Origin of the sequence: Polyangium spumosum (genome assembly GCF_009649845.1) — a bacterium.
GTDB lineage: Bacteria > Myxococcota_A > Polyangia > Polyangiales > Polyangiaceae > Polyangium > Polyangium spumosum.
The window spans coordinates 1-115343 of the sequence record NZ_WJIE01000014.1; the positions used below are offsets into that span (position 1 = coordinate 1).

Below are 115343 nucleotides of genomic sequence, written 5' to 3' on the forward strand. Positions count from 1 at the left end.
GGCGCGGGCGCGGCAGCCGGCGCGGGCGCGGCAGCCGCCGCTGGCGCCGACGGGGCCGCCGCGGGCACGGGCGGGACGATGGGCCCGGAGAAGACCTCCGTCGCCTGATCGTCGATCGGCGCCTGCTGCGCCGCGGCCATGTGCCTGTGCAGGATCGGCGAACCGTGGTTCACCGAGCCCGGGTGCACGCCGGTCTCGGCGTCCTCGTCGGCGGGCAGGTGCGCGAACTCGGCGGGAACGGCGCCTGCGGCCATGGCTGCGCCGTGGCCCCCGGGCGGCGGCGTCGGGGCGGGCAACCACCCCGGCGCGCTCGGCGGCGGCGCGGGCGGCGGCACCGAGCCGGTCGTCTTCCGCTCGCGCGCGGCCTGCGCGATCTGCCCGATACGATCCACGAGCAACCGGCCCTCGTGCGGCGCGAACGGCAAGAGCGCGTGGGCGAACGCGTGCACGCTCCGGAAGCGCGCCTCGACGTCCTTCGCGAGCGCCCAGCCGATCACCGTGTCGAGCTCCTTCGTCACGTCGCCGCGGAGCTGCGAGACCGGCATCGGATCGTCGCGCGTGATCTGCAACATCAGGTGCGCGGCTTCGCCCTGGAACGGCGGGCGACCCGCGAGCATCTCGTAGAGGATCGTCCCGAGCGACCAGACGTCCGTGCGCGCGTCGACATCCTTCGCCTTGCGCACGAGCTCCGGCGACGCGTACGGCGTCAGGCCGAACATCGCCGTGCCCGTGATCTCGCCCATCGCGTCCTGCGCGCCGCCGAGCAGCTTCGCCGTGCCGAAGTCGGTGATCTTGAGCATCGGCGCGCCGCCCGTCCGTTGCGTGACGAAGAGGTGCGACGGCTCGAGGTCGCGCACGACGATGCTGTTCGCGTGCGCCTCGGCGACGGCCTCGCAGGCTTGCAGCACGAAGAGGATCGCGTCGTGCAGCGGCAGCGGCCCGGTCTTGCGCACGTGGCGCTCGAGGTCGGTGCCCTCGAGGTACTGCCGGACGAGGTAAAACGTCCCGTCCGCCTCGTTGCCGACGTCGATGATGCGGGCGACGTGCTCGGAGGCGATCTTCGACAGGGCGCGCGCCTCGCGGCGGAAGCGCTCGATCTCGCGCTGATCGGCCTGGTGGGGCAGGAGCAGCTTGATGATGGCCCGCTGGTCGAACGACGTGTGGAACGCGTCGACCGTGAGCCCGTGTTTACGCCCGAGGATGGCGCGAACGCGGTACTTACCGCCGATCAGGGCGCCGGGGTGGATGTCGTTGGCGGAGCGCATGAATCGTCGTTGTCGGCGAACCGGATCGCGCGGACATTCTTGCATGCCCGCGGCGGGAGGACTAGCAACGTGGTGTCCCGTCCGGGCCGAGAGAGCCCCACGCGCCGCACCATGAAGCGCTACCAACCTGGCCCCTACGACAACCTCCCCGACGTACGGGACGGCCTGACCCGCAAGGAGCGCATCGTCCTCTGGGTCCTGCACCAGACGCAGGAGGAGCTCCGGGGCCGCAACGTGCCCACGGCGATGCTCTACGGCCGCGTGGTCGAGCACATCGACATGAGCGTCGAGGAGCTGCAGAGGATCCTCGGCCGCCTGGCCGCTCCGCAAGAAGAGCTCCGCGGCAAACGCTGACGGCCGGCCGCGCTCAGCCGGCCTTCGGCAAGCTGATCTTCGGCTCCTTCGGGTGACGCCGGTAGAGCAGGATCGTCCGCCCGAGCATCTGGACGAGCTCGGCGCGCACGGCCGGCGGGATCTTCTCGGCGAGATCGCCGCGCTCGTCCGGGCACTCCGTCCCCACGCGCACCTTGACCAGCTCGTGTTGCTCGAGCGCTTGGTCCACGGCGGAGACGATGCCCTCGGTCAGCCCGTGTTTCCCGAGCTGGACCACGGGATCCAGGTGATGGCCGAGCGCGCGCAGGTGGCGGCGCTGCTTTCCGGTCAGGCTCATGCGGTTCTCTTTTTTGGTCGGCACGTTCGGTAAGGAGCGGCCGGCCTAGCCCCCCGGCACCTCCACGTCAAGCGCGCCCGCGCTCCATTGCCGGACGCACCCGACCCCTCCATGTTCCCTGCGTAGCGCCGGGGAGGCGCGAGAGGGAGGAGGGACGCGTGCAAGAGGAACGCGTGCAGGAGACGGAACGGACCACGTTCGTGCTCATCGCCGATGCCAGCCGAGCTCGCCTGTTCCGGCGGGGCTCCGAGGAGACCGCCGCGCTCGAGCTCATCGAGGAGTTCGAGCACCCCGAGAGCCGCGCCATGGCCCGCGATCTCATGGCGGACAAACCCGGCCGCGCCTTCACCGGCGGCGGCCAGGTCGCCGGCCGCAGCGCCAAGGAGTACACCACCGACCCGAAGGAGGTCGAAGCCCAGAAATTCGCGCGTAGCCTCGCCGATCGGCTCGCCTCGCTCTACGACGCGCACGCCTTCCGCGAGCTCGTCCTCGCCGCGCCGCCGAAGTTCCTCGGCCTCCTGCGCGCCACGCTCGCGGCCCACACGAACCACGTCGCGGACACCGTCGTCGCCTCGCACGAGAAGGACTACACCCAGCTCGACGTGCGCACGCTCGCCGAACGTATCGCCGCCTGATCCTCGGGCACGGAATCGTCGGAGCGCGCCTGCCGGCGTGAGGTATACCGGGGCCCTTCCATGAGCGACGTGGCCCCGATCTCCAGCACTTCGCGCATCGAGGACGAGCCGACCGGAGGCACGCGGACCGTACGCGCCGAGCTGCGCGAGCTCGCCGTCCTCGGCGGCCCCATCACCCTGAGCTTCGTCGCCAACCAGATGCTCGGGTTCGTCGACGTCGCCATGGTCGGCCGCCTCGGCGCGACCTCGCTCGCCGCCACGGGCATCGGCAACGGCATCTTCTTCACCATCAGCATCGTCGGCATGGGCGTCGTCCTCGGCATGGATCCGCTCGTCTCGCAGGCCGCGGGCGCGAACGATCACGCCCGCGCGCGCGCCGTCCTCTGGCAGGCCGTGCGCATCGCCGTCCTCGCCGGCGTCCCGAGCATGCTCCTCATCGTGCTCGCTGGCCTCCTCATCGGCCACGCCGGCATCGACGCCGAGACCTCGCGCCTCGTCCTGCGTTACCTCCTCGGCCGCCTCCCGGGCCTCATCCCCTTCCTCGTGGCCACGGCCGGCCGCACCTACCTCCAGGCGCGCGGCTTCCCGCGCGCGCTCGTCTCGGCGGCGATCGCGGCGAACATCACGAACTTCCTCGGCAACTGGCTCTTCATTTACGGCGACGACGGCCTCGCGCAGGTCGGCTTGCCTCGTATCGGTTTGCCGGCGCTCGACGTCCTCGGCGCGGGCATCGCCTCCAGCATCGCCACGCTCGCCACCATCACCGTCGTGTTCCGCGAGGTCTCCCGCCGCGACGGCGCCTTGCGCGCGGCCGAGCTCCGCCCCGACCCCGAGACGACGCGGGCCATCGTGCGGGTCGGCTGGCCGATCGGCATGCACCTGCTCGCGGAGGTCGGCGCCTTCTCCCTCGCGGGCATCTTCGCCGGGTGGATCGGCCCCGAGGCGGCCGCGGGCCATCAGGTCGCGCTCACCCTCGCGAGCCTCTCGTTCACCGTGGCGCTCGGCATGTCGAACGCGACCAGCGTCCTCGTCGGCCGCGCCGTCGGCCGCGGCGACCCTGCGGGCGCGCGCCGTGTCGGCCTCGTCGGCGTCGTCGCGACGAGCGCCGTGATGGGCCTCTGGGCGATCGTCTTCGCCGCGGCCCCGACGCTCTGCGCGCGTATCCTCTCGGACAAACCCGACGTCCTCGAGGCGGCTGTACCGCTCATCCGCATCGCGGCGATCTTCCAGCTCGCGGACGGCGCGCAGGCGGTCGCGGCGGGGGCGCTCCGCGGCGCCGGGGACACCCGGTCGGCGCGGAACGCGAACATGGTGGGGTATTACGTCTTCGGCCTCCCGCTCGCCCTCCTGCTGGGGTTTGGCGTGGGGATGGGCGCGATCGGGATCTGGTGGGGGCTCACGGCGGCGCTGTTCCTCGTCGCCGCGGCGCTCGTCGTGCGGTTCTCGCGGATGTCATCGACGCAGATGCAGCGGATCTGATCCGGCCGCTCGCGCCTCAAGTCACCGCGTACTGCAGCAAGAGCACGCCATTGCGGTAGACCTTCGTCGACAGGAGCGTGAGGTTCACGGGCGCGGGGAGGCGCGAGGCGAGGGGGATCCCCGCGCCGAGCAGGAGCGGGTTCAGCTTGATCAGCACCTCGTCGACGAGCTTCTCGGCGAGGAGCATCCCCGCGAAATCGCCGCCTCCGCACAGGTAGATGGGCTTTCCCTCCTTCGCCTTGAGGCCGCGGACGAAGCCGACCGCGTCCTCCGCGACGACCTTCACCCGTGGATTCGGGCTCTCCTTCAAGGTCCGGGAGAAGACGTACGTCTCGAGCATCGGATAAGGATCGGTGACCCCGACCTTGAGCCCGAGGTCGTACGTGCGCCGGCCCATCACGACCGCGCTGTATCCCGACAGCGACGCGAGGTAATCGGTGACGTGGTCCCCTTCCATGGGGAAACAATCAAACGAGTGGTCTTCCCGCGCGATGAAACCATCCACCGTGCTGGCGACGTGATACACGAGTTTTCGCATACGATCTCCAGATACACGCCGGCCGAACCGCCGACGTGGCGAGCAAGCAGCAACCAGGATTCTCAATCCGACCTGAACAGACGCATTTTACGCTCGACTCGATACCCAGTCCGTCGCGGACGGATGAGGAGACACAGCGTGCGTCTGCAATGGCGGGGGCTCGTGCTCAGCGAGGAGAGATCATAGGACGACGCTTCTTCAGCGCCGCGGCCACCCTACCGAGCGCCCCCGGATCACGCAAGAAAATTCGCATTCTCCGCACAAACGTTCGTCGGGGCCCGAGATCGTTTGTGCTCAAAATATTGTGGACATTCCATTCCATGGATGCCACGCTCGGCCACCTTGTCACGCATCCTCCTCGTCTCGAACCGCCTGCCTGTCACCGTGAAGGTCGAACACGGTGAGGTCCTCGTCACCCGCAGCCCCGGAGGGCTCGCGACCGGCATGAAAGGGCCCCACGAGCGCTCGGGGGGCCTCTGGCTCGGCTACCCCGGCGACATCGCCCGCCTCGCGCCCGATCAGCGCACGGCCCTCGAAGCGCGCCTGGAAGAGCTCCGTTATGTACCGCTGCACCTCTCCTCGGGCGAGGTCTCCAGGTACTACGAGGGCTTCTCCAATGGCGTCCTCTGGCCCCTCTTCCATTATTTGCTCGACCGCATCCCCCTCGGCGACCGCGACTGGGAGAGCTACCGCCGCGTGAACGAGCGATTCGCGGAGCTCGTCGCCGCCCACTACCGCGAGGGCGACGTCGTCTGGGTCCACGACTATCAGCTCATGCTCGTCCCCGGAATGCTGCGGAAGAAAATACCGAACGCCAGGATCGGTTTTTTTCTGCACATCCCATTCCCCTCCGCGGAGGTCTTTCGTATCCTGCCCTGGCGCGCCCAGATCCTCGAGGGCCTGCTCGGCGCCGACCTCGTCGGGTTCCACACGCTCTCGTACATGCGCCATTTCGCGTCGGCGCTGCTCCTCGTGCTCGGCTTCGAGGCCGACGTCGACCGCATCTACACCGAAGGGCGCGAGGTCCGGCTCGGCGCCTTCCCCATGGGCATCGACGCCGCCGCGCTCTCCACCCTCGCCGGCTCCGCCGAGGTCGAGGCGGAGGCGCAGGCCATTCGCCAGCCGGGGCAGCACATCCTGCTCGGCATCGACCGCCTCGATTACACGAAGGGCATCCCGCGCCGCCTCCTCGCCATCGAGCGCCTCCTCGAACGCGAGCCCTCGCTCCGCGGCAAGCTCCGCCTCGTCCAGGTCACCGTCCCCTCGCGCACCAACGTCGAGGCCTACCAGGGCTTCCGCAGCCAGGTCGACGAGCTCGTGGGCCGCATCAATGGCGCCTACGCCACGGTCCACTCCGTGCCCATTCATTCGATGTACCGCTCCTTCAACGAGCGGCAGCTCGCCTCGCTCTACCGCGCCGCCGACGTCATGATCGTCACGCCCTTGCGCGACGGGATGAACCTCGTCGCCAAGGAGTTCGTCGCGTCCCGCACCGACGAGGACGGCGTGCTCGTCCTCAGCGAGCTCGCGGGCGCCGCCTCCGAGCTCGGCGACGCCCTGGTCGTCAATCCCTACGATATCGGCGAGGTCGCGGCCGCCATCAAGCGGGCCCTCGTCATGCCCGAGGCCGAGCGCCGCACGCGCATGCAGAACCTGAGGCGACGCGTCCTCCAGAACGACGTCCACGGCTGGGCCCGGAGCTTCCTCGAGACGCTCGAGGAGCAAAACGAATCCATGAGCGCGGGCGGCCTCGCCGCGACCAAGCCCGCCGCCCTCGAGACGCTCACCGCCGAGCTCCGCGCCGCCCCGAGCCTCACGGTGCTGCTCGATTACGACGGCACCCTCGTCCAGTTCGCCCGCTCCCCCGAGGACGCCGCGCCCGACCGGGAGCTCCGCAACCTGCTCACGGCCCTCGCCCGCCGCCGCGACACCCAGGTGTTCGTCGTGAGCGGCCGGACGCGCGACGTCCTCGAGCGCTGGTTCGGCGACCTGCCCATCGGCCTCGCCGCCGAGCATGGCTTCTGGACGCGCGACGTCCCGGGCCAGGAATGGCGCGCCCGCAAGGACATCCCGTCCGATTGGAGCGCGAAATTCCTGCCCTTGCTCCGCCAGCTCGTCGCGCGCACGCCGGGCGCGATCCTCGAAGAGAAGAGCGCCTCGCTCACCTTCCACTACCGCATGGCCGACCCTGCGTTCGGCGCGCTCCGGGCCAAGGAGCTCCGGCTCCACTTCGGTTCCCTGCTCAAGAACGCGCCCGTCGAGATCCTCCCCGGCGACAAGATCGTCGAGATTCGTGCCATGGGCGCGGGCCCCGGCGCGCTCGTCTCCTCCCTGCTCGAAGCCGCTCCGGAGACCCGCCTCGTCGCGCTCGGCGACGACCTCGTCGACGAAGAAATGTTCGCCGCGCTTCCGCCCCCGCACATCGCCGTGCACGTCGGCCCGAGGCCGAGCCGCGCCCCCTACCGTTTGTCCGAGCCCACGGCCGCGCGCGCGTTCCTCAAGGCCCTCGCCGACGGCTGATCGCCCTCAAAGGCATTGCCGCTTGTATTTCTTTCGACCGGCCGCGTCGATGAAGAACGGCGGATCACAGCCGTCGATCCGCGCGGCGGGTTTCGCCCGCGGAGCCTGCGGGCGCGGCGGCGCCGCCCGGCTCGGCGCGGCGCTCGGCAGCGGCGCGAGGCTCGGCGCGGGAGGCGGCGGCGCAGGCGCGGAGGGGAGCGATTGCGGTGAAGAAACCAGCTCCGGCGCGGCGAGGCGCGCGGGAATCGAGGACGCGGCCGGCGGAGAGGCCGCGCTCTCCGGCCCTCCCCGCAAGAGAATGACGACCAGCAAAACCACGAGGATCCCGACGAGCCCGACGAGCGCGAGCACCACGGGCGACGCGCGTCGATCCGGCGCGCTCGTCGGCGCGGCATTCTCCACCGAGACCACGATCGGCGCCGTCGGCGCGGCCTCCTGGGCCGGAGCGCCCGCTGGCGAGGGCGTCATGTCGAGCAACGTCGGCTCGTCCGAGCTCGAAGCGACCTTCTCCGGCGCGGCGCTCCTCGGGGCGCGGCGCTCCTCGCCCTCGATCGCTTGCATCAGCCGCGCCCGCTCGGCGAGCGTGTCCCCCGAGAGCTCCTCGACCCACGCGGCGATCTCCGACGGCGTCGCGAGTGGCCCGCACGCCTCGAGGGCGACGGCCATTTCGAGCGCCGTCGCGAAACGCGCGTCCGCGTCGCGACGGAGCGCCCGGAGCGTGACCTCATCGAAGCTCGGCGGCAGATCGGCCACGCGTTTGCTCGGCGCCTCGACCTCGGCCTCGAGCAGCCGCACGAGCGCGAGGTCCTCCGACGCCCCCGCATAAAGGCGCCGGCACGTGAGCGCCTCCCATAACACCACGCCCGCGGCATACACGTCCGCCCGCCGATCGAGCACCTCGCCGCGGAGCTGCTCGGGCGACATGTACGCGAGTTTGCCCTTGATCGTATGGTCGCTCGTCACGTGCGCCCGGCCGGCCGCGCGCGCGATCCCGAAATCGAGCACACGCGAGACGCCGTCCGCGCCGACGAGCACGTTCTGCGGCGACACGTCGCGGTGCACCACGCCGAGCGGCTCGCCTCGCGTGTCCTTGGCCTCGTGCGCCGCGTGCAGGCCCCGGAGCGCGCTCGCGAGCACCGCGGCCACGATCCTCGGCGGGATCTTCTGCTTTCGCTTGCTCGCCGCGCTGATGAGCCGCGACAGCGGCTCGCCGTGCACGTACTCCATGACCAGGAAGACCTCGCCCTCCTGCGACACCACGTCGAGCGTGCCCACCACGTTCGGGTGCCGGATCCGCGCCGCGATCCGCGCCTCGTCCGTGAACATCGTGACGACCTCGGGCACGCGCGCGTGCCAGGGGTGCAGGCGCTTGATCGCCACCGTCCGCGAGAACCCCTCGTCCCCGACGAGCCTCCCGAGGTGAACCGTGGCCATGCCGCCCGCCGCGATCTCGTCGTACACGCGGTACCGGCCCACAACCCGGACCCGGGGCGCGCCCCGTTCGGCTTCCATGGAGCCTCGAGGTTAACCCTTGTGGCGCGCCTTGATGAGCTGAAAGTACCGCCGCGCGATCCCCGACGCCGCCGCCGCCGCGCCCACGTTCCCGCCGTGCGCCGCGAGCACGCGCTCCACGTACCTCCGCTCGAACACCTCGACCACGCGCTCTCGCGCGCGGGGGAGCGGCAACTCGAGCGCGAGGATCTCCTCGATCCAGTCGGCCGCGGACGCGGCCTTCGCGCTTGGCCTCGGCACGCCCGCGGGTTTTGGCGCGCCCGGCCGCGCCGTCGCGATGGGCGCGAGTTCGCCGAGGGCGACGCGACGCGCGACCGCGTTGTAGAGCTCGCGCACGTTGCCCGGCCAGGCGTAGTCCGTGATACGCGCGGCGAACTCCGGCGGGAACGGCGTGTCCTTGCTCGCGAGCTTCCGCCAGAAGTGCTGCGCGAGCACGAGCACGTCGCCCGATCGACGCCGCAGCGGCGGCAGCTCGATCCGCGCCACCGCGAGCCGATAGAACAGATCGTCGCGGAACCTGCCCTCCTGGATCTCGTGATCGAGGTCGCGCCGCGTCGCCGCCAGGATCCGCGCGTCGACGCGGATCCACCGGTTCGAGCCCACGCGCTGCACCTCCGAGCGCTCGAGCGCGCGCAGCAACTTCGCCTGCAGCGGCAGCTCCAGATCCCCGATCTCGTCGAGCAGGAGCGTGCCGCCGTGCGCCTCCTCGAACACGCCCTTGCGTGACTCGGTCGCGCCCGTGAACGCCCCGCGCTCGTGCCCGAAGAGCGCGGACTCGACCAGGTTCGGCGGGACGGCCGTGCAATCGAAGACCACGAACGGCCCGTGCTTGCGTGGCCCCATCTCGTGCAGCGACTCGGCCAGGACCTCCTTGCCCGTGCCCGTCTCGCCCTCGATGAGCACGGGCACGAGCGCGCCCGAGAGCCGCTCGCAGAGCGGATACAGCGCGCGCATCTCCGGGCTCGCGCCGACCATCGAGCCGAACCGCACGGCCGAAGGGATCGCCGCGGGCGCCTGATCGGCGAGCCTGTCCACGCGGATCTGCGTCTCGCCCATCGTGACGACCTCGCCGCCCACGAGCAGCGCGTCGAGCACGGCCACGCCTTGCACCGACGTGCCGTTCGTCGAGTCGAGGTCGGTCACGCGCAGCTTGCCTCGGCGGATCTCGAAGGCCGCGTGCCTGCGCGAGACCAGCCGATCGTCGATCCGGAGGTCACAGCTCGGGCTCTGCCCGACGAGCACGCGCGACGGGTGCCCCGGGGCGACGGCGAACGTCTGCCCGCGGCTCGGGCCGGCGACGACCACGAGCGAGAACCCGGGTGAAGCCGCGCGCTCGGGCCTCTGCGCGAGCTCCGTCTCCACCTTGTCGTCGAACACGTCGTCGTCTTCGAACCCGCTCATGCGCCGCCATCTCAGCACGCACGCCCGCTCTCGTCACGAGCAGGCGCGCGCCTCGTTTTTTGCTGGCGCGCCGCGGCTACGTCCCGCTCCCCGCCGCCTTCGCCTTCGCCGGCGCAGCCTTCCCGAACGTGTACGTCGCCCCGAGGCCGAGGATCGTCGCGCTCGCCGAATACCTCCCGCCGTTGATGATGTTCGGCTGCGGGGGCGGGTTCGCCACGAGCGGGCTCACCTGCTCGATCTTCGCCTCCCGCGGGTCGACGTCCTGCGAGAACAGGATCACGTGCGCCGCCACGACGTCGAGCCGGACCGGCCCCACGTGGAGCCCCGCGCCGATCGAGGGCGTCAGCTTGTTCGAATCGATCGTCAACACCGAGACGTACTCCCTCGGCACCGCGCTCGTCTCGAACCGCAAGCCCGCCCGCACGTCGAGCCGCACCTTGCCGAGCGGGATCGTGTATTCGCCGCCGACCTGGGTCGAGAACGCGCCCTGGAAATTGCGCTGCAGGTTCACGGGCGGCAGGTAATACGTATCGGGAAAACCCACCACGTTCTTCAGCGCGACGCCGTCCGGATCCACGCGGATGCTGTCGTGCACGCCCCAATCTTCATAAGCGAACGCGAGCTCCGCGCGTAGTTTGTCCGTCGGCCGCGCCTCGATCCCGAGCCGCACGTTCCACGGCAGCTCGAAGGCCACGTCCGCGTCCTCCCCCTCCTGCCGCGCCGTCGCGAACGGCGCCGCCGACGGCAGCCGCGTCCGGATCGTCCCGCTCGAGCGCACCCAGAACGGCAGATGCCCCGACAAACCCACCCTCACCTTGGGGTGCGGGATGTAGATCACCCCCACGTTCCCCGACGGCGCCACGATCGGCCCTACCGCGAGCTCCGCGAGCACGTCCCACGACGGCTGCTCCGGCGCGCAGAAGAATCGATCCGGCACGCAACCCGAGAAGACCACCGTGCTCCGGAACGTCCCCGCGAGCACCTCGATCCCCGCGCCGATCCGCAGGTTCGGCGTCGGCGCGTAGGCCGCGTAAACGCCGCCCACCGCGAGGACCGAGCCTTCGAGCGAGAGCAGCGAATACCGCTGCGGCGCGGGGCCCCCGTTCACCGTCTCCGGATACGTCGCGATCCCCGCATAAGGCGCCCACAGCCCGACGCCCACCACCCATTGGTCGTGCGGGACGAACGAGAACCCGAGCGTGGGGATCGGCAAAAACGGCGCGCTCCCTCGCACCGGATCGAACGTCTGCTCGCCCTCGCTCACGGTCGCGCCCGTGTTCGGATCCGTCTGCCGGACGATCGTGCTTCGCGTGTATTCGCTCGAAAAATGAACGTAACTCGCGTCGAAGAGCACGCTCATCCCGGCGTCGAAGAGGCCCGCCGGGTTGTACACGACGGCGCCGAGGTCGTCGGCGCCCGCGACGAACGCGCCTCCTCGACCGAGCGGACGCACGCCGCGCTCCGAGAGGTAGAGCCCCGCCGCGGAGGCGGGTCCGGCGAAGAGCCCGAACGAAATGGCGGCCAGCGCGCCGATCGCGGCGGCGCGCCTCCGCGGGGAATTCGTCCGTTTCATTCGCGGGGCCGCTTCTGGACGATGGTGTAGATCTGCTCGAGGCCTCGCGTCGGGCTCGTCAGGAAATCACGCGTCGAGCCGAAGATCGTCTCGTAATCGGTGGGCGCGAGCGGCCCCGGGTTCGCGGCCGCGTCGATGCGGCTCACCTCGGCCACCGTGTCCATGATGATCTCGAGCGGCGAGAGCCTCGCCACGCCATTCACCGGCGCCATCGGCGTCACGAGGTTCGGCAGGATGTGATCCATCACGTGGTACCTGTCGTACTCGTCCGCGTTGAGCGCCTTCAAGAGCTGCAACGCCGCCGGCAATGCGCCCTTGTCCCCGTCCTCGTCCTCGGGCCGCGCGCCCGGGGCCGCCGCGTTGAGGAGCGGCGCGAGCTCGGCATCCGCGAGCAGCACCTGCAAGGCGTCCGCGAGCGACGACAGCGTCGCCTCGAGGGCCTGCCCGTCGCTCGCGGCCGAGAGCAGATGATCGAGCAGCCTCTCGAGCTCGCGCCGCGCCGTCTCGTCCTGCCGGATCTTCTCCAGAAGATCGATGAGCGCGGCCGTCATCGGGCTCTCGAGCCCGTCGGCGAGTGATTTCCCGAGCCCCTCCTTCGCCCACGTGCACGGCGTCCCATTCTCGCGATCGGGGCAATGCGCGTTCACCTGCTCGCGGAAGACGCGCAGCGTCGTCGAGAGCGCCCGCGGAATCGCCGGGTTCGCGAACTTCGCCGCATCGCCTTCGCCCTCCACGGCGAGGAACTGATCCACGAGCTGCGACCGCGCCCGCTTCCATTGCCCCTTGCGCCGATCCGCGTCCGCCTTGCACGTCTCGTACGCCGCCTGGCAATCGGCGAGCTCCTGCCCGGTTTTTCCGGAGCAACCACACGCATTGTCGAAGCGCAGATCCATCGCGTGCAGCCCGTCGGCGAACAAGGTGAACACCGTGGCTTGCGCCTGCGGCGTCCCGTCGGTCCACGTCGTGCCCTTGTTCCCCTTCCGATCCCGGATCCCCGCGTTCTCTGCGTACGTCGGATCGAACAGGATCTTCGCGGTCTTCTCGAGCACGTCGGCGCCCGTGAGCACCTGCCCCGCGCTCGGCCCGCGCGCGACCGTGATCTTCGAGACGTCCCGCATCGCCTTCGAGAACTCGTGCAGCGCGGGCACGACGTCGGTCAAAAATGCGTCGGCCAGGATCGGCTCGTACGTGTTCACGCCGGCGCCCGAGCAATACAGCGGGTTCGTCTGGGCGTCCCCGCTCGAATCACACTCCGGCCCGTGATCCGGCCCCGGCCAGTGCCGCTTCAGGATCTCGATCAGGTCGAGCAACATGAGCTCGCCGTCGGCGTTGGACGAGGCGTCGGCGAACGCGGTCACGACGGGCGACAGGTACTCGTAAAAGCCGAACCGCTCGAGCAAAAAGAGCGTGTTTTTCCCGCGGATCCGGAGGATGTTCGCCGACGTGTCGCACTTGCGCGTGCCCTCCTGCGTCTGCGGACAAACCACGGTGGGGACGGGCTCGATCAGGCTCGAAATGAAGTCGTTCGTCTTCTTGTTCTTGGCGTTGCCGCCGAGGATGTAGAGGTCGAGGTCCGGCAGGATGCTGAACTGCTCCGACGTCGCGCCGAAGAAGACCAGCCGGTTCAGCGCCTTCGGCTCCGGCTTCAGCGTGAGCCCCTCGATCCCCGACGACTCCTCGAAAAGCGCGTCCTTGCTCGTGAAGACGCCGAGGAAGTTCAGGATCCCGTCGAGCACGCCCGATTTGATCTTGAACTCGGCGCGCTTCGGGTGGCCGGGCGGCAGCACCGAGTCGAGGTAAAACACCGCGAGGTTGGGGAACTCGAGCAGCTCGCATTCGTCGTACGCGGGCACGGGCCAGATCGGCCACGACACGGAGAGCCCGCCGACCGAAGCCTGCACCTTCGCGCCCTGCTTGTTGCACGCCTTCACGTTGTTCGCGTGATGGATGATGTCGAGCGTCCGCTCCCAGCAAGAGCGGTTCTCCCCCGCGAGGGGCTTCTTCCGATCGACGGGCGTCGACGGAGGCAACGTGTTGTTCTGCGTGACGTTCCACGCCAAACCATTGAGGTCGTCGTCGTGATACGTCATCTCGTCGCGGTTCGTCATGAACCGCGCGAGCGACTCGCCCATGTGCGCGACGCCGTCCTTCGGCTCGACGAACGCCGGATCCGCGAACGACCCGATGAGCTCGCCCGTGAGCCCCGGCCGCTGCGTGATCCGCCCCATCACGCCCGCGATCTCGTCCCAGATCGGCGACTCGTACGGCACCTTCGCGAGCTTCTCCAGCCCCTGCGCCGCGAGCGCGTCGTGATCGAGCGCGATCTTGCGGATCCGGAGCGCCGCCCCGAGCAGCCGCGCGAGCTCTTGCTCGTGGTTCTCCACGAGATCGATGAGCCCGAGCACGAGCGCGTCCGACTCCGGATCCGCGAGGATCTGCCCGAGCGCATGCGCGAGATCCGGCAGCGGCGACGTGTCCGCCTTGAAGCGCCGGTACGGCACGCAGCTCTCGCACGTGGTCCCCGCGGGCTTCACCTCCTCGGTCTCGAGATCGTAGACCGCGTCCTCGCGATCCCCGAGCAGCATCGTCGCCCCCGCGACCGCGTACATGAGCGTCTCGCGCTCGCTCTGCCACGCGTCCTCGCCCGCGCCGGGCGCGTACTGCGTCGCGTCCACGAGCGGCGCGAGGTCCTGCGCGATCGCGCCGATCAGCGTGCGCGACGTGTCGATGTACTCGTACACGGCAGGTTCGGGGCGCCCGTACACGTCCGTGCCCGGCGTCCCCGCGGGGCTGAAGGGCGCGAGCGCCGGTACCGGCACGTGGATCGTCGTGACGAACTGGCCGAACTCGTCGGTGTCCGCGAAGCCGTCGCCGTTCGTGTCCGCGAACGGCGCGGGCACCGTGCCCGCCTGCCCCGGCACGTTGCCGGAGGGCACGACGAACCCGCGCCGATCCCGCCGCGCGATCCACGTCGATTGCGCGGCAGAATCCTTCGCGTACCGATCGTGCTGATCGAGCATCACGCGCGAGAGGATCTCGAGCGTCTCCATCGGCCGGTTCGGCTGCGCCTTCGCCGCGTCCACGACGAGCGGCGAGAGCGGCGCGAGCTCGGGCTTCGAGCTCGCGAGATCCCGCTCCACGACCCTGAGGATCTGCGCGAGCTCGGGCGCCATCACGCCGTCCGGCGCGAGCACGTCGAGCGCGCTCCCGAGCAGCGGACGCAGGCGCGGGTACGAGAGCAAGGGCCGCACCGCGCCGAGCCCCACGCCCGCCGGCCTGTAGCCTTGCCGGCCCCATATCTTCGAGAACGCCTGCCGCGCGGGCTCGCTCTGCATGAACGAGGCGAAGACCTCGCCGAGCGCGCGCGTCGAGGCGGGCACCGTGGGCGTCCCTCCGGGCTCGAACGGGTTCGACTCGTAGAGCCGCGAGAGGTCCTGGCTGAACGCGAGCAACGCGTCGTGCAGCCGCACCTTGTCGCCCTCGGCCTCGGTGCTGACGTCGTCGATCTCGACGTCGGGGAAGATCGCGTTGAACGCCTGCACGAGGTCGCTGCGACGCAGCGCCATGGCCTCGACCTTGGCGATCCCGAGCGCGCGCGCCGCCTCCTGCTCGGGCCCGGTCACGGCCGGCAGGAAGCTCGTATCGACCGTGTCCGCGTAGATGCCCTGGTTCGAGTAGTGGCAGACCGCGTGATACGAGCCGCCCGTGAGATCGTCCGAGAGCGAGCTCGCGCCGACACGATCACAAAGCACGCCGTAAAGATCGTCGCCGAGCGTGGCCTTGGGCGGCGCGATCCTCGTGGTATCGATGCCCTCGTGGCACGACGCGGCCGCGACGACGGTGGCCGCGAGGCCGAGCGGACGAAGAACACGGCGCAAGACAACCGAGCGAGTCAGACGAGCGCGCATGACGACCCTCCCACGACCGTGGATTGTACCTGACCTCGGTCTTTTACGGAACGCCGTCGTTCGACGATTGTCACGGGCGGCGCGGCCAAAGGTTGCTACATCTCGCCGCGCATGACGTTCATCCCCGAGGAACCCGAGGTCCCGGAGGCGCAACGCGCATCGGGGCCGCTGGTCATACGATACGAGGACATTGGCCAGAACGGAAAACTCCTGCTCGACGCGATGCCCGTGGTGCTCGGGCCTTCGGTGTGGCGAGCGGTGTGGCAACAAGGCGCGACGGTGGCGCTCGCGGCGGAGGGGATCATCCCGATCCTGAGCCGCTTCGTGCTGGAGGGCGGCGCGGGTCCGCTGTCGGTGTGGTCGCCGGTCGAGGGGGAGGGCCGGTTCCAGATCGCGCATACCGTGGGCGCGGACGGCGCCGTCGAGCGGCTGATGCTCAACATGTGGTGCAACGTGTACGGCGAGGCGGGCCGCACGCACGGGCCCGCGCCGGCGAACGCGGGCGAGCGATTGCTCGCGGGTCGCGTCTACGCCGAGCACGTGATCACGCGCCCGTTCGGGCCGCCGGAGGCGCGCAAGATCACGCGGCTCTCGGTGCCGGGTCTGCCCGAGGTGCCGCCCGATCGCGCGACGTGGCGGCCGCCGGAGGCCTCGATCGAGCTGCCCCCCGGGGCGCGCTGGGTCGACGACGTCTTCGCGCTCGACCCTGTGCCGGTGGTCTTCGGGCTCGACCATACCGACTCGAACCAGCACGTCAATTCGCTGGTCTACCCACGCCTCTTCGTGGAATCCGCGCTGCGACGATTGTGGGACCACGGGAGAAAGACGCCGCTGCTCGCGCGAACCGCGGAGATCGCCTACCGAAAGCCGAGCTTCGCCGGCGAGCGGGTGCGGGTCGCGTCACGCGTGTTCGTGAAGGGCGACGCGATGGGCGTGGCCGCGATGCTGGTGTCGGACGAGGAGGCCGCGGGGCCGCTCGAGAAGGCGCGGCCGCGGGTGTTCGCGCGGATGTGGTTCAACGAGGGCTGAACCGTTCCCTGACGGATCTATCCCCTCGACGCTCCCGACAGAGGTGCATCTGCACCCGTGAGCAGGAACTCCAGGCGATCCGCCTCTCGCGCGAGCACGAGCAGATAAAATCGGAGCTCCGCCGGCGAGACCGTGCTCGCGCGACAAACCACCGTGGCTTCGACCCTCCCCCACCGCGCCACGCGCCGGAACGAAACGACCCGCGTGGCGCGGTTCTGCTGAAGGAGGATCCTCGCGAGATCGGCGTCACGGAGGCTCAGGATCTGCCCGGCGCGCGCGACGATCGCGCGAAGAACGAGCGAGTCCCTGCTCGCATCGTGCTCCCAGCGTACCTCGTGCCCGCGCCCCGATTTTGGCCATACGATGGTGACGACGCTCCCCTCCAGGGAGAACCTCGCCTTCTCGTCCGAGTGGGCACAGGCAGCTTTCAGACACCTATCCATCATGCGCCGTGGCCCGCTCCTTCTTTAGATCCTCTTTGAACGTCTCGTACTCGCGATCTTCATCCGACAGGAGCACGTGCTCCACGTCGTCCGCGCAAAGCGCGACCGCGGCGAAGAGATCACAGAGTTCTTCCACGTCGGTCGTCTCCGGATCGAGCAGGACATCCCCCTCCACGGTCACTGTATAGCTCCGCAACCCCTCCCCCTCCGAGACGAGACAGATGCGCGCGCCCAGGAATGTTTCCTGATATTCCAGCAGCTTCGCCAGGGCGGGCTCGTCCTCGCGAATGCATCCAACCGGACTCGTTAAATGCACGAGTGCCCGCCCCTCGATCGGCGCGCCTTCGACGTATAGCAAAAATGGTTGTTGCCGCACACCATTCTCGCCCCAAGGGTCTTTTTCCTGCGGGCGGAGGAGCCGTGGCCCCCGCCTATAGGTCGTCCCCACACCCGCTTCACGCTTCTCGTCGTGCCAATCGATCCGGATCCGTTTCCCGAGGGATTTCACGAGCTCCGAGAAGTGTGCGACACACGCCTCGGCCCGCTCCTCCTTCTCCGCTGGATTGATCTTTTGTGTCCCGCGCAGGAGCTTCGGATCAATCTCGAACTTCGTCTCGAGCCGCCCCTCGATCGGGGCCGTGTCGCGTTCGTCCCTGGCGAAGGCCTGGTCCACGTGAACTGACGACTCGCGGCTCCTGGTCCCGAGATCCTCGCCGCCGAACGACTGGTGCATCGCTCGAACGAAGCGATTCATCTTGCGGAAGAGCCGCGCCATCTGGAGTCGCTCTACGGTCTCTCCGAGGTACGGGTATTGTGCCTCGAGCTTCTCGTCCACCCGCACCGGCCGATCGAGCGCGCCGAGTCGCCGGTGCGTCGCAGAACCAATCCGATCGATTCGACCCGTTCGCTGCTCCATCTCTGAAGGATTCCAGGCGATGCCGTAATGGATGACCTTCGAGCAGAACGTGTGGAGATCTTCACCCTCCTTCACGACGTCCGTGGAGACCAGGACGAGTGGATACCCCGGCATCCGAAACTGCTTCACGATCCGAGGCGTGACACCACCGAACATCCCGGCGACCGGTCGCTGTGCGGAGAGCTCCTTGCGCAACTCCTTGCGTATCGAATCCGTATACTTGGCTCGCTTCGCCTCCGGGAAGTTCAGGCGGACGATCTCGTCGAAGTTCTGCGAGACGCTCGACAGCTCATACATCGCCGTGAGCCCACCACGACAGATCTCGGATTCGAGGCGATCACAGTATTTATTCAACAACTTCGATACGACGTCATGGCTGCGCTCGGCTCGCCTCGCCTCGAGCGAGCCGAATAAATCGGCTGCGAGCGCCCATAACGTGATGAAGGCGTGCCCAAGCCGCGCGGTACATGAAAGCAATTCCCGGCGCAGCTCCCGATCGAGCGCAAACTGTGCGGGCCGCTCGAATCTGGTCGGAAAGAACACCCGCGCGAGCGCTGGACGCTCCTGCACTCCCGAGAAAAATGTCCGGATCTTGAGATACTCGTCCGGCCCCGGAAAGGAGCTCCGCTCCGTCCGCTCCGGCTCCCGCTTCGTGCCGGGAAAGCGCAAGTCGAGGAGCGCCTCGGCCTCCGCCCACCTCTTGAACGAGAGCCGCGCCCCCGCGAGCACGACGAGCGCGGCGGCTTGATATGCCTCGAAAATGGCACGCCGTGGAACCTCACCTCGCCTCCCCCGGACCCTCGACGTCGCGATGCGCCGGAGCCGCTCACCGAGCGCTGCCCGGTTCTGCTCCACGGCCCGGGAGAGCGCGCCCAGCGGATCCTCGCTCGCCGCAGCGCCAAGCAAGAGGAGGACATAGTTTTCGTCGAAGAACGTGCCGAAGGGTGACGTGTCACCCTGAAGCTGGTTGTTTCGGAAAGACGCCCCCGAGAAGCATTTCTCCGGCCCCGTGCCTCGGAAGAACCACGAAAAGAACGTAACGTCGTCGTTCGGATCGTCGACCTCTCCCGACTCCTCGTCCGTGGCGCTGCGTGGCGCCCCTCCCTCCTCCCCCTCAACGCGAGGCGCCTCCTCTTCGATGTGCGAAGCGAGCATTCGACTCTGGCGCCACGCTCGATACCTCTCGAATACTTTCCCGAGCTCGTACCCCATGTTCGGCAACTCGCGGCGGAGGTTCTGCTCGATCCACGCGTCGTAATGGTCGCGGAGCTTCTCACCGATCTCCTGGACGCTCCGGATGCGCCGGACGAAGACGAGCGCCTTCTGACCATCGCCGAACGTCGTGCGAAGGCTGTCGACGACGCAATCCATCTTGGGGTGCGGCATCGGGCGCTGGGCCACGTGCTTGTAGTAGGACGTCCGGAGCCCCTTGATGACGCCGACGTCGGCCCCTTCCTTCTCGGCATCGGTCTCCGCCTGCTCCGAGCCGTCGAAATTCGCGTCTTCCCCGGAGGATCCGCGCCGCTTCTTGCGCGCCGTTTCTCCGAAGCTCTCGAACGAGGCGAGCATTCCCATTTGAAACGTCTTGTCGAATTTCGGGTGCCGAATGACCTCCGCGACCTTCCGCTGGACGAGCGCCACGACCAGCCGACTCTGAGCGTCCGGGACCTCGAGCGCCTCGTCGTGCGTCCGCACGCCTCCGCCCCGCCACTCGCGGCGGTACATGTTCTTCGTGTACGTATCACCCGCTACATCGAGGCGCGTGAGCCGACGGATCATGAACTCCTTCGCCCGCTTTTCGGCGTCCTCGCCGAGAAGGGCGCTCCCCGACGTCTCGAACCCGAACAACGCGAGCTGATGGTGAAGTTCTTCGTAATGGCTCTCAAGGGGCGTCGCCGAGAGGAACAGTACCCGATCGAAGCGCTTCCCCCAGAGCGGAAACGCCTCGTGCGCACCGTCCGGCGCCGAACCTAGCGTCATCGCGAGCAGACGATTGCGCGCCGACACGCGGCCGGAGTCGCCATACCCATGCTTCAGGTTGTGCGCCTCGTCTATGATGACGAGATCGTAATGCGGCAGCAGCGCGTTGATGCTCCGCGCGTACGCGTCTTTGAATGCGTTGTTGTCCTGGAGCGAACGCAGGTCGAGGCCCGCGCGTTCGAGCATCGGCCCCAGCCGGACGAGTTCGTCCCTCATCCGCTTCTTGCTCTCCCGCGCCGCGCTCTCCTCCTGCGCCATGCCGAAGCTGAAGCTCGGGAGCCGCAAGAACACGTCCCGGTCCGGGTTCTTCACGACCTCCTCCGCCCATCCTGGCAGGCTGTGGCAGGCAACCGCAGGCCGCGCAGGCGTGTTGCCGAAGGACTTCACGACGAGGTCCGTGGCAAGGTAGTTCGTGGCGACGAGGTTCCTCCACTCCTTGAGCCACTTTTCTTGGATGTTCTTCTTGGGCGCGATCACCAGCACGCGCAGATCCGGATGCGCGAATCGGAGCAGGCAAAGGACGCCGAGCGCCACGTACGTTTTGCCCATCCCTACCTCGTCGGCGAGATAGGCGAAGTCTTGCGTCGCGAGTATGTTGTGGAGCGCCACGGCGCCGCGGAGCTGCTCGGCGGCCAGGTGCTCACCGATGGGGCCATTCGCGTGAAAATCTAGGAGCTTTTTGGCTTCGGAAAAGCCGATGCGCGTGATGGGCTTGCTCATCCCCGGTCCTCCTCGTGCTCCCCGCGCTCGACGTTTCTACGGAACCAGCGATCAAACCACGCGAAGAACCGCCGGCGATGCTCGGCATCTTCGAAGGTGAACGTCGCTCGGATGGTGTCGACGTTCTCCCCGAGCTTCTTCTCCAGCTCTCGACGCCGCTTCGCGTGTTCCTCGAGGAAACGCGCGACGAGCACATCCCCCAGCCGATCGAAGCGGTCGAAGAGGACTTGGACCGACAGGAGCGTGACGTATCGATGCACGCGATCTCCCGCGTCGTCCTTGATCACGCGATCCAGGAGGGCTGGCAGCGTATCGAACCCCTTTCCGAACAACAAAAACTCGGCCTCGCGGGGCCGTTTGTCCTGGATGGCCTGGACCACCCGATCCTCAAGACGGAAGAAGCCATGATAGATGCCCGCGACGCCATCGAACAAACTCTTCTCCGCGTCCTTCGAAGTCGCATCCACGCGTCCGACGGTGCTGCCGAGCGTGGTGGCCTCTAGCGAGCGCTCCAGCGCGATCTGCCGCTGATCTTCGCTGAGCGACGACCAGGCCCGCAGGATGTCCTCCGCCGTCCACTGCACCCCCTCTGCATAGGACGGTTTTTCGATGATGCCGATCTCTTGCACGAGCACGATCGCCTCGCCACGCTCGCCCGCCTGGGCGGTAAGATACGACGTGCCGCGGAGCTTCTCGGCGATGACGCGGGATACGTCGTCCCGGAATGGCACCCAAGCGTTCGATTGGACGGGCGCGATCACCGTGATCGGCACGCCCCCGGAGGTGACCGAGATTCGCCTGGGAACAGCATCCACCTGCTCGTCCCAGTAATAGGACGCCATCCCATTCCCCCAGTCGTAGCGGAGGTACAGCGGAAGGACGATGACGTCATCGATGTCTTCTTCGTCGTCGACCTCCTCCGGATCCGCGAAGATCTTGGGCCGTCCCGACCGTCCGAGAGGCGTGAGCAAGGGACGCGGGCCCTCGGCATATTTGTCGAGGACCAGGAAGGCCGCCTCCAGGTTCCCCTGGCGGCAGCTCTCGTGTGCTGCGCCGGTTAGGTTCACGGAGCCGACGAGTGAATACTCCCTGCCATCCTGCAAGAGGAGCCTGTAGAGCTTCGCGTGCACCCGGCGCAGCTTCGCCTTGCTGTCCTTCTCGGACGACCTTCGATGCTGGGCAGGTAGATCGGACCAGGTGGCGAGGTCCTCGACAGCTTCGAAGTACGCCTCGGAGCAAGCCGCCTTGCCATTCTCGTCTGTCGGCAGATAGACACGAATTTCGGTCGGAGACAGGGCTTCCGCGAGCGCGCGGAGAGGGGCCGCGTCGGATTCATCGAAATAGGGCGACACAATCTCCAGCTCGCATCGGTTGCGTACGCCGCGGACCAGCGTCTCCGCGAAAAACTCCGTGAGCGTGCTCTGCCCGACGAAAATCCGCGTCTTCTTCCGCTCGTCTGGCTGGAGCCCACGAGCGAATTTGTCGATCTCGTCCAATGCCGGGTGCTCGTCGTCCGGTGGCGCGTCGCTCCGGATGTTCCTTAGCAGGTGGCGCAGATCGTCCCGAAACGAGCATTTCGTCCCCTCCGCGACCTCTTCGATGTGAAAGCACTCCAGGCTGGTGAAGTACCCGGGCTCCGTGAGGTTCGCCGACGAGATGCAAATCACGAGGCGCCGAGACCGCTTCGCTCCATCCCCGTCGGTGACGAGGGCGAGGACGACCTTCGGGTGAAACCTCGTCTTGTTCCGGCGCACGATGGCGCGGTACGTGACGGCAAGGCGCGGCGACGTGACTTGCTGGAGCCCTGCCCGATCGTAATAGACGGCGACCTCCGCGATTCCCTCTCGTAGTGCCCTGTCGGTCTCGCACATTCGCGCGCGGGTGTGGTGCGAGAACGTCTTGTCCCAGAGAACTGGGAGCACGTTCTCCTCGAAGAACGCGGGCTCGAATGTGTAGGTGGTGAAGACCGCGGCCTCGACGCGACCCTTGCCGATGGCATCGCGTAATGCATCGCAGAGCGAGTTCTCGGGAATGGGGCTTTGCATCAAGCGCGCCCCACGACGGTGCGACCTATCGCCTTCAAGCTGTTCATGAAATACGAGTTGGTCCAGAGGTGCGGCAACTCTTTTCGCGACGGGAGCGGAGGCCCATCGTCCCCACGAAACCGTACATCGAGCTTGCCGCGGTCGATCTTCACCCACGGCGCCGCGCCGCCACGCGCCCTCATGACGGCCTCGTTCTGCTCGAGCACGAGGCGGATCGCGTCGCCGTACTTCCCACGCTGCATCGCGAGGCCCGCATCGAGGATACGCTTGCGGGTGTTGTCCGAAGCCGCGTGATCGAAGAGCACGATCGCTCCTCGCGGCAATGCATCCGGCTCGAGATGAACGAGCCCCTTGCCCCACGTCTCCTCCACGTCCCGAGCGACGTCCTTCACCGAGCGGCTCCCGCAACGCATCAGGTAACCGAAGAGCCGCGCCACCGCGCCGAGGAGCGGCTCGACGTGGCGGATGTACGAGAGGCGCTCGGCCAAGGCGCCGCGACCCTCTTTCTCCGCGCGTAACAGAAGCTCGTCCAGGTCTTTCATAACAAACCAGGTTTCCCACGGTACCCGCTTGGAATCGTAGACCTCGACCATGGTCTCCCATAGCTCCCGTTGCCGAGCGCGGACCGATGGCGCCATTCCCTCCCCGCCGCGGACCAGCGTATTCAGATAATAGTCGAGCTCTTCGCCTTCGACCCTCGGCACGAGCTGCCTGGCGAGCGCGGCTGCGCACGCCTTGTGCTTGTTGTAGGGGTCGAAAATTGCGGCCTCCTTCTTCCCAATAAGGTCATCTATCGCCCTCTCGAAGCCGCGGAGCCTGCTCGCATGGAAGCTCTCGACGAACTGATAGGCAGAGGGCGTCAGCCTCTGCACGTGCGCGTCGAAGATCCCGCTCTTGCGCGCGGCCTGGCTGTACAAGCCCCACAATCCATAGGTCCGCTGATCACTCAAGATCTGATGCGCCGGGTCCGCGGAAATCTTCACGCTCCCCCCGCTCGCGAGGCGTCCTTTCACCCGCTCGATACCGCGCAGCTCTCCCCGGAGCCCTTCTTGCCCCGCCGCGTGACGGCTATACGCGGCGAGCTGCTCGGCCCGCAGGAACAACGCGAGCCGTGCTCCTTCGCTGACCTTCCCGCGCTCGACGAGGCGATCCACGAAATACATGCCCAAGATGAGTGTCGTAAACCCACGCAAGGAGGTCGTGACCGTCGTCAGGTTGCCAACGACCTCCCGCCCAAACGCGCTCCAGATGGGCTCGAAGCCCAGTGGATCCCGAGACCCCTTCACCTTGGCTCGATCGTCAATCTTCGTAAAAAAGACCATGCCCGTCCTCACCGCTTCTTGAACAGCAGCGAAAGCCCGAACAGCGCCCCCAGCGTCAGGATGATCGTCGCGCCGCTCGCCACGTTCGCGTGGTACGAAAGAATCAATCCAATCGACGATCCGATCGTCCCGATCGCAATCGCGAGCAGCGCCACCCGCCCGATGCTCCGGCCCACCATCTTGGCCGTCGCCGCCGGGATCACCACGAACGAGCTCACGAGCGCGATCCCCACCGTCTTCACCGCCACCACGATCACGACCGCCGTCAGCGCCAGCAGCATGTAATCGAGCGCGGCCACCTTCACGCCCGAGAGCGCGGCGAGCTCCGGGTCGAACGTCGCATACGCGAGCTTCGTCCAGGTGAACGCCAGGAGAAGCGCCGTCACCACGCCCACCACGCCCACCGTGAGCAGGTCCTCCGGCGATATCGCGAGGATGCTCCCGAAGAGCACCGTCTCCACGTTCACCTGCGGCCCGTCCGTCGATCGGAGCCCCAGAAGCAGCACGCCGAGCGCGAACGACACGGCCGAAAACACGCCCGTCGCCACGTCCCCGCGCAGGCTCCCGCGCCGGAGGACGTACCCGATCCCGAGCGCGATCAGCACCGTGAACGGCAGCGCCACCCAGGTCATCCGCTCCAGCGACACGCCGAGCAGGAGCCCGAGGGCGATGCCCCCGAACGCCGCGTGCGCGAGGCCGTCGCCGATGAACGACAGGCCACGCTGCACCACGAACACGCCGATCATCGCGCACAGACCCCCCACCACCGCGCCGGCGATCATCGCCCGCTGCATGAAGGGGACCAGCAAGGGCTCGAGCAACGCGTCCACGAAGGTTCACTCCTCGTCGGGCAAATGATGATGGTGTGAATGCGCCGCGTGGTCGCCGCCGGCCACGGCCGATATCGCCGAGAGAGACGCCTGGCCGAGGAGCTCGCTCGGCAAACCCCAGGCCGAGACCCTGCCCGCGTCGAGGTACACCACCCGCTCGGCGCAACGCGCCACCGCCGCCAGGTTGTGCGTCACCAGGATCGCCGCGAGCTCGTCGCTCGCCGAGATCTCCGCCAGCAAATCGAGGAACTCCGCCCGCCCCTTCACGTCGACGCCCGCCGTCGGCTCGTCCAGGATGACGAGCGAGGGCTCGTTCACGAGCGCCCGCGCCAGGAAGACCCGCTGCGTCTCGCCGCCCGAGAGCCGCGCGATCTCCTTCTCGAGCAGCCTCTCTCCGCCCACGTGTCGCAGGATCTCGATCGCCCGCGCCCGCTCCTCCTCGCGGATCCGCAGCGGCCAGCTCCCGCGCATGGCCGCGACGATGAGGTCGATCGAGCGCGCCGGGAACGTCATGTCGCTCGTCTTGCGTTGCGGCACGTACCCCACGTCGCGCAGCGCCTTTTGCGCGCTTTTGCCCATGATGCGGATCGAGCCGCTCGTCGGCGTCATGAGCCCGAGCACCGCCTTCAGGAACGTGCTCTTGCCCGCGCCGTTTGGCCCGCAGAGGCACACGAACTCGCCCTTCGGCACCCAGAACGAGACCTCGTCGAGCAGCCTCCGCCCGGGCACGTCGACGACGAGGTCCTCCACCTCCAGCACGCGCGGGAGCGACGCATCGGGCAGCGTGAAATGCCCCTGCGGCATCCCATCCATTTCGGCCTGCGCGGCGGTCATTGCAGGGCCTTGTCGAGGACGGCGGCGTTCTTCTGCAGGAGCTCCTCGTACGTCTCGGCGCCCGCGCTGCCGCCGATCGGGTCGAGCTCGAAGAGCGGCAATTTCGCCTGGTCGGCGATCACCTGCGCGGGCCTTCGATCGAGCTGCGGCTCGGAGAACAGCGCCGCGGCCTTGCTCTTCTCCATCGCGGAGAGCACGTCCTTCACGTAACGCGCCGTGGGCTCCTTGCCGGGGAACGGCTCGATCACGGCCGCGATCTGGAGCCCGTAACGCTCGGCGAAATACCCCATCGAGCCGTGGAACGTGACGATCGTCTTCTTCGTCCAGCCCTTCGCGCGCGCCTCGAGGCCCGCGTGCAGCTTGTCGAGCTCGGCCTCCACGGCCTTGCCGCGCGCCGTGTAGCCCTCGGCGCCCTTCGGATCGAGCTTCACGAAGGCCTCGACGAGCATCGGCACGACCGCCTTCATGCGCACCGGATCGAGCCAGAAATGCGGGTCTTCCGCGCCGTGGGCGTGGTGATGACCGTGGTGGTCGTGCTCGCCCTTCGCCGCGCCCTTGGGCTCGGGCTTCGGCGTGTGGTCGCCGTCGTCGTGCTCGCGGCCGTCGTCGTGCTTCGCGTGCTCGTCGTGGTCCTCGCCCTCCTCGGCGGCCTCGGCGCCGACCTCCTCGGCCGTCATGCGGCGCGGGTTCGCCTTCGGGCCGAGCTGCACGATCGGCACGTCCGTGCCCGCCGCGCCGCGCACGATCTTCTCCAGCCATCCATCCATGCCGAGGCCAACCGAGACGCCGAGCTTGCTCTTCGCGACCTGCGCCATCTCCTTCGGCGTCGGGTCGTAGCTGTGCTCGCTCCTCCCCGGCGGCAGCACGAGCACGACGTCGAGCCCGTCGCCCGCCACGCGCCGCGCGATGTCCCAGAGCGGGAAGATCGAGACCGCGACGCGCGGTTTGTCCGAGGCGGCAGCGGGCCCGCCCTTGCTGCGGTTGCAGGCCGCGGCGACGAGCACGACGAGCACGAGGACGATGGAGCGCAGGACCGTGGCGAGTTTCGGCGTCATGAACGAGCTTCCCCCCGGACGAGGGCCGGGGCGGCAGGATCGCAGGCGAGGGGGGATGCGTGTCAAGCCAGCTCGGATGCTCGTCGGGTGATGCCTCGACGACGCCCCGTAGTACGATGCGGCCGATGGCTTCCTCCTCCCTCACGCCCGCAGCGCAGGCGCGAGAAACGACGCCGATCGCCGCGCGCGCCTGGTTCCCTCGCGTCCGCGTGTGCATCGACTGCCGCACCTTGCTCGGGCCGAAGGAGACGTGTGATGGGGGGCGCAAGCATCGCGTGGCCTCGCTCGAGACCCGCGCGGGGCGCGACGCGCTGCGCACCGAGGTGTGGGGCCCGCCCTCCGTGCGCAGGCGCGCCAAACAGCTCGCCAAGGCCGGCGGCACCTCGCTCGGCGCGGGCTCGATCTTCGAGGGTTGCACCGGCTGCGGCGATTGCGGCAGCGTCGCGTTGGATGCCGAGTTCCTCCCCGTCGTCGCCGTCGTCGCGCTCATCGCGGCCGCAGGCGTCCTCCTTTACTGGATCATCGCCAAGATCTACGAGGCCATCCGCGCCTACCAGAACCGGCCTCGCCCGAACGGCGGGATCACGAAGCCCCCGTCGCTCGGGCGCAGGCCCGGGCCGCGCGGTACCGTGCTCGGACAAACCGGGATGCTCGCCCCCGCGACGGGCAAGCCGTGCGTCGCCTGGGCCCTCGATCTGCGCAACAAGCGCTTCCTCGGGACCGACCTCATGCTCCACGACGCCGAGACCTCGGGCTTCTCGGTGAAGCTCGACGACGGCACCATCCTGCGGGTCCCCGGAGGCCGCGTCCGCCTCGAGGGCCCGAAGGAGCGGCTCGATCGCGCGGACGCGCCGCCCGTCGACGGGTTTGTCCAGACCATCAACCAAAACGACGACCCCGAGGACGAAGGGCTCGAGCCGTTCCCCTACGACACCGTCGACGAGATCGTGGTTCGTCCGGGCGATCGGGTGCGCGTGTTCGGCGAGCTCGAGCGCGACGTGGATCCGGCGGCGCCCGGCGGATATCGCGCGGCGAACGTGATCCTCGTACCGAAGGGCGTGCCCGCGCTCCGCGTCGAGCAGCAACAGTGAAAGGGAAAAGATGACGCAAAAGGTCGAGCTCGCCGCCTGCCAGGTCCACGTCACGCCCGAGGATTACGCCTCCGCCGAGGCCTTCGAGGCCATGCTCTCCCGCGTCGGCGACAAACTCGAGAAGGCACGCGCGCGGGCTCCGAGCGGGGCGTACGAGCACCCTTGCCTCGCCGTCTTCCCCGAGATGATCGGCGGGTTCTTGCCGCTCGCCGGCCGCCTCGACCTCGTCCGCGGCGCCCGCACCGTCGACGAGGCCCTCACCAAGGTCGCCCTCCGCTCGCCCTTCCGCATGGCCTCCGCGATGCTCCGCGGCAAGACGGCCCGCGCGAGCGTCGGCTTTCTCCTCGCGGTCGCCCCCGAGGTCCGGCGTATCTATCGCGAGGCCTTCTCCCGGTTCGCGCAGCGTTACCAGGCCTGGACCGTGGCCGGCAGCGCGCTCTTGCCTCGCAATGCGCACGGCAACCTCGCGGCGTCTTACGCGCCGGCCGAGGGCCGCGTCTACAACACCTCGTACACCTTCAATCCCGCGGGCCGCCACGTCAATGTCACGCGCAAGGTGAACCTCGTCCCCACGGTCGAGGACACGCTCGGCCTCTCGCCGGGCCGGCGCGGCGAGCTCATGCCCTTCTCCACGCCCTTCGGCCAGGTCGGGACGCTCATCTGTTACGACGGCTTCGCCGTCCCGCACACCCCCCGCGAGCCCGAATTCGTCCCCCTGATCCCCCATTACGACCACCTCGAATGCAGCGTGATCGCCCACCCCGCCGCGAATTTCTGGCCCTGGGAGACGCCGTGGACCTTCGGCGGCTCCGACGGGCGCAGGCTCCGCGAGCAACAATGGCTCGACGAGGGGCTCTTCGCGCAGATGGACACCACGCCGCTCCGCGCCATCCGCTACGGCGTGACCGCGCAGCTCCTCGGCCGGGTCTTCGACGCCCACTTCGACGGCCGCTCGCAGCTCCTCACGCGGGACGAGGGCTCCACGCGGATCCTCGCGGAGGCCACGCGCGGCGACGCGTCCCCGGAGGCCGAGGAGGTGCTCCTCCGCGTGGTCGAGGTATAGACAGCCCGTTCCGGCGGCCTTACCCTCGGGCGCCGGCTCGTTTCCCGAGGACCGACCGCGATCATGAATCAACCGAATCCGTGGATCCTGCTCATGGGAGGCTTCTCCCTCTTCAACGTCGCCGGCATGGTCTACGGGATCAAGGCGCCCGAGTGGGCGAAGATCGCCGCGTCGCTCGCCTGCGGCCTGCTCGGCGTCGTCTGCGTCGTGCTCGCCTTCAAGCGGCAGTTCCGCAAGAAGCCCGTCCCGCCGCCGAAGGTCGAGAGACGCGCGCCGCGATCGAAGCCCGCGCCCGCGCGCCCCGCGCAGGCGAGCGACGCGGGTGACGCCTCGTAAAAGGGACGAGCCGGGTGAAGACGCGCCCGCCTGGCCCGACCGGCCGCGAAGCCGCGCGAAGGGCCCTCCTCGCGGACGTCGCCGCCGGCCGCGTCGTCTCCGACCTCGCCTTCGATCGGCTCTACCCCGAGCGAATCCGCAAGCTCTCCCATCGTTACTGGACCCCGGTCCACGTGGCCCGCCGCGCCGCGGAGCTCTTCGCCGCGCACGGCGCCCGCCGCGTGCTCGACATCGGCGCGGGCATGGGGAAATTCTGCGTCATCGCCGCGCTCACCACGGAGCTCGAGCTCACCGGCGTCGAGCATCGCGAGGGCCTCGTCGCCGCCGGCCGCGAGATCCTCGCGACCTACGGCATTCCGCGCGTCACCTTGATCCACGGCACGCTCGACGACGTCGATTTCGGCGCGTACGACGGGTTTTACCTGTTCAACCCCTTCGAGGAGGGCACCTTCGAGCCCTCACAATGGGTCGATCGGACGGTCCCGCTCTCCGAGGAGCGCGCCTCCGCCGACGTCGCCCAAGTCGAAGAGGCGCTCGCGCGGGCCCGGCGCGGCACGTGTGTCGTGACCTTCCACGGGTTCGGCGGCGCGATCCCCCCGGGGTTCGTCCACCTGCCCGAGGAGACATGCGGGACGGCGTTCCTGCGGCTCTGGATCAAGGCCTAACGAAACCCATCCTTCGCCGCCCGCACCTTCCCGAGCGTCTCCGCGCCGCTCGTCCCGCCAAACTTCGCGCGCACGTCCTGCGCCTCGACGCGCAAAAATGGATTGATCCGGTGCTCCTCGGCCATCGTCCCGGGCACCGTGGGCTCGCCGCGGCTGCGTTTGTCCTGCGCCATCAACAACGCGCGCTTCACGGCCTCGTTCTCGGGCTCCGCGAACGCGGCGAACCGCAGGTTGCTCACGGTGTACTCGTGCCCGCAATAAACCCGCGTCTCGCCGGGCAGGCGCCCGAGCTTCTGGCACAAAGAGGCATACATCATCTCGGGTGTGCCCTCGAAGAGCCGACCGCAGCCGGCCACGAACATCGTATCGCCCGTAAAAACCGCGTCGTTCACGACGTACGCGACCGCGCCCAGCGTGTGCCCGGGCACGTGCAGCGCCCGGAACGTCATCCCCGCGACCTCGAACGACCCGCCGTCCTCCACCCCGACCGTCTGCGCGGGGATCCGCCCCTGTGCCAGGTCGCTCGTGTGTCCGTACACGGGCAGGCCTCCGAAGCGGCTCTGCAGCGCCTCGTTGCCGCCCACGTGGTCGTAGTGGTGGTGCGTGTTCAGGATGGCCACGAGCTCGAGCCCCTCGCGCGCGAGCGCCACGAGCACAGGCTCCGCCTCGGAGGGATCCACCACGACCGCCTCGCGCCGCCCTTCCTCGGCCACGAGATACGCATAGTTGTCGCTCAAACAAGGAACGGGGACGACACGCATGCGGCACACCTTACTGCGCCTGCCGTCACGCCTCAACCACCGCCGTCTGTGCCACTCGTTCGGGTCTCCATCCTGGCGTCGGCGCCTCGATGGCACACTTCGGCACGCGGCCACATCCCCATTTCGTGTGTGAATTCGCGAGGTGGGGCCCGAGCGCTTGATGGCCCGCCCCTTGCTCATGGGGTGGGCATGATGAAGAACGCTCGCTCTGCCTTCTGGATCTTCGCTTCGATTCTCCCCCTCACGGCCGCCGGTTATGGCTGCAGCGGCTCGACGGACGTGCGTACGCCGACGACCGCCGAGGCGCGCGGCACGCTGACGCAGGCCCAGAGCTGCGCCGACCTCGAGGAGATGCTCAAGGCGGACGCCGTCGCGAAGATGAACGCGCAGATCGACGCCATCATCGCCGACATCGAGGAGAACGGCGAGTACTGGGGCTCCCCTGATTACGGCTGGGAGGACAGCCCCGGCGGCGTGGTGGGCTCCACGGGCAGCGGCGTCCCGAGTGATCCCGGCGGCGCGGGCGGGTCGGGCGGCGGCTCGAGCGGCTCGGGCGGCTCGAGCGGCGGCGGCGACGGAAACGGCGCGCCCCCCGACCACTCCGAGACGAACACGCAGGTCGCGGGCGTCGACGAGGCCGACATCCTCAAGACGGACGGCAACTACATCTACCTCCTGCACGGGCAGAACCTCGAAATCCTGAAGTCGTGGCCCGTCTCCGATCTCGCGATCGACACGACCACGTCGATCGAGGGCAGCCCGATCGAGATGTTCGTGACCGACGACCAGCTCGTCATTTATTCGCAGGTCGACGGCACCTCGCTCTACCAGCAGGCCGGCGTGGAGCCGCGCTCTCCCTACTACGACTACTACGGCGGCGGCGCCATGTACGACGGGTATTACAACCCGTATTACGCGCCGCTCACGAAGATCACGGTCCTCGGCCTCGACGGCGGGCAGACCACGGGCGTCCAGAAGGAGGTCTATTTCGAGGGCAACTACGCCTCCTCGCGCCGCGTCGGCAAGCACGTGCGCACGGTGCTCTCCGGCGGCCACCACGGCCCCAGCGTGAGTTATTACCCCGAGTTCCCCGAGGGCGATTACCCGGAGTCGGCCAGCGAGTGGATCGACGCCTTCGAGGACCTGCGCTTCAAGAACGCGCTCGCGATTTACGGCTCGACCATCAACGACTGGTTGCCCTACCGCTTCGAGAAGAGCGGCGGCAACGTCTCGGCCCTCCCGCCGAGCTGCAGCTCGTATTACGTGCCCACCGCGGGCTCCACGGCGTACGGCCTCACGCAGGTGCAATCGTTCGCGCTCGACAACCTCGGCGCGCCCCTCGTCGAGACGAGCATCGTCGGCGGCGCGGACACCGTGTATTCGAGCGAGGACGGGCTCTACCTCGCGGCGCGGGGCTGGAACGACTCGATGTGGTGGGGCGGCCAGGACATGCCGCTCGTGGCGACCGACACCACCGAGACGTTCGTGCACAAGTTCGATCTCGCGACGAACCCGGCGCAGCCGGCCTACGTCGCGACGGGCTCGGTGCCCGGGCACGTGAAGAACCAGTTCTCGCTCGACGAGAAGGACGGCCTGCTCCGCATCGCCACGACGCGCAACCTCGCCTCGCAGACGGACTGGACGAGCTCGAGCAGCGTCTACGTCCTGCAGCAAAACGAGGCCCAGCTCGTGCAGCTCGGCGCCGTCACGGACCTCGCTCCGGGCGAGCAGATCTATTCGACGCGCTTCATCGGCAACCGCGGCTACGTCGTGACGTTCCGCCAGGTCGACCCGCTCTTCGTGATCGATCTCGCGAACCCCGCGGCCCCGAAGGTCCTCGCCGAGCTCAAGATCCCGGGCTTCAGCGAATACATGCACCCGATCGACGACAACCACCTGCTCACGATCGGCCAGGACGCGACGAACGACGGCCAGGTGACGGGCCTCGCGCTGCAGGTCTTCGACGTGACGAACCCGACGGCGCCGGCGCTGATGCACAAGTACACGTTCTCGGGCGCGGAGTCGGGCTACTCCGAGGCGCAGTACAACCACAAGGCGTTCAACTGGTACGGCCCGAAGAACCTGCTCGCGTTCCCCTTCAGCGGCTGGAACCCGAACACGGGTGAAATGAAGAGCTCGCTCGAGCTCTTCGACGTGACGCTCGACAATGGCATCGTGAAGCGCGGCTCGGTCGACCACTCGCAGTTCTTCTCGGCCGATCCGTACGGCTACTGCGGCGGTTACTTCGGCGTCGGCGTCCGCCGCGGCGTGTTCATCGACGATTACGTCTACGCGATCTCGTACGGCGGCGTCACCGCGAGCGACGTGAACACCCCCGCCACGCCGGTCGCCTCCGTCGCCCTGCCCCAGCCGAACCAGCCCTACGGCTACTGCGGCGGGTTCTGAAAAGCAAACGCCGCGCCCCGAGGCTCCCCTCTCCCGGCCTCGGGGCGCGGCGGTCCGTCAGGACGACCTATCCGTCGATCACCATCTCCGCGATCCGCTTGCGATGGTGCGCCGCGTCCCCGAACGCCGCGCGGCTCCACTGGGCGCGCTTGAACCAGAGCTGCACGTCGCACTCCCAGGTAAAACCAATCCCGCCGTGGAGCTGCACGGCCTTCGCCGCCGCGAAAGCGTACGTGTCCGACGCGTGCGCCTTCGCCATCCGCGCGAGCCTCTCGGCCTGCGCGGGCGCGTGATCGATCGCCGCCGCCGCGCGATACACGAGCGAACGCGAGAGCTCGATCTTCGCGAGCAGATCCACGAGCGGGAACTTCACGCCCTGGAATGCGCCGATCGGCCGGCCGAACTGCTGGCGGAGCTTCGCGTATTCCGTGGTCATGCCGAGCAGCCGGTCCGCGCCCCCCACCATCTCCGCTGCGAGCGCCGTCCAGATCCGCGGCATCACCCGGCCGAGGATCGTGATCGCCTCCCCCTTCGCGCCCACCCGATCCGCGTCGGTCACGGCCACGTCCTCCAGCCGCACGTGCCCGCTCCGCCGCGTCGCATCAACGAGTTTGTCCGGCGACACCATGATCCCCGCCGACGCGGCCGGCAGGGCGAACAGGCTCGGCCCCTCGGCCTCGTTCGCCGTCACGACGAGCAGGCGCGCGCTCGGCGCGTCCACGACGAGCTCCTTCTCGCCCGAGATCACGATCCGCTCGCCCTCGCGGCGCGCCGTCGCCTCGACGTGCCCGTAATCCCATCCCCCGCGACGCTCCTCCGAGCCCACGGCCGCGCGGACCTTGCCCTCCGCGATCGCAGGGAGCCACCGCGCCTTCTCCTCCTCGCTCCCCGCCTCCCGGAGGACGAGCGTCGCGAAGAGCGTCCCGAAAAACGGTAATGGCGAGAGCGCGCGGCCCATCTCTTCCATGAGCACGGCGAGGCTCGTCATCGACATCTCGCTCCCGCCCTGCGCCGCGGGCACGGCGAGCCCGAGCCATCCCGCCTCCGCCGCCCGCGTCCACAGCCCCTCGTCGAAGCCCGCGGGCGTCTCCATGGAGCGCCGCACGTCCTCCGTATTGCAAGAGCTCTCGAGGAGCTTCCGCGCCTCGCGCCGGAGCAACACTTGCTCCTCGCCATAACCGAAATCGTCGGGGATCCGGGCGCTCTTTTGCATGGTCGTCCTCCTCAGGTGCTCTTCGGCAGGCCCAGGATCTTCTCGCCGATGAGGTTTCGCTGGATCTCGCTCGTCCCGCCGCCGATGGTGAACCCGAAGCTGTTCATGTAGGCCCGCTGGAAATGGCCCCCGTCCGCCGCGCGCTCGGCGCCGAACGCATGTTGCGCGAGCGGCCCCTCGACCTCCTGCCCGAGCGCCGCGAGCCGCTGCCCGAACTCGGTCGCCACGAGTTTGCCCAGGAACGGGAGCGCGAGCGGGCGCTCCTCCACGAGCCCGGGGACACGCGCCCGCAGCGCCGACGCGAGCAGCGCCTCCTCCTCGATCGCGAGCTCCGCGATACGATCCCGCATCACCGGATCCTCGCTCGCGGGCCGTCCGTCACGACAGACCCCCTTCGCCAGGGCGACGAGCCGCGCGACCTCGCCGCCCGCCGCGAGCGCCCCGCCCGTCGCGCTGCCCTCGGACGCCCCGCGCTCGAACGCGAGCGTCATGACCGCGAGCCGCCAGCCGTCCCCCTCCGAGGCGAGCAAACACGAGGCCGGGATCTCGACGTCCTCGAAGATCACCTGATTGAACCCGCCCTCGCCCGTCATCTTCACGAGCGGCCGCACGAACACGCCCCTCGATTGCATGGGGAAGAGGAAATAGCTGATCCCCGCGTGCTTCGGCGCCGCCGGGTCCGTGCGCGCGAGCAAGATCATGTAATCGGCCCAGAACGCCTGCGTCGTCCAGACCTTGTGACCATGGACGATATAGTGGTCGCCGCTCCGCACGGCGCTCGTGCGCAGGCTGGCGAGGTCGCTGCCGGCGCCGGGCTCGCTGAAGCCCTGGCACCACACCTCGTCGCAGGAGAGGATGTTCCGCAAATACCTCTGCTTCTGCTCCTCCGTGCCCACCGCGAGGATCGTCGGGCCCGCCCAGTCGAGGCCGATCCGGTTCACGAGGAACGGCACGCCGGCGCGCCCCATCTCCTCGGCCACGACCCGCTGCGACCCGGGCGGCATTCCTTGCCCGCCGTATTGCTTCGGCCACTCCACGCCGATCAGCCCCGCGGCGTGGACCTGCTTTTGCCAGGCCTTGAGCCAGAGGAATTGCTCCTCCGACTCGACCTCCAGGAACGTCTGCGGGAGCTTGAAGCCCGGATCGGCCGGGCGGTTGTCATGAAAAAAGGCTCGCGCCCGCTCGCGCAGGTCGCGCTTCTCGTTCTCGTGCTCGTGCTCGTGCTCGTGGGTGTCGTGGGACGGGGCCATGCGAGGCGCACGGTACCACGAGGTTTTACCGATGCGAAGGGGACACGCGGGCCCCGGGCGCGCGCACGCCCGCCCCGCGCAAGGCCGTCTTCAGGCCCTCCTCGAGGTCGGCGACCGTGGTCAGGCCCGAGAGGTCGACGCCGAGCTCCACGATGGTCTGCGCGACCCTGGGGCGGATACCCGTGACGATCGCGCGCGCCCCGAGCAGCTCCGCGGCGCGCACGATCCGCAGGAGGTGATCGGCGGTCTCGGCGTCGAGCGTATCGACGCCCGTCACGTCGAGGATGGCGTGGTGCGCGCCGCGATCGACGATCTCCTTGAGCAGCGCCTGCATGATCGTCGCCGCGCGCGCCCCGCTCACCTGCCCGACGATGGGCAAGGTCAGGATGCCCTCCCATACCTGGATGATCGGGGTCGAGAGCGCCGCGATCGTCTTTTGCTGCTGCGCGATGAGGAAGGCATTCTCTTTTTCGGTGCGGCGCAGCGCCTCCTCGGTCACCCGGCGCTCCTCGACCTCCTGCCGGAGCCGCTCGAGCGCGACCGCGAGGTCGGCGCGGGTCGCCGCGTCCGCCGCGAGCAAGAGCTCGAGATCCCCCTCGATCGTGCGGTCCGAGGGGCGCACGATGAACTCGTCGGCCTCGTCGCCCCGGGCCTGGAACGAGACCTGCTGCGCCCAGCAATTCTTGCCGAAGAGGCGCGTGCACAGGCCGGCGAACTTCCCGCCCATCATCCCCGAGCCCCAGCAGACCGAGAGCGCGCGCTGGTACACCGACTCCCAGCCATTCTTGCAGCGGAACCGGCCCACCTCCGCCTCGCGGTCGAGCGAGACGACCTCCCAGATCCCCCAGCCTGCCGCCGCCGCGATGACCGCGAGGGAGGCGAGCCCCTCCTCGAAGCTCGGAAACGTGGAGATGTGCGCCCAATCTCCGTCGACGCTGTCGCGCCCGCCGCTCTGCAGCGCCAGGTTGAATCGCTCGACGCCCACCATCCGCGAGAGGCCCAGCATGAGGCCGGCCATACTCGACTCCGTCCACATGGTGATCGTCGGCAGCCCCATGTAGAACTGCATGCCGCTCGGCAAATCGAACCGCACGTCGACGCCGCCCACGTCGATCTTCAGCGGAAAGCCCCCTGGCGATTGCGGTGCCTCGTCCTTCAAAAAAGCTACGTCCGTCATGATCACCCCCCGGTGAATACATCACGATACGCGTCCGGAACACGCGCGCACCTCGGGGCTTTCCTGAATTCGACGCCCGAAATGTGCTCAGCCGTGAAGGGGGGCGATTCGATCAGAAGGAGGGCTGCGCGGCGAATCGCGCGAGGTGATGCTCTTCGTCACCGAACAGGGCGTTCAGGACGTGCATACGCTTGAAGTACAGACCGATATCGTGCTCGTCCGTGATGCCGATCCCGCCGTGGAGCTGGATGGATTGCTGCGTGACGTAACGCCCGCACAGGGCGAGCTCGACCTTCGCCGCGCTGACGGCGGAGCGACGCTCGGCCGGGTCCGGGTCCGCGACCTTGATGCTCGCGAGGATCGAGGTGCTCTTCGCGAGCTCGGCGCGGACGAACATGTCGACGGCGCGGTGCTGCAATGCCTGGAACGTGCCGATCTTCAAGCCGAACTGCTCGCGCGTCTTCAGGTAATCCACGGTCATGCCGAGGGCCGCGCGCATGACGCCGAGCCCCTCCGCGCACGCCGCCGCGGCGCCGAGGTCCATGATCTCGTCGAGCACCGGCGCCGCCGCGCCCTCGGCCCCGAGCCGCATCGACGCCGGGGCGACCACGCCGTCGAGCGAGACCATCGCGGCCTTGTGTCCGTCCATGGTCCGTATCGTCTTGATCCGGAGGCCCGCCGTATCCCGCGGGAGCACGAAGAGCGAGATACCGTCGCTATCGCCCGGGTTGCCCGCGGTGCGGGCCGAGACGACGATCGTATCCGCCGCGTGACCATTCAGGACGAAGACCTTCTCGCCGCGCAGCACGTATTCGTCGCCGTTTCTGATTGCCGTCGTCTCGACCCAGGTCGGGTCGTACCGGCCGCCGCGCTCGGCCCAGGCGAGGGCGAGGCTCGTGTCGCCGGCGATGAGCGGCGCGAGGTGGGCCTCGTGCTCTTCGGGGCCGCCGAGGCGCAGAAGGGCCGTGCCCGCACAGAGCACGGACGCGACGAAGGGCTCGGGGACGAGGCCCGCGCCGAGCTGTTCGAGGACAATGGCGACGTCGACGAAGGAGCCCCCGAGGCCACCCGCGGACTCGGGGAACACGAGGCCGATCCATCCGAGCTCGGCCATGGTCTTCCAGAGCGATTTGCTCCAGCCGACGGGGTCGTCTCGCAGGGCGCGGAAACGGCTGACCGTCGCCTCCTTCTTCACGAAGGAGGCGACGGTGCTTTCGAGGAGCTTCTGGTCCGGCGTGAGGTCGAAATTCATGGCGAGTCCCCGTCAGCTCGGCAGGCCGAGGATGAGCTTGGCGATGACGTTTTTCTGGATCTCGTTGCTGCCGCCATAGATGCTGGCCGCGCGCGCATACTGGAACTGCGGGGGGACCGAGGCCTCGTGTTCGGGGATCGTGCCCGGCTCGTTGTGCCAGGAGAGCGCGTCGTGCCCCATCAGGTCCATCGCGAGCTCGTAACATTGCTGGTTGATCTCGCTGCCGCGGATCTTCAGGATGCTCGACTCCGGCCCCGGCGCGTGCCCGAGCTCGGCCGAGGCGAGCGCCCGATAGTTCGTCATCTTGAGCGCGAGAAGCTCGATCTCGAGCCTCGCGATCCGCGAGCGCCACGCCGGGACCTCGAGCAGCGGCACGCCCCGCTCCGTCGTCGCCGCCGCGATCCGCTTCACGCGCCTGAGGACACGCGTGGACATGCCCACGGCCGCGATGTACGTGCGCTCGTGGCCGAGCAGCGCCTTGGCCAGGGTCCAGCCGCCGTGCAGCGGGCCGACGAGGTTCTCCCCGGGGACGACGACGTTCTCGAAGAACGTATCACAAAACGCGGGCGTCCCTGCGGTCGTGAGCGTCGGCCGCGCCGTGACGCCGGGCGTCTTCATGTCGACGAGGAAGAAGCTGATCCCCGACTGCTTCTTCGCGGTCTTGTCGGTCCGCGCGAGCACGAAGATCCAGTCGGCGTATTGCGCGTACGTCGTCCACGTCTTCTGCCCATTGAGCACATAATTGCCCTTTCCGTCGGGGTCGGCGGAGAGCTTGAGCGAGGCGAGGTCGCTTCCGGCGTTCGGCTCCGAATACCCCTGGCACCAGACCTCCTCGCCCGCGACGATCTTCGGCAAGAAGCGCCTCCGCTGGGCGTCGGTGCCGAACTGCAGGATGAGGGGGCCGACCATCATGAGGCCAAAAGGCGAGAGCGACGGGGCGCCGGCGAGCTCGAGCTCCTCGGTGAGGATGAAGCGGCGCGTGACGTCGAGCCCGGCGCCGCCCCATTCCGCGGGCCAATGGGGAGCGACCCAGCCCTTCGCGTGGAGGATCCGGTGCCACGCCATGATCTCGTCGTGCTCGAAATGCCCGTCGACGGCCGCTTTCTCGCGGATGCGCGGAGGCATGGCCTCCCGGATCCACGCGCGGACCTCGTCGCGGAAGGCGATCTGCTCAGGGGTGAAGGACAGGTCCATCAGGCTCTCCAGCGTCCGGTTCTAGTGCGAACGGAGGCCGGAGGGAAGTTGAAAAGGCGCGGGCTCACCCCGCGCCGAGCCGCCGGAGGTGCGGTCGCCCTCCGGGTTCCTCGACGACGACCCAGGGGGGCGCGGCGGTGGGGTTCACACGGTGATACCGAAGGACATCAGGACGGCTTCCGCTGTCGATTGGAGCTCATCGGGCGCCTTCCCTGTCGCCACCCAGTCCGAGACCAGCGCTCGCAGCCTCCGGACGCGGTCCCGGTCTTCCTCGCGGACGACCATGTCGGTTGAAACCTCTTTCCCGACGATACCGTCGAGGGCGCGCTCCATCTCGTGTACGATCGTCACCCAATCGGGATCCGGGGTCGTGGCAGGATCGTCCCGCAGCGCCTTCACGAAGGCGGCGATGCAATTGATGCCTTCGGCGAGCGCGTTCGCCATGTCTCGATCACGTGTCATGGCTTCGTACCCTCATTTCTTTTCGAAATCGTAGCGGCAAAGCCATTTGCCGATCGGGTAGATGAGGGTGCAATTGTCACCGTTCGAGTACTGGTACGAACAGGTATAGGAGGGCCATCCGCCCTTGCACCAGTACAGGTCCCCGATCCCGCTCGAAGGGCTGTAGGGATGCGCGGCTCGATGGACGCAGTACGCCTTGATCGCGTGGCACTGCTCGACGCACGCGTCGCTTGCGGGCACCAAGCACCGAGCCTCCACCATCGCGTTACATTCGCCCTCGCCCAGAGGCGGCTCCGGCGGCTCATTTTGTGGTTCGAACGGCACCTGCCCATACCCACCCACGCCCACCCCCGTCGGCACGATCGGCCCGCCGCCCACTCCCGCCGTCTCGTACAGCTCCTCCCTCGGAAAACACTCCCCGTCCGTGTAATTGCACGCCATGAAGCACGAGCCCAGGACGGCCGCGATCGCCAGATATCCTTTCGTCCTGTTCACTTCGACCTCCATCGAAACACGGGACCCGCCACGAGCATGGCCGCCCATCCCCCGGGCAGGACGGCGCTCCGTCCACCCACCCAATCCACGTTCGCGCTCAGCGATACCCCGATGGCCCCGCCGAAATACACGTTCACCAGCGCGTGCCCACCCGGCGCAAGACCCGCGACGCGCCCGCACAACGTCTCACCACACGCGGGCATCGAGTAGAGCGAAATCGAAGGCCCCATCCGGGCGTCGCCGTCCTTCCACGTATACCCGAAGGCGGCCGACGTCTGGTTGTACACCCCCACCCCGAGCCTACCCGTCCCGGGCAACACGCTGCACAGGTCGTCCACGCCAAACGAGAAGCCGCTCTCCCCGCGCCACGACATCGCCACATGAGGGCTCACCCCGAAGCGCGGCAGGGTCCCGACGAGGAGCCCGCCCAGGCCCACGCCGCCGCTGAGCTCGTACGCCTCGGCTGGCGTCGCCGCTGTGAGCAGACCTGCGGACACGAGCAAAACCCCCGAACGCATGCGGACATCGACCCCAAGCAGGGACTGAAGCGCAGCCACGAAAGCGAGTCAACAAGTCCCTCCCACGCGCCCGGAAGTCGCCCTCACGAGACCCGAAGACCCCCGCGCTCGACCCGAAGACGCCCTCACGAGACCCGAAGGTCTCGCGCGCTCGACCCGCAGACGCCCTCACGAGACCCCAAGGTCTCGCGCGCTCGACCCGAAGACGCCCTCACGAGACCCGAAGGTCTCGCGCGCTCGACCTGGAGACCCGCGCGCTCGACCCGAAGACGCCCTCACGAGACCCGAAGGTCTCGCGCGCTCGACCCGAAGACGCCCGCACGACACCCCAAGGTCTCGTGAGCTAGCCCCGAAGACGCCCGCACGAGACCCCAAGGTCTCGTGAGCTAGCCCCGAAGACGCCCCGGGGAGCCCTCGCGAATCGCGCGCCTCCCGCCTCCCGTCGACTGCGTAGGGCTTGACGCGTACGCTCAGGCACAGTACGGGCGCCCCGACCCTGGAGAACCACGCCCATGAATCGATGGATGTTACTCGTCGCGCTCGCGTGCGCGGCGTCGGGTTGCCTCGTGCGCAAGGATACGCTCGCGGACAAGGCGCACTACAGCGGTCATGCCCCCGGAAAGGCGCCGACGAACGCCGACGCTATCGAGGTGCTCGAGAGCTTGCCGGAGGGCATCGCGTACCGCGATAGGAACGTCAAGGTCGAGCCTGATTTCCCCACGCCGGAGGATCCACACGTCGTGCTGGGTGTATTCAGCGTGACACGACATCCCGACGACCCGAAGACGTACACGGAGAGCGAATTGCTCACGCTCGCCAAACGAACCGCCGCCGAGCAAGGGGGCAACGCCCTCTATCGCCACCCTCGCTTGGACGGATACTACGTGCTCCATGTCTCGAGCGCCGCGCCCCGCTACGCCGCGCCCGCGGACCTCTGGAAGGAGCTGGAGGGGGGCTACATCGGCAGCGCCTTCCACAAGGTCGCCGAGGCCGAGCGGAAGCTCGAGGCGTTCGAGCCGCTACCGATCTCGACCCAGGGCATGCGCTGCTACAAGGTCGCGTTCGTCCTCGCCGAGGACGCGACGTTCGAGCCGGAGGTGAAATGGGGGATCGTGATCGACGTGCAGCGCGGCAAGGACAAGCGCTCGTACACGGAGAATCCGCCCAGGGGCAGGCAGAATCTGGTGCGCAACCGTGTCTTCCCCGTCGCGTGCGTCAAGGCGGGCGGCTCGATCTCGATCAGCTTGAGGCCGCAGAAGGCCGGGCCCTTCGGGCAGGGCAAGATGCAGATCCGCGTCTACGAAATGAGCCTCGGCCAGGCGGAGCGAAAGCACAAATGCGCGGCCTTGAACGGCGGCGAGCGTTCGCTCGCGCAATCCGAGGACCTATGCCTCTGATCCGAGGGCGGGCGCGCTGCCTGGCCCAAGGACACGTCTCGTTGGCGACGTCCCCGCGCGTGTGCCGTCACTTCTCGTCGGTCACCGCCCCCACCACCCCATCGAAGAACTCCGCGCAGCTCGTCTCGTCGAGCAGCCGATTCCACCCGCGCTCGTCGAAGGGCACGGGCAATCCGTGGTTCGTCAGCAGCACGCCGATGAGCTCTCGCGCCGGGTCGATCCACATGAACGTCCCCGCGCCGCCCGCCTTGCCGTACGAGCCCGGCGAGAGGCGCGTCCCGCCGTTCGAGAATCGTGGCGTGAAGAGCTCCCAGCCGTATCCCTTCGGCGTCGAGAGCAGGTTCAAAAGCGGCGACGTGTCCGCCTTCGCCGCGTCGACGAACGGCGTCTGATTCGCCACCATCGCCGAGGCGAGCTCCGCGCCGATGATACGCTTGCCGTCGTACGTGCCGCCGCCGAGCACCATCTGGCAAAAGACGGCCACGTCCTTCGCCGTGGAGAACACGCCGTCGCAGCCGCACACGCCGCCGAGCACGAAATCCTGGTCGTCCTGCACCGCCCCCCGCACGACCGTCGCCCGCCGCGTCGTCGCGCCCGTCGCCGCGATCCGCGAATGGAGCTCCGGCGGAGGATTGTACGTCGTGTCCACCATTCCGAGCGGCTTCCACACCGCGTCACGCGCGAACACGTCGAGCGTCGCGCCCGCCGCCGCCTCCACCACCTTGCCGAGCAGGCGATACGTCAGATCACTGTATTCGACCTTCGACCCCGGAGGATACTCGAGCGGCGTCGCGCTCATCTTCCGCCATATCTCCTCCGGCTTGTCGTCGTAGAAATGGTTGTCGAGCGGAAGCCCGGACGAATACCGGAGCATGTCCCGCACCGTCACCTTGTCCTTGCCCTCCCCCTGGAACGTCGTCAGGTATTTGACGGCCGGGTCGTCGAGGCGGAGCTTGCCCCGGTCGACGAGGACGAGCGCCGAAATGGCCGTTGACAACACCTTCGTCAACGATTCGAGGTCGAAGAGGGTGTCGAGCGTCACGGGCTCGTCGCCCCCGCGCACCTTCTTGCCGTACGCGTGCTGTCCGACGATCTTGCCGTGACGCGCCACGAGCGCCGTGAACCCCGGGAACGCGCCGTCGTTCACGCGGCGCTCGAGCCGCGCGAAGACGTCCTCGATCCGCGCGGCGGACATGCCGACGCTCTCGGCCGAAGCCGGCGCGAGAGGCCCCGTCGACGGCGGCGGCGGCGGCTTCGGCGGCGGCGGCGCGGCCTTCGTCTCCGGGCACTGGGACGCGGGCGCCGGGTCGCAAGCCGAGCCGAGGAGCAAAGCGCCTACGCCTTGAAGGAGCCGGCGCCGAACGATGGGTGACGTGGACTGGCCCATAAGAAGGGAGATTCTTCGGTCAGCGAGGGATGGAAGCCTCTCGCGGGCACACGCGGACGTGGGCGCGCAAGAGCAACATTTTGCCGACCTTCACGGGCGCAGCAAGTTCCTCGTCGAGGGCGTGCGCCTTTTCCGAGGGGATGCCGGCTCACCGGGCGTCGGAGGAATTCATGGGGATCCAGCCGGGCGGGTCACTCGCCGGGAAGGACTCCTCGGATGCCTGGTCGACGAGCTCGTCGGCCTCGGTTTTGGGTTCGAGCACCCGGTTCTCTCCCTCCCAGCCGACCGGAGGCCTGCCGTGCTCGGGCTCGTCGGCCGGCGTGCCTCCGCTCGGCCTCTCGTTTTGCGCTCCGGGGTTCCGCATCTCAGCCATGGCTTCCCTCCTATAGGTCTCATGCTTACCGCGAGCCAAAGCGCAAGAGGGCGGCGACGGAAGGGGCCGCTCGACGCGTTATGACTCGCTCGGCCAAACCCTCGACACGGGCCTCACCGCGCCCAACACCCCGGGAGGCAGGAGGAGGACGCACCATGGCCGAGAAAAACAAGGACGAGAGCAAGGGCACGATGACCGTGAAGGAGGCAGGACACCTCGGCGGCAAGGAGGTCCAGCACCAGCGTGATCTCCGCGATCGCAAGGAGGTCCGCGGGCAGGCGTACGACAAGCCCGGGCCGCCCGAGGGCACGGCCTTCGGCATCGGCGCGGTCACGCAGGCGCTCTCCGGCATGGAGTTCCCCGTGACGAAGCAAGACCTGCTGGAGCGCGCAGGCGACCAGGAGATCGAGTATCGCAAGGGACAACCCGTCTCGCTGCGCCAGATCATCGAGGGCCTCGAGGACGAGGAGTTCGCCTCGATGGCAAACGTCGTTCAAGCAGTGAGCGGCGCCCTCAAGGAAGAGGGGCTCAGCGGCGAGAAGGAGGAGAAGGCGGCCTGAGGCATTCTCTCCGTCACCCCTCTCCACTTTCGTGGAGAGGGGCCGGGGGTGAGGCTCACTCGACCGTGACCGTCTTCGCCAGGTTGCGCGGCTGATCGACGTCGTTGCCCTTCAAGTTCGCCACGAAATAGGCGATGAGCTGCAGCGGCAGCACCGTGAGGAGCGGCAGCACCTCGTCCGGCGCCTTCGGGATCCACACGATGTGCTGCGCGAGCTCCAGCATCGCCTCGTCGCCTTTCGTGGCAATGGCGATGACCTGGCCCTCGCGGGCCCGGACCTCCTGCACGTTCGAGAGCATCTTCTCGTATTGCGCGTCGCGCGGGCAGACGGCCACCACCGGGAGCTGCTCGTCGATCAGCGCGATCGGGCCGTGCTTCATCTCGCCGGCCGCGTACCCCTCGGCGTGCGCGTAGGAGATCTCTTTCAGCTTGAGCGCCCCCTCGAGCGCGATCGGGAAGCCGAGCCCGCGGCCCAAAAAGAGCACGTCCTTCGCGTGCACGAGCTTCTTGGCGATGGCGTGCACGTAATCGGCGTCGCCCAGGATCTCTCGCTGGTGGCTCGGGATCTCCCAGAGCGCCTGCAGCACCTTCTGCGCGCGCTCCTGCGGCAGCGTATTGCGCCGCCGGCCCACGTACACCGCGAGGAGCAGGAGCGCCGTGAGCTGCGTCGTGAAGCATTTCGTCGAGGCCACGCCGATCTCGGGGCCCGCGTGCGTGTAGAGCGCCCCGTCGGCCGCCCGCGGGATCGCGCTGTCGAGCACGTTCGCCACCGAGAGGACCCGCGCCCCGCCCGCCTTCGCCGCCTTCACGGCCGCCAGCGTATCGGCCGTCTCGCCCGATTGGCTCACCGCGATCACCAGGTCGTCCGGATAAAAGAGCGGCTCGCGATACCGCACCTCGCTCGCGAGCTCCACGACCGAGGGCACCTTCGCGAGCTGCTCCATCCAGTATCGACCGGCGATCGCCGCGTGGTGGCTCGTCCCGCAGGCCACGAAATACACACGCCGGATCGATCGCGCGACCTCCGGCGGCACGCCCATCTCGGCCGCGTACACGTCGCCCTCGGCGAGGTCGATCCGGCCCCGCAACGTCGCCTCCACGACCTCCGGCTGCTCGTGGATCTCCTTGCGCATGAAATGCTTGTAGCCGCCCCGCTCGGCCTGCACCGGGCTCCAGTCGATGTGCTTCGCCTTGCGCGTCACCACCTCGCCGGAGACCGTCTCGGTGCGCACGCCCGAGGCGCGGAGCTCCGCCACGTCCCCGTCCTCGAGGAAGATCATCTGGCGCGTGTGCGAGAGCAGCGCCGGGATGTCGCTGCCGCAGAGCATCTCACCCTCGCCGAGGCCCACGACGAGCGGCGAGCCGTGCCTCGCCACGACCACCACGTCCGGCTCGTCCCGCGACACGACGGCGATCGCATAGGCGCCGACCACGTGCCGGAGGGCCGCTTGCACGGCGGCGAAGAGCGACGTCGACGCGCCGCTTCCCTTCTTCCCCCGCGTGAGCTCGCGGTGGATCAGGTGCGCGACGATCTCCGTGTCCGTGTCCGAGAGGAACTTCACGCCCTCGGCTTCGAGCTCCTGCCGCACGGCCACGTGGTTCTCGATGATGCCGTTGTGCACGACGGCGACGGGCCCGGCCGAGTGCGGGTGCGCGTTCGCCTCGCTCGGGCGGCCGTGTGTCGCCCAGCGCGTGTGCCCGATGCCCGTCGAGCCCGCGAGGGGGCGCTTCTCCAGCGCCTCGGACAACCGCGCGAGCTTGCCGAGCGTCCGGACAATCTCGATGGAACGACCATCATGGATGGCGACGCCGGCCGAGTCGTACCCCCGGTACTCGAGCTTCCGGAGCCCGTCGACGATGATGGGGGCCGCGTGCCGCGTCCCGACGTATCCTACGATCCCGCACATCGATGCCTCGCTTCGTGGGAGCGGACGCGCGCGCGCCGCCGCTGCCGAGGTGTAACCCGAGCGAGGGCTCCGAGCGAAAAAACTTCGATGTTGGGTGCCCTTACGCGCCTTCTTCGAGGTCCAGGTTCCGCCCCGCACGCGCAGCACACAGCCGATCTGCGCTGGCCGTGGGCGGGGCTACCAACCTCGACACGTCGGCGCCAAGCAATGTGGAGGAGGACATCGATGCACGACCACCCGACCCACGGCAGCCACGACCACGCGCACGGCGAGGGCTGCGGGCACACGGCGATCCGGCACGAGGGGCACACCGATTACCTGCACGACGGGCACCTGCACCACGCGCACGGCGACCACACGGACGAGCACGTGATTCCGGTGGACGAGGCGAACCGCGCCGAATGCACGCCCTCGCACGCCTGCAGCGGGCACCAGCGAGGCCACGTGCACGGGCCTTCGTGCGGCCATGAGGGCGTCCCGCACGGGGATCACGTCGATTACCTGGTCGGGGGGCACCTGCATCACCCGCACGGCGGGCATTGCGACGACCACGGCGCGCTCGAGCTCGCCTGATTTCGTGGGCGCGAGCGGCGCGCCTTGCGGCCCGACCTGGCCGGCTGGTAGCCTCCTCCGGTCTGGAGGGCTTTTCATGAAATCGAAGGACGATCGGAAATCGATCGAGCGCGCGCGGGCGGGGCTCGGGCGCCTGGTTCTCGTCTGCGTCGGCGTCGCGCTCGGCTCGCTCGTGATGGCGTGCGCCGGGGGGAACGAAACCCCCCCGGGCGGCGAGGGCGGCGCGGGTGGAGACGGCGGCGCGGGCGCGTCGGGCGGGTCCGGCGGCGCGGGCGGCGCGGGTGGAGACGGCGGCGCGGGCGGCGCGGTCGTCTACCCGGTGGCGCCCGAAGGCGTCGCGGAGTTCAGCCCGCTCGGCCAGTTGCCGGAGGGAATCGTGATCGACGGGACCACCGCGTACGTGAGTTTTTCGGTGGACCCGAAGGTCGTGAAGGTCGACCTCGAGACGGGCGCCGTCAGCGATTGGGGCCCGATTCCGGCCCCGATCGGCATCGGGTTCCCGCAGGGCCTCGGACTCGACGCGCAGAAGAACGTGTACGTCGTGGTGAAGAGCGAGGATCCGGCGAAGTTCAAGCCCGGCGTGTACAGGTTCCCGCCGGGCGGCGGGGAGCCCACGTGGGTCTCGGGGACCGACATCGTCGGTTATCCGCGCACGATCGGGTTCACGACGTTCGGCTCGTCGTTCTTCACCTCGCCGGTCACCGGCCACCTCGGCGAGATCATCACGAATGGCACGCTGCAAATGTACGGCCCCGCCGACGAGCTCACGGGGGACGAGATGTCGGCCTGCGCGTTCGGCGAGCTGACGCCGATGGGCATCACGAGCGTGCTCGTCTCCGGGAACAGCACGATCGAATCCACGTTTTACTGGACGAACGCCGATCGCGCGGCGATCTACAAGGGCGCGTTCGTCCCGGCCGGGGGCGGCATGGTCGAGCTGAAGGCCGACCCGAACCCCGTCGCCGGCCCGGATTGCGCGCTGCTCGGCGGCGCCGAGGGCTTGATCGAGGATCCGGCCGACGGGAGCATGCTCGTCGCCGCGCGCCGGGCGAACAAGATCGTCCGCGTGAAATCCACCGGCGAGACCCAGGTCCTCTCCGAGGGCGCGGGTTATTACGAGCCCTCCGCCCTCGCGATTGGCGAGACCAGCAAGGGCCGGCACCTCTACATCACGAACTCGGCCCACACGACCTACAACAAGGGCGGCGTCCCCGGCCTCGTGCGTATCCCGCTGCCGAGCGCCCCGTGAAGGCGCGCGGGGCAGCTTTGCTGCATCGCAGCAATTTTGCTCTCCCTTCCGCGTCGTGACCTTCGTCTCGTGTCCTCTGCGACGTGTTGCACCGCCGCAGAGGACGCTTGCGTTTCCGAAAACGGGCGCCTACCCTCGATCCGATTGCGTGGAGGTTGGCGATGGCATTACGTGCATTTTCCGTGGGCGTGCTCTGTTTGCTCGTGGCGGCCGCCTGCGGCCCGACCCCGGATCCCGAGGCGGCGGGCGGGAGCGGAGGCCAGGGCGCCTCGGGCGGGGGCGGGCCGGGCGGCGGCGGCGCGGGCGGGAATGGCGGGGACGCGCCGTATCCGCCGGCGGACGCGTTCGACCCAGCGTACGACGCTTATTTCGATCCCCCCGCGGCCGGCGAATACAAGGATGATTACCGCGTCGTCGGCGAGATCACCCCGCCGGCCTGGTCGTGGGGCAAGATCGAGCTCGTCGAGGGCCTGCAGCGTTACCGCACCGAGGGCTACAACGTCCGCACGCAGAAGCTGCGCTGGGAGGACACGTTCGAGGACGACACGTACAAGCTGAAGACGTATTTCGGCGCGCTGAACCAGGAGCTCGTCGACGGCTTCAACATCCATTACAAGGACACGTGCGCCGGCGCGGTGGGGCAAAACGGGGCCCCCGCCTGCGGCCAGAAGGGCCCGATGCGCCCCGAGGCGCGGTTCGTCCTTTTGCACCACGGGCCGAAGACGGCGTCGCTCTCCTGCGACAAGAGCAAGCCCCCCGTCCTCCTGGTGCACGGCGCCATGCAAAACGGCAACGTGTGGCTCCTGCCCGGCGGCGACGACGGCGCGGGCAACGCCTACCCGGGCACGACGCAGAAGACGGGAATGGTGCAATGGCTGGAGGAGCGCGGTTTTTGCACGTACGCGCTCACCTTCGGCACGTTCCACGGCGACAACTTCAACCAGGCGACGAACCTCGCCAACGTGATCCGGCGCGTCTCCGCGCTCGTCGGTCAACCCAAGGTCGACGTCGTGGCCTGGAGCAAGGGCGTGCTCGCGGCCGACCTCTACCTCTCGAACGTCGCGAGCTGGAAGGACTGGGGCCCGAAACATTTCGAGCGCGTCGCGGCGGACACGGCCAAGAACGTGCCGGCCTTCCGCAAGGACGTGCGCACCTACGTGGCGCTCTCGGGGCCGCACCTCGGCATCGACCTGAACTTCCGCCATCCCTTCAACAACCTCATCATCTACAGCACGCCCGACGCCGCGCCGATCGGCCAGGGCCCGGTGACCTGGGGGTGGATGAGCGCGGTGCAATGCGTGACGTTCGGCTACGCCTCCGGGCCGAACTCGATCTTCCCGAACCCCTACGCCTACTCGGCCTGCGAGAACCGCGGCGCGATGTGGCCCGATTACTGGACCCGCATCTACACCTCGAACATCACGGGCCTCGACGCCGCGGGCAAGCCCGTCTCCGAGAAGAGCCTCGAGGCGCTGAACGTCGCGGAGGGCGTGGACGGGGCGAAGTTCGATTTCGATCAGTACAACCACGCGATGTGGGGCTCGATCGACGAGTCGGGCGCGCACGTCTCGGCGTACCTCGGGCAGCTCCAGACGGCCTACGACCTGCGCACGTTCTACCCCTTGCCGAACCGGCAGGACGATCCGGTCTCCTACGACTGGTCCGAGCTCGACACCGACGAGTCGAAATGGCGCGCCTGGGTGAACACCTACAAGCTCGCCTACAACCCGGCCGGCGTCCCCGCCGGGTGGATCGAGGACGACGACGCGCACATCACCTGCCGCGCCACCGCCTACGAGCCGCAAACCTCGCCCTGCAAGGCGAAACACGGCTATTACGACGCGACGCACGCCGAGGCGTACGAATTCGGGTACGCGACGTACACGCTCATGGATGGCATCGGCATCGAGGCCGTGATGGAGATGGGCGGCAACTTCATCGAGCGATTGAAGGGCCACGGCCTGAGCCCCGACCTCGATTCTCTCTACGTGGTGCACGGCACGCAGCCCGGCGCGCCCGGCACCATCTTCGAGATCGACGGCATGGAGTGCCCGACCTGCGATCCGAAGGGCGACGGCGTGCTCTTCGACGTGAGCATCGCCGCCCGCGATCAGCTCACGCAGGGCTGGCCCGCGGACGCGAAGGAGAGCCGCTCGAAGCAGGAGGGCGTCGCGTTCGGCCACCTCGAGGTCGGCGTCGCGCCGGCCGTCTGGGAGAAGATCGGGGCCGCCTTCGACAAATGATCACGCGCGCCGCGGCGCGGGCCGCGCGGGACTTTCCCCCGAGGCCCGCGCCGCGGTAGAACGCGCACCATGCCCACCAAAGACCTCGCCTTGCCCGCATTGACGACGATCGTCGCCCTCATCACGTATTTCGTCCTCACCCTGAACGTCGGCCGCGCCCGCGGGAAATTCAACGTTCCGGCGCCGCAGACCTCCGGCAACCCCGATTTCGAGCGCGTGCTGCGGGTGCAGCAGAACACCGTCGAGCAGATCATCCTGTTCCTCCCGAGCCTGTGGCTCTGCGCTCTGTTCACGAGCCCGAAGCTCGCCGCAGGGCTCGGCGGCGTGTGGATCCTCGGCCGGATCCTCTACGCGTGGGGCTACTACAAGGCCGCGGAGAAGCGCGGGCCGGGCTTCGGGATCGCGCTGCTCAGCACCCTGTCGCTCCTCATCGGTTCGATCTACGGCGTGATCACCACCCTCCTGTGATAGGCTCCGGGGCCACCGCGTCGAGGAGGGCCGGAGAGTTCGATGTTGCTTGCGCCGGGGACCGTGATCGCGGGTCGATACCGCCTCGAGCGGCCTCTCGCGTCCGGAGGCATGGGCTCGGTGTGGGTGGGCCAGCACGTCACGCTCCAGACCGAGGTCGCGATCAAGTTCATCTCGACGGAGTCGGCCGCCTCGCCGGCGGCGCGCGCGCGCTTCGAACGTGAAGCGCGCTCGGCGGCGCACCTGCGCCACGCGAACATCGTCGCGGTCCAGGACTACGGCATCGAGGACGAGACGCCGTACCTCGTGATGGAGCTCCTGCGCGGCGAGAGCCTGGAGGAGCGCATCCACGCGCGGGGCCGGCTCTCGCTCGAGGCGCTCGCGCCGATCGTGCAGCAGATGAGCCGCGGCCTGCGCAAGGCGCACGAGGCCGGCATCATCCACCGCGACCTCAAGCCCGGCAACGTCTTCCTCGCCCGCGACGACGACGAGGACGTCGAGGTCGTCAAGATCCTCGACTTCGGCATCGCCAAGGAGACGGACACGTCCCTCAGCGAGAACACGAAGACCAGCGAGCTCATGGGCTCGCCGCATTACATGAGCCCCGAGCAGCTCCGGAGCTCGAAGAAGACCGACGTGCGCAGCGACCTCTGGTCGGTGGGCGTCGTGCTCTACCGCGCGCTGACGGGCAGGATCCCCTTCCCCGGCGACACGCTCGCCGAGGTGATGGTGCAGGTCTTCTCCGCGCGCCTGCCGCCGCCGACGTCCCTCGCGCCGGAGCTGCCGCCCGCGATCGACGCGTTCTTCCAGAAGGCCCTGGCGCGTAGCCCCGACGATCGGTTCCAGACGATGCGCGAGCTCGCGGAGGCGTTCCAGTCGGTCACGAGCGGCAAGGGCATGCCGGCAGCAGCGCCGAGCTCGCCGGAGGCGCGGGCCTCGCTGCCGAGCGTGAACGCGACCGCGACGCCGCTGCCGGTCGCGCCGCCCTTGCAACCTCCCGCGGCGGTCGTGCCACCCGCCCCGGTCTCCTCGCCGGGCCTGTCTTCCCTCGGTGGGGGGTTCGCGCAGCCTGCGGCTGCACTGCACCCCCCACACCCCCCAGCGGTGCCCGCGGAAACGACGTCCTCGCCGGGCCTGCCTGCGCCCGGTTTGTCCGCGCAGGTTGGTCCGGACGCACCTCCGCCGCTCGCGCCGGGCGGGCCCACCGCGCCGCCCGTCGCGATGCCGACGTTCCCGCCGACGACGGCGCCGCAGCCGCTCGCGGACGCCTCGTCCTTCCCGCAACCGCCCGCCTCGTCCGCGCCCCTGCCCGCGCCGCCGGAGCAGACGAGCCATGCGCCGCAGCTCGCGCCCCCGCTCGACCCGAGTGCGTCCCGACCAACCCGGCAGGTGCAAGCCGCGGTGATCGGCGTGCTCGTCGTGGGGCTCCTGCTCGCCATCGTGCTCATCGCCACGCGCCCCTCGACCGAGCCCGAGGGCGTCGCCGCCGCGCCGCCCGGGACGACGTCACCGAATTTCAGCGGCGTGGCCACGGCAGCGGGGACGGCGCTCACGCCCGACGAGATGGCCGCCGCAGTCCCGGACGAAACGCCGATCGAGATCCTCGAGGAAGACCTCCCGCCCGCGCCGAGCGCCACGCAGACCGCGCGCCCGACGGGCTGGGCCTGGAAGCCGATCCCGAAGGGCCACGGGCGCCTCCTGATCCGAGCCAAGGGAGGTACCTGCAAGGTCACCGTCAATGGCGTGTACTACGGTGTGACGCCGGTCGACGTGGTGGTCGAGTCCGGAAAGCAACGCGTCTTCTGCCGCATGCCTACCGGCTCCACGCGATCCAAGGAGCTACGCGCGCCCGAGTTCAAGGTGACCAAGGTCGAGTTCGAAGTGAAGCAATGACGGCGGCCTCGGCCGAGCCCGAAGCGCCTCGCCATTTGGCGGGCGACGCGGCGCTCGGCTTTCGCTATAGGTAGTATTGGCCAACGTGACGGACGACGCAGATACGAAACACGTGCTGGTCGAGGAGCCCGAGGAGATCGAGGCCGAGCTCGACGAGGACGAAGAGGAGCGCCGAGACACGCGCGAGTGGAAGACCCGCTCGTGGCTGCCAAAGGCGCCGCTCTTCGGGCTCGACGCGAGTTTGTCCGAGCTCGGCGTGGCGATCCTGGAGGCTGACGCCGAGGGCCGCCTCGTCCGCATGAACGCGACCGCGGAGCGGCTGACGGGCGAGAGCTTCGAGGAGAGGCGCGGCGCGCCGCTCGACGAGGTCTTCCGCGTGCGGCCCGTCTCGCCGCCGACGCCGTTCCCCTCCGAGGGCCCGACGAGCGGCCAGCTCCCCGCGGGGCTGCTCGGACACACGGCGCTGCTCGAGCGGAAAGACGGGCAAATCGTGGCGATCCGCCACGCCACGGGCATCGCCGGAGGCAACGAGGGCGCGCCGGAGCGCGCGGGCAAACTCGTGGTCTTCCGCGACGCGAACGTCGAGCAGCTCCTCTCGCTGCAGATCGCGCGGCAAGCGCGGTACGACGCGCTGACGGGCCTGCTCAACCGGCACGCCTTCGCCGAGCGCATCGAGCAGGCGCTCGGGTCGAGCCGCGAGCGCGGCGTCCGGCATGCGCTGGTCTACTTCGACCTCGACCGGTTCCGGCTCGTGAACACGACGTGTGGCCACGACGCGGGCGACGATCTCCTCCAGTGGGTGGCGACGCGCCTGCACGAGATCATGGGGCCGCAGGACGCGGCGGGCCGGATCGGCGGCGACGAGTTCGTGATCCTGCTCCACGGCCGCGACACGCTCGACGCCGAGCAGATCGTGCGGAAGCTGCAGCGGACGCTGCACGAGTTCCGGTTCGGCTGGCAGAAGAAGACGTTCCCGGTCGAGGCGAGCATGGGCCTCGTGCCGTTCGGCGGCGAGTTCCACCGCGCGGCCGAGGTGCTGGCGGCGGCGGATCAGGCCTGCCGGCTGGCGAAGGACAGCGGCCGCGGGCGCTTGCAGATCTACATGAACGACGACCAGGACATGGCGCGGAGCCGGCGCGCCATGCAGTGGGTCGCGAGCATCCAGCGCCACCTCGCGGACGGCCGGCTGCGGCTCTTCGCGCAGGAGATCAATGCCTTGCCGCCGACGAAGCGGCGGGGCCTGCATTTCGAGGTCCTCGTGCGCGTCGTGGGCGACGAGGGCCAGCTCGAGTCGCCGGTGGGGATCATCCAGGCGGCCGAGGACAGCCGGATGATGGACGAGATCGACCGGTACGTGGTGCAGAGGACGCTGGCGACGCTCGGCGCGCTGCCGAAGGAGCACCTGAAGCACCTGCACACGTGCGCGATCAACCTCTCGGCGCTCTCGCTCCTGCGCGAGGGGCTGCTCGATTTCCTCGTCGAGCAGCTCGGCAAGTACAAGGTCCCGGCGACGAAGATCTGCTTCGAGATCACGGAGACGGCGGCGTTCGCGAACCTGCAGGAGGTGCTCTGGATGATGCAGGAGCTCGGGGCGATGGGCTGCCGCTTCGCGATCGACGATTTCGGCAGCGGGCACGCCTCCTACGGCTACCTCGAGAGCCTGCCGGTCGATTACGTGAAGATCGACGGCATGTTCGTGCGGAGCATGCTGGACAGCCCCTTGCACCGCGCGATCGTGGAGAGCGTGCAGCGCATCGGCGGGATGCTGGGGATCGAGACGGTGGCCGAGTCGGTGGAGACGCAGCCGATGGCGGACATGCTCTCGAACATGGGCATTCATTATGCCCAGGGCTGGCTCTACGGAAAACCGAAGCCCATCGCGGACGTGCTGGCGACGCTGGCGACGCCCGACGGGAAGTGAGCCCGTTCATTTCTTGGTTTCGTGCAGCCTCCAGAGGTACCAGCAAGCGATCGAGCGATAAGGCCTCCAGGGCCGCGCGAGCTTGACCATACGCTCGGGCGTCGGATCTTTCCGGAGGCCGTGGAGCCTCTTCATCCCCTTCTGGATGCCGAGATCCGCGACCGGGAGGACGTCGGGGCGGCCGAGGCGGAAGATCAAGAACATCTCCGCGGTCCAGCGCCCGATCCCTTTGACGCGGCGGAGGCGCTCGATCACGACCTCGTCGTCGAGCGCGGGCAGCTCGTCGAGGACGAGCGAGCCATCGAGGAGCTTGTCGCAGAGGTCCCGGATGAACTTCACCTTGGACCCGGACAAACCGCAGGCGCGGAGGGCTTGCTCCTCGACGCGGAGCAGCTCGGCCGGCGGGAGGAGTTTTCCCCCGCCGAGGGCGAGGACGCGGCCGAAGATGGTATCGGAGGCCTTCACGGAGAGCTGCTGGCTGACGATCGACTCGACGATGGCCTCGAAGTACCCGGGCGTGTGAAAGGGCCCGCTCGTCTGGGCGGCGGAGCCGAGGCGGCAAGGGCCGACGGTCTGGATGAGCTCGGCGAGGCGGGGATCGGCGGCGGAGAGGAAGCGGAGGGCCTCGGCGTGAGGGTCGGGAGAGGTCATGGAGCGGCGAGTTTAAATGGGGCTCACTTCCCCCGCCTCCGAAAACTCGCCCCCAGATCCCACCCCTCCCCGCCCCGCGCCAGCACGAGCTCCGGTATGAGCCCGCCCGCCACCCGGAGCTCCCCGAGCACGCCCACCCGCAGGCCCTGCGTCAGCGCCCGCGCCGGCGCGTTCGGCGCGAGCTTCGGCGGCTTGCTCGCGAGCTCCCTCGCCCGCGCCGGATCATCCGCCGTCGCCAGCGACAGCCATCCGCCGAGCGGCCCCGGCAGCGCCGCGCGCACGACGTCGATCGATAACGTCGCCTGTCCCTTCGACCGCCTTCGGCCGAGCTCCGCCCGCGCGATCGTCGAGACCGTCACCTCGTGCCCCGGCCTCGACAGGATCGGCGCCACCGTCCGCGCCACCTCGACGAGGTGCGCCGACGCCTCGTCCACCAATAACTCCGCCGGCGGCCCTCCCCAGCCCGGATCCCCGCTCGCCGGCGGCAAGGGCCCGAGCCCGAGGTGCGACAAACGCTCCGGAGGCACCGCGTCCACGAGCCGCTGCGCGACCGACGGCAAAGCAAAATGGCCCGCCTGCGGGCCGATCTGCAAGACGATCCACGCGACGCGCCCGAGGTCGAACCGCACGGCCCCTCTTCGTTCGCCGTGCAATCCGAGCCCGAGCCAGCCCACGTCGTCCCGCTCCGCCTCGAAGCGCCGCAGCGACGTCGCCAGGTCGTCCGCGCGCGTCACCTCGATCCCATCCAGGAACGCCGCGCCCCTCGCCGCGAATGGGTTTCTGGAGAGCACGATCCCACGGTCGCCACACTCCGCGCGGAAGGCTCCCGTCCCGTCCGGCGCGCGCGGGTCGAACCTCCGCGGCACCACCGAGACGAGCGGGGACGAGAGCGCGCGGGCGAGCTTGTGCGGGTCTGTCGTGCCAAACACGATCGCCAGCGGGTCCTTCGGGTAGGGCGCGGGCCTCGGGACCTCCGCGAGCAGCGCCGCCGCGCCCCGGCCGCGGGCGCGCTCGATCGAGAAGATCACGTCCGCCGCGCCGAGCGGCGCCTTGCGCGCCGTGCGCAGCCCCTCGCGCAGCCGCACCACCGTCCCGAGCGCCTCTCTCGTGGGCAACGATTGCGCGAGCGCCGGGGCCGGGTGGCCCGCCGCGTCGAGGGTATAAAGCGGGTCGGCGATCGCCGCGCCGAAGAGGGCCGCCGCCGGGTCGCGCAGGTCGTGCGGGTCGATCGAGCGCGTGGGCCACGGCAAGTGCAGCGAGAATCGACCTCCCTGCGGCGTCCGGCCGAGCGCGCGCGCGCCCGAGGCCGCGAGGGCGAGCGCGCTGCCCAGGGAGGCGCCGAGGAACGTGCGCCTGGACAAACGGTTGTCCGAGACGAACATTTCGTCGCTCATCGGACCACCCATATCTCGTCCGCGGTCGCCACCACGAACGGCGCCCGCCCCGGCCCGTCGGGAGGGCAAACCGCGAGCGCGTGGACGCCCGCCGCGGCCGGGAGGCGCAGGACCTCGCGGAGCCGCCCCTTCGCGCCCGGCGCCGCGCGCGCCCACGTGCGCACGACGACCGCGTCCTCGAGCGCATTCGCCACGTCGAGCCCGCTCAGGATCTCCGGATCCCCATCCTGATCGAGGTCGCCCACCGCGAGCTGCGCGCCCGCGCCGGCGAGCGCCTCGACGTGCCCCGCGTCGTCGCGCACGAAGGCCGCGCCCCGCTCCTTGCGGCCCGCGAGCACGGTGAACGGCGTCCCCCGCGGCGTCACGAGCGAGGCCGCGGCGAGGACGTCGAAGCTGCCGGCCATCGACGGTCCGAGCGCGGTTTCGCCGGGCAAACACGGCACGAGCGGGCCCGCGAGAGCGCCGGCGCCGATCCGCGCGCAGCCGCTCGCCTCGCCGGCCGAGACGGGCAGACCCGAGAGAGGCGCGACGACCACGAGCTCGGCGTCGAGGCGCATGGCCTTCGCTCGATCCGTCACGCCGACGTCGGCGAAAAACGCGACCCCGCCCGCCGCGTCGGGGCGCGAGACGAGCCCCGCGAGGCCGATCGGCTCGCGGAGCGGCGACGGGTGCAAGGGCGAGAGATCCGACCAGGAGCGCGAGCGCAAGGGGAACACCTTGCCCTCGCGCAGCCGGAGCGTGGTCACGCGGCGCCGGCTCGCGCTCAGGATCTCGAGCGCGCCGTCGCCGTCGAGGTCGCCACACGCGAGGGCCACGACGTCGGACTCGAAGTTCTGGCCCCGCTTGACCGAGGCCTTCGCGAGGGGCACGGGCTCGAGGAAGCTGCGGATCTCGGCGTCGAGCGGGGCCGCGGCGAAGGCGTGCGCGAAGGGGCCGGGCTCGGGGTCGCGAATACGAGCCCATACGGTGCGCGGGACGGGGAACACGTCGGCGGTGACGCGCAGCTTGCCGTGCTGGATCTCCACGGCGAGGTGCACGAACGAGCGCTCGCCGCGCGCCGCGATACGCGCATCCACGAGCGAGAGCGGCGTCGGGTGCGCGGAGCTGCCCGCGCCGAGGCGGCCCGCGAGCAGCGAGGCGATCCGCGTGGAGAGCTCGGCCCCGCGAGGCGCAGGCGCATCGGAGACGAGGGGCGCGGCGACGACGAGCACACGCGCGGGCGCGAGCCCGAGATCCGCGGCGAGCGACTCGACCACGCGGACGACCGCGGCGCGCGGCCGAGGCGCGGCGGGTGATGGCTGGGGGTTCGTCGGAGCGGGGTTTGTCCCGGATGGGTTCGTCCGGGCCGGGGGAGGCGACGCCGGAGGCTTCTTCGGCTGGACCTCGGCGTTTCGCGGGACGAACCCGACGAGGGCCACCGCCACGACAAACGCCGCGCGCATCAGCGCGACCGTTCGGTCGAGGGCGCGGCGTCTTCCTCCTCGGGCAGGCCCGCGAGCCTGCGCGCGGTCGGCCGGATCCCCTCGGCGAGCGCGGCGTGCCCCGCGAGCGCGTACAGGCCACACGCCGCCTCGGTGACGCCCTGGTACGTCGAGAGCCACCGGGCCATCGCGAGGGTCTTCGTGCTCTGCGAGAGGATGGCCTCGCGTTTCTCGCGGTCGACGTCCGCGAGCGCGCGCTTGAGCTCGACGATGGCGAAGCCGAGGTCCTCGGAGACGGCGAGCGGCGCGATGGCGAGGCTCTTGATCTTCGGCGGCTCGACGAGCGGGCGCTCGCGCAGGAGGCGCTCGCTCGTGCCCGCCACGCGGAGGAGCACCTCGGGGTCGTCGGGGATCTGCGAGGGGATGCCGTACGCCGCGGCCACGGGCACGCCGTAGGTGCTCGCGAGGGTGGTCCGGAGCGAGAGGAGCAGGGCCTTCAATCCCTCGACGCGCTCCTCGGCGAGCGCGCGCGGGGCGTCGTCGTCCGCGAGCTCGCGCGTGTGGGCGAGGTCGGCCGCGAACATCGACTCGGTCGTGCGCGCGAGCAGATCACGCAGGGCGTGGAGGAGGTCGGCGGCGGTGAGGCTCTTCGGCGCGCCCTCCGGGAAGAGCACGGCCTCGAGGTCCTTGGCGATCTCGGGGACGTGCTCGTTCAAGGACGTGAGCACGGTGCGGCTGATGGCGACGCGATCCGCGATGAGCTTGGAGGGTTGCGACATGAGCAACGACATGGATACCGCCGCGCCGTCGATCTGAGAAGGCCTCACGCTCTCCACAGCCGGAGCCCCGCGGGCACGACGACGAGCGCCACCACGAGTCCGGCCACGCTGCCGAGCGCGCCCACGAGCCCGAGATCCCGCAGGCCGTCGAAGCGGCAGAGCGCGAGCGCCGCGAAGCCCGTGGCGGTCGTGAGCGCGGTGGCCGCGACGGGAGGCCCTTCGAAGCGCAAGGTCTCGCGAATGACGTCGCCCTCCGCCTCCCGCGCCCGATGAAGCAAGAACATCCCCTCGTCGACGGTGATGCCGAGCAGCACGGGCAAGACGAGCGCGTCGTAGGCGTGCAGCGGGATGCCGAAGAGGCGCACGAGCAAGAGCACCGCCGCGATCTCGCAGAGCACGACGACAGCCGCGATCACCACGTCGCGCGCGCGCCGGAGCGACATCGCGAGCGCGGCCACCACGAGCAAGGCGGCGACGCCCGCGATCTTCGGCAGGTCGCTCGCGAGGCTCTCGCGGAGCGCCACCTCGAGCCGCGCGTACCCCGTCAGCTTCGCCTCCGGATCGACCCGCCGGAGCGCCTCCTCGACCCGCGCGGCCGCGCCGGGGACGCCTCGCGGACGCACGTACAGCGCCACGAGGTGCTCCCCCTCGTCCATGCCGAGGTAACGCGAGAGCAGGATCGACGCCGGGCCTCTTCGGAGGTCCTCGATCTGCAGGACGTCCCGCGGAGGCGCGCGCATCGCGTCGAGCACGGCCGAGAAACGCGCCGGGGCAAACCCCGTCTCCACGAGCGCCTTCTCGAGCTCGCTCGCCTTCGCCGGCAAGTCGAGCGCGTCCCGCGCCGCGAAGCGCGCCTCTTGCGTCTCCCCGGCCGGCGCGAGCGCCGTGAGCGCGTCGACCGCCTCGACGTCGTCCTTCATCGCCGAGAGCGCCTCCGCGAGCCGGTCGCTCCGCGCGCGCGCGCGCTCGAGGTCCCGATCGGCGACGAGCACGACCCATTGCCCGCTCTTGCCCCCGAACGCGTCGAACACCGCCTGCTGCACCTTCAGCGGTTCGAGCTCCTTCGGCCGCACGGCGACGATCGACTCCGACAAACTCGGCGCCGCGCCCGCGAGCACGGCCACCACGGGCACGAGCGCGACGAAGGCGAGGACGGCCGCGCGCCGCCGCGTGCCGGAGAGCCAGGCGAACGCGTCGGTCCAGCGCACGGGCGGCGCCTCGGGCGGCGGTCTTCGTTCGAGCAGCGCGCCGATCTCGGGCGTCACGAGCACGATCGCGGCCGCCGTCAAGACCTCGCCCGCGGCGCAGAGCAGCCCGAGCTGCTGCATGGCCTCGATGCTGGAGAGCGAGAGCGCGCCGAACGCCGCCGCCGCCGTGCCGGCCGCGAAGAGCACGCTCTTCGCCGTCTTCGCCCGCGCCGCGCGCGCCGCCTCGCGCGGGCCGAGCCCCGCCCGCCGCGCTTCGAGCAGCGCCGCATAGACGTGCACGCCCGTGTCGACCCCGACGCCCACGACGACCGACATGAACGCGACCGCGATCGCCGACAAACCTCGCGGGAGCGCCGCCGCCACGGCCGCGGTCCACACCGTGCCGAGCAGGAGCGGCGGCATCACGGCGACGAGCGCGCGCACGCGCCGGAAGATCAAGGCGAAGACGAGCGACGCGAGCACCGTGGCGAGGGCGCCGGAGATCGAGAGGTCCCGCGTGAGCATCTCCTCGGTCGCCGCCGCGATCGCGTGCCCGCCCGTGAGGCCGAGCCGCATCTCGGGGTGGGCCGCGTGATGCGGCGCGAGCACCGCCGCCGTGTCCTCGACGAAGCGCCGCGCGTCCTCGCCGCGCAAGGCTTGTCCGCGCGGCGCGACGAGCACGAGGTGCGCCCTTCCGTCGTCGGTGGCGAACGCCCCGTCCGGCTGCGTGCGCACGCCGGCGCTGATGTCGGCGCCCTCGTGGACGAGCTGCCCGAGCCGGAGCGGATCCGTCGCGAGGACCTCGGCCACGGCGCCGCTCCCCGGCGCGAGGAGCATGGCCCGGCTCTCGGCGAGCCGCGCGCGTATGCCCTCGGGCGTGAGCGCGCCGCGGAGGCGCTCCATGGCGCGGGGATCGGCGTGACGGAAGGCGAGCATCGGATCGAGCGCGCGCGAGGCGTCGATCCGGTCGGCGGCGCGGGCCACGCTCGGGCGCTCGGCGAGCGCGGAGGCGATCTCGGACGCGACCTTCGCGTTCGTCTCGGGCTCCGGGCCTTCGACGAGCACCACGGCGAGGTCGCCGCCGCCGAAGCCTCGCACGTACCGGCGCAGCGCCGCGGCCTCGCCCTGGTCCGGCAGGAGCGACGCGACGTTCGGGTCGAGCCGGAGCCGGAACGCGACCACGAAGAGCGCGAGCACGGTCATCCCGACGAGCGCGAGCGTGACGAAGCGCCTCGTCGACGCGGGAGCAGCCATCGGCGCTTGGATACGCCGAGCGCCCCCGCCCGGCAAGCCGGACATACGGCCGGGCGAGAACGATCCGCTCCGTGAAGAATTCAAAAGAATCGGGAACGATGCGGCGTTCTCGATGTCGAGGCCCCATCACCATGCGGACCTCCCTCGCCTCGTACGCGCGCGCCGCCGCCGCCCTCGCCTCGATCCTGCTCTCCGCGAACGCCGCCGACGCGGACACGGTGCGTGGGACGCGGTCGGAAAAACTCGTGGAGAAGACCCACGTGATCGACCTCCGCATCGGCCATGGTCATGCCGACATGGTCGTGCGACGCACGGTGCACAATGGCGGCGCGCGGCACGATCAGGCGACGTTTTACATCGACCTGCCCGAGGGGGCCGTGGCCGTCGGGCTGCGCACGCTGGGGACGCTCGACGGCAAGCCGCACTGGTTCGACGGCGAATTGCTGGAGGCCGAGAAGGCCGCCGCGCGATACCGGGAGCTCACGGGCGTCGGCGGGTATTACCCGAAGGACCCGGCCCTGCTCTCGTGGCGGAGCCAGGACCTGCTCGCGCTCCAGGTCTTCCCCTGCCCGCCCGGCGAGCCCAAGACGATCGAATACACCTTGCGGCTGCCCACGCATTACCACGAAGGCCGCCACCACCTCGACCTCTCGGCCATGGGCACGGCGGAGCTGCCCGCCCAGGTCACCGTGACGCCCATGGAAAAAGGCGAGGCGCTCTTCGTCGGCGACAAGCGCGTCATGGCGCCGGCGTTCGTCACGCTGAAGGATTCGATCGACCTCTCGGTCGCGCCCGCGAGCGAAAAACCCCTCGAAGGCGCGCTCGCGTCGGTGGCGTTCGGCAAGCAGAAGAACGTGGTCCATTACCACATCGACGCGGCGCCCGCGCTCTCCCGCGTGCCCCGCGGCGCGCACGTGGTCGTCCTGATCGACGCCTCCCGATCGCTCGAACAGGAGCAGGTCGAGGCGGAGGTCGCCATGACGCGGGCCTACCTCTCCCATTTCCCGGACGCGCGCGCGGCCGTGCTCACGTTCGACCGCGTGGCGCGTGCGCCGAAGGGCGGGTTTGTCACGGTGCGCGAGGCGCTCGCCGGGCTCGATGGCTCGCAGATCGTCCTGAAAAACGGTAGCCACATCGACGAGGCGCTCGCCCGCGCCGACGCGCTGCTCGCGGCCCTGCCGAAGGGCACGCCGAAGCGGATCCTGGCGTTGACGGACACGCGCACGCGGCAGGAGCTCACGCCATCGCTGCTGCGGGGTCGGCTCTCGAAGAGCGGCGCGCTCCTGCACGTGGGCGTGGTGGGCTCCTCTTCGAGGACGACGCTCCAGCGGGACGACGCGCACGCCTGGGCGACCTTGACGCGCCCTTCGGGTGGGCTCGTCTGGCAGGCCTCGATCGATACGACGGACACGGGCGAGGCGCCCAAGACGACCTACGAGGAGCTCGCGCGCCCTCGGCAGATCGACCATTTCCAGGTGCACGCGCAGGGCATCGCCCCGGAGGACATCGCGTTTCCCGAGGTGCTCGCGGAGGGCGAGTCGTTCGAGGATCTGCGTTTGTCCGAGAAGCAGGTGCCGTTCGTCGAGGTGACGGGCGAGCTCTGGGCGACGCCCGTGCGCCGGGTGCTCGTCGCCGACGAGGCCGAAAATCGAAGGTGGGCGGGGCTCGTGTTCGGCTCGGATCTCCTCTATTCGATCGAAGAGGCGGACATGATGCCGCTCGCGATGATGGGGCGCGCCGTCTCGCCGGTGACGAGTTACCTCGCGATCGAGCCGGGCGTGCGCCCTTCGACCGAGGGGCTCGAGGAGTTCGGTGCGAGCGGCCAGGGCTTCGGGTCCGCGTTTGGCGGGATGGGGGGCGGGCACGCCGCGAAGCCGCTCCTCCTCGCGACGTTCGATAAACACGGGTTCTTGAAGGGCGAGCTCACGCGTGGGCTCGCGGCGTGCGGCGGAGAAGGGAAAAAGGCGACCGTCTGGCTCGAATCGACGCTCCAGGAGGTGGTCCTGGTGCGGGCGGAGATCGAGGAGGAGAAGGCGGGGTCGAAGCTCGTCACGTGCCTGGAGGAGGCGGCGTGGGAGATCGAGCTGCCGGGGGCGTTTTCGTCGAGCTGGCAGGGGTTTTCGATCAAGCTTTGAGCTATTGCAAGGCGGCGTGCCACATCGCCTGCCAGAGCTCCGGATAGGCGCTCGCGACGCGGGAGGGCGCGTGATCGCAGAGGGCGCGCGCGGCGAGGTCGAAGGCCCGCTCGCCGCAGGTCCGCGGCGTGAAGGAGCGCGTCCGCTTGCGGCCCGGCCGCGCGCGCGGGCTCGGCGGGACCGGCAGGGACGCGCGCGCCGCGCCGCGGTTCAAGACCGAAGAGACGCTGCCGATCCCCTGCTCGGCCCGACGCGCGACGTGCTCCGAATACGCCTCGCCGTGGCCGAATTTCTCGGCGAAAAGCTGCAGGATCGAGGTGTGGTCGAGCAGGCCGCCGTGGACCGTGCCCCGCTCGACGAGCGGCGAGACGACGATCGCGGGGACACGCACGCCCGTGGTTTCGAAGGCCCCGTCTCGAATGGCGGGCGGCGAGACGTGGTCGTAAAACCCGCCGTGCGAGGCGTACGTGACGATGAAGAGCGTGCGGGCGAAGCGCTCGGGGTTCGACGTGAGCGCCTCGTAGACCTGGAGCAAAAATCGCTCGCCCGGCGCCATGGGCAAGGGCGGGCGGTTGTCGTTCGGCGGGCGGCCGAGGTGGAAGGGCGCGTCGAAATAAGACGGCTCGATGTAAATCACCTGGGGGAACGTCTCGTCGGCCTCGGCGCGCACGTCCTCGCCGAGCCGCTCGGCCGAACGGAACCGATCACTCGCGACTTCGCCCAGCATCCAGGGGCAGAGGGTGAAAAAAGACAAACCATCGTGATAAACACGGTAGCGGACCCCCCGCTGCTTCATCCAGTCGAAGACGGTGTCGTGCAAGGGCAGGAGCCGTGGCGTGGTGTCCAAAAGCAGCGAATAACCGCACGTCGCCATGAGCCGGTTCGGCGCCACACCCGTCGGCAGCGGCGAGAACCAGCGGTCACAGACGGCGTAACTCTTCGCCAGGAAATTGGTGACCGGCGCGTCCGTCGCGCGCAGGAAGCCCATCGGCGAGGGCCGCGAGGAGCGGTGGGCGCCCTCCGCTTGTAAATATGCCCGCACGAATCCGTCCATCGCCCGCGCGCCCGAGGGCATCCGGCGGCCGAGCGAGGTCCGGACGGAATGGCGGTCGTCGGGCAGCTCGCCCGGCATTGCGCCGTCGCGCATCTCGAAGGGCTGGTGAACGCGCCCCTCGCAGGTGTTTTCGTATCGTGGATCCGAAAGCCGCCCGTCGATCGGCGTCCCCACGAGCCCCTCGAGCCGCCCTTCGTAGGGCCCACCGTCGAGGCTCAGGTGGCCGAGGACATGATCAAACGATCGGCTCTGCATCATCAGGACAACGATGGTGTCGATGTCCTCCAGTTTGTCGGCCACGGCCCCACCTCCAACTGGTAACGGGTACGTTTCGTCGAAATCGTGGACAGGGCTGCACGGGACATGCCAGAGCGAACGAACGGCGCGCGTGAGCTTCAATAGGGGCTCGACACACCGTCTGTTCTCCGCTAGGATCGTGGCCTACGACGGCCGTATCTCCGACATGTCGGCGGACATGTCGGTCGACACGTCTCTACGACGGCCGTATCTCCGACATGTCGGCGGACATGTCGGTCGACACGTCCGACGCCGGGCAAGGCTTGTCGCGGACCCGGTTTTCGTGGTATCAGAGGTATGTGTCCTCACAAGACGCGGAGCTCTCGACGATCGACGGACTGCAACCACCGTCGACGTACGCGCCGTACGGGGCGTTCGGGGCCGCCCGTGTCCCTGCGTTGACGATCGCCTGGCACCCGACACTCGAGCGGGTCGGTGATCGGGCGCTCTTGTCGATGAGCCCCGGCGGCAGCCCCATTCCTTTGTCACGGCTCGAACCGGATTTCTCGCCCCCCGGCTCGGCCACGGGGGAGCCGCTCGGCGACCCGCACGTGAGCCGCAAACCCATCCACCTGCTCAAGCTCGAAAACGATTACATCCGCATCGACACGCAGGGCAGCTCCACGCGGGTCGTCGCGAACGGAACCCCGCTCGAAGGCAGCCGCGACTTCAGTCCGCTGGACCTGGAGGCGGGCATCGTGCTGGAGCTCGCGAACCGCGTCGTGCTCCTCTTGCACCTCGACGAGCTGCGCCAGGAGACGGGCGAGGACCTCGGCCTCGTCGGCGCGAGCCACGGAATCGAGCGCGTTCGGCGCGAGATCCGGCGGCTCGCGAGCCTCGACGTGCCCGTGCTGATTCGCGGCGAGACCGGCACGGGAAAAGAGCTCGTCGCGCAGGCCCTGCATAACGCCGGGGTGCGGCGGAACCGGCCCTTCGTGGCCGTCAACATGGGCGCCATCCCCGCCGCGCTCGCCGCCGCCGAGCTCTTTGGCTCCGATCGAGGCGCCTTCACCGGCGCGGTCCGCAGCCACGCGGGTTATTTCGGCGCCGCGGAGGACGGGACGCTTTTCCTCGACGAGGTGGGCGAGATCCCGCTCGACGTGCAAGCGTCCCTGCTCCGCGCCCTCGACGTCGGCGAGGTCCAGCCGCTCGGGGCCGCGCGCGTGCGCGAGACGAACGCTCGTATCGTCGCCGCGACCGACGCCGACCTCGAGGTCAAGGTGCAATCGGGGATGTTCCGCGGCCCGCTCCTGCACCGCCTGGCGAGCTACGAGCTCGTGCTCCCGCCGCTACGGCAGCGGCGCGACGATATCGGGCGACTCTTTTTGCATTTCCTGCGGGTCGAGCTCGAGCGATTCGGAAAAACGGACCGGATCGGCGACCACGGCGGCAAGGTGCTGCCCACGTCGTTCATCGCCGCGCTCGTCCGGCACGATTGGCCCGGCAACGTGCGGCAGCTCCGGAACGTCGTCCGGCAGATCGTGCTCGGCAGCCACGACGCGGGCCCGCTCGACCCGGGGCCGGCGCTCGCGTCGCTGATGTCGTCGTCGCCGACGCCGCCCGGCGGGGGCGCGGGAGGTCAAGGCGAGTCGAGCGCTTCGGCGGCGAAGGAGCCGCCCATTTCGCTGCGCCGCAAGCCGAGCGAGGTGAGCGAGGAGGAGCTCCTGGAGGCGCTGCGCGTCTGCGATTTCGACGTCAAAGCGACGGCCGAGCGGCTCGGGATCTCGCGGACGTCGCTCTACGCGCTGGTCGAGGACAACCCGAAGGTGCGGCGCGCGAGCGACCTCGATCGGGAGGAGATCCTGCGCGTCTTGCGAGAATGCGACGGGAACGTCGAGCTGACGGCGAGGCGCCTCGAGGTGTCGAAGGTGGCGCTGCAGCGGCGCATCAGCGAGCTCAAGATCGCCTGATCACCCGATCGACGGACGCGCGCGCCGCAGTTTTCGGCTAGGATACGCCGCGCATGTCGTCCGCCTCGGCCGCCCCCCACGCCTCGGTTCGTCCCACGCCCACGCTGCGCGAGTGGCTCCACGAGGGCCCTTTTTCGATGGGCCTCTCCTCGGGCTTCTTCGGGTTCTTCGCGCACGCCGGGGTGATGACCGTGCTCGAGGACGAGGGGCTCTCGCCCGCGCGGGTCTCGGGCTCGAGCGCGGGCGCGCTCGTGGGCGGGATCTGGGCGGCGGGGGCGAGCGCCGTGACGATCCGCGACGAACTCTTGCGCCTGAAACGCGAAGATTTCTGGGACATGCGGCCCGGGCCGGGGCTGCTCGCGGGCAAACTCTTCCGGGCGCGGCTCGAAGCGCTGCTGCCCGTGCGGACGTTCGATCGTTGCCGCGTGCCGCTTGCGGTGAGCGTATACGACGTGTTTTCGCGAAAGACGCGGGTCCTCGCCGAGGGGCCGCTCGCGCCCGCCATTCAGGCGTCGTGCACGGTGCCCGGCCTGTTTCATCCGGTCTGGCACGAGGGGCGCCCGCTGCTCGACGGCGGCATCCTCGACCGGCACGGGCTCGCCGGAATGCCCCCGGGCGAGCGGCTCTTGTATCACCACCTCGCGTCGCGCTCGCCGTGGCGAAAGGTGAACAGCCCTTCCCTGAAGGTGCCCGAGCGAGGCGGAATGGCCGCGCTCGTCATCGAATCCTTGCCGCGCGTGGGCCCCTTCCGCCTGCCCGAGGGCGCGCGGGCCTTCGACATCGCGGCGCGGGCGACGCGAGACGCGCTCGCGCGTCCCGTCGTGGTCCAGGATCGAACGAGCTGAAATGATTCAGGGGCCGCCCGAGAGCACCACGTACGCAATCGGGACCGCCGCGCCGACGAGCACGAAGATCCCGCCGCGGCCGATCAGGCCCTTCCGGCCGGGAAGCATGAACATGCCCGAAAACGCGAGCAAGAGGAGCAGGACCGCGTACCCGTCGGCCACGTAGGTCCACGCCTTCTTGCCGCGGTTCAGATGCAGCCAGTTCGCCAGGCGCAGGAAAAACCTCGGCTCTTGCCCCTCGTCGAGCACCTTGCCGGTCTGCGTGTCCACGTGCAGCGTGCGCCGGTCGAGCGTGATCTCGAGCTCCGTCGGCGTCGCGCGGTAGACGTCGCTCGGTTTGTCCCCGATGTTCAGCTTTTGAAGGACACGCTCGGCGACGGCCTGATCGTCGCCTTCGAGGGGCCCTCCGAGCTCGTGGGTGAACTCGTGATTCTTGAAATTCGGGTCCCAGTCCGCGATGTGATTCACCGCGAGGCCGGAGGCGGCGTAGACGAGGGTGAGCCCGACCGCGAGGTTGCCCGCGTCGCGGTGGACCGTGCGGAGCAGGCCGCGGGGCGAGAAGCGGCGCCGGGGCTCGGGCGCGCCCTCAGCCATAACGCTCCTCGGTCCAGGGATCGGCGTGGTTGTGGTAGCCGCGCGTCTCCCAGTAGCCGGGCCTGTCGGTCCGGACGAACCGGATGCCCGTCACCCATTTCGCGCTCTTCCAGAAGTAGAGATCGGGCACGAGGGCGCGCGCCGGCGGGCCATGCGGGCGCGTGAGCGGCTTTCCCTCGTGCTTGTGCGCGATGAGCACGCTCGGCGCCGTGGCCTCGGCCAAGCGCACGTTGGCCGTGTAGCCGTTCGCCGCCTCGAAAATGACGTGGCGCACCGTGTCACGCACCTTGGCCATCCTGGCGAGCTCGGCGACCTTGACGCCCGTAAAACGAGCGCCGAGCACGCTCCAGCCCGTGACGCAGTGGACGTCGCACGTCTGCTCGGTCTGCGGCAGGGCGAGCAGGGCCGCAAAATCGAGGTCGAGGGGGTTATCGACGTCGCCGTGGACGCGGAGGCGGAAGGCCGAAGGGCTCGGGTCGCCGGGCTCGCCGCCCATCGGCTTCAAGGCGTCGAGGATACGCTGGCCGGGCGGCAGGCGCGGCCGTCCGTCGGGCCGGAGCTGCTTGGCCCGCGGATCATCGGTGGCGGCGAGAACGTAGGTGCCGCCGCCGAGCGCGAGGAACGTGGTGCCGGCCGCGGCGGCGCGCAGGAAGGCGCGGCGGCGGATCGCATTTTCAAGCGCGGAGAAATCGTCCTTCGGCATGGGGAGCCTCCTCGGATCGAGCCGACTCATCGTAGCGCTCTACGTGCGAGCGTCGAGGCGGTTTCATCGGCGCGGCGAGATCTCTCGGCGAGGGCTTTGCGGCGAGCGGAGCCCTCCCCGCACGGGCCCGTCGCGAGCCCCCTCCACGGCCCCCCCATTGACACCCAGGTCTGCCGGAGAATGTTCGGCGTGTAGCTGGGAGGGAACTGCATGCCAGAGCGCAAAGACGAACCGGGCAAAGGTCAGATGACCGTCGAGGAGGCAGGCCGGAAAGGCGGCCACATCGGCGGCGAACACACCCGGGACAAGTATGGCCCCGAGTTCTACTCCGAAATCGGCCACAAGGGCGGCCAGCGCGTCCGCGAGCTCATCGAGGAAGGCAAGCAGAGCGAAGGCGAGGGCGGCCAGGGCCAGAAACGGTAGCCAAGCAGCGACGAGCGCGGGCTCGCCGCGCGATTGCCAGAAACGAAGAGGAGATGACCATGGCGGAGAAAAAAGAGCAATCCGGTAAGGGTCAAATGACCGTCGAGGAGGCCGGACGGCTGGGCGGTGAGGCCCGCAAGGAAGAGCTCGGCTCCGAAGGTTATGCCGAGATCGGACGCAAGGGCGGCGAGACCGTGCGCGAGAAGTACGGCCCCGAGTTTTACTCCGAGATCGGGCACAAGGGCGGGCAGAAGGGCGGCGAGACCGTTCGCGACAAGTACGGGCCCGAGTTCTACTCCGAGATCGGACACAAGGGCGGTCAGCGCGTGAAGGAGCTGATCGAAGAAGGCAAGCAGTCCGAGGGCGAGGGCGGAGGCGAGAAGAAGTAGATCTTCGCGCGTCCGCGCAGCGGCGCGTCGAAACAAGAACAACCGAGGGCCGGGGCGGATAAAGGAACTTCCTCCCGGCCCTCTCCTCATTTGCGCTTGCCATGACGTTTGTCGGGGCGCGCGCTCGCCTCGGGGCCGCCGAACTCGACGAGGTAGCGCTCGAGGTCGATTTTTTTCAAGGTATTGGCCGAGCTCATGTAGCGGACCGTGCCATAAATGGGCCGCTCCGGGGCCCAGGGGCGGTCGTAGCGGCCGAACGTCCAGAGGATGCCCGAATACGAGTTCGGGTCGCGGCCGTCGAGCGCGTACTTGTCGTTGAGCTCGATCAGGGCGGCGAGGGCCTCACGCGGGGAGCGGGTCCATTCGAGCACGCGTTTGCCCCAGAGCATACGCAGGTAGTTGTGGATGCGGCCGTCCCGCAAGAGCTCGCGTTGCGCCGCGTTCCAGAGGGGATCGGCCGTGCGCGCGCCCTCGAGCTCGGCGAGGGAATAGATCGCCGGGCGGGGGTCGGGTTCGTGATCGGCGAGGGTCTTCTGGGCCCAGTCGGGGAGGGACTCGAACCGCTTCGCGTCGTCCGGCCGCAGGGCGCAGAGGTTCAGGCCGATCTCGCGCCAGGTGACGAGCTCGTCGAGGAAGGACGCGGCAGGCGCGCTCATGCCCCAGAAGCCCTCGCGCTTGCCGCCGGCGGGTTTGGTCTTTTTTTCGGACCAGCCCTCGAGCCGCTCGAGCTCGGCGAAGACCTCGTGCACGGAGACGTGGCCCAAATGCAGATAAGGCGAGAGGCCGCTCGTCGCGCGGGCGTCGGGGTCGTTGCGCTCGGCGTCGTAACGGATGAGGTTCACCCGGAGGAAATGGGCGAGCGCGGCGCGGCCGGCCTCGGGGCCGCCCGGGATGCGGGTGACGACGGGGACCGCGTGATCGATCGGGAGCGCGGCGAGCGCGGCAGGCGAGGCCGAGAGGAGCTCGGGGGAGGCCATGGGCCAGCGCGTGAGGACATCCCGCGGGAGGAGCTCTTTCGAAGGCGCCGGGAGGGCCGCGGCGAGCGGATCGGCGAGCGGGCGATGGCGCAGGTGTGGGAGGAGGTTTTTCTGGAGATACGCGCGGAACGAGAATGCGGTGGTGAAGACACGATCGGGGGCGTGGATGGGCAAGAGGCCGTTCGAATCGACCTGCTCGAAGCGGACGGGGATCTGCTTCGCGGCGGCGGCGATCATGCGGGGCAGGAAAAACGTGGGATAGTCGTCGGTGACGACGAGGCACGCGCGGCCGGCGAGCGCGGCGACGAGGCCTTTGCCCGCCCCGGGCCGAGGTTCGACGTAGGCGTGGTGGACGACGCCGGCCGCGGCGAGGCGGCGGGCATTGTCGGCCATGCCCCGGAGGACGAACGCGTGGAGACGATCACTCGCGTGGAGGTAACCGACGCGCAGGGCTTCGAGGACGACGAGGGGGCGGCCGAGGGCACGCGCCCACGCAGCGGCGCGCTCGAGGCCGAAGTTGAAATGGGTGCGCCGCGCCGCCGTCATCCAGTAGAGCACGAAATCGCCGTCGGGCCGGAGGTCACGGTCGTTCGCCAGGCGCACGCGATCCGAGGGGACGCAGCTTTCGCGGAGGAGGAGGTCGGGGTTCGTCATGGCCAGGTCCGGACGAGCTTCCCCTAAGCCAGGACCGCCGACTGGCAAGACCTCCGGCCGCAAGTTCTCGACAACGTTGCACAAATTACTTTGATCTCAAACGGAAATTTTCCCGAGCGATGTTCTGAACGGCCGGCCGATTTTTGGAGTATGAAAGCGCCGTTCACACGCACCCGGGGGGAGCGTCCACCACGGGGTACACACGCACGAAGGAGTTTTCCCGATGGTACTCGCGAAGAAGATCGGCCTGTCGTTCGTCCTTTCGCTGCTCGTCGGCGTCGCCGCTTGCGCGGAGACGACGGAGTTTCCGCCGCCCGAGACGCCGCCGCCCCCGCCGCCGGGGGGCACGGCCGACGCGACGCCGCCCCCGGCCGCCGCGCCCGCGACGAAGGCGCCAGCCGCGCCGCGGGTGGATACGTCGCTCATCCCGCGCGACGTGCTCTTCGGCAACCCGGACCGCGCGAGCCCGCAGCTCAGCCACGACGGCAAGCAGATCTCGTTCCTCGCGCCCGTGGACGGGGTCCTGAACGTGTGGGTGGGCCCGGCCGACGATCCCTCGAAGGCCAAGCCCGTGACGGCCGACAAGGTGCGCGGGATCCGCCGGTATTTCTGGGCCTACACGAACGACCACGTGCTCTACGTGCAGGACAAGGGCGGCGACGAGAACTGGCACGTCTACGCGGTCGACCTGAAGAAGGGCGAGACGAAGGACCTCACGCCGATCGACGGGATCGCCGCGCGCATCGAGGGCGTGTCGTCGAAGATCCCGGGCGAGGTGCTCGTCGGGATGAACGACCGCGACAAGAAGGTGCACAACATCTACCGGATCAACATCAAGACCGGGGACAAGAAGCTCGTCTTCAAGAACGAGGGCAACTTCGCGGGTGTCCTCGCGGACGACGATTTCAAGGTGCGCCTGGCGATGCGAAAGGCGCCCGACGGCGGCGACGTGTTCATCGACCCGTCCGCGAAGCCGAAGGAGAAGGGCAAGGACCCGGAGCCGTACCTGACCGTGCCCTTCGAGGACGCGGAGACGACGAACCCGGTGGGCTTCGACGCGACGGGCAAGACGCTCTACCTGGTCGACAGCCGCGGGCGGAACACGGCGGCGCTCTTCGAGGTCGATTTCGCGTCGAAGAAGCCGAAGCTGCTCGTCGAGCACCCGAAGGCGGACGTGCAGCGCTTCATGGGCCACCCGAAGACCGGGAAGGTCCAGGCGGCGGCGGCGGTCTACGAGAGGCCGACGTGGCAGGCGGTCGACAAGTCGATCCAGCCGGACCTGGAGCTGCTCGGCAAGCTCGGCGAGGGGGAGATCATGGTGCTCAGCCGGACGCTCGACGACAAGCGCTGGCTCGTGGCGCTCGTGCCCTCGGACGGGCCGGTGAAGTATTACCGGTACGACCGCGACAAGAAGAAGACGGAGTTCCTGTTCTCGAACCTGAAGGCGCTCGAAGGCAAGCCGCTCGCGAAGATGCACCCCGTGGTGATCAAGGCGCGCGACGGGCTCGAGCTCGTGAGTTATTTGACGCTGCCGAAGGCGTCGGATCCGGACGGGGACGCGCGCCCTGACAAACCGTTGTCGATGGTGCTCCTCGTGCACGGCGGGCCGTGGGCGCGGGACAACTGGGGCCTGAACCCGATGCACCAGTGGCTGGCGAACCGCGGGTATGCGGTGCTCAGCGTGAACTACCGGGGCTCGACCGGGTTCGGGAAGAAGTTCCTGAACGCGGCGAACAACGAGTGGGCCGGCAAGATGCACGACGACCTGATCGACGCGGTGAAATGGTCGGTGGACTCGAAGGTCGCCGATCCCGCGAAGGTGGCGATCATGGGCGGGAGCTACGGCGGGTACGCGACGCTCGTGGGGCTGACGTTCACGCCGGACCAGTTCGCCTGCGGCGTGGACATCGTGGGGCCGTCGAACCTGAAGACGCTGCTCGCGACGATCCCGCCGTACTGGGCGCCGATGGTGGCGACGTTCCACAAGCGAATGGGCGATCCGAACACGCCCGAAGGCGCGAAGCAGCTCGAGGCGCGGAGCCCGCTCTCGCACGTGGACAAGATCAAGAAGCCGCTGCTCATCGGGCAGGGCGCGAACGATCCGCGCGTGAAGCAGGCGGAGAGTGATCAGATCGTGAAGGCGATGCAGGCGAAGAACATCCCTGTGACGTACGTGCTGTATCCGGACGAGGGGCACGGGTTCGCGCGGCCGGAGAACCGGATGAGCTTCAATGCCGTGGCGGAGACGTTCCTGGCGCAATGCCTGGGCGGGCCGATCGAGCCGGTGGGCGACGATTTCAAGGGATCGAGCCTGCAGGTGCCGGCGGGCGCGGATCAGGTGTACGGGATTCAGGAAGCGCTGCAGAGCGTGAAGAAGTAGGACCTCACCCCCAAACCCCCTCTCCCGCCCGCGGGAGAGGGGGATTTTGTTTGCCTGCTGCGTCTTGTTTCAGCGCGGGACGACCGAGAGTTCGACGCGGGTCTGGCCCGCGGAAGGGCGGACGAGCAAGAGTCCGGGGCGCGTGGTGTCGACGCAGCCGTTCGAGAGCTCGACGCGGTAGCCCTCGGGGTAACTCCGCTCGGGGACGACGATCTCGGTGACGCCGTCCTCCACGGGCGCGTCGTAGGCGAGGACGAACCGGCGCGCAGCGGCGTCATGGCGGAACGACGGCGCCTCGCCGGCGACGGCGCGGGGATAGGGGCGCACGAGGGCCGTGGTCATGGCCGTGACCTCCTGGCCTTCGTAATCGACGAGGGAGAGGTCCTCCTCGTTCCAGCCCTCCTTCGAATCGCTGTACTCCCAGTACGTGAAATGGAGGGCGTTTTCGTCCATGGCGTCGTAGAGGCCCGTGACGAACTCGCCGAGGTTCTCGATTTCCCAGGACGCGCCCGACTCGCCGACGAGGACGGGCATGTTCCATTCGCGGCCCTTGTCGGCCCATCTCGCCATCGCGTCCGCCGCATTCGAAGGAGACGGGACGCCGCCGAAGAGCGCGACATAGTCGTACCAGTGCGGGGCGAAGACGAGGCCCTCGCCTTCCGGTTTGTCGAGGTACGTGAAGGCGCCGATGGCGTCGGTGCCGGTGGCGTCGAAGAAGACGAGCGCCGTCGGGTCCTTCGCCCGGATCAGGGCGGCCATTTCGGTGTAGAATGGCGTGAGGACGGTCTTCTCCCAGGTCTTCAGGTCGGCGGTGCCCTGGTGGGGCTCGTTGATGGGCTCGTAGCCGAGGACGCCCGGGCGGCCCGCGTGGCGGGCGGCGACGCGCTCCCAGAGCGCGCGATACGCCGTGCGGGCGCCATGTTCGTCGGACCAGAACGCGTCGAACGCGGCGCGCACGTCCTCGTCCTGGGAGTATTTGATGAACCAGTCGGGGCAATCGTGGCGCGGCTCGGGGTTCGGCCCGGGGACGGTCCAGCCAGGGAAGCCGCTGCCGCAGTAGATGTCAGAATAGATGTCCTGGTGGAAATCGATGATCGTCCAGATGCGGCGTTTCCAGGCGCCGTCGAGCAGGGCGTCGTACCGAGCGAGGAAGGTCTCGTCGTCCATGCCCGGCGTGGGCTCGACGGCGGCCCAGACAAACGGGACGCGGAGCGCGGAGACACCAAAGGAGGCAGCGCGATCGAGGTACCGATCGAGCGCCTCCTGGAAGCCAGCCTCGGTGGGCTCGAAATCGAAGGGGACGAAGGGCGCGAACTTGCTGCGGCCGCCCGCGTTGACGCCACGAAGGAAGACGACGCGGCCGAGGGCATCACGAAGGAGGGCGCCGTCGGTCACGAGGCGATGATCTTCGGGCGCAGGGAGCGCAATCTCGCAACGAGGCGCGTCGGGGAGCGCGGCCGGCGGGTCGGTCGAGCCACAAGCGAGGAGGAGCGAGGTCGAGAGGGCGAGGAGAAGGCGAAAGCGTTGCACGGAGAGGATGGTAGCGGCGCGGCGTGGGGGATGTCACGGCGCGTGATGGTCACGGGCCGGGCGGTTCTGCTAAGCTCGTGGTCCCTATGCGTCTCCTCGGTTCGATCGCGGCGATCCTGGTCCTCTCGGCCTGCAATGGCGGCGCGCAGCCGCCCGACGCCCCCACGGGGACGGGCAACACGTCGGAGGCGACGCCGAGCGGAACGCCGTCGGCCACCACGCCCGAGCAAGCGGCGAAGCCCCCGGCCCCGACGACCACGACGCCCCTCGCGAACCCGCCGACCACGGTGGGAGGGACCCCGGCCCCGACGGTGAACCCGACGAACGAAGCAGCCGCAGCCTCGCCGACGCAGCCGAGCGGGTCGTGCGGAGGCAGGACGTGCGGCGCCGGCGAGTCGTGCGCGTCGTATTACGGGATCGCAGGGCCACGCGGGCCGATGTTCCACGAGTGCGTCGTCCGCTGCCGGCGCGGCGAACCCAACGACGGATGCCCGTCCGGAAAGAAGTGTTTCACCGTGGCAGATGGTCCGGGCGACGTTTGTCGCTGAATACCATTCTCAGCCGGTGAGCGCGGTCAATCCTCGATCGCGCCGAGCAACGTGCGCAGGACCTCGGCCTGCGCGCCGAGCGCGGGGTCGCGGCTCGATCGGGAGAGGGCGGCGAGGGAGTCAGCCTGGAGGGTGACGACGGGGCGGAGGCCGCCGAGGTCGTCGAAGCGGCTGCCCTGGAAGATGCGGCCGAGCCTCCGGACCATGGCGAGCGCCGAGGCATACGCGATGACGTCGCCATGCCGCGCGCTGGCGATGCGCTCGACGTCGTCGTCGTAACGAGCATGGATGGTGCGCGTGGCCGTATGCCAGGTGCCCGTGGCCGCATCACGGTAACGCGCCGAGACGGTGATCTCGCAGGGCTCGCCCGGGACCCACACGGGCATGGCGACGCGGGCGATCTCGGTGCGCGCTTCACCCGCGTAGAGGTCGCCGAGCAGGAGGCGATCGCGATCGAGCGCGAGCGCCGCGAGCCCACCCGAGACCTCGAGGACACGGACGGGCGCAGGGACGGAGTGCACGGTGAGCTCGACGTCCTCGAGCACGACGTCGCCAGGCGGAGGGACGAGCTCCGCGACGGCGTCCTCGCGATCGGCGAAGCTGCCGCCCGCGTAGACGTCGTCGCCGAGGGGCGCGAGGTGCGAGGCGTCGAGGCGATCGGGCGTGCCGACGGCCGAGATGCGCACGCCCGCGCGGCGAAGCGTGGCGACCTCGTTCGCGAGCCGAAGGCCCGCCTGCGCGACGCCGATGCCATCACTCAAGACGAGGACCTGCCCCGCGGGAGGGAGGGCACCACCTTCGGCGACCTTCACGCCGACGAACCCTCGCGCGAGGGCGAGCGCGCCCGCGAGGTCGCGCGTGTTCGCGACGGCCGCGCCGCCACGAGGGCGCTCGAGGACACGCGTGATCGCGCCGTCGAGCAAGGTGCGATGCGAGCCAGGCAAGGCAGGGACGACGACACGCGGGCCGGAGGCGTCGATGATGGCGACGCGATCCCTGTTCCCGAGGTCGTCGAGGGCGACACGCGCGAGGGGCGCGGTGTTGGGGTTTCGGCCGTCGAGCACGATGGCGAGGCGGCGAGGCTCGCGCACGGAGGGTTTGGCGGCGGGGAACGCGTCGGCCGGGGCGATGGCGTCGATGCGGAGGAGGACCTCCCCGCCCCAGCTCGGGACGAGCGAGTCGCTCGATCGAACGACGACGGCGAGGCCGCGGCCCTGGAGGGCGACGGGGCTCGAGGTCTTGCGCCAGATGCCGTCCTTGGGGACGAGGAAGCCCGTGGGCGGGGTCCACGGGTCGTTCGGGCTGCGACGAACGACGGGCTTGGGTTGCTCGGTGGCGTCCATGAACTCGACGCCGTTCGCGGTGATGACGGAGGCGCCGCGGCGGCCGCCGGAAGGCGCGAAGACGACCTGGCCGTCGCGGGTGAGCGCGGGACGCGCACAAGCAGACAGGAAGGCCGCAAAAGCCCCCACGAAGGCACCCAGGAACCGGCCCGCTCGCCCGCCGATGCGCATCAGGGTCCATGTAGGATACGCCAAGCCAGGCGAAAAGGGGTGAACGAGCACGTCGTGACCGCGATGACACGGCGCTCCGTTCATGGCAAAAGCCGGCGCGATGGAGAAGGCGACGGCGAGCTTCCGCATCGGCGCGGACGAAAACGGCCTCGGGCCTCGGCTCGGGCCGATGCTGGTCACGGCGGTGATGGCGCGGGTGACCGAGGAGGGCGCGGCGATCGTGGGGCGGAAGCCACGAGGAGGCCTGGCCGAGCGGCTGGGGGACTCGAAGGCGATGGTGGCCTACGGCGACGTGGGGCTCGCGGAGGCGTGGGCGCGCGCGCTGGTGGAGCGAGGCGGAGGGCGCGCGGCGGCGGCCACGAACCCGGACGAGCTCGCGCACGCGATCACGAGCGAGGACCGGGCAGAGCTACGCGCGATGTGTCCGCCGCACGTGGAGGCGCAGTGCTGGGGAGCGACGGGCGAGGCGTTCACGGCGCCCGCGGAGCTCGTGGGGATGATCCACAAGGACCTCGATCGGCTGGAGAAGAAGGGCGTGACGATCGTGTCCGTGCGGAGCGAGGTGCTCTGCGCGAAGCGGCTGAACGACGGGCTCGCGGCGGGGAAGAACCGGTTCGTGATGGACCTGCACGCGATGGAGCGGCTCATCCTGTTGATGCGGAAGGACGCAGGCGAGGACGTGCGCGCGGTCTGCGGGAAGGTGGGCGGGTTCGGGAAGTACGGCGGCGCGTTCGGGCCGCTCGGGGGGCGGATGCACGTGGTGCTGGAGGAGTCGCGGGCGAGGAGCGCGTACCACTTCCCCGGGGTCGGAGAGATCGCGTTCGTGCGGGATGGCGACGCGACGGATCTGCTCGTCGCGCTCTCGTCGATGGTGGGCAAGTGGATGCGCGAGATCCTGATGGGGAGGATCGTGCGGCATTACCAGGCGATCGTGCCGGATCTGCGCGGGGCGAGCGGCTACCACGATCCGGTGACGGCGGCCTTCGTGGAGGCGACACGCGTCACGCGGAAGAAGCAGCGGGTGCCGGAGGAGTGCTTCGAGCGGAGAGGGGCGGAGGGCTGAAGCTCAGCGGTTGACGATGTGGACCGCGGCGCCCATCGCGTGCGCCGCCGCTTCCATGAACGCCTCGCCGAGCGTCGGGTGCGGGTGGATCGTGAGCGCGAGGTCCTCGGCGAACGCGGCCATCTCGAGCGCGAGCGCGCCCTCGCTGATCATCGTGCTCGCCTCGGGGCCGACGATGTGCACGCCGAGCACCTGCTTCGTCTTCTTGTCGGTCACGACCTTCACGAAGCCGTCGGTCTCCATCATCGCCATCGCCTTGCCGAGCGCGGCGAACGGGAACTTGCCGACCGTGACCTCGATGCCCTTCGCCTGCGCCTCCTCGGCCGTCAGGCCCGCGGTCGCGATCTCGGGGTCGGTGAAGATCGCGCCCGGGATGCAAGCCCAGTCCTTCGCCGCCTTGTGGCCCGCGATGACCTCCGCGATGATCTCACCCTCCTTCGAGGCCTTGTGCGCGAGCATGGGCGGGCCCGAGAGGTCGCCGATGGAGTAGATCGAAGGCACGTTCGTCCGGCCGAACTCGTCCGCCGGGACGAACCCACGCTTGTCGACGTTCACGCCCACGTTCTCGAGGCCGATGCCGCGCGAGTTCGGGCGCATGCCGACCGCGACGAGGACCATGTCCGTGACGATCGTCTCGGGCTTGCCCTCGATGTCGATCTTCACGGCGAGCGAGCCGTCGGCCTGCTTCTCGTAGCCCATGGCCTTGGCGTTCTTGTAGATCTTGCCGCCGCGCTTCTGGATGCGGCGCTCGACGACCTTCACGCAGTCCTGATCGACGCCCGTGAGCAGCGTCGGCAGCGCCTCGACGACGACGAGCTCGGCGCCGAAGGCCTGGTAGACCATGCCGAGCTCGAGCCCGATCACGCCGCCGCCGATGACGAGCATCCGCTTCGGGACCTCACGCAGGCTGACGGCCTCCTTCGCGCCGATGATCTGCTTGCCGTCGAACTTGAAGCTCGGGATCTCGATGGTCGACGAGCCCGTCGCGAGCACGATGCCCTTCGTCGCCTCGATCGTCTCGACCGAGCCGTCGGCCTTCGTCACCTCGACGCGGTTCGGCGAGACGATCTTCGCCGTGCCGGCCATGAGGTCGGCGCCGTTCGACTTGAGCAGGCCTCGCACGCCGCCCGTGAGGCGCTTGACGATGCCCTCTTTCCAGTCCTGCATCGCGTTCGGGTCGTGCTCGACCGAGCCGACCTTGATGCCCATCGTGCCCATCGAGTGCATCTTCTCGTAGGTGTGGGCCGCGGCGATGAGCGCCTTCGACGGGATGCAGCCCCAGTTGAGGCAGACGCCGCCGACCTCTTCCTTCTCGATGCAGAGGGTCTTTTGCTTGAGCTGGCCGAGCCGAATCGCGCAGACGTAGCCGCCGGGGCCGCCGCCGATGACGATCGCGTCGTAGGTCTTCATCATCCGATTCTCCATTCTAGAACGCGGGCCGACAGCCCCCGACGGGCGCGGATTACCATGTCGCGAGAGAGGTGGGGTCGGAAAAAGAGGCCGACCAGGGGGGTCAGTGCCCGCGGCCGCTCGCGACGCCGGGGGGTTTGGGGGGGCTCTCGGGCCCCCCCGTCGCAAACGGCGGGCTGGAGAGGACCTCGGCCCTTTGTTCGGCCAGGTGCCACGGCAGCTCGGCGTAGACGTCGTCGAAGAGCGTCTCGCGCGCGGGCGGGCCGAGCGCCTCGACCTCCTGGATCGCCGCGCTGATCTCGGCCATGAGCCCCTCCTCCATCGCCGCCTCTTCAGCCTCGTCGAGCAGGCCGCGTTGCACGAGGTGGCGGCGCAGGCGCGCGATCGGGTCGCGCTGCGCCCACATGTCGACCTCCTCCTGCGAGCGGTACCGCGTGGGATCGTCGCTCGAAGAGTGCGCGCCCATGCGGTAGGTCACGCTCTCGATGAACGTGGGCCCGCCGCCGCTCCGCGCGCGCGCGACGGCGTCGCCGACCACGCGATGGAGCGCGAGCACGTCGTTGCCGTCCACGCGCACCGAAGGGACGCCGTACGCGCGGCCCTTCACCGCGAACGTGGCCGACGCCGTCTGCCGGGCCGAAGGGACGCTGATCGCCCAGTGGTTGTTTTGACAAACCAGGACGCAGGGGACCTTGAAGACGCCCGCGAAGTTCAGCGCGTTGTGGAAATCGGGCTCGCTCGTGCCGCCGTCGCCGACGAAGCCGACGACGACGGCTTTGTCCTTGCGCATCTTGGCGGCCCAGGCGGCGCCGACGGCGTGCGGGAGCTGCGTCGCCATGCAGCTCGACCAGGCGACCTGGTTCACGGCGCGGCCGCTCATGTGCGAGGGCATCTGCCGGCCCTTGAGGACGTCGCCGGCGTTGCCGAAATACTGGGCGATGTAGGCGCGGAGCGGGAAGCCTCGCACGAGCATGATGGCGCTCTCGCGCAGGGCGGGGAACACCCAGTCGTCACGCTCGAGCACGAGGCCCGTGGCGATGGACGTTGCCTCCTGGCCGCGACACTCGCCCGCGAAGTGGACGCGGCCCTGGCGCTGCAGGAGCATCATGCGCGTGTCGATGAGGCGCACGCGCTTCATCTCGCGGTAGGCGCGGAGCAGCACGTGCGGGGCGAGGGCCGGATCGGTCTCGGGATCGGCGCTGCCGTCGTCACGCAGCACGCGGAAGAGCCCCAGATCCGGAGCCTCGTCGGCGCGGGGAGCCGGCGCCTCGGGCGCCTGCGAGGCCACCCGTCGGGCCTCGACGTCGTGTTCGTGCATGCGGGCAAACCTAGCGCGAAACGGCCCAGGTGTAGAGGGTCAACACCTCAAGGGCTGCAGAACCCGTACGTCGTCGTCCCCGGGAGCGGGTTGCACGTCTGGCCCGTGGGGCAGCCGCCCGAGCCCGGCGCGAGGTTCTGCGCGCCGTCGACGAGGCAGGTGTAGCGGCAAATCTGGGCCTCGCAGCGCTGGTTCGCGCCGCAGTCGTTGAGGTCGTCGCAGGCCTCGCCCTCCGCGACGCCCGCGCCCGCGAGGGGCGCGCAGAGCGAGAGGTCCTGGTTGACGATGCTCAGGCGGCACTGGTGCCCGTCGGGGCACTCTTTCCCGTCGAAGAGCGTGCAGGACTTGGCGAAGTTGCAGAGCCAGAGCCGGCTCTGCCCGTACGAGCGGTAGACGTTGCACTGGGCGCTGCCGCAGAACTGCTCGGGCGCGCTCTGGCAGCAGATCGGCGAGCAGAAGCCGAAGACGCAATAGAGGCCGACGCCGCATTCGCCGAGGCCCGAAGGGGTCTGCGTGCAGGGCGCGCCGACGCCCTTGATGCCCGCGCCGCCCTCGCAGACCGTGGCCGTCCCGTCGAGGCTCGGCCGGCAGGACGCGTTCGGGTCTTCGCAGTCCTGCGCGAGCAGATTGCAGTCGACCTCGGGGACGTCGCTGTAATCGGTGCACGTGGGCGTGCCGCCGGCGCCCGTCGACGAGGTGGTCATGCCGCCCGCGCCGCCGATACCACCGACGCCACCCGCGCCACCCGCGCCGCCCGCGCCGCCGACGCCCCCCGTGCCCGCCGTGCCGCTCGGGTCGTTGTCGCCGTCCGTGCCCGGACAACCCAGGAAAAGCCCAGCCGAGAGCGAGACGAGGACGAGAGAAAGCAAGCGGATCGGCGACATGCCGCGACGATACCACGAGCCACGTCGAGGCTTCGAAAAGGAAGAGGCCGCAGCAAACCCGCCGCGGCCTCGTCCACGCGCGTCAGCGCAAGCGAGGGATCAGGGCATGCCGCCCATGCCGCCCGCGCCGCCCATGCCGCCGGCACCACCAGCGCCGCCCATGCCACCAGCGCCGCCCATGCCACCGGCGCCGCCCATGCCGCCGCCGCCGCCCATGCCGCCGCCGCCGCCCATTCCGCCAGCGCCGCCAGCGCCGCCAGCGCCGCCGCCGCCGAGCGCGCCGAGCGGGTAGTCGGCGTCGATGCAGTACTTGCCGTGCACCGTGTCGGTGCAGGTCAGGCCGTTCTGCGCGTTGCCGCAATCCATCTGGCCACCCATGTCGCACTTGGGCATCGGCAGGCAGTAACCGACGTTGGCCGGGTTGCCCTGGATGATGCCCCAGCACCAGAAGTCGGGGGCGACGCAGTCCTCGTGCGAGGTGCAGCTATTCGTGCAGAACCCGAGGTCGCCGGGGCCCGTGCAGTTGGTGTCGGGGCCGGGGGTGCAGCCCTGGACGACCGGCGAGAGGACACAAAGGCCGTTCTCGAGGCCGCCGCAATCACCGGCGTTCAGGGAGCCGCCGAGGGTGCAGAGGCCCGAGCAGAAGCCCTTCATCTCCGAGAGGCCGCCGATACACGAGCCATTGCCACACTCGTCCGGGGCCGCCGTCGGATTGCAGAGCGCGCCGAAATCCTTGCCGGGCGTGATGTCGGTGACGCAGACGCCCCGCGCGAGATCGCAGATGCGGCCCTCGCCGCAGGCCTCGTCGTTCAAACACGCGGGGGAGCAGACGTCGCCGGCCGAGAGCCGGACGCAGCCGAGCTCCTCGCGGCCCTGGCACTTGAAGGGATCGAGCGGGTCGGCGAGGGACTGGAGCGGAGGATTGCCGACCTCGCACGAGGCGAGGCAACGACCCTCGGCCGCGTTGCCGCCCGCGCCCTTGTAACAGATGGTGCCGACGCCCGGGCAATCGCCGCTCTTCTGGCAGGGCTTGCTGCAGTAACCGCCCTGCGGGCCGCCGCCGAAGACCGGGTCGTCCTTGTCCGCCAGGTAGCAGGTGCCAGGGGCGCACTCGGCGTCGGTCGTACAAGGCAAGGCGAGCCAATCGCCCGAATCGACCGTGCCACCCGTGCCGCTGCTGCCCACGGCGCCGGTGCCGCCCGTGCCGCCGCCAGCGCCGCCCTCACCGGCCGTCCCGCCGCTGCCGCCGGTCCCGCTGCTGTCTCCGCAGCCCACGCTGTTGACCGTGAGCCCGAGGCTCAATCCAAGGGTCGCGAAGACCCACCATGCGCTCTTCATGTTCATCGGCCGCCTCCACGCGAACGAAAAGAAAGACCAGGCCACCCGCGTGACGGGCAGCAAACCTCGCCTTCCAGAAGGCCGAATCATACCTGGAGAGCCACGGAAGGGCCAGCCGGTCCGCCCAGCCAGACCGCCTCGCTTCAGCCGTCGCGAGGGCCCGGCGGCAAGGGCGCGACCGCCTCTTCGTCATCTTCCTCGTCGTCCGGCCTGCGCGGCTGGATGGTGAAGATGGTGAGCGCGACGAGGCCGAGAGCCATCCCCGTGCCGATCTTGCCAAAGAGCTCCGCGCGCTGGTGCACGAGCTCGAGGACCTGTCCCTGCGGCGTACCATCGCGGCGCACGCCTTGGCGATGCAGGTCGTTGATACGCGGCGTGAGCGACAAACCGACGTAGGCCGCGGAGACGGCCATGAAGAGGGTGCAGGAGCGGCGGAGGCGCGAGAGGATCGTGCGGCCGCGGCGACGCGCGGCGACGGTCCTCGCGACCTCGGCGGCGAGCACGCAGAGGGCCGCGCCGAGGGCGATCTTGTCGAAACGCGCGAAGGCCGCGCCCATCGCGTTGCCCGAGAAAGGCGCGGGGGCGAGGGCGAAGACGGCGGGCGCCGCGCAAGCGCCGAGCGCGACCATGCCGCCGATGTACACGCCGCCCGCGAGGACGGCGACGAGGGCCGCGACGCGGTCGACGATCGAGGCGATATGCGCCCACTTTTCCTGCGGATCGGGGGCCAGATCGGCCTCGGTGAAAACGTCGTTCATACGTGCATCCTCACGCCGTGGTCGGCGTCGCGCGTGCCGATCTCGAGCGCGGCCGCGTGGCTCTTCACGACGACGGGCGGCCTGCCCGCGGCCTCGAAGCGCAGATGGGCGCGCGCGAGCTTGCTGTTCAGGCAGTAGGTCATGGGGCCGTCGGGGTTCGGGTAGTAGAGGCCCACCATGTCGTCGGTCTCGGCCTCGAAGGTGCCCTCGATGCGCGCCGCGTGGCCCTCGGCGGAGAAGCTGTAGCGACGCAGGCCGACGTCGCCGTGCGCGCGCGCGATCTCGAGCGGGCCGTTCCAGGTGTAGGTCACGCCGCGGAAACGCGCGCAGACGAGGGTGACGAGCGGCGTGAGCACAGGGCCCACGCGGACGCGGCCGGAGAGAGCTTCGACGGTCAGGTCCGCTTCGCTCTCCCAGGTGTTGACGTGGCACCAGGCATAAAGATCGGCGTGCCCACGGCCCCAGTTGTGCCCCTGCATGCCGCGCCAACCAGAGAGGTCCCAGCGCTCGCCGTCGACGTCGACCTCGCCGGAGAAGACGAGGTCGGGGTACGGGGTGAGGGTCTTCGATTTCGGGAACTTGCCGCGGTACATCGCGGGGTGCGGGAAGGGGACGAACGGGCGCGCTTCGCCGTCGAATCGAAGGTCCCAGCGGATCGAGTGTTCGCGCCGCGTGATGCGCCCGTGCGTGTCGCCGGGCCGGATGCGCATGCGGTCGTCCGAGCCCGCGATGCTCCAGGCGATGTCGAGGCCCTCCGCGCCGAAGAGCGCGTCCGAGAAGGGGAGCACGTGCTTGACCGCGACGTGTTTGCTCGTCCCGCCGCGACGATCGAAGGCGATCGCCCAGCCCTCGGCGAGGGGTCGCCCGGGTTCGCGCGCGGAGGCGAAGATCGTGGCCTTGATCCAGAGCGCGCGTTCGCCCGAAGGGTCGTTCGCCTTGAGGAAGTAGCTCTCGACGTGATCGGCGCCGGACGCCGGGTCGAAGCGGACGGCGTTCGGATCTCTCGACTCGTTCATGCAGGTTCGTCCTCCGCGAGCGCGAGGAGGGCCTCGCTCACGGCGTGCGGATCGGCCCGCGAAGGATCCCCCTCCATGGCCGCGACGAGCGCGCGGGCCGAGCGGATGCGCGCCCGACCGACAGCGGCGACCGCGAGCGTGCGCTTGTTGCGATCCCACGAGCCGAGCTCGTCGGTGATCTCACGCGTGGCGCGGGCGTGGCCCATGCTCGCGAGCGCCACACGCGCGTGCCACGCGAAGCGGTCGCGGCCGAGGCCAAACGCGCCGCCGAACGCCCGACGCTCGAGCCCCACGCGCGCCTCTTCCAGTCCGAGCGAACCCGCGAGCTCGACGGCGGCCGCCTCGTCCTCGGCGTCCTCCGTCTTGATCGAGCCGTTCACCACGGACGCGAGCACCTTGGCCCCCGCCCGATCGCCGCTGTGCGCGAGCACCACGGCGGCGGCGACGCGCACCGTCGGCGAGGCGTGTTCGAGCAGGGCGCGCGCCCTCGCCACGAGGATCGGATCCACCGCGGGGTCGCCCTCGCCGCCGCCGATCTCCTCGGCCATGCGCAGCGCGATGTGGCAGACGAGCGGGTCGGCGTCTCGCGTGCGCGCGGCGAGCGCCTCGACGACGGACGCTCGATCCTTGCAGACGCGGGCGTAGGCGATGACCGCCTGGAACCGGACCTCGGCGCGGGCATCTTCGAGCGCGCGGGCGAGCCTCTGCGCGGCGCGGCAGTCGCCGATCTCGCCGAGCGCCGTCAGGGCCATCTGCCGGACGTGGACGTCGTCGTCCTCGATGGCGACGAGCAAGGCGGGCAGCGCCTCGTTCGCGCCCACGTCCGCGAGCCCGAGCGCGGCGGCCGAGCGGACGGTCGCGGCTTCATCGGAGAGCGCGCGCTCGAGGGCCCGCACGACCTGGCTACGCGCGTCCTCGGCGTGGCGGACGAGATCACGCACGGCGTCCGCGCGCACGGAGGGCTTGGACGAGCCCACGTCGCGCAGGGCGGCGTCGAGGGTGCGAGGTAACGCAGGCGCCCGGAACATGCGCGGCGAGGCTAGCACGGCGGGTGCCGGCGCACGCCCCGCGGATGGTCCGGAAAGACCTCAGGGACCGCCGCCCGCGCCTCCGGCTCCGCCCGCGCCTGCGCCTCCGCCTGCGCCTCCGGCTCCGCCTGCGCCGCCGGCACCTCCCGCTCCGCCTGCGCCTCCCGCTCCGCCTGCGCCGCCGGCACCTCCCGCTCCGCCTGCGCCTCCTGCGCCTCCCGCTCCGCCTGCACCGCCGGCTCCACCTCCGCCTCCTGCGCCCGTGGGCACGTAGGGGGGCGGGGGGGCGGGCGCGGTCGAGGGCAGGCAGATTTGCGGCACCTCGGTCGACACGGGCGGCGGGGGGATCTTCACCACGCAGATGCGCTGCGCGAGTGGCTCGAAGTCGATGATGCGCGCGGCGCGCTCGGACGGCTTTGCGCACTCGTAGCCGTCGCGGCAGTCGCCGTCGTCCTCGCAGCCGGCCATGCAGAAGGTCCGTTCGAAGCGACCCCAGCTCGCGTCGTCGGCGGGGCCACAGGCCGGATCGAGCTCCGAGGAGAACGCGACGCAGACCCCGTCGCCCTCCGGGCACTTGTCGGGCTCGCACGCGAAGAGGGTGCAATAACCGCCCGGCTGGTTCGCGTCGCAGAGGCGGTCGCCGATCTGCGAGCAGTCGAGCGAGTTGGTGCAGTCGTCCCCGATCTTCGGCTTGCAGCCGGCGAGCGCAGCGACGAGGGCGGCGAGGCAGAGCGTGATCACGCGGAGTCGGGGCATCGCAGGGCAAGCGTACTAACGGGCCTCGGGCCGGCGTGCAACCGGGCGCCGCGGACGGCGCGCTGGACGCAGAATTTGCCGGCCGATCGGAGGCGACCGGCGGCTCGTGACGTCACGCTGCGGGGTAGCTCTGGACGGATGGCCCGGGGGAATGCAGGATGGAGGCGCCGCTCCCTGCCCGCCCATTTTCTGGAGGGCGCGCGGCCCGGGAGCCCGGGCTTCGTCGAGCACGGAAGGCTCGAATTGACAGCCGGGGCGCCGCCCTTTAGATACCGGGAAATTCCGGACCGCACCCCCGGAGGACCAAGCAACCCCATGGCCACTTACATCACCGAAGATTGCATCAACTGCGGCGCTTGCGAGCCGGAGTGCCCCAACGAGGCGATCAGCGAGGGCGACGAGATCTACGTGATCGACCCCGAGCTCTGCACCGAGTGCGTCGGCTTCTACGATCACGAGGCCTGCCAGGCTGTTTGTCCGGTGGAGTGCTGCTTGCCCGACCCGAAGCGCGTGGAGACCGAGGAGGCGCTCATCACCCGCGCCGCTCGCCTGCACCCGGACGACGGCGAGCTCAAGTCGCGCGTCACCAAGAACGACTTCCCCTCCCGTTTCCGCAAGTAACCCCGAGGAGCGCCGCGCCCGAGGTGCACCCGCCCACGGCCCGCCCCGAGCTCTGGCCGCTCGCCCTCGCGATTTGCGCGCTGGGCCTGGGTGGTTGCGGCGGCGGCGCGCCCCTCCTTCATCCCGCGCACGTCCTTTCGCCCGGCAAGGTCACGGTAGGCGCGGGTTTGTCCGGCCGGCCCGTCCTCGCCGCGCTCCCAGGCGCGCCCGGGACGGCCGAGGCGCCCGTCGAGCAGGCCCTCCAGGACCTGGCGATCGCGCCCGCCGTCGCGCCCTGGTTGGGCGCCCGCGTCGGCATCGCGGGCTCGAACGAGGCGGGGCTCACGTACTCGGGGCGGGCGGTTCGTCTGGACGGACGGCACGCGTTCACGTTGACGAAGAGCGTTACGCTCTCGACGGGGCTCGGCGGCGAGCTGATCCTGGCGAGGTCGGGGACGGAGGGCGGGCTCGCAGGCGGGACGGGCGGGGGGCTCGACGTACCGCTGCTCCTCGGGTGGAGGAGCACGGGGGAGCTTTATTCTGGCTGGATCGGCCCGCGGGCGGGGATCTCCTGGGTGCGGGGGAGCATGGCCTCGAGCGACCCGGCAGCGACGAAGCCGCTCTCGCTCGCGGGACAACACGTCCGGGTCGGGATGGTGGCGGGGCTGCGGCTGGGCTTCCGCCACGTGCACGTGGCGCTGGAGGTCGGCGGGGACTGGCACACGGTCTCCGGCAGCCTGGGTGACACGGACGTCTCGTTTGATCAGTTCTCGTTGACCCCGGCGGGCGCCCTGGTCGTGGGCTTCTGAGCCCGGGCGGGCCATTTTTGGCCGTAAATCGCGCGCAGGGGAGCGACCTCGGGTGATGTGCTTGCCCGCCCCGAGGACCCGCCATAGACTGCCGATCATGCGCTCTTCGAACGTCCCGCTGCCCGCGCTCCTCGCCTCTCTCGGCGTTGTCGTGGGCGGTTGCTCGGCCCCCGTGGCCGACGACGTCGCGAGCGCGACCGGGTCCACGACCGAGGCGATCGTCCTCGTCGAACGCAGCGTCGCCGAGGGCGAGTTCGTCCAGACGAACGTGTCGGCGAAGTTCATGCGCCTCGCGTCCGGCGCGGATCCCGAGGTGGCCGAGCGCGTGGTGGGTGGATCGTGGCTCGAGCTGCCGGCGGCGGGCGAGTGCGTGGCGCTCACGCCGTTCGCCGCGGCCGAGGACGCGGACGCGCTCGCCGGGCTCGGCACGATCGAGCTGCTCGACGTGGGCGACCTGTCGATCCAGGCCGGCACGACCCGCATGCCCCTCGCGACGCGCGCGTTCCCGGACGTGGGCGCGTTCGTCTCGGGCGTGTTTTACACGTCGCGCGACGCGCAGAGTGATCTGCCGGCGCCCGCGCGGTACGTGCTCGAGAGCACGGGCTCGGCGACGCTGAACCCGTTCGCGATCGAGGCCGACGCGCCGAGCGCGCCGGAGCAGGTTCGTCTCGGCGAAGCCGCGCTCGCGGACGGCTTGTTGCTCGAGGAGGAGGCGGCCGCGACGCTGCGCTGGACGGCGAGCGAAGCGCCCGCGGTGGGCGACCTCGTCTACGTGGACCTGACGGACCCGAGCGGCACGGGTGTTCGTTGCGCCTACAACGATTCGGGCGAGGGCGTGATCCCCGAGTCGGTGCTCGGCAAGAAGACGTGGGGCGCGCTGCCCGCGCAGGTCGCGCTCTCGGTGCACCGCATCCGCCAGGGCGGCTTCGCGGCCGCGGGCGTCGACGCGGGCGAGCTCCGGTTCGATCTGTCCGTCGTCGTCCGCGCGACGATCGTGGCGGCGTCGCCCTGACGAACATCTGTCCGGCCAAACCAGCGGTGAAGCCGCGATGAACCCCGACGAGCGCGAGACGGCAGAAGAGGCCCGGGCGCACGCGGCGGCGTCGCGCAGGCTCGAGGAGGCATGTGATTTCGCGGGGGCGGCGCGGGAGGCGTTGCTCGCGGGGGACGCGCGGCGGGCAGCGCGGCTCGGCGCGCTCGGCGGGGACGAGGCGACGACGCGGGAGGCGATCACGCGGGTCGCGGAGCGGCTGCCACGCGAGGTGGCGCTGGCCGCGGCGTCGGATCTCGCGTCGCGCGGGTTCGGCAAGTACGCAGGGGCGCTCTACGCGTTGCTCGGCGAGCACGCGGAGGCGGCGAGCGCGTTCGTCGTGGCCGGCGAGGCGCTACGCGCGGCCGAGAGCTTCGAGCGCGCGGGGCAACCCGCGGAGGCGGCGCGCGCGCTGGAGAGCGTGATCCGACAGCGACCGGACGAGGCCGCGCCGCGGCTCGCGCTGGGCGCGCTGCTCGCGCGGCACGGGCGGACCGAGGGGGCGATCAAGGCGCTGCAGCAGATCGACGTCGCAGCGCCGGAGCGAGCCGCGGCGCTGCCCTTGCTCGCGCGGTGCTTCGAGGAGGTCGGGCTCGCCGAAGCGGCGCGGGAGGCGCGCGCGGAGATGGCGCGGCTCGGGGTGCACGACGAGACGCCGGCGAAGGACGCGCCGAAGGCGTCGGGCCGGAAAAACGAGCGGCGCGCCGGAGGCGTGGTCCTCTTCGGGCGCTACGAGACGACGCGCGAGATCGCGCAGTCGGCGCACGCGAGGCTCGTCGAGGCGGTGGATCGGATCAGCGGCGAGCGCGTCGCGGTGAAGATCTTCAGCGGGCTCGTCGAGGGCGCGGGGCGCGACGCGCTGCAACGCTTCGAACGCGAGGCGCGCGCGCTCGAGCGGCTGCGACACCCGAACGTGGTGCCGCTGCATCAGTACGTGCCCGAAGGGCCGGCGATGGTGCTCGCGTTCATGCGCGGCGGGTCGCTCGCGGACAAGATGCGCGAGGGGCCGATGGCGCCGGCGCGCGCCGCGGAGATCACCTGCCTGCTCCTGTCGGCGCTCGGCGAGGCGCACCGGCTCGGGATCCTGCACCGCGACGTGAAGCCCGCGAACGTGCTCTTCGACGACGCGGGGACGGCGATGCTCTCGGACTTCGGCGCGGCGCACCTCGGCGACCTGTCGAGCACGGCGACGGCCGGCGCGATCGGCACGTACGCGTACATGTCGCCCGAGCAGAGGCTCGGCCGTCCGGCAGGGATCACGAGTGATCTCTACGCGGTGGGCGCCGTGCTTTACGAGCTGCTCACGGGAGAAGCCGCGGAGCCCGTGCGCGGGCGCTTCCACGGTGCCGCGCCGAGCGAGAAGAACCCCGAGCTCGGTCCGGAGCACGACGCCGCCGTGGCCACGCTGCTCGCCGAAGAACCGGATCGGAGGCCCGAGGACGCCTTCGAAGCGCGGCGAGCGCTCTCGGCGCTCCGCTGGCCGGAGGCGCTGCCGAAGCGATGGACCACGACGAACGAGAGCGAACGTCCCGCCGCGCCGAAGCAAGGTGATCGCCTCGGGCCGCCGCTCGCGCTCGGCGACGGGCGCGACATGGCGAGCCTGCGGCACGACGCATGGCTCGACCGCGAGGTGCTCGTGATCCCGATGGACGAGGCCTCGCTCGCGCAAGCGCGCGCCTTCGCGCGGGCCGGGTCGCCCGCGCTGCCGACGGTGCTGCGCGTGGACCGCGCGGCCGGCGAGATCTGGGTCGCTCCGCCGCTCGGCAAGGCGCTCGCCGATGCGCCGCGATCGCTCGACGCGGCGACGATCGAGCGGCTCGGGCAGGCGCTCGTGGCGCTCGCGGCCGTGGGCGGGGCGCACGGCCACGTCGACGCGCAGCACCTGTACTGGTTCGACGGCGAGCTCGAGCTCGCCTGGCCTCGAAAGCCGGCCCCGCCCGATGCCGCGGCGCGAGACCTCGCGGCGATCGAGGCGCTCGCCCGCGGGACGTCGCCCCCACGCTGAGGCGCGCGCGTTTCGTGCATCCCGCGTCCCGCGGCGGCGGCGGCGGACCATGGAGCAGATCCCGATCCTTCGAGACCTGGCGATCATCTCGATCGTCGGTGTTGTCGTCGTCCTCCTCCTCGGCCGCGTGCGTCTGCCCGCCGTGGCGGGCCTCTTGCTCGCGGGCGCCTTCCTCGGCCCCACGGGCTTCGGGCTGCTCAGCGACGCGCACCGCATCCAGTCGCTCGCCGAGATCGGCGTCGTGCTCCTGCTCTTCGGCATCGGCCTCGAGTTCTCGCTCGAACGGCTGCGCCAGATCGCCAAGACCGTCACGATCGGCGGCTCGCTCCAGGTCGGCCTCACGATCCTCGCGGCGGTCCTCTGCGCGCGCGTCGCGGGCGAACCTTTCTCACGCGGGGTCCTCTTCGGCTTCTTGTTCGCGCTCTCCAGCACCGCGCTCGTGCTGCGGACGCTCGCCGAGCGCGGCGAGGTCGACGCGCCGCACGGCCGCTTCATCGTCGGCGCGTTGATCTTCCAGGACCTCTGCGTCGTGCCGATGGTGCTCGTGATCCCGATCCTCGCGGGTCGGTCCGGAGGCGATCCGACGCGGGACCTCGCGCTCGCGCTGGGCAAGGCTGCGCTGCTCGTGCTGGTCACGGTGGTGGTGGCTCGCTCGCTCGTGCCGCGGTTCTTCGCGATGGTCGACCGCGCGCGCAGCCGCGAGCTCTTCCTCATGGCCGTGCTCGGCATCTGCCTCGCGACGGCGTTCCTCACCTCGCTCGCCGGGCTCTCGCTGGCGCTCGGCGCGTTCCTCGCGGGCATCTTGCTCGCGGGCAGCGAGTACGCGCACCGCGCGATCGGCGACGTGCTGCCGCTGCGCCACGCGTTCACGAGCCTGTTCTTCGTCTCGCTCGGCATGCTGCTCGACGTGCACGTGCTCGTCGAAGAGCCGATCTCCGTGGGCCTCTACCTCGCCGCGTTCGTCCTCGGCAAAGGGTTCATCGCGACGCTCTCGGCCCTGTCGATGCGCTTCCCCGCCCGCGTCGCCTGGCTCGCCGGCGTGGGGCTCGCGCAGTTCGGCGAGTTCGGCTTCGTGCTCGCGACGCTCGCCGAGCGCAACGGGCTGATCACGCCGGCCGAAGATCGAGCGCTCCTCGCGGCAGGCGTGCTCAGCATGATCATCACGCCCCTCGCCATGCACCTCGCGCCGCGCGTGCGCGCCGGGGAGAAGATCCTGAAGCCGCTCGAGCGGCTGCTCGGCGCGCGCGGCATCGACGAGCCCATGCCCGAGCACAGCGCGCTCTCGGAGCACGTGATCATCGTCGGCTACGGCGTGGCCGGCAGGATGCTCGCGCGCGCGCTCGCCGAGACCCACGTGCCCTACCTCGTGCTCGAGCTGAACGCGGAGACCGTACGCGCCGCGCGCGAGGCGGGCGAGCCTGCGTATTACGCGGACGTCACGAGCCCCGAGGCGCTCGCGAACGCGCGGGTCGAGCACGCCGCGGCGCTCGTCCTGCTCATCAACGACCCCGAGGCCACGCGCCGCGCCGTGGCCGCCGCCAAGCGAAGCGCGCCGGAGATCCCCGTGCTCGTGCGCGCCCACTACATCGCCGCCGACCGGGCGCTCGCCGATCTCGGCGCCGACGAGGTGGTCTTCGAGGAGCTCGAGGCCGGGCTCGAGATGATCGCCCGCGTCTTGCGCCGACGCGCCGTCCCGCGGAACGTGATCATCGAACGCGTGAACGTCGCGCGCCGCGACAGCAAAGGGCTCTTCGTGCGCAAGCCGACGCTGCAGAGGCCCACGCTCGCGGAGCTGCACGAGCTCGGCGAGCTCAAGGTCGAGACGTTCCTCGTGCGGAGCGGATCGTTCGCGTGTGGCAAGAGCCCGCTCGACCTCGATCTACGCCGCAAGACCGGCGCGAGCCTGGTGGCGATCCGCAGGGGCGGCTCGCTCTGCGAGGACGTCACGCCGAGCGCGCCGCTCCGGGAGGACGACGTGCTTTACCTCGTCGGCAAGCTCGTCTCGATCGAGGGCGCCGTGCGGCTGCTCGACGAGGGCGACTGACGAGCGCGACGCGCTCAGGCGGCCTTGCGTCGCCGACGCCGCTGCACGAGGCGCACGAGCGCGCGTACGCCGAGGCCCGCGCCGAAGAGCAGGCCGAGCGACGACGGGACGCCCGCCGCCCACACCACGATCGGGATCGGCGGCCGCGTCGGGCACGTCGAGCGCAACCTGAAGCGGCACGCGTTCCTCTGGTTGATCTCGTCCCGCGCGGCCGTCGTCTCGGGCGTCTCGGGTAACGCGCGCATCGCCGCCGACGCGATCACCCACGCCGAGATCGCCTCCCGATCGGCCGAAGGATCCTGCGGCACGTGGTCCTTCATCGCCGTCGCGAGCGCCCGCGCCCGGGCCGCGGGCTCGAGCTCGGCGAACGCCGCCGCGAAGGCCGACGCCAGCGAGCTCGACATGCGCCCGAGGCACCCCACCGCCCGATCCTCGCTCGGCCGCAGGTACACGATGCTCCCCTCGAGCGTCATGTGCGGGATCGTGCCCGTGACCGGCTCCTCCTGCAGGAGCGAGCGCCGCGCGACGTGCGCGCACGCGTCGAGGCGCGGCGGCTGGCGCAGCCAGACCGCGGCGTACCGGAAGTACGACACGAGCGCGACCCCGAGGCCGAGCGCCGAGATCACGAGGAGCGCCGCGACCCGGAGGCGCGCGCCGCGCCCCCGCGCGGCCTCGGCGGAAGGGGGAACGGTCGCGCTCATGGGCAACGCTTTTGCTCGACGCCCCGGGGCTGTCAACCGCCGAGCGCCTCGCCGGAGGCCTGCGCGACCCGGGCCCAGACCGTCGACGCCTGGGGCTGGCCCATCACCCACGACAGGTACGAGAGGAACCGCGCGCACGCTTGCTCGGCCCGCGCGTCGGAGGCCTCGCGCGCCCGCGCCAGCGCCGTGAGCGTCTCGTGCAGCGCGCGATCGACCTCGCCCGCCGAGGCGAGCGCGATGCCGTACGACAGGAGCGCGCCCGCGCGCGCGCGCGGCGAGCTCACCGCCGCCGCCGCTTCCTTCAACTTGCGCAGCGCATCTCCATGCTCGCCGCGCGTGAGCAGGACGAGCGCGCTCATCCGCTCGACGAGCGCGTCACGCTCCCCGGTCACGCGTAGCCGCACGAGGATGTCCTCCAGCGTCTGGACGTCGCCTTCCACGAGCGCCTCGCGCAGCAGCTTCGACAGGCGCTCCGCCATCACCGAGGGATCCTCGGCCGCGACCGGATCCTCGCCGAGCGCGGCGACCGCCTCCGCCAGCGACGGCCTCGTCCGAGGCCCGAACGCCGCCACGCTGCTGCTCCGCGCGCCCAGGCTGTCGGGCGAGAGCGAGCCGATCGACGACGGCGACGGCGGATCGAGCGCGCGCATCGAGCCCCCCTCCCCCATCGACTCGATGATCGACGCGATCGACATCTCCTCGGCGTGCGGGCCCTCGAGGAGCGCGCCCTCGTCCGAGATCTCCGGCACTTGCACGTCCGGATCGAGGCTCTTCGCCTCCTCGATCAGCGCCGCCGCCGTCTTGCGCAGGCCCGCGCCTGCCGCGGCCAGCGCTGCCTCCGCCGCGAGCACCGCCGCCGAGGCCCGCTCTCCCGCGACCGCCGCGTGATACGCCGGCTCCGCGAGCCCGAGCGGCCCGACGTTTTGCTCGAGCACGCGCCCGGCCATCCGGTGCCAGAGCTCCCGCGTCCCCTCGTCGAGCAGCCCGATGAGCACACGCGCCTGGGTCCTCGACGTGATCGCGAGCCACCCTTCCTCCGGCCGCGACGCCCACGCCGCGCCGACGACCGTCTCCTCTGCGGCCGCCACGCGCGCGCCCGCGCCCCCCATCAGCGTCGACACGGCGTCCACGATCTGGTCCGGCGCATCCCCGCCGAGCAGCGCGACCCCCACGAGCGCCGCGATCTCCCCCGGCTCGAGCCACCTCGCGCGCCGCGTGATCCACTCTTGCGCTGGCGCCGGCGCGCCTCGACCGCTCACCCGATCTCGCGGCTCGGCCACCTCCCCGAGCCACCTGAGCTCGCCCGTCGCGAGCCCCTCGGCGAGCGCCTCGCGGATCCCGAGCGGCATCCCTTCGCCGAGCCGCGCCCATCGCGCCGCGGCCTTCTCCGTGATCGCGTGGCCGCAGAACGCCCGCGCGAGCTCTCTGGCCTGCTCCTTCGGCAGCGGACCCAGCGTCACCTCCGCGCCCACGGGGATCGACGACAGCACCTCGGGCAGCGCCTCCTCCACGTCGATCCGCACGACCGACCGGAAGAACCCCGGCGGCGGGATCGCCTGCGACACGACCTCCAGCGTGGCCATGTCGATCGACGTCGCGTCGTCCACCGTGAGCAGCCCCGATCGCCCGTCCACCGGCGCGAGCCACGCGTCCACGAGCTCCGCGGCGCGTTGCACGTCGATCCCCTCCCCCGACAGGAGCTTGTCGAGCGCCGCCGCGAGCGCCTCCGGCAGCTCCGGTGGTTCTTCCCGCGCGAGCGACCTCGCGAACGCGTTGCGCAGCGCCCCGAGTGGCTCGCGTGGCAAAAACGTCGGCGCGATCCGAAGCGATCGCGGGGGCGAGAGCCTGTGCGCGAGCTCCAAAAGCAGCCGCGTCCCGCCCGCGCCCGGCGCCGCGCGGACGAGGCCTGCGCATCCGAGCGGCACGGCGAGCTTGCCGAGCTCCTCCTCGCGACCCACGAACGCCGGCGCGGTCACGAGCTTGTACACGTTCTGCAGCGTGTCGCCGCGCAGGGGCGCGTAGATGTCGAGCCGCTGCCCCCGCACGATCGTCCCGTCCGCGCATCGACCGCGGCGCAGGCCGGCCGTCACGAGATCACCCGCCTCGACCGCCGCGATCTCCGGATCGAGCAGCACCTCGCCTGGCCGCGCGAGGAACGCGAGCCGCTCCGCCTTCTTCAGCGGCTCGCCCCACGCGAGCCCTTCCGGCGATCCGAGCGCTCGCATCTCGCCTTGCGCGACGCCGATCCGCAGCGGCTCGTGTCCTTGCGCTTCGGCCACTTGCTCGAGCGTGAACCCGAGCGCCTCGTCGAGCGCCTCGGCGGGGAAGTCGAAGGCGAACGCCTCGCTGCTCCACGCGCACAGCGCGCCTCCATGGGCCTCTGCGCGCTTCTTGATCGAGAGCGACCGCTCGAGATAGCCCGATCCGGAGCTCCCCGCCGAGCCCGAAGGCTCGTGGAAGCTCACCACGATACGTTCCGCCACGCGCGCATCGTCTCTCATCGCGCCCGGTCGTCAAAGAGGGATCGTCAGCCGAAAATGATGAACCCCAGCTTCGTCAGCACGAAGTCCGCCACGAGGATCGAGATCGACACGCCCACCACCGCCCGCGTCGTCGACTGCCCCACGCCCTCGGTCCCGCCGCGCGTGATCATGCCGAAGTGACAGCCCACGAGCGCGATGATCGCCCCGAAGAACGGGCACTTCATGAGCCCCATCCAGAAGTCGCGGAAGTGCATCGAGCCGAGCGCCGAGCGCAGGAAGAACCCCCACGGGATGCCGAACTGCCAGTCGCAGATCATCATCGCGCCCGAGAAGCCGATCACGAGCGCCAGCGCCCCGAGCACCGGCATCACGATCACGCACGAGATCAACCGCGGCACCACGAGCTTCTTCATCGGGTCCGCCCCGAGCGCGCGGATCGCGTCGATCTGCTCCGTCACCGCCATCGACCCCACCTCGGCCGCGATGCCCGAGCCGATCCGACCTCCCACGATCACCGCCGTCAGCGTCGGCGCGAGCTCGCGCGAGAACGACAGCCCGATCACGCGGCCCGTGTACTCCATGCCGCCGAACTTCTGCAGGCCGAAGGCGAACTGCACCGCCATCACCATGCCCGTGAAGAGCGCCGTCGCGCACGCGATCCCCAGCGAGCGTATGCCGAGCTGCTCCATCTGGTAGAGCGTCGACTGGAACTCGAACGGCCGCTTGAACATCGCGGCGAACGTCTCGCCCGTCATCCGCCCGAGCTGCCCGAGGTGCACGAGGAAGTTCGATCCCCGCTGCGCCAGCTTCACCCAGAAAGGCGGCTCCGGCAGCGCCGGCAGCTTCTTCGAGGGTGTACTCACGGGCGCGTTACTCATCGACCGGCACCGTCGCGAACCCCTTCACGAACGCGCGGAACGGGCCCACCGCGGCCGGGAAACCCGCGGGATCGGCGATGCAGTAGAGGTCGTAGACGCAGCCGTCCTTCTTCAGCACCCACACGTCGAACTGCCGCGGCACGCCGTCGAGCTTCGCCGCCACCACCGTGTGCAGCGCCTCGCGCCCGTCGAACGGGACGACCTCCTCGACCAGCACCTCGCGCTCGGTGAACTGCAAGAACAGGTGCTGCACGAGCGAACGCAGCGGCACGTCCTCGCCGTCCACCTTGCACCGGCCCGAGGCCGCGATCAGCGCGTCGTTCGCCGTGTCCTCGAACGCGAGCGCCTCGCCTTCGAGCTCGATCTGCTTCCACGTCGAGGGCGGCGTGGGCACGCGGAAGGCGTAGCCGCGCCCTCGGTACACCGAGCCCGTAAAGCTCGGCCCCGCGCACGCGCCCACGCCCGAGAGCGCGAGGAGGAGGCCGAGCAGCAGCGCTCGGGGGCGACGAAAGGGCAATCCCATCGCGCGGCGGAAGCTAACACGCCGTGCGAGATGTCTCCGGCGGAAACCGACGACCTGACCATGCTGTGACAACTGCGTAATCCGCTTCTCACCAACCCCAAGGATCCCGTCCGTGGGGCCGTCGGGGCGAGGGCGGCGAGGGCGGGCGCGGGTCGTACGGGGAGCGGCGCCGCTGGGCGGGCGGGCGGAACTGGGTCCAGCGGTCGTGCTCGCGGGGGGTCTTGTCCCGGATGAACAGGCGGATGAGGAGCGCGCCGGCGACGAAGCCGCCGAGGTGCGCGAAAAACGCCACGCCTCCGCCCGTGCCGCCGAGCGAGCCGAGCCCGCTGAAGAGGTTCACCACGAAATACTCGAGGATGATCAGCCAGGCTGGCAGCTCGAGGAAGATGCCGAAGAAGAGCCAGAGGGGCAGGATCGGGTTCAGCACCGTGATCGGCGAGCGCGGGTAGAGCGAGCCGTACGCCGCGAGCACACCCGAGATCGCGCCCGAGGCGCCGACCATCGGCACGACCGAGCCGGGGTTGACGAGCACCTGCGCCATCGCCGCGGCGATCCCGCAGAGCACGTAGAACAGCGCGTACCTGCGGCTGCCCATGGCGTCCTCGACGTTGTCGCCGAAGATCCAGAGGTAGAGCATGTTGCCGCCGAGGTGCGCCCAGCCCGACGGATCGTGCATGAACATGCTCGAGAAGAGCGTCGGCAGGGCCTCGACGGGCTCGTGCATGAGCCGCGCAGGCACGAGGCCGTGCTCCATGAGCATCTCGTGCGCCCGCGCCACCTGCCCGCGGGGCCCGGCCACCGAGATCAGCGCCTGCGTCCACACGAAGACGACGATGTTCGTGATGATCAGCAGCCAGTTGACGTAGGCCGGGCGCCGGACTGGCAGGCGGTCTCGAAGGGGCAGCATGAAGGGTTTTCATTACCATGCGCATGCCGTGCCGGCCTTCGAGGACACGAGAGCCAGCGTTCCCCCTCGTGACAGGCGCGGAGCGTGCTGGTAGACGAGGACGCGATGCCTGCGATCGGCCTACGCCTCCACGACACGATGACCGGCAAGCTGACCCAGCTGGTCCCCAAAAGGGCCGGCGAGGTGCGCGTCTACTGCTGCGGTCCCACCGTCTACGACGTCGCGCACGTGGGCCACGCCCGCGCCGCGCTCGCCCCGGACGTGCTCGTCAGGCACCTGCGCAGCCAGGGCGTGCGGGTCGTCTACACGCGCAACGTGACGGACGTCGACGACAAGATCCTCGCGCGCTCGAAGGAGAACGACGAGACGCCGCTCGCGCTCTCGGCGCGCATGACGGCGCACTACCAGGAGGACATCCGCGGGCTCGGCTGCGTCGATCCCGACCACGAGCCGCGCGTCTCCGACTCGATCGGAGACATCGTGGCGATCGTCGAGAAGCTGATCACGAACGGCAACGCCTACGTGGTGGACATGCCGAACGGCGCGAAGGACGTCTACTACGCGGTCCGCTCCTTCGCCGAGTACGGCAAGCTCTCGCATCGCAACCTCGACGACCTCTGCTCGGGCGCGCGCGTGGAGGTCTGCGAGCTGAAGCGCGACCCGCTCGATTTTGCGCTCTGGAAGGGCTGCGAGGCGGACGCGTGGGGCTGGGAGAGCCCGTGGGGGCGAGGCCGGCCGGGCTGGCACATCGAGTGCTCGGCGATGAGCGAGCGCTACCTCGGGTACGGCTTCGACGTGCACTGCGGCGGCATGGACCTCGTCTTCCCGCACCACGAGAACGAGATCGCGCAGAGCGAGGCCGCGCATCCGGGCGAGGGTCCCTTCTGCTCGCTCTGGATCCACAACGGCTTCGTCAACGTCGACAAGGAGAAGATGTCGAAGTCGCTCGGCAACTTCGTCACGATCCGCGACGTCTACCAGCGCAACGACGCCGAGGCGCTGCGTTACTTCCTGCTCACGGTGCACTACCGCGGCCCGATCTTCTTCGAGACGGAGAAGCGCGACGACGGGCGCGTGGTCTTCCCGGGCGTGCTCGAGGCCGAGCGGCGCGTGGATTACCTCTACCACACGCTCGGCCGGCTCGGCTCGCTGGCCGGTCTCGCGGGCGGGGCGGGGACGGCCGACGACGGGGCGCCTGCGCCGACGATGCGTTTGCCGAAGGAGATGGCGCCGATGATGGAGCTCGCGTCGCAGGCGCGCGGGAAGGTGGAGCAGGCGCTCGACGACGACCTCAACACGCCGGTGGCGCTGGCGGTCGTGGGCGAGCTCGCGCGCGCGGGCAACGAGCTCGTGGACCTCGCGCAGAGGCGCCGCAAGGACGCGGAGATCGCGAAGGCGGCGCCGCTCGTGGCGAGGATGCTGGCGCGCGCGCTCTGGTCTTCGGTGGAGCCGATCGGCATCTTGCAGACGCCGATGGACGTCTACCGGTCGCGCACGCAGGCGCGTCGCCTGTCGATTTTGGGCAAGACGGCCGAGGAGATCGCGGCGCTCGTCGAGGAGCGACGGCAGGCGCGGCAGGCGAAGGACTTCGCGCGTGGGGACGCCATCCGGAAGGAGCTCGAGGCGCTCGGCATCGAGGTGGCGGACAACCCGACCGGGACGACCTGGCGGATTGGCGTTTAGTCGTCATCCCCCCGTGACGTAGCCAGAGGGGGGATTTACCCTTCCCCCGGCCCATGGCTCGTGACCTTTACACTGTGCTCGGCGTCGCCCGGGACGCAGACGAAGACACCATCAAGAAGGCTTTCCGCAAGCTCGCCGTCCAGTACCACCCGGACAAGGCGCCTGGAAAGGCGAACGAGGCGAAGTTCAAGGAGATCAACCGAGCGTACGAGGTCCTGTCGGACAAGCAGAAGCGCGCGCTCTACGACGAGTTCGGGGAGGACAGCCTGCAGCAGGGCTTCGACCCGGAGCGCGCGCGTTTCGTGCGCCAGTACGGAGGCGGCCGCGGCCGAGCGGGCGGCGGCGGTGCCGGCGGGGTGCCGTTCAACGTCGAGGAGATCTTCGGCGGGGGCGGCGGCGGCGGCGGGGCCGATTTCGGGGACCTGTTCGGCGACATGTTCGGCCGGATCCGCGGGGGCGGGGCGCGCGGCGGGCCGCGCGGGGCGCGGAAGGGGCAGGACGTCGAGAGCGAGGTGACGATCGACTTCGTCTCGGCGGTGAAGGGCACGACGGTCGAGCTCCAGCGCGCGGGCGAGGAGCCGATGACGGTGCGTATCCCTGCGGGCGCGAACGAGGGCAGCCGCATCCGCGTGCCTGGTCAGGGCGGGCCCGGGCTGGGCGGCGGACCTGCCGGGGATTTGCTGCTGACGATCCACGTGACGCCGCACGCTTTGTTCAAGCGCGAGGGGGACGATTTACGTCTCGACGTGCCTGTGAGCATCGGCGAGGCGTATTTCGGCGGGAAGATCAAGGTGCCGACGCCGGACGGGGAGGTGACGCTGAAGATGCCTGCGCGGACGCAGAGCGGGCAGGTGTTGCGCCTCAAAGGAAAAGGCGTGGCGCGAAAAGGGAAGGAGCCGGGGGATCTGTATGTGCGGTTCTTGATCCAGATTCGCACGGAGGAGGATCCGCGCATCGCGGAGGCGGTGAAGGAGCTGGATGTGGTGGGGGAGGAGCTGAGGAAGGATTTGAGGTTCTAGGTGACATCCGAGCCGTTGGTCACGAGCTCGGGTACCGCCCCCGTAATGCTTCCTCGCGACGAATGGCGACGGCGAGCGGGCGGTTCATCCGGAGAACCTCGACGGTCACCCGCCCCGTCGCCGTCGTCCCTTGGATGACGAACTCGACATTGACGCTGAAATGGTCTTCCCAGCGTGACGACCTGGGATCATAGAGCGCGACGGACGCGCTCGTGACCGGGTCCAGGGCGGATGTTCGCGCTCCTTTGCGGAGCGAGCACGATACGCAGGAGAGCGCCAGGTTGTCGAGCGTGGTCGGGCCTCCGTGCCGTCGAGGCAACACGTGATCGACGTGGAACGTCGCTTCCTGACTCTCCTGGGAGATCCTGCAATATTCGCATCGGTTTTGCGCCCGCTCACGGACGCGGCGTTGCACCGAGGCGGGGATGTGCTCCCGGCTCACCCCGCCGCCCGCGACGCCCTGAGCCGCAACAAGCTCAACAGATCCGCGAGCTCGACCAGCCCTTCCGCCTCGACCTGCTCATCCTCGGTCAACGGCTCGCCTCGGTCCTGCTTGTCGAGGAGCGCTTGAAGCCGCCGGTCGACCCCCTCGGGCAAATGCAGCCGCGCCATCTCTCCCGATAGCTCGAGCTCCATGTCCAGCCGTACCTTGGCAGCTTCGCCCATATTTGACCCCCGTCTCGTCGCTGGAACGAACCTTAAGCCTCGCGACGGGCCCGCAGCAAGAGGAACCACCAGGAGGCTCCCCCGCACCGCCAGCACGTATTGCCGATCACCGTCGACGCGGTCATGCTGGCTGCCGACGCGGTCTTGCTGGCTGCCGACGTGCTCTTGCTGGCTGCCGACGCGCTCTTGCTGGCTGGCGACGCGATCGTGATGGGCCCCCTCGGAGGCTCACGACGCGTGGGGTGGGGGGGCTCGATGGTCCCGGACAGGCTCGCGTGAGCCTCTCCTCAAGCCGCGACGGCGCGGCGCTCGACCCGGTGGAACGCGTGGTACCAGGCGTGCAGCACGTACAGCGAGAAGACCCGCTCCTGCGCGCTCCGGCTCCCCGCGCGCGCCCGCGCCCGCAGCGCCTGCACCGCCGCCGCGTCGACCAGGCCCGCCTCCGCGACCGCGCTCGCGCCGAGCAACGACTCGTCCCGATCGGCGCCCGTGAACCACGTGTCCGGCGCGTGGAACGGCGCCTTCTTCGCGGAGAGCACGACGTCGGGCAAGAAGTCGCGCATCGCGCGCCGAAGCACACGCTTCGTGAAATCGGGGCCCGTGCGCACCGCGTGCGGGATCTTCGCCGCAAACTCCATCACACGGTGATCCATGAACGGCGCGCGCGCCTCGATGCTCCGCGCCATGCTCGTCCGATCCAGACGCAGGTTGATGCGGTCGGGCAACCGAAGGCGCGTCTCGATCAGCAACATCTGCGAGAGCGGGTCGAGCTCCCGCGCCTCGCGATCGAGCTCGTCGAATCGACCGTCGTCGAGGTCCTCGCCGAGCAGCGCCGCCCGCTCGCGCCGCGAGAAGACGAACTCCTCGTGCCTAAGATATCGATCGAGCGGGCTCGCGCCCTCGAGCTCCGGATCCTGCGTGGCGACCGCGAATTTCCGGTATCCCGCGAAGAGCTCGTCGCTGCCCTCGCCCGAGAGCACCGTCGTCACGCCCGCCCGCGCGACCGCGTCGAAGACCGCCGCCGTCGGCAACAATGCGTCCGTCGAGACCGGCTCCTCGACTTGATGGAGGATATCGTCGAGCGTCCTCGCCTGCTCGCGCTCCAGGTGGATCACCCGGTGGTCCGCCTCGTAACGCCGCGCCACCTCGGCCGCGGCGGGAGATTCGTCGATGGCCGAGCCCTTGAAGCCAATCGTGAAGGCCCGCGCGCGATGCGTCTCGAGGCCCGGGGCGCCCAGCGCGAACACGGACGCGGAGTCGACGCCGCCGCTCAGGAGGAAGCCCATCGGCACCTCGCTCTCGAGGCGTATCCGTACGGCCTCGTGCAGCGTCGACCGGAGCGCCTCGCTCCATTGCTCGACCTCGAGCGGCCGCGGCATCTGGCCATCGTCATGCGTGAAGCCGAGCCGCCAGTACGGGACCAGGCGCGGCGCCGCGCCGGACTCCGCGACGAGCAACGTGCCGGCCGGGAGCTTGTGGATCCCCTCGAAGATGGTCCGCGGCGCCGGGACGTATCCAAAACGAAGGTAATCGGCGACCGCGGCGCGGCTGACGGGGGCATGACCGTCCCGGAGGAGGGGCTTGATCTCCGAGGCGAACCGCAGCGTCCCCTGATCCCACTTGTAATAAAGCGGCTTCTGCCCGGCGCGGTCGCGGCCGAGGACGAGGCGGCGCGCCTTGCGATCGTAGAGCGCGAAGGCAAACATGCCGCGCAGCTCCTTCACGAAATCGATCCCCCGCTCCTCGTAGAGGTGCACGAGGACCTCGCCGTCGACGCGCGAGCGGAAGCGGTGCCGCTCCTGCAATTGCTGGCGGAGCTCGTGGTGGTTGTAGATCTCGCCATTGACGACGACGACGATCTGCTCGTCCTCGGAGTAGATCGGCTGCGCGCCGCCCGCGAGGTCGATGATGGCGAGCCGGCGGAACCCGAGCATCGCGTGATCGTCGGCGTAGAAGCCCTGACCATCCGGTCCGCGGTGGCGGAGGAGCTCGAGGTGCTCCGTCGTCAAGGGCATGTTCTCGAAACGTTTGTCAGGGGAGAAGCCTCCGGCGAACCCACACATGGTATCCTCCTCGTGAACGAAAGAGAGTCGCCCCCGGCGCTCAGGCCACCGCCGCGTCGTCGAGGAGGGGCAGCCGGGGCTTCGACGCCCCGTTCACCCGCCGCGCGCGCTTCATGCGCTCGAGCCCGGGCTCGAAGAAGAACGAGGACTCCCCGAAGGCAGGGCGGAGCGCGTCGAACCACGTGGCCTGCGGGTCGTAATTCGCGAAGAACGGGCGCCCGACCCAGGCCGGATCACGGGCCTGGAGGAACCGCAAGGCGAAGACACGCCGGCCCAGGATCTCGGGCACGCCGTCGACGACCACCTTGCCGGGCAGCGCGCTCATCGAGGGGCCACGCACGGTCCGCGCGAGCCCCGAGACCCGCGCGTAGGCGTCCCGGAAGATCGAATACGCCTGGACGAGCGGCACCTCGAAATAATGGCGCGCGCCCGTGTCACGCTCGACGAACATGTAATAGGGGATCGCCCCGAGGCGGACCTGGCGGCGCCACATCGTCTCCCACACCTTCGCGTCGTCGTTGACGTGGCGGATCAGCGGCGCCTGGCAGCGCACGGTGGCGCCGGTGGCGAGCACACGCGCGATCGCGCGCTCGGCCATGGGCGTGTCGAGCTCGCGCGGGTGGCTGTAATGCGCCATGAAGGCGAGGTTCTTGCCGGCGGCCACGACCTCCTCGAAGAGGCGCAGGAGGTCCTCGGCGTCGCTGTCCTCGACGAAGCGCGCCGGCCAGTAGGCCATCGATTTCGTCCCGAGCCGGATCGACGCGATCTGCGGCACCGCGAGCAGCGGCTCGATGTAACGCCGGAGCAGCGCGGTGCGCATGACGAGCGGGTCGCCGCCCGTCAAGAGGACGCTGGTCACGGAGGGGTGCGCCTCGACGTAACGGACGAGGTCCGAGGCCTCCTTGCTGGCGAATTTCATATCGTCGAGCCCGACGAACTGGGGCCAGCGGAAGCAATACGTGCAATACGCGTGGCAGGTCTGCCCCTGCGTGGGGAAAAAGAGCACCGTCTCGGGGTATTTGTGCTGGATCCCCGCGACCGGCCGCCCGTCGAGCAGGGGCACGTTGAGCTCGAGCTGGCCCGCCGGGTGGGGGTTCAATCGATGCTGGATGTCACGCGCGGCGGCGGCCACGACGTCGGACGGGGCGTTCTCCCGCAAGAGGCGCTCGACGCGCCGATAATCGTCCGCGCCGAGCATGTCGCGGTGCGGGAACGTGAGGCGATACATCGGGTCGTCGGGGACGCGGCTCCAGTCGATGAGCTCGTCGATCACGTAGCTGTTCACCCGGAAGGGGAGCACCGCGGCGACGACCTTCATCGCCTCGCGCTCGGAGGCGGGCAGCGCCGCGAGCTGCGGGATGTCGTCGATGTCCTTGCGCTGGAAGACACGAAGCTTGTTGGTACGGACGGCAATCTTGTCGGACACGGGGCTCCTCCTTTGAAATCATCACCTCCGGCGGCGGGGCGCCGGGGGGCTTGGGCCATTCGGCCTTTGAAAACCGCTACGTCGTCATGAGGGCAGCGCCGCGTAGGGCGGCCGGGCGCGCACGGGCGTGACCAGGACCGAGCGCCGGGCGCGCTCGACGATCCGGCTCGCCACGCTGCTCACGTGGGTCGAGATGCCCGGCCGCCGCGCGCGCGTGCCGACGACGACGATATCGACGTCCTTCTCGCGCGCCGCCGCGAGGATCGCGTCCACGGCGCTCGCGTCCCGCTTGACGACGGCGTCCGTGGAGTCGACGTCGACGGAGGTCGCGGCCTTGCGGAGGCGCGCGAGCCGCGAGAACAGGGCCGACCGGTCGTGCGCGAAGAACGATTTCCACGCGGGGACGACCGGCGTCGGCGGGACGTTGTGGACGAGGACGACCTCGGTCCCGAGGCGCCGCGCGAAGCTCGCCGCGCGGCGCAGGACGGGCAGCTCGTGGTCTTGCAGGTCGGTCGCCGCGAGGATCGTCTCGACCCCCGTGCTCGGCCGGGCCACGAGGACGGGCACGTTGGCCCGGGTCGAGATGGCCGTCACGCGGCTGCCGCTATGCCCCTCGTCGGGGGGAAGGACGATGAGCGCCGCGCCGAGCGCGCGGGCCTCGCTCACGACCTCCTCGATGAAATCGCCCGAGCGCACCTGGATGTGGCCCGACGGCAATGGCTCGGGGAGCACGGCGTCGCACCACGCGCGGGTCTGCCGGAGCGTCGTGAGGGTGCGGTCCACGAGCACGACGGCGCCGAAGAGCTCGTTCGAGAATCGCCGCCGCGCCTCGGGCGAGGCGTGCGGCGTTACCCGGAGCAAGAACAGATCGGCGTCGAGCGCGGTCGCGAGCGCCACGGCGCGGCGGAGGGCCTGGGTCGGGGCGCCCGATGCGCATGCAGCAAAGAGGATCCGCCCGCGAGAGGCATTCGCCTGCGCGGCGAGGCGCGGCATACGCGGTGTCCGCGTCGAGCTCGTCGCGCGAAGGCCGGCCGTCTGGTTGCATCGCAGCATCGTCACCCTTTTCCTCATTCACTCGTCTCCTTTTCGAGACGGCGCGCAGGGCCCGGCGCTCGTCGGCGCGCCCCCGCTACCGTGTTGTCATCAACGGATGTCGTACTTCGTTCTACCCCATGCGGCTCATGTTGGTAAGAACGAAAGATTGACAACATCTGTCGGTTTTATCTACAAGGGACCGTATGGAGAAGCCTCGCGTGGAGTGGATGAACTACCACCACCTGTACTACTTCTGGATCATCGTCCGGGAGGGCGGCGTGGCGCGGGCGGCGCGATCTTTGGGGCTCACACATTCGACGCTGAGCGCGCAGCTCCGCACGATGGAGGAGTTCTTCGGGTTGCCGCTCTTCGAGCGGCGCGGCCGGCGCCTGGTCCTCACGCCTTTCGGCGAGGAAGCGGCGAGCTACGCGTCGGACATCTTTCGCCTCGGCCAGGAGCTCGTCGACGTCGCGAGGGGACGCGCGACCCGGGGGCGCGAGGTGTTACGCGTGGGGGTCGTGAGCACGTTGCCGAAGACATTGACGCACCGGCTGCTCGATCCCGCGCTCGAGGCGCTCGGGAGCGGCGACGTGCAGGTCCGTCAGGACGCGCTCGCGCGGCTCGTCGATTCGCTCGTCTCGGGCCGGCTCGACATGATCCTCTCGGACGACGTCCCCGCCGGCTCGCCATTGACGCGCGGACACGCACATTTCCTCGGCGAATCGGAGATCCTCTTGTATGCGTCGTCCTCCCTCGCGAAGAAGCTCCGGAGGCGGTTCCCCGACTCGCTCGACGGCATGCCGTTCGTGTTCCCGTCGGCCGTCTCGGGCCTGCGGCGCCGCCTCGATGGATGGTTCGCGAAGCGCGGGATCTCGGTGTCGATCCGCGCCGAGCTCGACGATGCAGGGCTGCTCCGTGTGTTCGGCGGCGCGGGGCGCGGGATCTTCCCGGTGCGGGCGGCCCTGCGCGCCGAGGTGGAGGACCTGCACGACGTGGAGCTCGTCGGCGCGTGTGAAGGCCTGCGCGAGCCGTATTTCGCGCTCTCCACCGAGCGGCGCATCAAGCACCCGGCCGTCGCGGCGCTGGTCCGCAGCGCGCGCGAGCGCCTGCACGCCAGGACCTCGTAGGCCCGGACGCGCGCGCCCCCTTCCGCTTTCGCCCGCGGGCCGGCTACCATCCGCGCCCGCGGTGCCCACACGACACGAGAGGAGCCGACCGATGCTTGCCGGACGCATGATGGACTTTCCCCTCACCCTCACGCATTTCCTCGAACGCGCGCGCACGTTCTTCGGTCGCAACGAGATCGTCTCGCGCCTGCCCGACAAGACCCTCGTCCGCTCCACCTACGCGGACTTCCACCGCCGCACGGGCAAGCTCGCGAACGCGCTGTCGCGCCTCGGGGTCGGGCAAGGCGACAGGGTCGCCACGCTCTCGTGGAACCACCAGCGCCACCTCGAGGTCTACCTCGGCGCGCCGGCCATGGGCGCCGTCGTCCACACCTTGAACCTGAGGCTCCACCCGAACGAGCTCGGCTACATCGCCAATCACGCCGAGGACAAGGTCGTCGTCGTCGACCGCTCCCTCCTGCCGCTCTTTCGCAAGTTCGCCGATCAGGTCCGCTCAGTCCGGCACGTCATCGTCATCCCCGACCTGCCGGGCGATACGAAGACGAGCGCCGAGATCGATTACGAGGAGCTCATCGCCCCCGAAAAAGACGAGTTCGCCTGGCCCACGCTCGACGAGCGCAGCGCCGCGATGATCTGTTATACGTCGGGCACCACGGGCAACCCGAAGGGCGTCGTGTACAGCCATCGCTCGACGGTCCTGCACAGCCTCGTCTCGTGCATGGCCGACACCATCGGCGTCCGCGAAGGCGACACCGTCCTGCCCGTCGTGCCCATGTTCCACGCCGCCGCCTGGGGCCTGCCGTATTCGGCCATCGCCGCAGGATCACGCATCGTCTTCCCCGGCCCGCACCTCGACCCGCAGAGCCTGCTCGACCTCATGGCCGCCGAGAAGGTCACGCTCGCCGCCGGCGTGCCGACGATATGGCTCGGCATCCTCCAGCTCCTCGATCAGCACCCGGGCAAGTGGGACCTCTCCACGGTGCGCTCCATGGTCATCGGCGGCTCGGCGGCGCCGCCGTCCCTCATCGACGGCTTCAAGGCGCGGCACGACCTCGACGTCACGCACGCCTGGGGGATGACCGAGACGAACCCGCTCGGCACCCTCGCGCGGGTCAAGAATGGTTTGTCCGGCAGCGACGACGCGACGAAGCTCGGGTGTAAAGCGTCGCAGGGGTATGCCGTGCCGTTCGTCGAGCAGCGGCACGTCGGCGAGGACGGCGCGGTCTTGCCCTGGGACGGCGAGACCATGGGCGAGCTCGAGGTGCGCGGGCCCTGGGTCGCCTCCTCGTATTTCGGCGCCGAGGGGGCCGATCGGTTCACCGAGGATGGCTGGTTCAAGACGGGCGACGTCGTCACGATCGATCACGAGGGGTACCTGCGCATCACCGATCGGTCGAAGGACGTCATCAAATCGGGCGGCGAGTGGATCAGCTCGGTCGCGCTGGAGAACGCGCTGATGAGCCACCCGGCCGTGCTCGAGGCGGCCGTCTTCGCGGCGCGGCACCCGAAATGGACCGAGCGGCCGCTCGCGGCGATCGTGCTCAAGGAGGGCAAGACGGCCACGAAGGAGGAGCTCTCGGCCCACATCGAGGCGAAATTCGCGAAATTCTGGCTGCCGGACGATTACGTGTTCATGGCCCAGATCCCGCGCACCTCGACCGGCAAGTTCCTGAAGACGAAGCTGCGCGAGCTCCACGGCGATCACCTCGAAAAGCAGGGCGCTTCGGACTAACGCTCGGCGCGCGCGCCCTCTCCGCGCGCGGGCGCTTCGCGCTGGACCTCGCCACCGCCGTCCACTAAGACCACGCGGCCAAGCCGCCCCGGCCCGCGAGGTCATCCCATCATGGACCGCTCCGCCTACGACGCCCTGTTCGCCCTCGAGAAGAACCATTTCTGGCGGGTCGCGCGCCGCACCATGTTGCTCGAGATCCTGGGAGAGACGCTGCCCGCGCGGCGCCCCGCGCGGCTGCTCGACGTGGGCGGCGCCTGCGCGCTGATCTCCCGCGAGATGCAGCGGTTCGGCGAGGTGATCATGGTGGAGCCGGACGCGGAGACGGCGGCGTTCGCGCGGCGGGAGCTCGGCTGTGACGCGCGCGTCGGCGCCCTGCCCGACGCGCTGCCGGTGGAGGGGACCTTCGATGGGATCACGCTCCTCGACGTCCTCGAGCACATCGACGACGAGGTCCCGGCCCTCCGCGCCCTGAAGCGCCTCCTCCGCCCCGATGGGCTCTTGCTCGTGACCGTCCCCGCCCTGCCCTTTCTCTGGAGCTCCCACGACGTGGCGGTGCATCACCGGCGGAGATACGTCCGCCGCACCTTGCTCGAAGCGCTGCGCGAAGGCGGGTTCGAGGTGGAGCGCGTCTCTTATTTCACGTCGCTGCTGCTGCCCGTCCTGGCAGCCCAGCGGATCGCCGATCGGCTGCGCAGAGGTGTGCCGGACGAGGCGCGTTATCAGGTGGCGCCGCCCCCGGCGCCGATCAACGCCGCCTTCGGCGCGGTGATGGACCTCGAGCGGGCCCTCCTGCGGCGATTCGATATGCCCATCGGCTCGTCGCTCGTGGCGATCTGTCGCCACGCCTAACGCACCTCGACCACCTCGTACACCTTCGTCCCCTGCGGCGTCGGCACCTCGGCTTCGTCCCCCTCCGACAAACCCATGAGCGCGGCGCCCAGCGGGCTCGTCGGGGTCACCACCTGCACCTCGGTGGCCCCGACCTTCACGCGTTGCCCGCCCGCGGCGGGAAGGACGAAACACACGAGCTTCGACCCGCGGTGGAGCAGCGTGACCAGCGCCGTCGCGGCGATCCCCTCGCCCGCCCCGAACGAGCGCACGGTGATCGAGCTCAAGAGCGCGACGGACCGCTCGAGCTCCCGCGCCCGCTCGGCCTGGCCCCGCGCGATGTAGGACGCCTCCGTCGAGCGCATGTCCTTGTCGTTCTCGGGCTTGTTCTCCTCGTGGGTCGCGGCCGCGGCCGCGTCCTGGGCGATCCGCGCCATCGTGCCGAGCTCCTCCGAGAGCCGCGCGCAGACCTCCTTCACGAGCGCCTGTTTGTCGAGCTGCACATCGCCTCCGCTACCGCCCCATCAAGCCACGGACGCCCCACCCCTCGCAAGCGAGACGCGGTACACGAGCCCGCATTTCTCGGCCGTCCCCTCCACATCGTCGATCACCGGCACCCGATACCGCGTGATCTCCTCGATCCCCTCGGCCGGCAGATACGCGCGCCCCGGATCCCCGAGCAAGACAGCCCGCCCCTCGCCCGCCCGCGCGCCGAGCCACGGCATCACCACCCGCGTCATCGCCGCGTCGTAACAAACGTCCCCCGCGAGCACCACGTCCGCCTCCGCCGCCCAGGCCGGCAAACGCGCCTCGCCGAGCACGTCCTCGACGTGCGCCTCGACCACGACGCCCGCGCCCTCCGCGTTCATCGTGATCGCCACCGCGGCGAGCGGATCCGTGTCCACCGCGACCACGCGCGACGCCCCCGCGCGCGCCGCCGCGATCGCGCAGAGCCCCGATCCCGAGGCGAGATCGAGCACGACCTTGCCCCGCACGAGCTCCGGCCGATCGAGGACGAGCCGCGCGATCGCTTGCCCGCCGGACCACGCGAACGCCCAGAAGGGCGGCTCGATCCCGTGCGTCCGGAGAAACGCCTCCGTGGCCTGCCAGAGCGGCGTCACCTCGGTCGCGAGCCGGAGCCGGATCTCGGGCAGGAGCGGCGGCGCGCACGGCGCCGTGTTTTCCTCGATGAATCGCCTCGCCTCGGCCTCGCGCATGGCAAGGCCACGAGCGTACTCGATGCTTGACGACCGCGCGGGAAAAAGGGCAGAAGGGACCGATGTGGGCGAACGCTCGTCTTGCTTTTTATGGTGTGGCCTGCCTGCTCGCCGCGTGTCAGCCGGCGAGGCCTGCCGAGGGCCCGACGGGCGCGCCCCCCACCGTCGCGGTCGAGGGGCCCGAGCCGAGCGGAGAGCCCATCGGCCCCGACGTCTCGAGCCCCGGGGATCAGTTCGAGCTCGTGATCGGCGGCAAGGTCTACTCGGTGGCCGACGGCAAACCCTTCGAGGTGACGCTCGGCGGCGAGCGCTTCGAGGCCACGGTCCGTTCGAAGCAGGTCCTGCACTACATGGGCGGCGGGATCTCCTTCCGATATCCGAAAGAAATGACCCTCGAGGAGGACAAATCCGAGGGCGTCTCGAGCATCACGGTCGAGGCGTCGGATTCGACCTTCGTGATGATCCAGGTCTATTCGGTGGACGTCGACCCCGCCACGGTGAGCTCGTTGCTCGTGAGTGGCATCGAGAAGGAGATGCGCTCGCGCGGCGGGCAATTCTTTCCGGGCAGCGGCGGCGCCGTCAGGAAGCGCATCCGCGGCGAGGACGTCGAGGGCACGCGGCTCGAGTTCACGCTCGCGAAGGAGTCGATGTGGACCGAGATTTACGTCCTCCCGAAGGGAAAGCTCACGATTGCGCTCCTCTTGCAGCGCTCGGACGACGACGCGATCCTGGCCGAGCGTCGCTTCAAGGTGATCACGGACTCCTTGCGTTGACCTTGACAGCGCGCATCTCGTGCGAGACACCGAGGCGCTTGTGAGCGACTCCGTCGACGCTCCGAAAAAAGCCGCGCCGCGCTCGCTCGTGCGGCTCGCCGTTCGCCTCGTGGGCCCGGTCCTGCTCGTGGTCGTGCTCCTGCGCATGCGCGACACGCAAGCGGCGTGGGACGCGCTCCTCTCGGCCTCGCTCCTGCCGCTCGGGCTCGCGTTCCTGCTGAACGCCGGCGTCTGCTGGCTGAAAATGTTGCGCACCGACGCGCTCCTCCAGGCCCGAGGCTACCAATATCCACGGAAACGCGCCTGGCTCGGGTTCCTCGCGACGATCTTCCTCGGCCTCTTCACCCCGGGCCGCGTGGGCGACGTCCTCCGCGCGCAGTACTTTCGCCACGACCTCGGGATGCCGTACTCCGAGGGCGTCGCTGTCGTCGTGGTCGACAGGCTCTGCGATCTTTACGTGCTCGTCGCGTTCGTGGCGATCGGCGTGGCGCGATGGAGCTCGGTCGTCGTCGGCGATCTCGCCCTCTTCACCTGGGGCGGCGTCCTCCTCACGGCGCTCGGCCCGCTCGTCCTGTTCGTGCCCTCGTTCGCGCAGACGGCGATGCGCGCCATTTACAAGAAAATGCCCGGCGACCCCACGGGCGAGGGGTTTGATCGATTCCTGCGGGCCCTGCGCGCCCAGCGCCCGAGGCACCTCGCCTCCGCGGTGGTCCTCACCATCCTCGCGTTCGGGGTGAATTACCTCCAGGGGTATCTCATCGCGCAGTCGCTCCACCTCGACCTCACGCTCTACGACGTCCTTTGCCTGCTCGCGGTCGCCAGCTTGCTCGGCCTCTTGCCGATCTCGGTCTCGGGCCTCGGCGTGCGCGAGCTCTTTTTTTCGGTCGTCTTCCCGGCGCTCGGGCACCCCGGAGAGGCGGGCTTGATCTACGGGCTCGTCGTGTTCCTGGTGATCTACGTGGGCGTCGCGGCGATGGGGTTTGTCGGGTGGCACCTGGCCCCGCCTCCGCTCGGGGGCGAACCGGGGAAAGGCAGGGCGGCGTGAACGAAAGCCCGCGCCCCCACCTCTCCGTCTCCGGCCCTGACGCGGCCCTGCTCGCCTGGATGAGCGCGGCCGTCACGAATGCGGTCGCCATCACGCGCTCCTTCGACTTGCCGCCGCGCCTCGTCACGCGCGTGCTGCACCACGCCTTCGACGCCGGCCATTTCCTCGCCCTCGGCCTCGCCTCGGCCGGGCTCGTCGGCCTCTACCTCCGCTTCGGCCGCGCCCGCCCGCGCGCCTCCGCGGCCGTGTTCGTCGCGCTCTCCCTCGCCCTCGGCGCCCTCGTGTTGCCCCCGGACCTCCGGAATGCGAGCCGGCGCCTCTCCACCGGCCACGCCGCCTGGGCCGAGCCGGCCCTCCTCGCCCTCTTCGTCGCCCTCTTCTCCCTCGCCGTCCCCCTCGCCGCCCTGCTCGGCCGCCTCGCCGCGCGCCCCTACCTCCGCTGGGTCGCCATCGGCCTCGCCGCCGGCCTCGTCTCGGCGAACCCTCTCCTCCTCCCGGGCGATTATGCCGGCCCGCGCCTCTTCGTCGCCTCCGCCGCCGCGGCCCTCCTCGCCGCCGCCCTCGCCGGCGCCGTCTTGCCCGCGCGCCTCGCCCGCCTCGCTGCTCGGGCGCGCCCCCTGCGCGCCCCGCTCCTCGCCGCCGCCTCGCTCGGCGCCGCGGCCTCGCTCGTCGTCCCCCCGCGGTCCTCCGTGGCCATCGGCCTGATGAGCCCGAGCGGCTCGCTCCTGCCGCCCTTCCTCGGCGCCCTCCACGGGGGCACGATCCCGGCCGACGCCCCCGTGCCGCCCGAAATGGCTCCGTGGTTCGTCGACCGGAGCGCCGCCCCGCCCGTACCGCCCAGCGGGCCGCCGATCTTGCCGCGAAGCCCCGCGATCGTCCTCGTCACCATCGATGGCCTCCGGAATGACATCGTCGCGTCCGGCCGGTACGACGACAGGCTCCCTCACATCACCTCCCTCCGCGAGCGGGGCGTGTATTTCCGCAATGCCCGCGCGCCGGGCGCGCAGACCGTCTACAGCCTCTCCTCCCTCTTCGCGGGCACCTATTTCTCGCAGCAGTACTGGACGCTGTACGCCGGGCGCCACCGCGGGCTCTGGCCCTGGAGGGACGAGAGCACGCGATTCCCGGAGCTCCTGCGCGCGCGCGGCGTCTCCACGATCACCTTCGCGAGCACGGAGTGGCTCGTCAATCAATATGGCGTCGTGCGGGGCTTCTCCGAGGACATTTACGTCCGCCCCCCCGGGAACGGGACCTGGGTCATGGGCGAGCCCCTCGTCGACGCGGCGCTCGCGCGGCTCGCGAAGGTCGGGGACGAGCCGTTTTTCCTGTACCTTCATTTGCTCGACGCGCACGCCCCGTACAACCTCGCGGGCGCGGCGGGCACGCCGTTCGAGCGTCATCTCCGCGAGCTCATGCTCGTCGATCGCCACGTCGGCCGCCTGCTCGCCGCGCTCGAGCGCTCCTCGTTCGCCGATCGCGTGGCCTTCATCCTCACGAGTGATCACGGCGAGGCGTTCGGCGAGCATGGGCTCTTTACCCACGCGACCTCGCTCTACGACGAGCTCTTGCGCGTGCCGCTCATCGTGCAGGCCAGAAACATCGCCCCCCGCGTCGTCGGCGACGACGTCACCCTCGTCGACCTCGGCCCGACGATCCTCGACCTCTTCGGCGCCGAGACCCCCGGCACGTTCCTGGGCCAGAGCCTCGTGCCCTACCTGCGCGGCGAGAGCCCCACGCTCACCCGCCCCATCCTCGCCGACTCCCGCCTGAAGCGCGCCCTCGTCCTGCGTGACGGCACCAAGGTCATCGTCAACGATCGGGCCCACACCGTCGAGCTCTACGATCTCGCCGCGGATCCCGGCGAGACCACGAACCTGGCGGACGACACGGCGCGCCTCTCGCCTCCGCTCTCGCTCCTGCGCCGTTTCCTCACCACGCACGGGATTCGCCGCGAGGGGTACGAGATCCCGTATCGACCGTGAGCCCCGCTTTTATTACGCGCCGAATTTCG

97 protein-coding genes are annotated in these 115343 nt (G+C 69.9%); 40 read left to right on the forward strand and 57 right to left on the reverse strand.

Annotated elements, in window-relative coordinates; genetic code table 11:
- Positions 1-1265, reverse strand: a 1265-nt coding sequence (locus GF068_RS33795) for a serine/threonine protein kinase (protein ID WP_170319840.1), incomplete at its 3' end; no start/stop codon positions are given.
- Positions 1266-1376: 111 nt separating this feature from the next.
- Between GF068_RS33795 and GF068_RS33800 the strand changes: the two genes are divergently transcribed.
- Positions 1377-1619 carry a hypothetical protein gene (locus GF068_RS33800; RefSeq protein WP_153823658.1) on the forward strand — a complete coding sequence of 81 codons (243 nt, stop codon included), beginning with the start codon at positions 1377-1379 and terminating at the stop codon, positions 1617-1619.
- Positions 1620-1632: 13 nt separating this feature from the next.
- Here the strand turns inward: GF068_RS33800 and yhbY are convergent, their stop codons facing one another.
- Positions 1633-1935, reverse strand: a complete 303-nt coding sequence (gene yhbY, locus GF068_RS33805; RefSeq protein WP_153823659.1) for a ribosome assembly RNA-binding protein YhbY — start codon at positions 1933-1935, stop codon at positions 1633-1635.
- 158 nt (positions 1936-2093) lie between these two features.
- Here yhbY and GF068_RS33810 point away from each other — a divergent pair, with 158 nt between their 5' ends.
- Positions 2094-2570 (forward strand): host attachment protein, encoded by a 477-nt coding sequence (locus GF068_RS33810; protein WP_153823660.1) that lies wholly within the window; start codon positions 2094-2096, stop codon positions 2568-2570.
- 60 nt (positions 2571-2630) lie between these two features.
- Positions 2631-4049, forward strand: a complete 1419-nt coding sequence (locus GF068_RS33815; RefSeq protein ID WP_153823661.1) for an MATE family efflux transporter — start codon at positions 2631-2633, stop codon at positions 4047-4049.
- 16 nt (positions 4050-4065) lie between these two features.
- Here the strand turns inward: GF068_RS33815 and GF068_RS33820 are convergent, their stop codons facing one another.
- A complete protein-coding gene (locus GF068_RS33820) occupies positions 4066-4587 on the reverse strand; it encodes a dihydrofolate reductase family protein (protein WP_153823662.1) in 522 nt (173 codons plus the stop codon).
- Positions 4588-4929: 342 nt separating this feature from the next.
- Between GF068_RS33820 and GF068_RS33825 the strand changes: the two genes are divergently transcribed.
- The gene (locus tag GF068_RS33825) at positions 4930-7107 is read left to right on the forward strand and encodes a bifunctional alpha,alpha-trehalose-phosphate synthase (UDP-forming)/trehalose-phosphatase (RefSeq protein ID WP_153823663.1); all 2178 of its coding nucleotides are present in this window, start codon (positions 4930-4932) and stop codon (positions 7105-7107) included.
- Positions 7108-7113: 6 nt separating this feature from the next.
- On the opposite strand, the gene GF068_RS33830 is transcribed toward GF068_RS33825, so the two are convergent.
- The 4 genes from GF068_RS33830 to GF068_RS33845 form a co-directional block, all read right to left on the reverse strand.
- Complete coding sequence (locus GF068_RS33830) at positions 7114-8619, reverse strand: serine/threonine-protein kinase (protein ID WP_153823664.1); 1506 nt, start codon at positions 8617-8619, stop codon at positions 7114-7116.
- A gap of 12 nt (positions 8620-8631) precedes the next feature.
- Positions 8632-10020, reverse strand: coding sequence for a sigma 54-interacting transcriptional regulator (locus GF068_RS33835; protein WP_153823665.1), 1389 nt, complete (start codon positions 10018-10020; stop codon positions 8632-8634).
- 76 nt (positions 10021-10096) lie between these two features.
- Positions 10097-11593 (reverse strand): OmpP1/FadL family transporter, encoded by a 1497-nt coding sequence (locus GF068_RS33840; protein WP_153823666.1) that lies wholly within the window; start codon positions 11591-11593, stop codon positions 10097-10099.
- The gene (locus GF068_RS33845) at positions 11590-15501 is read right to left on the reverse strand and encodes a hypothetical protein (RefSeq protein WP_153823667.1); all 3912 of its coding nucleotides are present in this window, start codon (positions 15499-15501) and stop codon (positions 11590-11592) included. The genes GF068_RS33840 and GF068_RS33845 overlap by 4 nt, the downstream gene beginning before the upstream one ends.
- 111 nt (positions 15502-15612) lie before the next feature.
- Here GF068_RS33845 and GF068_RS33850 point away from each other — a divergent pair, with 111 nt between their 5' ends.
- Positions 15613-16530 carry a hotdog family protein gene (locus tag GF068_RS33850; protein ID WP_153823668.1) on the forward strand — a complete coding sequence of 306 codons (918 nt, stop codon included), beginning with the start codon at positions 15613-15615 and terminating at the stop codon, positions 16528-16530.
- 17 nt (positions 16531-16547) lie between these two features.
- On the opposite strand, the gene GF068_RS33855 is transcribed toward GF068_RS33850, so the two are convergent.
- From GF068_RS33855 to GF068_RS33885, 7 genes are read right to left on the reverse strand one after another with little or no spacing between them, the layout of a single operon-like run.
- A complete protein-coding gene (locus tag GF068_RS33855) occupies positions 16548-16976 on the reverse strand; it encodes a hypothetical protein (RefSeq protein WP_153823669.1) in 429 nt (142 codons plus the stop codon).
- The gene (locus tag GF068_RS33860; RefSeq protein WP_153823670.1) at positions 16966-20589 is read right to left on the reverse strand and encodes a helicase-related protein; all 3624 of its coding nucleotides are present in this window, start codon (positions 20587-20589) and stop codon (positions 16966-16968) included. The genes GF068_RS33855 and GF068_RS33860 overlap by 11 nt, the downstream gene beginning before the upstream one ends.
- A complete protein-coding gene (locus GF068_RS33865) occupies positions 20586-22634 on the reverse strand; it encodes a phospholipase D-like domain-containing protein (RefSeq protein ID WP_153823671.1) in 2049 nt (682 codons plus the stop codon). Before GF068_RS33865 ends, GF068_RS33860 begins: the two co-directional genes overlap by 4 nt.
- Positions 22634-23956: a hypothetical protein gene (locus GF068_RS33870; protein ID WP_153823672.1), complete on the reverse strand. Its 1323-nt coding sequence runs from the start codon at positions 23954-23956 to the stop codon at positions 22634-22636. The genes GF068_RS33865 and GF068_RS33870 overlap by 1 nt, the downstream gene beginning before the upstream one ends.
- 8 nt (positions 23957-23964) lie before the next feature.
- Positions 23965-24786: a metal ABC transporter permease gene (locus tag GF068_RS33875; protein WP_206079605.1), complete on the reverse strand. Its 822-nt coding sequence runs from the start codon at positions 24784-24786 to the stop codon at positions 23965-23967.
- 6 nt (positions 24787-24792) lie between these two features.
- Positions 24793-25620 (reverse strand): metal ABC transporter ATP-binding protein, encoded by an 828-nt coding sequence (locus GF068_RS33880; RefSeq protein WP_153823673.1) that lies wholly within the window; start codon positions 25618-25620, stop codon positions 24793-24795.
- Complete coding sequence (locus GF068_RS33885) at positions 25617-26675, reverse strand: metal ABC transporter substrate-binding protein (RefSeq protein WP_153823674.1); 1059 nt, start codon at positions 26673-26675, stop codon at positions 25617-25619. Before GF068_RS33885 ends, GF068_RS33880 begins: the two co-directional genes overlap by 4 nt.
- A gap of 125 nt (positions 26676-26800) precedes the next feature.
- Between GF068_RS33885 and GF068_RS33890 the strand changes: the two genes are divergently transcribed.
- The 4 genes from GF068_RS33890 to GF068_RS33905 all read left to right on the forward strand — a co-directional run bounded on the left by GF068_RS33890 (position 26801) and on the right by GF068_RS33905 (position 29830).
- A complete protein-coding gene (locus GF068_RS33890) occupies positions 26801-27766 on the forward strand; it encodes a hypothetical protein (RefSeq protein ID WP_153823675.1) in 966 nt (321 codons plus the stop codon).
- A gap of 10 nt (positions 27767-27776) precedes the next feature.
- Complete coding sequence (locus tag GF068_RS33895) at positions 27777-28829, forward strand: nitrilase-related carbon-nitrogen hydrolase (protein WP_153823676.1); 1053 nt, start codon at positions 27777-27779, stop codon at positions 28827-28829.
- A 63-nt stretch (positions 28830-28892) separates the two neighbouring features.
- Positions 28893-29165 (forward strand): hypothetical protein, encoded by a 273-nt coding sequence (locus GF068_RS33900; RefSeq protein ID WP_153823677.1) that lies wholly within the window; start codon positions 28893-28895, stop codon positions 29163-29165.
- 14 nt (positions 29166-29179) lie between these two features.
- A complete protein-coding gene (locus tag GF068_RS33905; protein ID WP_153823678.1) occupies positions 29180-29830 on the forward strand; it encodes a class I SAM-dependent methyltransferase in 651 nt (216 codons plus the stop codon).
- Here GF068_RS33905 and gloB read toward each other — a convergent pair.
- Positions 29827-30591, reverse strand: a complete 765-nt coding sequence (gene gloB, locus GF068_RS33910) for a hydroxyacylglutathione hydrolase (protein WP_153823679.1) — start codon at positions 30589-30591, stop codon at positions 29827-29829. The two genes, GF068_RS33905 and gloB, sit on opposite strands and share 4 nt — an antisense overlap.
- A gap of 189 nt (positions 30592-30780) precedes the next feature.
- Here gloB and GF068_RS33915 point away from each other — a divergent pair, with 189 nt between their 5' ends.
- On the forward strand, positions 30781-32997 hold the full coding sequence (locus GF068_RS33915; protein ID WP_153823680.1) for a beta-propeller domain-containing protein: 2217 nt from the start codon (positions 30781-30783) through the stop codon (positions 32995-32997).
- Positions 32998-33064: 67 nt separating this feature from the next.
- Here the strand turns inward: GF068_RS33915 and GF068_RS33920 are convergent, their stop codons facing one another.
- The 8 genes from GF068_RS33920 to GF068_RS33955 all read right to left on the reverse strand — a co-directional run bounded on the left by GF068_RS33920 (position 33065) and on the right by GF068_RS33955 (position 40558).
- Entirely contained in the window at positions 33065-34210 is a 1146-nt protein-coding gene (locus tag GF068_RS33920) for an acyl-CoA dehydrogenase family protein (RefSeq protein ID WP_153823681.1), read from the reverse strand.
- Positions 34211-34221: 11 nt separating this feature from the next.
- On the reverse strand, positions 34222-35460 hold the full coding sequence (locus tag GF068_RS33925) for an acyl-CoA dehydrogenase family protein (protein WP_153823682.1): 1239 nt from the start codon (positions 35458-35460) through the stop codon (positions 34222-34224).
- Between the two features lie 25 nt (positions 35461-35485).
- On the reverse strand, positions 35486-36637 hold the full coding sequence (locus GF068_RS33930) for an STAS domain-containing protein (RefSeq protein WP_240807808.1): 1152 nt from the start codon (positions 36635-36637) through the stop codon (positions 35486-35488).
- A gap of 112 nt (positions 36638-36749) precedes the next feature.
- Positions 36750-37889 carry an acyl-CoA dehydrogenase family protein gene (locus GF068_RS33935; protein WP_153823683.1) on the reverse strand — a complete coding sequence of 380 codons (1140 nt, stop codon included), beginning with the start codon at positions 37887-37889 and terminating at the stop codon, positions 36750-36752.
- Positions 37890-37901: 12 nt separating this feature from the next.
- Entirely contained in the window at positions 37902-39083 is a 1182-nt protein-coding gene (locus GF068_RS33940; RefSeq protein ID WP_153823684.1) for an acyl-CoA dehydrogenase family protein, read from the reverse strand.
- A gap of 144 nt (positions 39084-39227) precedes the next feature.
- Positions 39228-39527: a hypothetical protein gene (locus tag GF068_RS33945; RefSeq protein ID WP_153823685.1), complete on the reverse strand. Its 300-nt coding sequence runs from the start codon at positions 39525-39527 to the stop codon at positions 39228-39230.
- Between the two features lie 30 nt (positions 39528-39557).
- Positions 39558-40040 carry a hypothetical protein gene (locus GF068_RS33950; RefSeq protein WP_153823686.1) on the reverse strand — a complete coding sequence of 161 codons (483 nt, stop codon included), beginning with the start codon at positions 40038-40040 and terminating at the stop codon, positions 39558-39560.
- Positions 40037-40558 (reverse strand): hypothetical protein, encoded by a 522-nt coding sequence (locus tag GF068_RS33955; protein WP_240807810.1) that lies wholly within the window; start codon positions 40556-40558, stop codon positions 40037-40039. The genes GF068_RS33950 and GF068_RS33955 overlap by 4 nt, the downstream gene beginning before the upstream one ends.
- A gap of 512 nt (positions 40559-41070) precedes the next feature.
- Here GF068_RS33955 and GF068_RS33960 point away from each other — a divergent pair.
- Complete coding sequence (locus tag GF068_RS33960) at positions 41071-41955, forward strand: hypothetical protein (protein WP_153823687.1); 885 nt, start codon at positions 41071-41073, stop codon at positions 41953-41955.
- A gap of 67 nt (positions 41956-42022) precedes the next feature.
- Here GF068_RS33960 and GF068_RS33965 read toward each other — a convergent pair whose 3' ends face one another.
- Positions 42023-43285: a serine hydrolase domain-containing protein gene (locus tag GF068_RS33965; RefSeq protein ID WP_240807812.1), complete on the reverse strand. Its 1263-nt coding sequence runs from the start codon at positions 43283-43285 to the stop codon at positions 42023-42025.
- Between the two features lie 205 nt (positions 43286-43490).
- Complete coding sequence (locus GF068_RS43865; protein WP_170319841.1) at positions 43491-43715, reverse strand: hypothetical protein; 225 nt, start codon at positions 43713-43715, stop codon at positions 43491-43493.
- 155 nt (positions 43716-43870) lie between these two features.
- On the opposite strand from GF068_RS43865, the gene GF068_RS43870 reads away from it, so the two are divergent.
- On the forward strand, positions 43871-44275 hold the full coding sequence (locus tag GF068_RS43870; protein ID WP_170319842.1) for a DUF2795 domain-containing protein: 405 nt from the start codon (positions 43871-43873) through the stop codon (positions 44273-44275).
- A gap of 55 nt (positions 44276-44330) precedes the next feature.
- Here GF068_RS43870 and glmS read toward each other — a convergent pair whose 3' ends face one another.
- Positions 44331-46181: a glutamine--fructose-6-phosphate transaminase (isomerizing) gene (glmS, locus tag GF068_RS33975; RefSeq protein WP_153823690.1), complete on the reverse strand. Its 1851-nt coding sequence runs from the start codon at positions 46179-46181 to the stop codon at positions 44331-44333.
- 225 nt (positions 46182-46406) lie between these two features.
- On the opposite strand from glmS, the gene GF068_RS33980 reads away from it, so the two are divergent.
- From GF068_RS33980 to GF068_RS34005, 6 genes are all read left to right on the forward strand, one after another.
- Complete coding sequence (locus tag GF068_RS33980; RefSeq protein ID WP_153823691.1) at positions 46407-46754, forward strand: hypothetical protein; 348 nt, start codon at positions 46407-46409, stop codon at positions 46752-46754.
- A 76-nt stretch (positions 46755-46830) separates the two neighbouring features.
- On the forward strand, positions 46831-48003 hold the full coding sequence (locus GF068_RS44540) for an SMP-30/gluconolactonase/LRE family protein (RefSeq protein WP_206079606.1): 1173 nt from the start codon (positions 46831-46833) through the stop codon (positions 48001-48003).
- Between the two features lie 161 nt (positions 48004-48164).
- The gene (locus tag GF068_RS33990; protein ID WP_153823692.1) at positions 48165-50246 is read left to right on the forward strand and encodes an esterase/lipase family protein; all 2082 of its coding nucleotides are present in this window, start codon (positions 48165-48167) and stop codon (positions 50244-50246) included.
- 69 nt (positions 50247-50315) lie between these two features.
- Complete coding sequence (locus GF068_RS33995) at positions 50316-50714, forward strand: MAPEG family protein (protein ID WP_153823693.1); 399 nt, start codon at positions 50316-50318, stop codon at positions 50712-50714.
- Between the two features lie 42 nt (positions 50715-50756).
- Positions 50757-52607 (forward strand): serine/threonine-protein kinase, encoded by a 1851-nt coding sequence (locus GF068_RS34000; RefSeq protein ID WP_153823694.1) that lies wholly within the window; start codon positions 50757-50759, stop codon positions 52605-52607.
- An 85-nt stretch (positions 52608-52692) separates the two neighbouring features.
- A complete protein-coding gene (locus tag GF068_RS34005) occupies positions 52693-54528 on the forward strand; it encodes a putative bifunctional diguanylate cyclase/phosphodiesterase (protein WP_338046685.1) in 1836 nt (611 codons plus the stop codon).
- Between the two features lie 6 nt (positions 54529-54534).
- Here GF068_RS34005 and GF068_RS34010 read toward each other — a convergent pair whose 3' ends face one another.
- From GF068_RS34010 to GF068_RS34030, 5 genes are read right to left on the reverse strand one after another with little or no spacing between them, the layout of a single operon-like run.
- Positions 54535-55179, reverse strand: coding sequence for a DNA-3-methyladenine glycosylase family protein (locus GF068_RS34010; protein WP_153823695.1), 645 nt, complete (start codon positions 55177-55179; stop codon positions 54535-54537).
- A gap of 23 nt (positions 55180-55202) precedes the next feature.
- Positions 55203-56573 (reverse strand): hypothetical protein, encoded by a 1371-nt coding sequence (locus tag GF068_RS34015; RefSeq protein WP_240807814.1) that lies wholly within the window; start codon positions 56571-56573, stop codon positions 55203-55205.
- Complete coding sequence (locus GF068_RS34020) at positions 56570-58015, reverse strand: hypothetical protein (RefSeq protein WP_153823696.1); 1446 nt, start codon at positions 58013-58015, stop codon at positions 56570-56572. Before GF068_RS34020 ends, GF068_RS34015 begins: the two co-directional genes overlap by 4 nt.
- Positions 58015-58821 (reverse strand): hypothetical protein, encoded by an 807-nt coding sequence (locus GF068_RS34025; protein ID WP_170319843.1) that lies wholly within the window; start codon positions 58819-58821, stop codon positions 58015-58017. Before GF068_RS34025 ends, GF068_RS34020 begins: the two co-directional genes overlap by 1 nt.
- Positions 58818-61214, reverse strand: a complete 2397-nt coding sequence (locus tag GF068_RS34030) for an MMPL family transporter (RefSeq protein WP_153823698.1) — start codon at positions 61212-61214, stop codon at positions 58818-58820. The genes GF068_RS34025 and GF068_RS34030 overlap by 4 nt, the downstream gene beginning before the upstream one ends.
- 131 nt (positions 61215-61345) lie before the next feature.
- Here GF068_RS34030 and GF068_RS34035 point away from each other — a divergent pair, with 131 nt between their 5' ends.
- Positions 61346-63349, forward strand: a complete 2004-nt coding sequence (locus GF068_RS34035; RefSeq protein ID WP_170319844.1) for a VWA domain-containing protein — start codon at positions 61346-61348, stop codon at positions 63347-63349.
- Position 63350: 1 nt separating this feature from the next.
- On the opposite strand, the gene GF068_RS34040 is transcribed toward GF068_RS34035, so the two are convergent.
- Positions 63351-64703 (reverse strand): alkaline phosphatase family protein, encoded by a 1353-nt coding sequence (locus tag GF068_RS34040; protein ID WP_153823700.1) that lies wholly within the window; start codon positions 64701-64703, stop codon positions 63351-63353.
- 296 nt (positions 64704-64999) lie between these two features.
- Between GF068_RS34040 and GF068_RS34045 the strand changes: the two genes are divergently transcribed.
- Both GF068_RS34045 and GF068_RS34050 read left to right on the forward strand, forming a co-directional pair.
- On the forward strand, positions 65000-66610 hold the full coding sequence (locus GF068_RS34045) for a sigma 54-interacting transcriptional regulator (RefSeq protein WP_338046686.1): 1611 nt from the start codon (positions 65000-65002) through the stop codon (positions 66608-66610).
- 53 nt (positions 66611-66663) lie between these two features.
- Entirely contained in the window at positions 66664-67455 is a 792-nt protein-coding gene (locus tag GF068_RS34050) for a patatin-like phospholipase family protein (protein ID WP_153823702.1), read from the forward strand.
- 6 nt (positions 67456-67461) lie between these two features.
- On the opposite strand, the gene GF068_RS34055 is transcribed toward GF068_RS34050, so the two are convergent.
- Both GF068_RS34055 and GF068_RS34060 read right to left on the reverse strand, forming a co-directional pair.
- On the reverse strand, positions 67462-68049 hold the full coding sequence (locus GF068_RS34055) for a PepSY-associated TM helix domain-containing protein (RefSeq protein WP_153823703.1): 588 nt from the start codon (positions 68047-68049) through the stop codon (positions 67462-67464).
- The gene (locus GF068_RS34060; RefSeq protein ID WP_240807816.1) at positions 68042-68752 is read right to left on the reverse strand and encodes a molybdopterin-dependent oxidoreductase; all 711 of its coding nucleotides are present in this window, start codon (positions 68750-68752) and stop codon (positions 68042-68044) included. Before GF068_RS34060 ends, GF068_RS34055 begins: the two co-directional genes overlap by 8 nt.
- A gap of 210 nt (positions 68753-68962) precedes the next feature.
- Here GF068_RS34060 and GF068_RS34065 point away from each other — a divergent pair, with 210 nt between their 5' ends.
- Positions 68963-69175 (forward strand): KGG domain-containing protein, encoded by a 213-nt coding sequence (locus GF068_RS34065; RefSeq protein WP_153823705.1) that lies wholly within the window; start codon positions 68963-68965, stop codon positions 69173-69175.
- A gap of 59 nt (positions 69176-69234) precedes the next feature.
- Positions 69235-69564: a KGG domain-containing protein gene (locus GF068_RS34070; RefSeq protein WP_211365420.1), complete on the forward strand. Its 330-nt coding sequence runs from the start codon at positions 69235-69237 to the stop codon at positions 69562-69564.
- A gap of 86 nt (positions 69565-69650) precedes the next feature.
- Here the strand turns inward: GF068_RS34070 and GF068_RS34075 are convergent, their stop codons facing one another.
- A complete protein-coding gene (locus GF068_RS34075) occupies positions 69651-71195 on the reverse strand; it encodes a deoxyribodipyrimidine photolyase (RefSeq protein ID WP_153823707.1) in 1545 nt (514 codons plus the stop codon).
- 223 nt (positions 71196-71418) lie between these two features.
- Here GF068_RS34075 and GF068_RS34080 point away from each other — a divergent pair, with 223 nt between their 5' ends.
- The gene (locus GF068_RS34080) at positions 71419-73575 is read left to right on the forward strand and encodes a S9 family peptidase (RefSeq protein ID WP_153823708.1); all 2157 of its coding nucleotides are present in this window, start codon (positions 71419-71421) and stop codon (positions 73573-73575) included.
- A gap of 69 nt (positions 73576-73644) precedes the next feature.
- On the opposite strand, the gene GF068_RS47215 is transcribed toward GF068_RS34080, so the two are convergent.
- Positions 73645-75105, reverse strand: a complete 1461-nt coding sequence (locus GF068_RS47215) for a cellulase family glycosylhydrolase (RefSeq protein WP_153823709.1) — start codon at positions 75103-75105, stop codon at positions 73645-73647.
- Between the two features lie 86 nt (positions 75106-75191).
- Here GF068_RS47215 and GF068_RS34090 point away from each other — a divergent pair, with 86 nt between their 5' ends.
- Positions 75192-75653, forward strand: a complete 462-nt coding sequence (locus GF068_RS34090; RefSeq protein ID WP_153823710.1) for a RodZ family helix-turn-helix domain-containing protein — start codon at positions 75192-75194, stop codon at positions 75651-75653.
- A 26-nt stretch (positions 75654-75679) separates the two neighbouring features.
- On the opposite strand, the gene GF068_RS34095 is transcribed toward GF068_RS34090, so the two are convergent.
- Positions 75680-77125: a vWA domain-containing protein gene (locus tag GF068_RS34095; protein ID WP_153823711.1), complete on the reverse strand. Its 1446-nt coding sequence runs from the start codon at positions 77123-77125 to the stop codon at positions 75680-75682.
- Positions 77126-77249: 124 nt separating this feature from the next.
- Between GF068_RS34095 and GF068_RS34100 the strand changes: the two genes are divergently transcribed.
- Entirely contained in the window at positions 77250-78230 is a 981-nt protein-coding gene (locus GF068_RS34100) for a hypothetical protein (protein WP_240807818.1), read from the forward strand.
- 3 nt (positions 78231-78233) lie between these two features.
- Here GF068_RS34100 and lpdA read toward each other — a convergent pair whose 3' ends face one another.
- The 8 genes from lpdA to GF068_RS44545 all read right to left on the reverse strand — a co-directional run bounded on the left by lpdA (position 78234) and on the right by GF068_RS44545 (position 86738).
- Positions 78234-79640 carry a dihydrolipoyl dehydrogenase gene (gene lpdA, locus GF068_RS34105; RefSeq protein ID WP_153823820.1) on the reverse strand — a complete coding sequence of 469 codons (1407 nt, stop codon included), beginning with the start codon at positions 79638-79640 and terminating at the stop codon, positions 78234-78236.
- A 103-nt stretch (positions 79641-79743) separates the two neighbouring features.
- On the reverse strand, positions 79744-80958 hold the full coding sequence (locus GF068_RS34110; RefSeq protein WP_153823712.1) for a thiamine pyrophosphate-dependent dehydrogenase E1 component subunit alpha: 1215 nt from the start codon (positions 80956-80958) through the stop codon (positions 79744-79746).
- 47 nt (positions 80959-81005) lie between these two features.
- Positions 81006-81842, reverse strand: a complete 837-nt coding sequence (locus GF068_RS34115) for a hypothetical protein (protein WP_153823713.1) — start codon at positions 81840-81842, stop codon at positions 81006-81008.
- A gap of 99 nt (positions 81843-81941) precedes the next feature.
- Positions 81942-83186: a hypothetical protein gene (locus tag GF068_RS34120; RefSeq protein WP_153823714.1), complete on the reverse strand. Its 1245-nt coding sequence runs from the start codon at positions 83184-83186 to the stop codon at positions 81942-81944.
- A 137-nt stretch (positions 83187-83323) separates the two neighbouring features.
- Complete coding sequence (locus tag GF068_RS34125; protein ID WP_153823715.1) at positions 83324-83938, reverse strand: DUF4149 domain-containing protein; 615 nt, start codon at positions 83936-83938, stop codon at positions 83324-83326.
- A complete protein-coding gene (locus tag GF068_RS34130; RefSeq protein ID WP_153823716.1) occupies positions 83935-84954 on the reverse strand; it encodes a tocopherol cyclase family protein in 1020 nt (339 codons plus the stop codon). The genes GF068_RS34125 and GF068_RS34130 overlap by 4 nt, the downstream gene beginning before the upstream one ends.
- Positions 84951-85982, reverse strand: coding sequence for a HEAT repeat domain-containing protein (locus tag GF068_RS34135; RefSeq protein WP_153823717.1), 1032 nt, complete (start codon positions 85980-85982; stop codon positions 84951-84953). The genes GF068_RS34130 and GF068_RS34135 overlap by 4 nt, the downstream gene beginning before the upstream one ends.
- A gap of 60 nt (positions 85983-86042) precedes the next feature.
- Positions 86043-86738, reverse strand: a complete 696-nt coding sequence (locus GF068_RS44545) for a hypothetical protein (RefSeq protein WP_206079607.1) — start codon at positions 86736-86738, stop codon at positions 86043-86045.
- 315 nt (positions 86739-87053) lie between these two features.
- On the opposite strand from GF068_RS44545, the gene GF068_RS34145 reads away from it, so the two are divergent.
- The 5 genes from GF068_RS34145 (at position 87054) to GF068_RS34165 (ending at position 93226) form a co-directional block, all read left to right on the forward strand.
- A complete protein-coding gene (locus GF068_RS34145; protein ID WP_153823718.1) occupies positions 87054-87359 on the forward strand; it encodes a YfhL family 4Fe-4S dicluster ferredoxin in 306 nt (101 codons plus the stop codon).
- Between the two features lie 23 nt (positions 87360-87382).
- Entirely contained in the window at positions 87383-88147 is a 765-nt protein-coding gene (locus GF068_RS34150) for a hypothetical protein (RefSeq protein WP_338046687.1), read from the forward strand.
- Between the two features lie 97 nt (positions 88148-88244).
- Positions 88245-89159 (forward strand): hypothetical protein, encoded by a 915-nt coding sequence (locus GF068_RS34155; RefSeq protein ID WP_153823719.1) that lies wholly within the window; start codon positions 88245-88247, stop codon positions 89157-89159.
- A gap of 37 nt (positions 89160-89196) precedes the next feature.
- Entirely contained in the window at positions 89197-91182 is a 1986-nt protein-coding gene (locus GF068_RS34160) for a serine/threonine-protein kinase (RefSeq protein WP_153823720.1), read from the forward strand.
- Positions 91183-91231: 49 nt separating this feature from the next.
- Positions 91232-93226: a monovalent cation:proton antiporter family protein gene (locus tag GF068_RS34165; protein ID WP_170319845.1), complete on the forward strand. Its 1995-nt coding sequence runs from the start codon at positions 91232-91234 to the stop codon at positions 93224-93226.
- Between the two features lie 14 nt (positions 93227-93240).
- On the opposite strand, the gene GF068_RS34170 is transcribed toward GF068_RS34165, so the two are convergent.
- The 5 genes from GF068_RS34170 to GF068_RS34190 all read right to left on the reverse strand — a co-directional run bounded on the left by GF068_RS34170 (position 93241) and on the right by GF068_RS34190 (position 98718).
- On the reverse strand, positions 93241-93927 hold the full coding sequence (locus tag GF068_RS34170; protein WP_153823722.1) for a hypothetical protein: 687 nt from the start codon (positions 93925-93927) through the stop codon (positions 93241-93243).
- 32 nt (positions 93928-93959) lie between these two features.
- Entirely contained in the window at positions 93960-96410 is a 2451-nt protein-coding gene (locus tag GF068_RS34175) for a P-loop NTPase family protein (protein WP_153823723.1), read from the reverse strand.
- A 44-nt stretch (positions 96411-96454) separates the two neighbouring features.
- On the reverse strand, positions 96455-97273 hold the full coding sequence (locus GF068_RS34180) for an MlaE family ABC transporter permease (RefSeq protein WP_338046688.1): 819 nt from the start codon (positions 97271-97273) through the stop codon (positions 96455-96457).
- Positions 97274-97280: 7 nt separating this feature from the next.
- Entirely contained in the window at positions 97281-97811 is a 531-nt protein-coding gene (locus GF068_RS34185) for a hypothetical protein (RefSeq protein ID WP_153823725.1), read from the reverse strand.
- Positions 97812-97899: 88 nt separating this feature from the next.
- Positions 97900-98718, reverse strand: a complete 819-nt coding sequence (locus GF068_RS34190) for a rhomboid family intramembrane serine protease (RefSeq protein ID WP_153823726.1) — start codon at positions 98716-98718, stop codon at positions 97900-97902.
- A 105-nt stretch (positions 98719-98823) separates the two neighbouring features.
- Here GF068_RS34190 and cysS point away from each other — a divergent pair, with 105 nt between their 5' ends.
- Complete coding sequence (gene cysS, locus GF068_RS34195) at positions 98824-100401, forward strand: cysteine--tRNA ligase (protein ID WP_153823727.1); 1578 nt, start codon at positions 98824-98826, stop codon at positions 100399-100401.
- 53 nt (positions 100402-100454) lie between these two features.
- Positions 100455-101420 (forward strand): DnaJ C-terminal domain-containing protein, encoded by a 966-nt coding sequence (locus GF068_RS34200; protein ID WP_153823728.1) that lies wholly within the window; start codon positions 100455-100457, stop codon positions 101418-101420.
- Positions 101421-101439: 19 nt separating this feature from the next.
- Here the strand turns inward: GF068_RS34200 and GF068_RS34205 are convergent, their stop codons facing one another.
- Both GF068_RS34205 and GF068_RS34210 read right to left on the reverse strand, forming a co-directional pair.
- The gene (locus GF068_RS34205; protein WP_338046689.1) at positions 101440-101862 is read right to left on the reverse strand and encodes an HNH endonuclease; all 423 of its coding nucleotides are present in this window, start codon (positions 101860-101862) and stop codon (positions 101440-101442) included.
- Positions 101859-102086: a hypothetical protein gene (locus GF068_RS34210; RefSeq protein ID WP_240807822.1), complete on the reverse strand. Its 228-nt coding sequence runs from the start codon at positions 102084-102086 to the stop codon at positions 101859-101861. Before GF068_RS34210 ends, GF068_RS34205 begins: the two co-directional genes overlap by 4 nt.
- A gap of 123 nt (positions 102087-102209) precedes the next feature.
- On the opposite strand from GF068_RS34210, the gene GF068_RS34215 reads away from it, so the two are divergent.
- Positions 102210-102365, forward strand: coding sequence for a hypothetical protein (locus GF068_RS34215; protein WP_153823729.1), 156 nt, complete (start codon positions 102210-102212; stop codon positions 102363-102365).
- Between the two features lie 8 nt (positions 102366-102373).
- Here GF068_RS34215 and asnB read toward each other — a convergent pair whose 3' ends face one another.
- The 3 genes from asnB to GF068_RS34230 form a co-directional block, all read right to left on the reverse strand.
- Positions 102374-104149 (reverse strand): asparagine synthase (glutamine-hydrolyzing), encoded by a 1776-nt coding sequence (asnB, locus tag GF068_RS34220; RefSeq protein WP_153823730.1) that lies wholly within the window; start codon positions 104147-104149, stop codon positions 102374-102376.
- A gap of 40 nt (positions 104150-104189) precedes the next feature.
- Positions 104190-105575 carry a KamA family radical SAM protein gene (locus GF068_RS34225; protein ID WP_275939313.1) on the reverse strand — a complete coding sequence of 462 codons (1386 nt, stop codon included), beginning with the start codon at positions 105573-105575 and terminating at the stop codon, positions 104190-104192.
- 84 nt (positions 105576-105659) lie between these two features.
- The gene (locus tag GF068_RS34230) at positions 105660-106628 is read right to left on the reverse strand and encodes a universal stress protein (protein WP_240807846.1); all 969 of its coding nucleotides are present in this window, start codon (positions 106626-106628) and stop codon (positions 105660-105662) included.
- Positions 106629-106813: 185 nt separating this feature from the next.
- Here GF068_RS34230 and GF068_RS34235 point away from each other — a divergent pair, with 185 nt between their 5' ends.
- The 3 genes from GF068_RS34235 (at position 106814) to GF068_RS34245 (ending at position 110318) form a co-directional block, all read left to right on the forward strand.
- Complete coding sequence (locus GF068_RS34235) at positions 106814-107737, forward strand: LysR family transcriptional regulator (RefSeq protein ID WP_153823732.1); 924 nt, start codon at positions 106814-106816, stop codon at positions 107735-107737.
- Positions 107738-107828: 91 nt separating this feature from the next.
- Complete coding sequence (locus GF068_RS34240) at positions 107829-109469, forward strand: long-chain fatty acid--CoA ligase (RefSeq protein WP_153823733.1); 1641 nt, start codon at positions 107829-107831, stop codon at positions 109467-109469.
- A 111-nt stretch (positions 109470-109580) separates the two neighbouring features.
- Positions 109581-110318, forward strand: coding sequence for a class I SAM-dependent methyltransferase (locus tag GF068_RS34245; RefSeq protein WP_153823734.1), 738 nt, complete (start codon positions 109581-109583; stop codon positions 110316-110318).
- On the opposite strand, the gene GF068_RS34250 is transcribed toward GF068_RS34245, so the two are convergent.
- On the reverse strand, positions 110315-110800 hold the full coding sequence (locus tag GF068_RS34250; RefSeq protein WP_240807826.1) for a GreA/GreB family elongation factor: 486 nt from the start codon (positions 110798-110800) through the stop codon (positions 110315-110317). The two genes, GF068_RS34245 and GF068_RS34250, sit on opposite strands and share 4 nt — an antisense overlap.
- 21 nt (positions 110801-110821) lie before the next feature.
- Positions 110822-111514 carry a class I SAM-dependent methyltransferase gene (locus GF068_RS34255; RefSeq protein WP_153823735.1) on the reverse strand — a complete coding sequence of 231 codons (693 nt, stop codon included), beginning with the start codon at positions 111512-111514 and terminating at the stop codon, positions 110822-110824.
- Positions 111515-111576: 62 nt separating this feature from the next.
- On the opposite strand from GF068_RS34255, the gene GF068_RS34260 reads away from it, so the two are divergent.
- From GF068_RS34260 to GF068_RS47220, 3 genes are read left to right on the forward strand one after another with little or no spacing between them, the layout of a single operon-like run.
- Complete coding sequence (locus tag GF068_RS34260; protein WP_153823736.1) at positions 111577-112287, forward strand: hypothetical protein; 711 nt, start codon at positions 111577-111579, stop codon at positions 112285-112287.
- 40 nt (positions 112288-112327) lie between these two features.
- Positions 112328-113332 carry a lysylphosphatidylglycerol synthase transmembrane domain-containing protein gene (locus GF068_RS34265; protein ID WP_338046690.1) on the forward strand — a complete coding sequence of 335 codons (1005 nt, stop codon included), beginning with the start codon at positions 112328-112330 and terminating at the stop codon, positions 113330-113332.
- A complete protein-coding gene (locus GF068_RS47220) occupies positions 113329-115314 on the forward strand; it encodes a sulfatase-like hydrolase/transferase (RefSeq protein ID WP_153823737.1) in 1986 nt (661 codons plus the stop codon). The genes GF068_RS34265 and GF068_RS47220 overlap by 4 nt, the downstream gene beginning before the upstream one ends.
- Positions 115315-115343 lie beyond the last annotated feature (29 nt).

Coding starts and splice junctions, on each gene's coding strand:
- GF068_RS33800 (WP_153823658.1), top strand. CDS start 1,377: ATGAAGCGCTACCAACCTGGCCCCTACGACAACCTCCCCGACGTACGG.
- yhbY (WP_153823659.1), bottom strand. CDS start 1,935: ATGAGCCTGACCGGAAAGCAGCGCCGCCACCTGCGCGCGCTCGGCCAT.
- GF068_RS33815 (WP_153823661.1), top strand. CDS start 2,631: ATGAGCGACGTGGCCCCGATCTCCAGCACTTCGCGCATCGAGGACGAG.
- GF068_RS33820 (WP_153823662.1), bottom strand. CDS start 4,587: ATGCGAAAACTCGTGTATCACGTCGCCAGCACGGTGGATGGTTTCATC.
- GF068_RS33830 (WP_153823664.1), bottom strand. CDS start 8,619: ATGGAAGCCGAACGGGGCGCGCCCCGGGTCCGGGTTGTGGGCCGGTAC.
- GF068_RS33835 (WP_153823665.1), bottom strand. CDS start 10,020: ATGAGCGGGTTCGAAGACGACGACGTGTTCGACGACAAGGTGGAGACG.
- GF068_RS33840 (WP_153823666.1), bottom strand. CDS start 11,593: ATGAAACGGACGAATTCCCCGCGGAGGCGCGCCGCCGCGATCGGCGCG.
- GF068_RS33845 (WP_153823667.1), bottom strand. CDS start 15,501: ATGCGCGCTCGTCTGACTCGCTCGGTTGTCTTGCGCCGTGTTCTTCGT.
- GF068_RS33850 (WP_153823668.1), top strand. CDS start 15,613: ATGACGTTCATCCCCGAGGAACCCGAGGTCCCGGAGGCGCAACGCGCA.
- GF068_RS33855 (WP_153823669.1), bottom strand. CDS start 16,976: ATGATGGATAGGTGTCTGAAAGCTGCCTGTGCCCACTCGGACGAGAAG.
- GF068_RS33860 (WP_153823670.1), bottom strand. CDS start 20,589: ATGAGCAAGCCCATCACGCGCATCGGCTTTTCCGAAGCCAAAAAGCTC.
- GF068_RS33865 (WP_153823671.1), bottom strand. CDS start 22,634: ATGCAAAGCCCCATTCCCGAGAACTCGCTCTGCGATGCATTACGCGAT.
- GF068_RS33870 (WP_153823672.1), bottom strand. CDS start 23,956: ATGGTCTTTTTTACGAAGATTGACGATCGAGCCAAGGTGAAGGGGTCT.
- GF068_RS33880 (WP_153823673.1), bottom strand. CDS start 25,620: ATGACCGCCGCGCAGGCCGAAATGGATGGGATGCCGCAGGGGCATTTC.
- GF068_RS33885 (WP_153823674.1), bottom strand. CDS start 26,675: ATGACGCCGAAACTCGCCACGGTCCTGCGCTCCATCGTCCTCGTGCTC.
- GF068_RS33890 (WP_153823675.1), top strand. CDS start 26,801: ATGGCTTCCTCCTCCCTCACGCCCGCAGCGCAGGCGCGAGAAACGACG.
- GF068_RS33895 (WP_153823676.1), top strand. CDS start 27,777: ATGACGCAAAAGGTCGAGCTCGCCGCCTGCCAGGTCCACGTCACGCCC.
- GF068_RS33900 (WP_153823677.1), top strand. CDS start 28,893: ATGAATCAACCGAATCCGTGGATCCTGCTCATGGGAGGCTTCTCCCTC.
- gloB (WP_153823679.1), bottom strand. CDS start 30,591: ATGCGTGTCGTCCCCGTTCCTTGTTTGAGCGACAACTATGCGTATCTC.
- GF068_RS33915 (WP_153823680.1), top strand. CDS start 30,781: ATGATGAAGAACGCTCGCTCTGCCTTCTGGATCTTCGCTTCGATTCTC.
- GF068_RS33920 (WP_153823681.1), bottom strand. CDS start 34,210: ATGCAAAAGAGCGCCCGGATCCCCGACGATTTCGGTTATGGCGAGGAG.
- GF068_RS33925 (WP_153823682.1), bottom strand. CDS start 35,460: ATGGCCCCGTCCCACGACACCCACGAGCACGAGCACGAGCACGAGAAC.
- GF068_RS33930 (WP_240807808.1), bottom strand. CDS start 36,637: ATGACGGACGTAGCTTTTTTGAAGGACGAGGCACCGCAATCGCCAGGG.
- GF068_RS33935 (WP_153823683.1), bottom strand. CDS start 37,889: ATGAATTTCGACCTCACGCCGGACCAGAAGCTCCTCGAAAGCACCGTC.
- GF068_RS33940 (WP_153823684.1), bottom strand. CDS start 39,083: ATGGACCTGTCCTTCACCCCTGAGCAGATCGCCTTCCGCGACGAGGTC.
- GF068_RS33945 (WP_153823685.1), bottom strand. CDS start 39,527: ATGGCGAACGCGCTCGCCGAAGGCATCAATTGCATCGCCGCCTTCGTG.
- GF068_RS33955 (WP_240807810.1), bottom strand. CDS start 40,558: ATGCGTTCGGGGGTTTTGCTCGTGTCCGCAGGTCTGCTCACAGCGGCG.
- GF068_RS33960 (WP_153823687.1), top strand. CDS start 41,071: ATGAATCGATGGATGTTACTCGTCGCGCTCGCGTGCGCGGCGTCGGGT.
- GF068_RS43865 (WP_170319841.1), bottom strand. CDS start 43,715: ATGGCTGAGATGCGGAACCCCGGAGCGCAAAACGAGAGGCCGAGCGGA.
- GF068_RS43870 (WP_170319842.1), top strand. CDS start 43,871: ATGGCCGAGAAAAACAAGGACGAGAGCAAGGGCACGATGACCGTGAAG.
- glmS (WP_153823690.1), bottom strand. CDS start 46,181: ATGTGCGGGATCGTAGGATACGTCGGGACGCGGCACGCGGCCCCCATC.
- GF068_RS33980 (WP_153823691.1), top strand. CDS start 46,407: ATGCACGACCACCCGACCCACGGCAGCCACGACCACGCGCACGGCGAG.
- GF068_RS44540 (WP_206079606.1), top strand. CDS start 46,831: ATGAAATCGAAGGACGATCGGAAATCGATCGAGCGCGCGCGGGCGGGG.
- GF068_RS33990 (WP_153823692.1), top strand. CDS start 48,165: ATGGCATTACGTGCATTTTCCGTGGGCGTGCTCTGTTTGCTCGTGGCG.
- GF068_RS33995 (WP_153823693.1), top strand. CDS start 50,316: ATGCCCACCAAAGACCTCGCCTTGCCCGCATTGACGACGATCGTCGCC.
- GF068_RS34000 (WP_153823694.1), top strand. CDS start 50,757: ATGTTGCTTGCGCCGGGGACCGTGATCGCGGGTCGATACCGCCTCGAG.
- GF068_RS34010 (WP_153823695.1), bottom strand. CDS start 55,179: ATGACCTCTCCCGACCCTCACGCCGAGGCCCTCCGCTTCCTCTCCGCC.
- GF068_RS34015 (WP_240807814.1), bottom strand. CDS start 56,573: ATGAGCGACGAAATGTTCGTCTCGGACAACCGTTTGTCCAGGCGCACG.
- GF068_RS34020 (WP_153823696.1), bottom strand. CDS start 58,015: ATGCGCGCGGCGTTTGTCGTGGCGGTGGCCCTCGTCGGGTTCGTCCCG.
- GF068_RS34030 (WP_153823698.1), bottom strand. CDS start 61,214: ATGGCTGCTCCCGCGTCGACGAGGCGCTTCGTCACGCTCGCGCTCGTC.
- GF068_RS34035 (WP_170319844.1), top strand. CDS start 61,346: ATGCGGACCTCCCTCGCCTCGTACGCGCGCGCCGCCGCCGCCCTCGCC.
- GF068_RS34050 (WP_153823702.1), top strand. CDS start 66,664: ATGTCGTCCGCCTCGGCCGCCCCCCACGCCTCGGTTCGTCCCACGCCC.
- GF068_RS34055 (WP_153823703.1), bottom strand. CDS start 68,049: ATGGCTGAGGGCGCGCCCGAGCCCCGGCGCCGCTTCTCGCCCCGCGGC.
- GF068_RS34060 (WP_240807816.1), bottom strand. CDS start 68,752: ATGCCGAAGGACGATTTCTCCGCGCTTGAAAATGCGATCCGCCGCCGC.
- GF068_RS34065 (WP_153823705.1), top strand. CDS start 68,963: ATGCCAGAGCGCAAAGACGAACCGGGCAAAGGTCAGATGACCGTCGAG.
- GF068_RS34070 (WP_211365420.1), top strand. CDS start 69,235: ATGGCGGAGAAAAAAGAGCAATCCGGTAAGGGTCAAATGACCGTCGAG.
- GF068_RS34075 (WP_153823707.1), bottom strand. CDS start 71,195: ATGACGAACCCCGACCTCCTCCTCCGCGAAAGCTGCGTCCCCTCGGAT.
- GF068_RS34080 (WP_153823708.1), top strand. CDS start 71,419: ATGGTACTCGCGAAGAAGATCGGCCTGTCGTTCGTCCTTTCGCTGCTC.
- GF068_RS34090 (WP_153823710.1), top strand. CDS start 75,192: ATGCGTCTCCTCGGTTCGATCGCGGCGATCCTGGTCCTCTCGGCCTGC.
- GF068_RS34100 (WP_240807818.1), top strand. CDS start 77,250: ATGGCAAAAGCCGGCGCGATGGAGAAGGCGACGGCGAGCTTCCGCATC.
- lpdA (WP_153823820.1), bottom strand. CDS start 79,640: ATGAAGACCTACGACGCGATCGTCATCGGCGGCGGCCCCGGCGGCTAC.
- GF068_RS34110 (WP_153823712.1), bottom strand. CDS start 80,958: ATGCACGAACACGACGTCGAGGCCCGACGGGTGGCCTCGCAGGCGCCC.
- GF068_RS34115 (WP_153823713.1), bottom strand. CDS start 81,842: ATGTCGCCGATCCGCTTGCTTTCTCTCGTCCTCGTCTCGCTCTCGGCT.
- GF068_RS34120 (WP_153823714.1), bottom strand. CDS start 83,186: ATGAACATGAAGAGCGCATGGTGGGTCTTCGCGACCCTTGGATTGAGC.
- GF068_RS34125 (WP_153823715.1), bottom strand. CDS start 83,938: ATGAACGACGTTTTCACCGAGGCCGATCTGGCCCCCGATCCGCAGGAA.
- GF068_RS34130 (WP_153823716.1), bottom strand. CDS start 84,954: ATGAACGAGTCGAGAGATCCGAACGCCGTCCGCTTCGACCCGGCGTCC.
- GF068_RS34135 (WP_153823717.1), bottom strand. CDS start 85,982: ATGTTCCGGGCGCCTGCGTTACCTCGCACCCTCGACGCCGCCCTGCGC.
- GF068_RS44545 (WP_206079607.1), bottom strand. CDS start 86,738: ATGCCCCGACTCCGCGTGATCACGCTCTGCCTCGCCGCCCTCGTCGCT.
- GF068_RS34145 (WP_153823718.1), top strand. CDS start 87,054: ATGGCCACTTACATCACCGAAGATTGCATCAACTGCGGCGCTTGCGAG.
- GF068_RS34155 (WP_153823719.1), top strand. CDS start 88,245: ATGCGCTCTTCGAACGTCCCGCTGCCCGCGCTCCTCGCCTCTCTCGGC.
- GF068_RS34160 (WP_153823720.1), top strand. CDS start 89,197: ATGAACCCCGACGAGCGCGAGACGGCAGAAGAGGCCCGGGCGCACGCG.
- GF068_RS34165 (WP_170319845.1), top strand. CDS start 91,232: ATGGAGCAGATCCCGATCCTTCGAGACCTGGCGATCATCTCGATCGTC.
- GF068_RS34170 (WP_153823722.1), bottom strand. CDS start 93,927: ATGAGCGCGACCGTTCCCCCTTCCGCCGAGGCCGCGCGGGGGCGCGGC.
- GF068_RS34185 (WP_153823725.1), bottom strand. CDS start 97,811: ATGGGATTGCCCTTTCGTCGCCCCCGAGCGCTGCTGCTCGGCCTCCTC.
- GF068_RS34190 (WP_153823726.1), bottom strand. CDS start 98,718: ATGCTGCCCCTTCGAGACCGCCTGCCAGTCCGGCGCCCGGCCTACGTC.
- cysS (WP_153823727.1), top strand. CDS start 98,824: ATGCCTGCGATCGGCCTACGCCTCCACGACACGATGACCGGCAAGCTG.
- GF068_RS34200 (WP_153823728.1), top strand. CDS start 100,455: ATGGCTCGTGACCTTTACACTGTGCTCGGCGTCGCCCGGGACGCAGAC.
- GF068_RS34210 (WP_240807822.1), bottom strand. CDS start 102,086: ATGGGCGAAGCTGCCAAGGTACGGCTGGACATGGAGCTCGAGCTATCG.
- GF068_RS34215 (WP_153823729.1), top strand. CDS start 102,210: ATGCTGGCTGCCGACGCGGTCTTGCTGGCTGCCGACGTGCTCTTGCTG.
- asnB (WP_153823730.1), bottom strand. CDS start 104,149: ATGTGTGGGTTCGCCGGAGGCTTCTCCCCTGACAAACGTTTCGAGAAC.
- GF068_RS34230 (WP_240807846.1), bottom strand. CDS start 106,628: ATGCTGCGATGCAACCAGACGGCCGGCCTTCGCGCGACGAGCTCGACG.
- GF068_RS34235 (WP_153823732.1), top strand. CDS start 106,814: ATGGAGAAGCCTCGCGTGGAGTGGATGAACTACCACCACCTGTACTAC.
- GF068_RS34240 (WP_153823733.1), top strand. CDS start 107,829: ATGCTTGCCGGACGCATGATGGACTTTCCCCTCACCCTCACGCATTTC.
- GF068_RS34245 (WP_153823734.1), top strand. CDS start 109,581: ATGGACCGCTCCGCCTACGACGCCCTGTTCGCCCTCGAGAAGAACCAT.
- GF068_RS34255 (WP_153823735.1), bottom strand. CDS start 111,514: ATGCGCGAGGCCGAGGCGAGGCGATTCATCGAGGAAAACACGGCGCCG.
- GF068_RS34260 (WP_153823736.1), top strand. CDS start 111,577: ATGTGGGCGAACGCTCGTCTTGCTTTTTATGGTGTGGCCTGCCTGCTC.